Origin of the sequence: Parvimonas micra (genome assembly GCF_037482165.1) — a bacterium.
Lineage (GTDB): Bacteria > Bacillota > Clostridia > Tissierellales > Peptoniphilaceae > Parvimonas.
Genome location: NZ_CP148048.1, coordinates 1,211,101 through 1,326,443 on the forward strand (window position 1 = coordinate 1,211,101; position 115,343 = coordinate 1,326,443).

Annotated in this window: 101 protein-coding genes, 15 tRNA genes, 5 pseudogenes and 1 riboswitch (2 of these 122 only partly in view); of the genes and pseudogenes, 15 read left to right on the plus strand and 106 right to left on the minus strand. The window is 29.3% G+C overall.

Annotated elements, in window-relative coordinates; genetic code table 11:
- From WFJ11_RS05860 to WFJ11_RS05960, 21 genes and pseudogenes are all read right to left on the minus strand, one after another.
- Positions 1 to 208, minus strand: the 5' portion of a protein-coding gene (locus WFJ11_RS05860; protein WP_338817146.1) for a GNAT family N-acetyltransferase. 203 nt of this gene lie to the left of the window's left edge; only the first 208 of its 411 coding nucleotides appear in the window; the start codon lies at positions 206 to 208; the stop codon falls past the left edge of the window.
- A 148-nt stretch (positions 209 to 356) separates the two neighbouring features.
- Positions 357 to 791, minus strand: a complete 435-nt coding sequence (locus tag WFJ11_RS05865) for a GNAT family N-acetyltransferase (protein ID WP_338817147.1) — start codon at positions 789 to 791, stop codon at positions 357 to 359.
- 117 nt (positions 792 to 908) lie between these two features.
- The gene (locus WFJ11_RS05870; RefSeq protein ID WP_338817148.1) at positions 909 to 2,024 is read right to left on the minus strand and encodes a hypothetical protein; all 1,116 of its coding nucleotides are present in this window, start codon (positions 2,022 to 2,024) and stop codon (positions 909 to 911) included.
- Positions 2,025 to 2,472: 448 nt separating this feature from the next.
- Positions 2,473 to 3,114 carry a hypothetical protein gene (locus WFJ11_RS05875; protein WP_338817149.1) on the minus strand — a complete coding sequence of 214 codons (642 nt, stop codon included), beginning with the start codon at positions 3,112 to 3,114 and terminating at the stop codon, positions 2,473 to 2,475.
- 288 nt (positions 3,115 to 3,402) lie between these two features.
- Positions 3,403 to 4,056 carry an SIMPL domain-containing protein gene (locus WFJ11_RS05880; RefSeq protein WP_338817150.1) on the minus strand — a complete coding sequence of 218 codons (654 nt, stop codon included), beginning with the start codon at positions 4,054 to 4,056 and terminating at the stop codon, positions 3,403 to 3,405.
- Between the two features lie 87 nt (positions 4,057 to 4,143).
- Entirely contained in the window at positions 4,144 to 4,707 is a 564-nt protein-coding gene (locus tag WFJ11_RS05885) for a hypothetical protein (RefSeq protein ID WP_338817151.1), read from the minus strand.
- 81 nt (positions 4,708 to 4,788) lie between these two features.
- On the minus strand, positions 4,789 to 5,139 hold the full coding sequence (locus WFJ11_RS05890) for a thioredoxin family protein (protein ID WP_338817152.1): 351 nt from the start codon (positions 5,137 to 5,139) through the stop codon (positions 4,789 to 4,791).
- Between the two features lie 108 nt (positions 5,140 to 5,247).
- Positions 5,248 to 5,448: pseudogene (locus tag WFJ11_RS05895) on the minus strand (sigma-70 family RNA polymerase sigma factor); the annotation flags it as partial.
- A 260-nt stretch (positions 5,449 to 5,708) separates the two neighbouring features.
- A complete protein-coding gene (locus tag WFJ11_RS05900) occupies positions 5,709 to 6,290 on the minus strand; it encodes an MptD family putative ECF transporter S component (RefSeq protein WP_338817153.1) in 582 nt (193 codons plus the stop codon).
- A gap of 17 nt (positions 6,291 to 6,307) precedes the next feature.
- Entirely contained in the window at positions 6,308 to 7,009 is a 702-nt protein-coding gene (locus tag WFJ11_RS05905) for an energy-coupling factor transporter transmembrane component T (protein ID WP_338817154.1), read from the minus strand.
- Positions 7,006 to 8,514 carry an energy-coupling factor ABC transporter ATP-binding protein gene (locus WFJ11_RS05910; RefSeq protein ID WP_338817155.1) on the minus strand — a complete coding sequence of 503 codons (1,509 nt, stop codon included), beginning with the start codon at positions 8,512 to 8,514 and terminating at the stop codon, positions 7,006 to 7,008. Before WFJ11_RS05910 ends, WFJ11_RS05905 begins: the two co-directional genes overlap by 4 nt.
- Positions 8,515 to 8,522: 8 nt before the next feature.
- The gene (locus WFJ11_RS05915) at positions 8,523 to 10,247 is read right to left on the minus strand and encodes an ABC transporter ATP-binding protein (protein WP_338817156.1); all 1,725 of its coding nucleotides are present in this window, start codon (positions 10,245 to 10,247) and stop codon (positions 8,523 to 8,525) included.
- Positions 10,248 to 11,999, minus strand: coding sequence for an ABC transporter ATP-binding protein (locus WFJ11_RS05920; RefSeq protein ID WP_338817157.1), 1,752 nt, complete (start codon positions 11,997 to 11,999; stop codon positions 10,248 to 10,250).
- A gap of 58 nt (positions 12,000 to 12,057) precedes the next feature.
- Positions 12,058 to 12,699, minus strand: a complete 642-nt coding sequence (locus tag WFJ11_RS05925) for a TetR/AcrR family transcriptional regulator (RefSeq protein ID WP_338817158.1) — start codon at positions 12,697 to 12,699, stop codon at positions 12,058 to 12,060.
- A 96-nt stretch (positions 12,700 to 12,795) separates the two neighbouring features.
- Positions 12,796 to 12,993: pseudogene (locus WFJ11_RS05930) on the minus strand (hypothetical protein); the annotation flags it as partial.
- A 332-nt stretch (positions 12,994 to 13,325) separates the two neighbouring features.
- Positions 13,326 to 13,910, minus strand: coding sequence for an MptD family putative ECF transporter S component (locus WFJ11_RS05935; RefSeq protein WP_338817159.1), 585 nt, complete (start codon positions 13,908 to 13,910; stop codon positions 13,326 to 13,328).
- A 10-nt stretch (positions 13,911 to 13,920) separates the two neighbouring features.
- A complete protein-coding gene (locus WFJ11_RS05940; RefSeq protein ID WP_338817160.1) occupies positions 13,921 to 14,625 on the minus strand; it encodes an energy-coupling factor transporter transmembrane component T in 705 nt (234 codons plus the stop codon).
- Positions 14,615 to 16,132, minus strand: coding sequence for an ABC transporter ATP-binding protein (locus tag WFJ11_RS05945; RefSeq protein ID WP_338817161.1), 1,518 nt, complete (start codon positions 16,130 to 16,132; stop codon positions 14,615 to 14,617). The genes WFJ11_RS05940 and WFJ11_RS05945 overlap by 11 nt, the downstream gene beginning before the upstream one ends.
- Before the next feature lie 2 nt (positions 16,133 to 16,134).
- On the minus strand, positions 16,135 to 17,844 hold the full coding sequence (locus tag WFJ11_RS05950) for an ABC transporter ATP-binding protein (RefSeq protein WP_338817162.1): 1,710 nt from the start codon (positions 17,842 to 17,844) through the stop codon (positions 16,135 to 16,137).
- The gene (locus tag WFJ11_RS05955; RefSeq protein WP_338817163.1) at positions 17,837 to 19,624 is read right to left on the minus strand and encodes an ABC transporter ATP-binding protein; all 1,788 of its coding nucleotides are present in this window, start codon (positions 19,622 to 19,624) and stop codon (positions 17,837 to 17,839) included. The genes WFJ11_RS05950 and WFJ11_RS05955 overlap by 8 nt, the downstream gene beginning before the upstream one ends.
- 103 nt (positions 19,625 to 19,727) lie before the next feature.
- Positions 19,728 to 20,300 carry a TetR/AcrR family transcriptional regulator gene (locus WFJ11_RS05960; RefSeq protein WP_005367034.1) on the minus strand — a complete coding sequence of 191 codons (573 nt, stop codon included), beginning with the start codon at positions 20,298 to 20,300 and terminating at the stop codon, positions 19,728 to 19,730.
- Positions 20,301 to 20,597: 297 nt separating this feature from the next.
- On the opposite strand from WFJ11_RS05960, the gene WFJ11_RS05965 reads away from it, so the two are divergent.
- Positions 20,598 to 20,948: a plasmid mobilization protein gene (locus WFJ11_RS05965; RefSeq protein WP_338817164.1), complete on the plus strand. Its 351-nt coding sequence runs from the start codon at positions 20,598 to 20,600 to the stop codon at positions 20,946 to 20,948.
- A 5-nt stretch (positions 20,949 to 20,953) separates the two neighbouring features.
- Positions 20,954 to 22,156: pseudogene (locus WFJ11_RS05970) on the plus strand (relaxase/mobilization nuclease domain-containing protein).
- A gap of 17 nt (positions 22,157 to 22,173) precedes the next feature.
- Here the strand turns inward: WFJ11_RS05970 and WFJ11_RS05975 are convergent.
- The 6 genes and pseudogenes from WFJ11_RS05975 to secA form a co-directional block, all read right to left on the minus strand.
- Positions 22,174 to 23,070, minus strand: coding sequence for a DUF4435 domain-containing protein (locus WFJ11_RS05975; RefSeq protein WP_338817165.1), 897 nt, complete (start codon positions 23,068 to 23,070; stop codon positions 22,174 to 22,176).
- Positions 23,071 to 23,074: 4 nt separating this feature from the next.
- Positions 23,075 to 24,610 carry an AAA family ATPase gene (locus tag WFJ11_RS05980; RefSeq protein ID WP_338817166.1) on the minus strand — a complete coding sequence of 512 codons (1,536 nt, stop codon included), beginning with the start codon at positions 24,608 to 24,610 and terminating at the stop codon, positions 23,075 to 23,077.
- Entirely contained in the window at positions 24,611 to 24,829 is a 219-nt protein-coding gene (locus tag WFJ11_RS05985; RefSeq protein ID WP_338817167.1) for a helix-turn-helix transcriptional regulator, read from the minus strand.
- A gap of 200 nt (positions 24,830 to 25,029) precedes the next feature.
- Positions 25,030 to 25,479 (minus strand): annotated as a pseudogene (locus WFJ11_RS05990) (DNA-binding protein); the annotation flags it as partial.
- Positions 25,480 to 25,676: 197 nt separating this feature from the next.
- The gene (rlmD, locus tag WFJ11_RS05995; protein WP_338817168.1) at positions 25,677 to 27,032 is read right to left on the minus strand and encodes a 23S rRNA (uracil(1939)-C(5))-methyltransferase RlmD; all 1,356 of its coding nucleotides are present in this window, start codon (positions 27,030 to 27,032) and stop codon (positions 25,677 to 25,679) included.
- 59 nt (positions 27,033 to 27,091) lie between these two features.
- Positions 27,092 to 29,812: a preprotein translocase subunit SecA gene (secA, locus tag WFJ11_RS06000; RefSeq protein WP_269720607.1), complete on the minus strand. Its 2,721-nt coding sequence runs from the start codon at positions 29,810 to 29,812 to the stop codon at positions 27,092 to 27,094.
- A gap of 188 nt (positions 29,813 to 30,000) precedes the next feature.
- Positions 30,001 to 30,092, plus strand: a riboswitch (THF riboswitch).
- A gap of 25 nt (positions 30,093 to 30,117) precedes the next feature.
- Between secA and WFJ11_RS06005 the strand changes: the two genes are divergently transcribed.
- The gene (locus WFJ11_RS06005) at positions 30,118 to 30,648 is read left to right on the plus strand and encodes a folate family ECF transporter S component (protein WP_323988271.1); all 531 of its coding nucleotides are present in this window, start codon (positions 30,118 to 30,120) and stop codon (positions 30,646 to 30,648) included.
- A 642-nt stretch (positions 30,649 to 31,290) separates the two neighbouring features.
- Positions 31,291 to 32,502, plus strand: a complete 1,212-nt coding sequence (locus tag WFJ11_RS06010) for an arginine deiminase (protein WP_338817169.1) — start codon at positions 31,291 to 31,293, stop codon at positions 32,500 to 32,502.
- Between the two features lie 101 nt (positions 32,503 to 32,603).
- Here WFJ11_RS06010 and ileS read toward each other — a convergent pair whose 3' ends face one another.
- The gene (gene ileS / locus WFJ11_RS06015; protein ID WP_338817170.1) at positions 32,604 to 35,699 is read right to left on the minus strand and encodes an isoleucine--tRNA ligase; all 3,096 of its coding nucleotides are present in this window, start codon (positions 35,697 to 35,699) and stop codon (positions 32,604 to 32,606) included.
- A gap of 504 nt (positions 35,700 to 36,203) precedes the next feature.
- Here ileS and WFJ11_RS06020 point away from each other — a divergent pair.
- Positions 36,204 to 36,680: a glutathione peroxidase gene (locus WFJ11_RS06020; RefSeq protein WP_009354737.1), complete on the plus strand. Its 477-nt coding sequence runs from the start codon at positions 36,204 to 36,206 to the stop codon at positions 36,678 to 36,680.
- A 35-nt stretch (positions 36,681 to 36,715) separates the two neighbouring features.
- On the opposite strand, the gene WFJ11_RS06025 is transcribed toward WFJ11_RS06020, so the two are convergent.
- The 8 genes from WFJ11_RS06025 to WFJ11_RS06060 form a co-directional block, all read right to left on the minus strand.
- The gene (locus tag WFJ11_RS06025) at positions 36,716 to 37,483 is read right to left on the minus strand and encodes an ABC transporter permease subunit (RefSeq protein ID WP_338817172.1); all 768 of its coding nucleotides are present in this window, start codon (positions 37,481 to 37,483) and stop codon (positions 36,716 to 36,718) included.
- Entirely contained in the window at positions 37,480 to 38,394 is a 915-nt protein-coding gene (locus WFJ11_RS06030) for an ABC transporter ATP-binding protein (protein WP_338817173.1), read from the minus strand. Before WFJ11_RS06030 ends, WFJ11_RS06025 begins: the two co-directional genes overlap by 4 nt.
- Positions 38,394 to 38,591 carry a PLD nuclease N-terminal domain-containing protein gene (locus tag WFJ11_RS06035; protein ID WP_338817174.1) on the minus strand — a complete coding sequence of 66 codons (198 nt, stop codon included), beginning with the start codon at positions 38,589 to 38,591 and terminating at the stop codon, positions 38,394 to 38,396. Before WFJ11_RS06035 ends, WFJ11_RS06030 begins: the two co-directional genes overlap by 1 nt.
- Positions 38,592 to 38,600: 9 nt before the next feature.
- Positions 38,601 to 39,959, minus strand: coding sequence for a hypothetical protein (locus WFJ11_RS06040; RefSeq protein ID WP_338817175.1), 1,359 nt, complete (start codon positions 39,957 to 39,959; stop codon positions 38,601 to 38,603).
- 1 nt (position 39,960) lies between these two features.
- Positions 39,961 to 40,311 carry a GntR family transcriptional regulator gene (locus WFJ11_RS06045; protein WP_338817176.1) on the minus strand — a complete coding sequence of 117 codons (351 nt, stop codon included), beginning with the start codon at positions 40,309 to 40,311 and terminating at the stop codon, positions 39,961 to 39,963.
- A gap of 115 nt (positions 40,312 to 40,426) precedes the next feature.
- Entirely contained in the window at positions 40,427 to 41,317 is an 891-nt protein-coding gene (locus tag WFJ11_RS06050; protein WP_338817178.1) for a CPBP family intramembrane glutamic endopeptidase, read from the minus strand.
- Positions 41,318 to 41,349: 32 nt separating this feature from the next.
- Positions 41,350 to 41,958, minus strand: coding sequence for a CPBP family intramembrane glutamic endopeptidase (locus tag WFJ11_RS06055; protein WP_338817179.1), 609 nt, complete (start codon positions 41,956 to 41,958; stop codon positions 41,350 to 41,352).
- A 514-nt stretch (positions 41,959 to 42,472) separates the two neighbouring features.
- Positions 42,473 to 43,870 (minus strand): L,D-transpeptidase family protein, encoded by a 1,398-nt coding sequence (locus WFJ11_RS06060; RefSeq protein ID WP_009354489.1) that lies wholly within the window; start codon positions 43,868 to 43,870, stop codon positions 42,473 to 42,475.
- Positions 43,871 to 44,097: 227 nt separating this feature from the next.
- Here WFJ11_RS06060 and WFJ11_RS06065 point away from each other — a divergent pair, with 227 nt between their 5' ends.
- From WFJ11_RS06065 to WFJ11_RS06075, 3 genes and pseudogenes are all read left to right on the plus strand, one after another.
- On the plus strand, positions 44,098 to 44,904 hold the full coding sequence (locus tag WFJ11_RS06065) for a pyruvate, water dikinase regulatory protein (RefSeq protein ID WP_323999680.1): 807 nt from the start codon (positions 44,098 to 44,100) through the stop codon (positions 44,902 to 44,904).
- A gap of 12 nt (positions 44,905 to 44,916) precedes the next feature.
- Positions 44,917 to 47,541: a pyruvate, phosphate dikinase gene (gene ppdK / locus WFJ11_RS06070; protein WP_338817180.1), complete on the plus strand. Its 2,625-nt coding sequence runs from the start codon at positions 44,917 to 44,919 to the stop codon at positions 47,539 to 47,541.
- Between the two features lie 152 nt (positions 47,542 to 47,693).
- Positions 47,694 to 49,120: pseudogene (locus WFJ11_RS06075) on the plus strand (IS1182 family transposase).
- Positions 49,121 to 49,640: 520 nt separating this feature from the next.
- Here the strand turns inward: WFJ11_RS06075 and WFJ11_RS06080 are convergent.
- The 11 genes from WFJ11_RS06080 to thyA form a co-directional block, all read right to left on the minus strand.
- The gene (locus WFJ11_RS06080) at positions 49,641 to 49,961 is read right to left on the minus strand and encodes a TfoX/Sxy family protein (protein ID WP_314720399.1); all 321 of its coding nucleotides are present in this window, start codon (positions 49,959 to 49,961) and stop codon (positions 49,641 to 49,643) included.
- A gap of 108 nt (positions 49,962 to 50,069) precedes the next feature.
- A complete protein-coding gene (locus WFJ11_RS06085; protein ID WP_338817181.1) occupies positions 50,070 to 50,990 on the minus strand; it encodes a pseudouridine-5'-phosphate glycosidase in 921 nt (306 codons plus the stop codon).
- Positions 50,962 to 52,080, minus strand: a complete 1,119-nt coding sequence (locus WFJ11_RS06090) for a carbohydrate kinase (protein ID WP_338817183.1) — start codon at positions 52,078 to 52,080, stop codon at positions 50,962 to 50,964. Before WFJ11_RS06090 ends, WFJ11_RS06085 begins: the two co-directional genes overlap by 29 nt.
- 552 nt (positions 52,081 to 52,632) lie before the next feature.
- The gene (gene rpsU, locus WFJ11_RS06095) at positions 52,633 to 52,812 is read right to left on the minus strand and encodes a 30S ribosomal protein S21 (RefSeq protein WP_004832359.1); all 180 of its coding nucleotides are present in this window, start codon (positions 52,810 to 52,812) and stop codon (positions 52,633 to 52,635) included.
- A 146-nt stretch (positions 52,813 to 52,958) separates the two neighbouring features.
- Positions 52,959 to 53,300 carry a histidine triad nucleotide-binding protein gene (locus WFJ11_RS06100; RefSeq protein WP_338817184.1) on the minus strand — a complete coding sequence of 114 codons (342 nt, stop codon included), beginning with the start codon at positions 53,298 to 53,300 and terminating at the stop codon, positions 52,959 to 52,961.
- A gap of 172 nt (positions 53,301 to 53,472) precedes the next feature.
- Positions 53,473 to 53,985: a cysteine hydrolase family protein gene (locus WFJ11_RS06105; protein WP_269721058.1), complete on the minus strand. Its 513-nt coding sequence runs from the start codon at positions 53,983 to 53,985 to the stop codon at positions 53,473 to 53,475.
- Positions 53,986 to 54,052: 67 nt separating this feature from the next.
- Positions 54,053 to 55,384: an MATE family efflux transporter gene (locus tag WFJ11_RS06110; protein WP_338817186.1), complete on the minus strand. Its 1,332-nt coding sequence runs from the start codon at positions 55,382 to 55,384 to the stop codon at positions 54,053 to 54,055.
- Complete coding sequence (topA, locus tag WFJ11_RS06115) at positions 55,374 to 57,467, minus strand: type I DNA topoisomerase (protein WP_338817187.1); 2,094 nt, start codon at positions 57,465 to 57,467, stop codon at positions 55,374 to 55,376. Before topA ends, WFJ11_RS06110 begins: the two co-directional genes overlap by 11 nt.
- 10 nt (positions 57,468 to 57,477) lie before the next feature.
- Complete coding sequence (locus tag WFJ11_RS06120) at positions 57,478 to 57,921, minus strand: GNAT family N-acetyltransferase (protein ID WP_338817188.1); 444 nt, start codon at positions 57,919 to 57,921, stop codon at positions 57,478 to 57,480.
- A 128-nt stretch (positions 57,922 to 58,049) separates the two neighbouring features.
- On the minus strand, positions 58,050 to 58,586 hold the full coding sequence (locus WFJ11_RS06125) for a flavin reductase family protein (RefSeq protein WP_338817189.1): 537 nt from the start codon (positions 58,584 to 58,586) through the stop codon (positions 58,050 to 58,052).
- A 9-nt stretch (positions 58,587 to 58,595) separates the two neighbouring features.
- On the minus strand, positions 58,596 to 59,426 hold the full coding sequence (gene thyA, locus WFJ11_RS06130) for a thymidylate synthase (protein ID WP_338817190.1): 831 nt from the start codon (positions 59,424 to 59,426) through the stop codon (positions 58,596 to 58,598).
- Between the two features lie 211 nt (positions 59,427 to 59,637).
- Here thyA and WFJ11_RS06135 point away from each other — a divergent pair, with 211 nt between their 5' ends.
- On the plus strand, positions 59,638 to 59,883 hold the full coding sequence (locus WFJ11_RS06135) for a type B 50S ribosomal protein L31 (protein ID WP_004832367.1): 246 nt from the start codon (positions 59,638 to 59,640) through the stop codon (positions 59,881 to 59,883).
- Between the two features lie 339 nt (positions 59,884 to 60,222).
- Here WFJ11_RS06135 and WFJ11_RS06140 read toward each other — a convergent pair whose 3' ends face one another.
- From WFJ11_RS06140 to WFJ11_RS06215, 16 genes are all read right to left on the minus strand, one after another.
- On the minus strand, positions 60,223 to 60,453 hold the full coding sequence (locus tag WFJ11_RS06140) for a hypothetical protein (protein ID WP_004832369.1): 231 nt from the start codon (positions 60,451 to 60,453) through the stop codon (positions 60,223 to 60,225).
- Positions 60,434 to 62,188: an ABC transporter ATP-binding protein gene (locus WFJ11_RS06145; RefSeq protein WP_338817191.1), complete on the minus strand. Its 1,755-nt coding sequence runs from the start codon at positions 62,186 to 62,188 to the stop codon at positions 60,434 to 60,436. The genes WFJ11_RS06140 and WFJ11_RS06145 overlap by 20 nt, the downstream gene beginning before the upstream one ends.
- A complete protein-coding gene (locus WFJ11_RS06150) occupies positions 62,178 to 63,938 on the minus strand; it encodes an ABC transporter ATP-binding protein (RefSeq protein WP_338817193.1) in 1,761 nt (586 codons plus the stop codon). Before WFJ11_RS06150 ends, WFJ11_RS06145 begins: the two co-directional genes overlap by 11 nt.
- 44 nt (positions 63,939 to 63,982) lie before the next feature.
- A complete protein-coding gene (locus WFJ11_RS06155) occupies positions 63,983 to 65,002 on the minus strand; it encodes a LacI family DNA-binding transcriptional regulator (RefSeq protein ID WP_338817194.1) in 1,020 nt (339 codons plus the stop codon).
- A 228-nt stretch (positions 65,003 to 65,230) separates the two neighbouring features.
- Complete coding sequence (locus tag WFJ11_RS06160) at positions 65,231 to 66,106, minus strand: hypothetical protein (RefSeq protein WP_338817195.1); 876 nt, start codon at positions 66,104 to 66,106, stop codon at positions 65,231 to 65,233.
- Positions 66,107 to 66,115: 9 nt separating this feature from the next.
- Positions 66,116 to 66,991: an ABC transporter ATP-binding protein gene (locus WFJ11_RS06165; RefSeq protein ID WP_338817196.1), complete on the minus strand. Its 876-nt coding sequence runs from the start codon at positions 66,989 to 66,991 to the stop codon at positions 66,116 to 66,118.
- The gene (locus WFJ11_RS06170; protein WP_338817197.1) at positions 66,978 to 68,243 is read right to left on the minus strand and encodes a hypothetical protein; all 1,266 of its coding nucleotides are present in this window, start codon (positions 68,241 to 68,243) and stop codon (positions 66,978 to 66,980) included. The genes WFJ11_RS06165 and WFJ11_RS06170 overlap by 14 nt, the downstream gene beginning before the upstream one ends.
- 44 nt (positions 68,244 to 68,287) lie before the next feature.
- Positions 68,288 to 68,563, minus strand: coding sequence for a hypothetical protein (locus WFJ11_RS06175; RefSeq protein ID WP_338817198.1), 276 nt, complete (start codon positions 68,561 to 68,563; stop codon positions 68,288 to 68,290).
- Positions 68,564 to 68,691: 128 nt separating this feature from the next.
- A complete protein-coding gene (locus tag WFJ11_RS06180; protein ID WP_338817199.1) occupies positions 68,692 to 69,939 on the minus strand; it encodes an ABC transporter permease in 1,248 nt (415 codons plus the stop codon).
- A 436-nt stretch (positions 69,940 to 70,375) separates the two neighbouring features.
- Positions 70,376 to 71,551, minus strand: a complete 1,176-nt coding sequence (locus tag WFJ11_RS06185; RefSeq protein WP_338817201.1) for an iron-containing alcohol dehydrogenase — start codon at positions 71,549 to 71,551, stop codon at positions 70,376 to 70,378.
- Between the two features lie 166 nt (positions 71,552 to 71,717).
- A complete protein-coding gene (locus WFJ11_RS06190) occupies positions 71,718 to 72,098 on the minus strand; it encodes a hypothetical protein (protein ID WP_338817202.1) in 381 nt (126 codons plus the stop codon).
- Entirely contained in the window at positions 72,098 to 73,417 is a 1,320-nt protein-coding gene (locus tag WFJ11_RS06195) for a M18 family aminopeptidase (protein ID WP_338817203.1), read from the minus strand. Before WFJ11_RS06195 ends, WFJ11_RS06190 begins: the two co-directional genes overlap by 1 nt.
- Positions 73,418 to 73,531: 114 nt before the next feature.
- A complete protein-coding gene (locus WFJ11_RS06200; RefSeq protein ID WP_009354454.1) occupies positions 73,532 to 74,962 on the minus strand; it encodes an APC family permease in 1,431 nt (476 codons plus the stop codon).
- A gap of 213 nt (positions 74,963 to 75,175) precedes the next feature.
- Positions 75,176 to 76,264 carry a spermidine/putrescine ABC transporter substrate-binding protein gene (locus WFJ11_RS06205; RefSeq protein WP_338817204.1) on the minus strand — a complete coding sequence of 363 codons (1,089 nt, stop codon included), beginning with the start codon at positions 76,262 to 76,264 and terminating at the stop codon, positions 75,176 to 75,178.
- Entirely contained in the window at positions 76,251 to 77,039 is a 789-nt protein-coding gene (locus WFJ11_RS06210) for an ABC transporter permease (protein WP_338817205.1), read from the minus strand. Before WFJ11_RS06210 ends, WFJ11_RS06205 begins: the two co-directional genes overlap by 14 nt.
- Positions 77,033 to 77,890, minus strand: coding sequence for an ABC transporter permease (locus WFJ11_RS06215; protein WP_338817206.1), 858 nt, complete (start codon positions 77,888 to 77,890; stop codon positions 77,033 to 77,035). Before WFJ11_RS06215 ends, WFJ11_RS06210 begins: the two co-directional genes overlap by 7 nt.
- A 131-nt stretch (positions 77,891 to 78,021) precedes the next feature.
- Here WFJ11_RS06215 and gpmA point away from each other — a divergent pair, with 131 nt between their 5' ends.
- Positions 78,022 to 78,765 (plus strand): 2,3-diphosphoglycerate-dependent phosphoglycerate mutase, encoded by a 744-nt coding sequence (gpmA, locus tag WFJ11_RS06220; RefSeq protein ID WP_338817207.1) that lies wholly within the window; start codon positions 78,022 to 78,024, stop codon positions 78,763 to 78,765.
- A gap of 58 nt (positions 78,766 to 78,823) precedes the next feature.
- On the opposite strand, the gene brnQ is transcribed toward gpmA, so the two are convergent.
- The 9 genes from brnQ to argF form a co-directional block, all read right to left on the minus strand.
- On the minus strand, positions 78,824 to 80,242 hold the full coding sequence (brnQ, locus tag WFJ11_RS06225; RefSeq protein WP_009354802.1) for a branched-chain amino acid transport system II carrier protein: 1,419 nt from the start codon (positions 80,240 to 80,242) through the stop codon (positions 78,824 to 78,826).
- Positions 80,243 to 80,501: 259 nt separating this feature from the next.
- Complete coding sequence (tuf, locus tag WFJ11_RS06230) at positions 80,502 to 81,695, minus strand: elongation factor Tu (RefSeq protein ID WP_313961151.1); 1,194 nt, start codon at positions 81,693 to 81,695, stop codon at positions 80,502 to 80,504.
- A 20-nt stretch (positions 81,696 to 81,715) separates the two neighbouring features.
- Entirely contained in the window at positions 81,716 to 83,791 is a 2,076-nt protein-coding gene (fusA, locus tag WFJ11_RS06235) for an elongation factor G (RefSeq protein WP_009354890.1), read from the minus strand.
- A gap of 39 nt (positions 83,792 to 83,830) precedes the next feature.
- Positions 83,831 to 84,301, minus strand: a complete 471-nt coding sequence (gene rpsG / locus WFJ11_RS06240) for a 30S ribosomal protein S7 (RefSeq protein ID WP_004831806.1) — start codon at positions 84,299 to 84,301, stop codon at positions 83,831 to 83,833.
- A 129-nt stretch (positions 84,302 to 84,430) separates the two neighbouring features.
- Positions 84,431 to 84,841 (minus strand): 30S ribosomal protein S12, encoded by a 411-nt coding sequence (gene rpsL / locus WFJ11_RS06245; protein WP_009355082.1) that lies wholly within the window; start codon positions 84,839 to 84,841, stop codon positions 84,431 to 84,433.
- Positions 84,842 to 85,064: 223 nt separating this feature from the next.
- Positions 85,065 to 86,195, minus strand: coding sequence for an Mbeg1-like protein (locus tag WFJ11_RS06250; protein WP_338817209.1), 1,131 nt, complete (start codon positions 86,193 to 86,195; stop codon positions 85,065 to 85,067).
- 171 nt (positions 86,196 to 86,366) lie between these two features.
- Positions 86,367 to 87,302 (minus strand): DMT family transporter, encoded by a 936-nt coding sequence (locus WFJ11_RS06255; protein WP_009354601.1) that lies wholly within the window; start codon positions 87,300 to 87,302, stop codon positions 86,367 to 86,369.
- Positions 87,303 to 87,311: 9 nt separating this feature from the next.
- Positions 87,312 to 88,247, minus strand: coding sequence for a carbamate kinase (arcC, locus tag WFJ11_RS06260; RefSeq protein WP_338817210.1), 936 nt, complete (start codon positions 88,245 to 88,247; stop codon positions 87,312 to 87,314).
- A gap of 9 nt (positions 88,248 to 88,256) precedes the next feature.
- Positions 88,257 to 89,249, minus strand: coding sequence for an ornithine carbamoyltransferase (gene argF / locus WFJ11_RS06265; RefSeq protein ID WP_009354542.1), 993 nt, complete (start codon positions 89,247 to 89,249; stop codon positions 88,257 to 88,259).
- 468 nt (positions 89,250 to 89,717) lie between these two features.
- Between argF and WFJ11_RS06270 the strand changes: the two genes are divergently transcribed.
- The gene (locus WFJ11_RS06270) at positions 89,718 to 90,974 is read left to right on the plus strand and encodes an AraC family transcriptional regulator (RefSeq protein ID WP_338817211.1); all 1,257 of its coding nucleotides are present in this window, start codon (positions 89,718 to 89,720) and stop codon (positions 90,972 to 90,974) included.
- Positions 90,975 to 91,097: 123 nt separating this feature from the next.
- On the opposite strand, the gene WFJ11_RS06275 is transcribed toward WFJ11_RS06270, so the two are convergent.
- The 23 genes from WFJ11_RS06275 to WFJ11_RS06385 all read right to left on the minus strand — a co-directional run bounded on the left by WFJ11_RS06275 (position 91,098) and on the right by WFJ11_RS06385 (position 100,640).
- Positions 91,098 to 91,170, minus strand: a tRNA-Phe gene (locus WFJ11_RS06275).
- A 261-nt stretch (positions 91,171 to 91,431) separates the two neighbouring features.
- Positions 91,432 to 91,507: transfer RNA gene (locus tag WFJ11_RS06280), tRNA-Phe, on the minus strand.
- Positions 91,508 to 91,662: 155 nt separating this feature from the next.
- Positions 91,663 to 91,736: transfer RNA gene (locus WFJ11_RS06285), tRNA-Trp, on the minus strand.
- Between the two features lie 69 nt (positions 91,737 to 91,805).
- A tRNA-Ile gene (locus WFJ11_RS06290) sits at positions 91,806 to 91,882 on the minus strand.
- 7 nt (positions 91,883 to 91,889) lie between these two features.
- Positions 91,890 to 91,980 (minus strand) — tRNA-Ser (locus WFJ11_RS06295).
- Positions 91,981 to 91,984: 4 nt separating this feature from the next.
- Positions 91,985 to 92,073, minus strand: a tRNA-Ser gene (locus WFJ11_RS06300).
- Positions 92,074 to 92,078: 5 nt separating this feature from the next.
- Positions 92,079 to 92,154 (minus strand) — tRNA-Lys (locus WFJ11_RS06305).
- 7 nt (positions 92,155 to 92,161) lie between these two features.
- Positions 92,162 to 92,238: transfer RNA gene (locus WFJ11_RS06310), tRNA-Gln, on the minus strand.
- 5 nt (positions 92,239 to 92,243) lie between these two features.
- Positions 92,244 to 92,320 (minus strand) — tRNA-Arg (locus WFJ11_RS06315).
- 4 nt (positions 92,321 to 92,324) lie between these two features.
- Positions 92,325 to 92,398 (minus strand) — tRNA-Gly (locus WFJ11_RS06320).
- 39 nt (positions 92,399 to 92,437) lie between these two features.
- A tRNA-Tyr gene (locus WFJ11_RS06325) sits at positions 92,438 to 92,522 on the minus strand.
- 22 nt (positions 92,523 to 92,544) lie between these two features.
- Positions 92,545 to 92,620: transfer RNA gene (locus WFJ11_RS06330), tRNA-Thr, on the minus strand.
- A gap of 8 nt (positions 92,621 to 92,628) precedes the next feature.
- Positions 92,629 to 92,705, minus strand: a tRNA-Asp gene (locus WFJ11_RS06335).
- Between the two features lie 5 nt (positions 92,706 to 92,710).
- Positions 92,711 to 92,786, minus strand: a tRNA-Val gene (locus WFJ11_RS06340).
- A gap of 31 nt (positions 92,787 to 92,817) precedes the next feature.
- Positions 92,818 to 92,892 (minus strand) — tRNA-Glu (locus WFJ11_RS06345).
- Positions 92,893 to 93,085: 193 nt separating this feature from the next.
- Positions 93,086 to 94,096, minus strand: a complete 1,011-nt coding sequence (gene tsaD / locus WFJ11_RS06350; RefSeq protein ID WP_338817212.1) for a tRNA (adenosine(37)-N6)-threonylcarbamoyltransferase complex transferase subunit TsaD — start codon at positions 94,094 to 94,096, stop codon at positions 93,086 to 93,088.
- A complete protein-coding gene (gene rimI, locus WFJ11_RS06355) occupies positions 94,096 to 94,530 on the minus strand; it encodes a ribosomal protein S18-alanine N-acetyltransferase (protein ID WP_338817213.1) in 435 nt (144 codons plus the stop codon). Before rimI ends, tsaD begins: the two co-directional genes overlap by 1 nt.
- The gene (tsaB, locus tag WFJ11_RS06360; RefSeq protein ID WP_338817215.1) at positions 94,531 to 95,214 is read right to left on the minus strand and encodes a tRNA (adenosine(37)-N6)-threonylcarbamoyltransferase complex dimerization subunit type 1 TsaB; all 684 of its coding nucleotides are present in this window, start codon (positions 95,212 to 95,214) and stop codon (positions 94,531 to 94,533) included.
- Entirely contained in the window at positions 95,211 to 95,663 is a 453-nt protein-coding gene (tsaE, locus tag WFJ11_RS06365) for a tRNA (adenosine(37)-N6)-threonylcarbamoyltransferase complex ATPase subunit type 1 TsaE (protein ID WP_338817217.1), read from the minus strand. Before tsaE ends, tsaB begins: the two co-directional genes overlap by 4 nt.
- A gap of 290 nt (positions 95,664 to 95,953) precedes the next feature.
- Positions 95,954 to 96,799 carry a YjjW family glycine radical enzyme activase gene (locus WFJ11_RS06370; RefSeq protein WP_338817219.1) on the minus strand — a complete coding sequence of 282 codons (846 nt, stop codon included), beginning with the start codon at positions 96,797 to 96,799 and terminating at the stop codon, positions 95,954 to 95,956.
- A complete protein-coding gene (locus WFJ11_RS06375) occupies positions 96,789 to 98,324 on the minus strand; it encodes a YjjI family glycine radical enzyme (protein ID WP_338817220.1) in 1,536 nt (511 codons plus the stop codon). Before WFJ11_RS06375 ends, WFJ11_RS06370 begins: the two co-directional genes overlap by 11 nt.
- A gap of 237 nt (positions 98,325 to 98,561) precedes the next feature.
- Complete coding sequence (locus tag WFJ11_RS06380) at positions 98,562 to 99,215, minus strand: cupin domain-containing protein (protein WP_009355108.1); 654 nt, start codon at positions 99,213 to 99,215, stop codon at positions 98,562 to 98,564.
- Between the two features lie 150 nt (positions 99,216 to 99,365).
- Positions 99,366 to 100,640, minus strand: coding sequence for a dicarboxylate/amino acid:cation symporter (locus WFJ11_RS06385; protein ID WP_338817222.1), 1,275 nt, complete (start codon positions 100,638 to 100,640; stop codon positions 99,366 to 99,368).
- 310 nt (positions 100,641 to 100,950) lie between these two features.
- Here WFJ11_RS06385 and WFJ11_RS06390 point away from each other — a divergent pair, with 310 nt between their 5' ends.
- Together WFJ11_RS06390 and WFJ11_RS06395 are read left to right on the plus strand one after the other, a co-directional pair.
- On the plus strand, positions 100,951 to 101,646 hold the full coding sequence (locus WFJ11_RS06390; RefSeq protein ID WP_009354786.1) for a Crp/Fnr family transcriptional regulator: 696 nt from the start codon (positions 100,951 to 100,953) through the stop codon (positions 101,644 to 101,646).
- A 12-nt stretch (positions 101,647 to 101,658) separates the two neighbouring features.
- Positions 101,659 to 102,480 carry a CPBP family intramembrane glutamic endopeptidase gene (locus WFJ11_RS06395; protein ID WP_338817224.1) on the plus strand — a complete coding sequence of 274 codons (822 nt, stop codon included), beginning with the start codon at positions 101,659 to 101,661 and terminating at the stop codon, positions 102,478 to 102,480.
- Between the two features lie 139 nt (positions 102,481 to 102,619).
- On the opposite strand, the gene thrS is transcribed toward WFJ11_RS06395, so the two are convergent.
- The 3 genes from thrS to WFJ11_RS06410 all read right to left on the minus strand — a co-directional run bounded on the left by thrS (position 102,620) and on the right by WFJ11_RS06410 (position 106,756).
- Positions 102,620 to 104,566, minus strand: a complete 1,947-nt coding sequence (gene thrS / locus WFJ11_RS06400) for a threonine--tRNA ligase (protein ID WP_338817226.1) — start codon at positions 104,564 to 104,566, stop codon at positions 102,620 to 102,622.
- A 193-nt stretch (positions 104,567 to 104,759) separates the two neighbouring features.
- Positions 104,760 to 106,061 carry a histidine--tRNA ligase gene (gene hisS, locus WFJ11_RS06405; protein ID WP_338817228.1) on the minus strand — a complete coding sequence of 434 codons (1,302 nt, stop codon included), beginning with the start codon at positions 106,059 to 106,061 and terminating at the stop codon, positions 104,760 to 104,762.
- A gap of 2 nt (positions 106,062 to 106,063) precedes the next feature.
- Entirely contained in the window at positions 106,064 to 106,756 is a 693-nt protein-coding gene (locus WFJ11_RS06410; RefSeq protein WP_338817229.1) for a DUF6873 family GME fold protein, read from the minus strand.
- 125 nt (positions 106,757 to 106,881) lie between these two features.
- Here WFJ11_RS06410 and mscL point away from each other — a divergent pair, with 125 nt between their 5' ends.
- Entirely contained in the window at positions 106,882 to 107,292 is a 411-nt protein-coding gene (gene mscL, locus WFJ11_RS06415; RefSeq protein ID WP_338817230.1) for a large-conductance mechanosensitive channel protein MscL, read from the plus strand.
- A gap of 123 nt (positions 107,293 to 107,415) precedes the next feature.
- On the opposite strand, the gene WFJ11_RS06420 is transcribed toward mscL, so the two are convergent.
- The 8 genes from WFJ11_RS06420 to WFJ11_RS06455 form a co-directional block, all read right to left on the minus strand.
- The gene (locus tag WFJ11_RS06420) at positions 107,416 to 108,030 is read right to left on the minus strand and encodes a class I SAM-dependent methyltransferase (RefSeq protein WP_338817232.1); all 615 of its coding nucleotides are present in this window, start codon (positions 108,028 to 108,030) and stop codon (positions 107,416 to 107,418) included.
- Between the two features lie 30 nt (positions 108,031 to 108,060).
- Positions 108,061 to 108,549 carry an isoprenylcysteine carboxylmethyltransferase family protein gene (locus WFJ11_RS06425; protein ID WP_338817234.1) on the minus strand — a complete coding sequence of 163 codons (489 nt, stop codon included), beginning with the start codon at positions 108,547 to 108,549 and terminating at the stop codon, positions 108,061 to 108,063.
- 1,006 nt (positions 108,550 to 109,555) lie between these two features.
- Positions 109,556 to 111,091, minus strand: coding sequence for a ribonuclease Y (gene rny, locus WFJ11_RS06430; RefSeq protein WP_338817236.1), 1,536 nt, complete (start codon positions 111,089 to 111,091; stop codon positions 109,556 to 109,558).
- Between the two features lie 198 nt (positions 111,092 to 111,289).
- A complete protein-coding gene (locus WFJ11_RS06435; protein WP_009354860.1) occupies positions 111,290 to 111,889 on the minus strand; it encodes a molybdenum cofactor guanylyltransferase in 600 nt (199 codons plus the stop codon).
- Positions 111,889 to 112,350: an aminoacyl-tRNA deacylase gene (locus WFJ11_RS06440; RefSeq protein ID WP_338817238.1), complete on the minus strand. Its 462-nt coding sequence runs from the start codon at positions 112,348 to 112,350 to the stop codon at positions 111,889 to 111,891. The genes WFJ11_RS06435 and WFJ11_RS06440 overlap by 1 nt, the downstream gene beginning before the upstream one ends.
- Positions 112,337 to 112,972 carry a uridine kinase gene (gene udk, locus WFJ11_RS06445; protein WP_338817240.1) on the minus strand — a complete coding sequence of 212 codons (636 nt, stop codon included), beginning with the start codon at positions 112,970 to 112,972 and terminating at the stop codon, positions 112,337 to 112,339. The genes WFJ11_RS06440 and udk overlap by 14 nt, the downstream gene beginning before the upstream one ends.
- A 9-nt stretch (positions 112,973 to 112,981) precedes the next feature.
- Complete coding sequence (gene tyrS / locus WFJ11_RS06450) at positions 112,982 to 114,208, minus strand: tyrosine--tRNA ligase (RefSeq protein WP_313961169.1); 1,227 nt, start codon at positions 114,206 to 114,208, stop codon at positions 112,982 to 112,984.
- Between the two features lie 183 nt (positions 114,209 to 114,391).
- On the minus strand, positions 114,392 to 115,057 hold the full coding sequence (locus tag WFJ11_RS06455; protein WP_009354483.1) for an MgtC/SapB family protein: 666 nt from the start codon (positions 115,055 to 115,057) through the stop codon (positions 114,392 to 114,394).
- Between the two features lie 223 nt (positions 115,058 to 115,280).
- On the opposite strand from WFJ11_RS06455, the gene WFJ11_RS06460 reads away from it, so the two are divergent.
- A protein-coding gene (locus WFJ11_RS06460; RefSeq protein WP_338817241.1) for a hypothetical protein crosses the window boundary here: on the plus strand, positions 115,281 to 115,343 show its 5' end (the start). The gene runs 285 nt beyond the window's last position; the window shows 63 of its 348 coding nt (coding positions 1-63); it begins with the start codon at positions 115,281 to 115,283; its stop codon lies off the right edge, out of view.

The window sequence follows — 115,343 nt, forward strand, 5'->3', positions numbered from 1 at the left end:
TCTCACTTACATATAAGTACTCAATTTCAAGCCAATTTCCAAAAGTTTCTGCGACCATTCCAGCAATTAAATTACCTTGATAATCTTCCAAATAAATATTTAGTGGTTCACTTACTGACGGTTCTCTCTTTGATTTATTATATGATTTTATTAAGTTTGCCAGTTCTTTTGATTTTGTTGATTCTTTATTTTCAATCTTAAATTCCATATTCTCCTCTATATTTTATTAATTATTAACTATTTATCTTTTTAATTATTTTTATATTTTTTGTTTAGGAAAATTATATCTTCATTAATTCTACAAACTTGAATTTCTAAAATCAAAGTTTACAAACCATAATATAGTCTTCCTCATTTTAATGAACTATTTCAAATCCAACTTTCTTATACATACGAACTGCATTGTTTACTTTTTGCACCGATAAAGAAACTTGCTTATACCCTTTCTCTTTTAGAGCTAAAATAATTTGCTTCATTAATTTTGTTCCAATGCCTAACTTTCTATATTCTTTTAGAAGTGAAATTGAAAGTGATGGAGTTTCATCATCAATATGACCATAATCATTTATTATACGAGTCCAAACCACTCCTACTACCTTACCTTCAACCTCTGCGACATAACAAATATCATCTTTCTTTCCAAAATCTGAAATATATATTTGTAAATCAGGGTGATTTATAATATCTCTAGATGGTTCTGGAACTCCTTCAGGAATAAAAATAGTTTCATATAAAAATGTGTCCAACAGTTTTATCTCACATTTTTTTAATTCTCTTATTATAAAATTCATGCTTAACTCCGATTTATATAATATTTTTAGTTTTTATAAATCTACAGTAATTCCACACATACTATACCCCCATACATTTGTAAAATATCCCTACAATCTATATCTCGTTAACTTATTTTAAACAAATTTATGTCTAACACAATCCACCATAAAACACGAATACTCAGGATATAACTTCAATTTAATCTCAGGTCTTGAAGCTCCACTCTTTATACGAAATATCATTTCCTCAAAGTTTCTTTTATCCTCTTCCCAACTAGCAATAGTTTCTTGTTTCTCTTTTTCACTGTCATAATCTTCATCAGCAATAGCTTCATTTATAGCCTCTTCAAAATATTTTCGATTCTTTTCTTCAAGACTAAAAAATCTTTCCTTTTGATTTTTTAACCATAGAACATAAAAATATTCTTCCCATTCTGCGATATAATAGTATTCAACACAATCTCCACAAAGATTTAAAAACATGTCATACTCTTTAAGTGCATAATAGACATCAATAATTTGGTCTTCTGAAATATCATCTGTATTTAGATTATATTTTAAATCTTGTCCAGGTTTTACTTTCTCTACATAAGACATTGCTTCATCTTTGTTGCCAAGACACACTTCACAATAAGCCAAACACAATAACAGACGCATTCTATTAGGATAAACTTCTAGTAAGCTTAAAAATATTTCTTTTGCTTTTTCATATTCCTTAAGTTCAAAAAAAGATACTGCAAAGTTAAAAGAAGTAATATAATTTTCTTCCATTTCTCTTGCTGTATTGAAGTAATTATGACTTATTAATAAATCTCTTTCATCCTTAGAGTATTCATACTCACTAAAATAATAAAGACCAAGACCTGTATAAGTTTCTACAAATGGAGAATTCAAGTCTTTAGCTAAATTAAAATACTCCAAACTGTTTTTAGAAAAATCATCCCAAAAAGCTAGATTAGTATATATTCTTGCTTTATCAATATCACTTAAAGACTTTTTAAACTCATTTAAAAAGTCTTGTAGAAATTCAATATAATCAAATTCCTCATCTCTAAGTTCCAACTCAACAGAGGCAAGAGTACAAATAACATCAATATCAGATAGACATTCTTCTTGCTTTTCTAAAAGATATCTTTTCATTCTTTCAAGATATTCTTTTGAAGTTTCAAGATCACTTAAAAATGGTTTATTGTATCTATTTTCATATTCTGTTTTTAATTCATACCAATATGATTTTATTTTATTTAACATTTTAATTACCTTTTTGATTTATTATACTTGCAATATTTACTTCATGGCTTAATTTTTTTAATATTTTATTAAGATATTAATCTAATATGTATAATTCACCTCTTGAAAAAATTAGGTAACTTTCCACATTTTTACTTCAAGTTTATTCTACCGTTAATTTTTAATCCTGTCAACAAAACACGAAAAATTTAAGTGGATTTCTTAATAAATTTTTTATGTTTAAATTAATTTTTTATTATAAAAATCTGTAAATTTAAGTTGGTTAGAGTGAGTTTATTTTCAACAAGCAAAAAAGACTTATCCAAAACTAGCATTATATTCTAACGATAGCATTTGGAATAAGTCCTTTTTTTCACAATATTTACTATTTATCTTCAACCATATAAATGATAAATCTATCTTTAGTATTTATCCTTATAATCCCAAAAATACAATTACAAACAATATTTTATTTCTTATTACCTATTTTATCTTCTTGTGCTTTTTCTAACCAAGTCTTAAACTCCCAACGAAGTGGTGATATATTCTTTTTTCTAAGTTCTTCTCTAATCGCTTTTTGATACTTACAATAATCATCATAATCATTCCATTTACTCCAAGAAGTTGTTGGTTTGTCAATTCCAAGTTTTTTGTTAGCTGCCTCCAAAATATACTTATCAACTGGTATATGTATGTTCTCAAAAACTCTATCAAATGTATATCCACCAAATAAATATAAATACTTAATAGTCATATTAACCCATTTTTGAGCTTGTCCATAAGTAAACTTAATTCCTTTTTCGTTATATAACAATTTTATATTTTCACATACTTTACAATGCCATGAATCAAATTTTTCCGGACTTGTAATACTACCTTCATTAATTATCGGAATTTCTTCCTTAAAAATAACATTAACAGCTTCTTTTAAATCCGATATAATAGTAGTCTTAGTATCTTTTGGTAATACATCAAATTTTAATGTACGGCACATATCACGATAAGATCTATTACTTGCTACCTCTATTGAAATATTTAAATCTCCAAAATAGGAAAACTTTAAAAATTTTAAAATTTCTTCATCATTAATTTTATTTTTTTCATTACTCATACTAAAATCTCCTTTTTATATAAATATTTTTTTATAGTCAACTTGTACTAAGTAGTTTTGTACAGTCAACCTTATTCTTAAATACCTCATTTAACTCAAATATATATTATACCACCCACAATAAAACAACACTATCAAAAGAAACTGTTCTTGGGAATTGATTGAAGATTTTTAATATTTTTAGTTCATAGCCGTTTTGTAGTAGGATTTAAACGTCTCTTTTTTGTGTTCTTGAATTACAAGAGATATTTTTCTTATAACTAAGTATTTTATAATTTTTATATAGATTTACTTTATCTCCCAAACAATAGTAACAGTATCTTGTACATCTATATCATCAGCCTCAATATCAATATTGTATGGTTCATTTATTGTACTCTCAGAAAGATAATAGTTTTTAATAGGTTCCGAGTAAATTTCTATCTCACCCCAAGAATAATCTATATTTATTATATCTACAAGTGTTACTCCTGATGACTTAGCTAAAATTTCTGCCTTGATTTTAGAATCTTGAACCGCCTTTGCAAGTAATTCATTTTTAACCGCAGTAATATCTTTAACAGTGTGTTTTATAGAAAACTCAACATTAACATCACAATGTGAAAGTTCATATAAAATTTTACCTAGTTGTATGTTATCATTAGGAAACTGAATATAGAACTTTTGAGTATATTGAAATCCAACAAGTCTACTTTTATAGTTGCCATTTTTATCACGATAACTCTCATACTTTGAATCTACATCAAATTTTACTGTCTTTAGTTCTTTACCATTAAGACCAGCTCTTTCAACTGTTTCTTTGATTTTTTTAATACACAATGTAGACTTTTCAATTACTTCATCATATTCTTTACATACTTCATTAGCAGTAATATCAAGTCTAATCATATCTGGTTTAACAGATATTTTTCCTTTTCCCTTTACTCTTATCGTTCTTTGCATTTGAACTCAACTCCTTTAGTAATAAATATATCTTTTATAAATATATGCTAAAAATTAATATTTTCTCATATTATCTTAAATTTTTTACTAAAACTCATCTATTATTTCCTTAACATATTCTTCCAAATCTTCTATCTCTAAAAATGATGGGTCTAGGTGGCATAGAAAGTGCCAATCTTTGGTTTCTTTTTTTCTGTATAAGATCGCTTCTCCATCTTCACTTCCGAAAAAGCTTCTATCTACTTCATAACCATTTGTTTCTAAGAAATCTTTTATCATATTATACTTAGTTTCTCTTTCTTCAATATAAGCCTTTACTTCTTCGTTGTTAATTAAATAAGCATCTATTTTTGAATATCCATCTATAACTTTATCTTTTGCGACTGATAGATTAGAAATTTCTTTCCAAATAATTTCAACATTCTCTTCAGAGTCAAACATAAATCTGGTTAGTGGTACAATATTTTCATTATAGATAATTTCCATATAATCAGGTATATTTTTAGGATTAAAATATTCATATTCTATATTATCTTCTTTTTCTATAGTATATCCGGGTATTTTTGATACAAAGTCTTTTCCTTCTTCTAAAGAATCAAATGCTACTAAATCTTTTGAATAATTATTTTGATATAATTCCAATATATACATCTATTAACCTCCAAATATTAATAAATAACTAATTAAATATTAACTTTTTTCTTTGTTTATAAAATAAGTTTTCGTATAACTTTAATCACTGTATGATATATATCTATCCAACGCAGCAAATACTTCTTCAAGGCTAAAATATCCAATTTTTCGTATTGCTTCTTTCCCTTCAACAAAAGCTAGTACTGCAGGTGCTCCCAGAATGTTTTCTTGTGCTGCAAGTGAAATATTATTCTCTATTGATACATAGCCAGTGAACACTTGAGGATGTGTCCCACTCCAAATTGTAATTTTTTCCTTAAGTGCTTTGCACGGAGCACAAGCCTGTGAACCAAACAAAAATAAACTAAACTTCTCTTTCTCTTTAATCATTTGATACTCTGTCAATGTTTGAATAATTCTCATTTCTCGCATAATATCCTTCTTTCTCATTTTTAGCAATGATCTTCTTTAAATCCATACTATAATTACACATCTCATCCTCAAGATATAGAGGTGTAGTTTACTAATCTAATGTTTCCCTTAATTAAGCTTGGACAATAACGCAACTGTCTCATCTATGATATTGTCTACAAAGTATCCATCGTTATCCAGTGTTGAAAATGGCATCACGCCATACTTTCAATCCTTTCTCTGAAGATATTTTTCATGCTCGATTATCTTCCAATAAGCTTTATAGACTTCTTCACTGACCTTAACCGCTTTTCCTTTGACATAAAGGAAATATTCTTCCTTATCCATTGTGTGTTCCTCCCTTTTTATTTTTCTGTTTTTGTTTTCTGAGAATAATAAAGGAGGACTTCTACACCTTGGCGTAAAAAGCCCTCTCGGCTTAAAACCTAATGTTTTATTATTTTTTCTATTTAACTGTTTTTTATAACAAGATATTGCTACATAAAAGTATTTCTAAATGTGGAAAGGTGAAATAATTTGATTGATTGTAATATTGCATCTTATCATTTCCATTATTATTCCTCCTCCAATTTCATCTATAAAAAATTCTAAATAATCCCTGCTTTTTCAAAATGCTTCTTCAATAATTTCTTGGAAATCACTGCTCCAATCAATCCGCAAATGGCTATTAAAATAAGCATCATTACTGTAGTCATAGGAGAAACAATTTTAGTTAATGTACCTAAATATTCGCTCCCAAACATTTTTTCATAAGATTTAAGTGTTTGATCTGCATAAAAAAGAAATGGTACATACATTCCACCAAAGCCGGCAAGAACACAAAATATCATATATCCAATTGTTAATCCTTTATAATTGCCAACCCCTTTTGTTCTTGCAATCAACATAGCTATAATCCCGGCAAATATACAACTAATGATATATGGTGGATAAAAACCTATAATGCTTGTAAGTACACAAAATAATAAAATCATCCATGGATTTTTTGTTTTTACCGGTACTAAGAAATAGGCAATTGCTCCAATAATTGACCATATCGGAACTGCTAATAGCATTGTGTATGGCGATATGAACAGAAAAGATAACACTCTATATAAAACCTGTGAGCATAACACCATTAGTGCTGTAATAATTAAATCTTTAATTTGAAATTTCTTTTTTTCTTCCATAATTATTCTCCTTATTTTTAAATATTTTTTATTTTCATAATGATGATAGTTAGATAAAATACCATCATTATTACTAGCAATAACGTATCAAGCATACGAAATTTGACTTCTGTATAACTAGTTTTTTTACACGAAACTCCAAGTCCTCGTGTCTCAACAGATGCCGACAACTCAGTTGCAGTACATAACATTCGCATTAACATAGGAATCAACATCATTTCATAAACTTTAAAAGGATGTTTTAAAAATCCAAGGAAAGAAATATCAATCCCTCTAGTCTTAATTCCCTGCTTTATACAAGTAATATCCTGTTTTAGAGTAGGAAAAAATCTTAATATAACAGCTAGTGGAATGTTTATATAATATGGAATTTTCATATTTTGCAAGGAAGCTAATACTTCAGATATTTCACTTGTTCTAATCATATTTATAGCTGCAAGAGTCAATGTTATAAAACATAGGAAAAAATAGTGTATTGTAGTTGAAATAAATAATGGACTTATTTCCGCTACCATAAACAACACTATATATAAAGCTAAAAATTTAAAACAAGTTTTGTATATACCGCTTATCATTCCATATGCAAATACTGACAAAAAAAGTAGAACTTCATACTTTTTACCAGTCAAAGTAAATACTAAAACCCCTATAATTAAAACTTGTAACAACTTAATTCTTGGATCATATCTTATTCCATTTTGTTTACAAGATTTGCTCATTCTTCATATCCCTCACTCTGCAGTAAAAATCTTTTTATTGTTTCAAACTCATCACTTTTCTTTAAATTGATCCTTTTGCTAACAGTATTATTTTCTATAAAAACTGCTTTAGTTGCTACTCTACTTAAAAATTCTAAATCATGAGAAATAACAAAAATCAGTATTCTTTTTTTACGAAGAGTATTAATTGCTTCAGATACGACTTTCATATTTTCATAATCAAGTCCACTGGTTGGCTCATCAAAAATCAGAATTTTTTTGTTTGAAGCTATTGCAGCTGCAATAGTAACTCGCTGCTTTTGCCCTCCTGATAAGCTTTGCGGATGTCTATTTCTGAATGATGAAATATTCAATAAAGTTATCGCATTTTCTATTTTTTCATCATTTTTCTTAATACTATTCATAGAACTGAGCATTAACTCAGAAACAACAGAATCGGAGTACAATTGATAATCTGCATCTTGCATTACAAAATATACACTTTTATATAAGTTTTTTTGCTTTGTATATTTACCTTCAATAAAAAATTGTCCACTTCTTGCTTTTAGTAATCCTGACATTACTTTACCTAATGTCGTTTTGCCGTTTCCATTGTGTCCAACTATAGCTACTGTTTCACCAAAATTCCCTTCTAAATTACAATTACTCAAAACAGAATGATTGACATCATAGGAAAAAGATAAATTTTCCACTTTAAAATCTGCATTTTGCTTGTTAACAATAAGATTATCCTTTAGTTCATATTTAATATTACTTAACTTAAATGTTCGAAGTTTATACGCTCTAATATCTGAATCATTCAAGTTATCAATATCATTTTTCTTTAATTCTCTATCAATTTTTCCATCTTTCATTATTAAGCATTTATCTACTAAATTTTTTAAGTAGAACAATCTATGCTCTGAAACAATTACTGTATGTCCCTGTTTCTTTAACCACTCCATAATTTTTTTCAATTTAATAATTGAATGAATATCTAAATTTGCAGATGGCTCGTCAAAAACATAAATCTTGGGATTCAAAGTTTTTGCAGCTATAATCGCTATCTTCTGTTTTTCACCACTAGATAAAGAAAACATATCCCTATCCATAAGATTTTCAGCTTCTAAATCGTGAAATGCACAATTCACTCTATCTATCATTTCATCTCTATCTATTCCATAATTTTCAAGAGCAAATGCCACTTCCTTGGTACTATTCGTTGTAAAAAATTGACTTCGTGGATTTTGAAATATAGAAGCAATATTTTTCCCCATTTCTCCGGGAGTGATAGTTTTTATATCACTTCCTAACACTTTCACAGTTCCAGTTAAAACCCCTTCAAAGAAATGTGGAATTAAGCCGTTTATCAATCTTGTAACAGTTGTTTTCCCTGAACCAGACTGACCAGTAAGCAAAATAAATTCTCCTTCTTTAACTTTGAAATTTATATTTCTGAGACTCACTTCTGTTTGTGTTCCATAACTGAAACTTACATTATCAAAATCAATAACTACATCTCCCATTTCATCACCTATATTTTCCAACCAATAGATTGTTTTCTAATTTCGATGAAATGTTTATATACTCCATCTTGACTAATTAGTTCCTTATGATTCCCTTGTTGTACAATTTCCCCTTTATCAATAACAATAATTTGATCTGCTCCTCTTACCGTAGATAATCTATGTGCAATGCTAATGAGAGTTTTATTTTTTGTTAACTCATTAATTGCACTAATTAACATATGCTCGTTTTCAGGATCTACACTTGAAGTTGCTTCATCAAGAATAATGATTGGAGCATCTTTAAGGATTGCTCTTGCAATAGATATTCTTTGCTTTTCTCCTCCCGACAATGTTGAACCGCCCTCACCAACAACAGTGTCGTATCCATCACTAAGGCTTGTTATAAAATCGTGGCAACAAGCTTTCTTGCAAGCCTCCACCACCTCATCATGTGTAGCATTCGGATTTCCAAATTTTACATTATTCTCAATCGTGTCATTGAATAAATAAACCTTCTGAAATACCATACTGATATTTTGTAATAGGCTTTCAGAGGTAAAGTCCTTAACATTATGTCCTCCAATAAATACTTCACCTTTATTAACATCCCAAAATCTTGCTATAATATTACAAAGAGTTGTCTTTCCAGAACCTGAAGCACCGACAATAGCCAAACTGCTATTCGACTTTATCTGCAAATTTATATTCTTCAAAATCTCTCTTTCCCCATATCCAAAACAAACATCTTTCAATTCAATGTCATAGGAATTCAAGTCAATTTCTTTTCCGCCCTCATCAAGCGAAGGTATATCTGAAACATAGTCCAATCGATTAAGTTGTGTTGCGAGCATTCTGCTTAAAAATGCTCCATCATTAACCAACTCCAATTCCATAAAAATTAGAAAAGCAGATACTATAAACATAAGAGTATATGAAAGTGGAATCAGAGATTTCATATATAGAATTATTGCAACAAACACCAATACACAGCTCGCAACTTTAAAAATCATTTCATATAGTTTCATTAAATAAGCTGAACCCTCAGTAACCTCAATATCAACTTTACATTTACTCATAAACGCTTTTTCAACTTTATTTTTTCCATCAGTTCCTTTTTCAAAAGAACGAAGTACTGAAATTCCTCTAATATACTCAATTGCATCAGTAACAAGCATTTCTTGTGAGTCTTGCATGATAGGAGAATATTTTTCGGTTTTCTTTGCGATTAATTTAAGAACGCCCATACCAAAGATGATTGCAATTAAAGATACCATCCCTACCGGAAAACAAAAGATCAATAACATGGTAGTCATACTAAAGGCATGAAAAAAACCTCCTACAATAAAGTTCATCGCAAGCATCGCCATACCCTCTAAGTCGGAAATAGTTGTTGTTAGAACCGCTTGGATTGTTCCTAAGTTTTTTTCTGAAAAATACCCCATTGGAGCTTTTTTCAGTTTTTCCCCTATTTCAATCCTTTTATCCTTAAAAATTTCATAACCTGATGCACTTAATTTTCTATCACAAAGATATTGAAAAATGAATCTGCCGAATATACTCACAACTACAATTGCTGTTGCCTGCATAATAATAGTCATATTCAACTGTTCAAGATTAATCATAATCAGTAAAACCGCCAACAGCATCAAGGAAGCGAAGAATGATTTTAATCCACTAAATATAAGACCAAGAATTACATTTTTTTTATACTTCCCTGATATTTTTAATATACGTTTTACAATGCTAATCATTTACAACGCCTCCTTTTCGTTATCTAATCCGCCTACATAATTTTTCCACAAGGAAGCATATACTCCATCTTTTTTTACAAGGGCTTCATGAGTTTCGTTCTCTACAAATTCCCCATCTTTCATAACAAGGATTGTATCAGCATTTGTAATAGTAGAGAGCCTGTGAGCAACCACTATCAGAGTCTTTCCTTTAATGAGTTTGGTGATTGCACTTTGAATGAGATATTCATTTTCAGGATCTGCAAATGCAGTTGCTTCATCTAAAATTATTACCTTAGATTGTTTTAACATTGCTCTTGCAATCGTAATTCTTTGCCTTTCTCCACCAGACAAAGAACCTCCTGCATCACCGACTTTTGTGTTATATCCATTTTCAAGTTCCATAATAAAGTCATGGCAAGATGCTGCTTTAGCCGCCTCAATAACCTCATCATCACTTGCAGTTGGTTTTCCCATTTTTATATTTTCTTTTATACTTGTATTAAACAAGAAATTGTCTTGAGCAACATAGCTTATCTCATTTGTTAGCTGTTCAAATGGAATTTCGGGTATTTTCTTTCCACCATAATAGATACTTCCATTGGACGGATCCCAAAAACCAGCCATAAGTTTTGCTATTGTAGATTTTCCAGAACCTGAATTTCCTACCAATGCGGTTACTGTATTTGGTTTTAATTCAAAGTTGATATTTTTTAGCACAAGTTCCTTATCATATGCAAATGAAACATTTTCAAAACGATAGAGAGTGTCATCAAAGACTACCTTCTCTTTTGGTCTTTTAAGTTCCTCTTTCGATAGAAATTCCTCTATTGCATCTAAACTTGCCTTAACCATGTTGAATTGCTCAGAATATTTACCGATTTTCATTAAATGTGCAATAAAACCAATAGGCAGTATAATGCACACAATAAAGCTTGATAACGATATTTTTGAATTCATATACAGATATGCACCAATCGGCAAAGTTCCTAAAAGTGTGGATGGCATAACTGCTTGAACAAATGCTGACCATAACCAACTTTGCTTCCACCAAGCAAGTGTACTATCATGAAAGAAGTTAATTGCGTTCGTAAATTTTTCATAAGAAGAAGCACTGTGGTTAAAAGCTTTTATAACCTCAATCCCATTAATATATTCAACCAAAGTACTATTCATATTATTTTGAGCTGTAGTATATGTTTTGCTTCTAAACTCATAATCCTTCATCATACCTATATATCCAAGCATTCCTAAAGGAATTGTAAGTAACGAAGCCAACCCCATCCTATAGTCCAAAGCAAAAATCAAAACCAAAAATAAAACAGGAGATACTATACTTGATGTTATCTCCGGCATAAAATGAGCCATTGAATCTTCCAGCTTAGACACTGTATCTACAATTAAATTTTTAAATTTACCTATAGGAGTATCTATCATTACACCCATAGGTACTCTTAGCATTTTTTCAGCTACTAAACTTCGTATATTTTTTAAAATATGAAATGTTGCTTTGTGTGAGGTTATTGTTGAATATAAAGTAAAAATACCTTTTAAAACTTGTCCACACAAAGCTATAAGTGTTAAACACAATACAGTTCTAAATGACACTTCAGATTGATATATTTTTTCTATCAATTTTGCTATTGCTAAAAAAGGAATCATTCCAAACAGTTCCCCTATGGTCGCTAACAAAATTGATTTGTATAATTGTTTTTTCTCGCCATCGGCGTATTTAAGCAACTCTGAAATGGCATTTTTATTGTTACTTTTCAAGAAAATACCTCCTCCAAACAAAAAGTTAATTAGTTATCGCTAACTTTTTGACAAAAAATTATCTATTATTTTTCTTCATTAAGCCTTGCCAACCATAATATTGAAAAATAACAATGCTTCTAATATATTCGCCAACATTATCATGCGGTATATCATGAAGAACACACTCGCATAGAGATGTAATATAGCCTTTTGTAATGACATGAACTTCAAACTCTTTAATATCTGTGATAATTTGCTCTTGTTTAGCGTTGAAAAGAATAAGCTTCATATTTTTAGCTGTATATCTTTCAGTAATATCCTCAATAAAGTTTTCTACTTGTGACCCTTTGCTACACGCAAAAATCAGCTTAAAGTTATCAAAATGCGCATACATATAATCAACAAATAGCATTGTTTCCAAGAATAAATTTTCTATAATCGCTTCATCATCGACTAAATCAGAGTCTATCCTAATAGTTTTTTGTTCGCTCCTTTTTTCAACATCAGAAACAACATCTAATGTGTAATTATATTCCTCTTCAATTAGAGCAAAAAATAATGCTTCCTTATTTTTGAAATGACGATAAATAGCTCCTGTAGTTACTTTTGCTAATTTAGCAATTTCAGCTACCTGTGCATTTTCGAATCCTTTGCTTAAAAATTCCCCTTTAGCACATTCTAAAATTCTATTTTTTGTTATATCAGAGCAATAAGACATCTAACTTTCCCCTCTCATTTTTTATTTTTGATAATCTAATTATTTTTAATAATTATATTATCACTTTTTCAGTTTTTAGTCAATATATCACCACTCCTATAAATTATCGTCTGAACCCTTTACAAGTATCCCAACCCTTTTCAAAACCCTTAGCTTCTCCTGCTTCTTCTGTTCTCGCCTTGCTTTATACCTTTCCTCATATTCCTGTTGTTTGCCGTTTGCTTTACGCTTCAGATAATTTTGGTGAAGCCTATCTTTTCTTTCATTTATTTTTCGTTCTTCTTCCTCAAGCTTTTATTTTTCTTCTTCGCTTACAGGTACGGCTTTTCCTTTCACATAAAGGTAATATTCTTTAGCCACTTAGTTATCCTCCTTTTCCTGTTCTGTGGTTTGCTTTTTGAGAATAAAAAAGGAGGACTTCTACACTTTGGCATAAAAAGTCCTCTTAACTTGAAAACTACTGATTTGTTATATTGACTATTTGTATATTTGTAATGGCGATATATTGCTATACAAAAGTAAGTACAAGCATAAAAAAGGATAATTATATCGTTCTGTGAAAACTGAAACTATAAGTTTTGACATGATTATCCCTCCATTACTTTTCCTCCTAAGTAAATCTATTATTAAATCACTCCTGCTTTTTCAAAATGTTTTTTAAGTATCCTTGTTGCAACAAATGCTCCTATGCAAGCAAGAACAAAAGTTATCAAGCCAAATCCTACTGCCCACGAAACTTTGAAATAAGATAATGCTTCATTTATTTGTGCTTCGCTCATTTTCCATTTTGATGCTCTTTCCACAAAAGAAGCTGTTCCGAATAAAATTACAGGAATTACTGTTCCTAAAAAATCTGCTAATGCAAATATCCCATATCCAATAATCATTCGTCCCTTGCTCTCATAATTTCCTATAATCAAATCACATATAATTCCACCGATTACAGCAAAGACTGCATGAGGTAAATGTCCTCCTGACAATGCAATTAAAGCAAGAAGCGTTCCTGATATTGTAAATACGCCATTCTTTTTAACTTTCAAAGCCATAAGGATATAAACGGTAGCAGCTACCATAAAGCTAACTCCTGAAGCAATAAATCCTCCAATAACTGTTGTTGCCATAGCAAAGCTGGCCGCCATGTATATGACAATTCCAATTGCATTAAAGATTCCGATTGTAATAAAATCACGACCATTCAATTTGTTTTTCATAAAAGTCCTCCTAATAAATTTTCTGTATTACTATCACAAGAGCAATCATCAAAGCTCCTAATAGTCCAATCATTAAGTCTGTTTTTCTAAACCGCAATTCTGTTAATGTTACCCTCTTCTCATCACTATCAAGTCCTCTAATAAGTGCTGAAGCTGACAGTTCATCTGAAATCTTAATCATTCTCATTAAAAGCGGAACAAGCGTATATTCAATATATTTAATTGGATGTAGCAATGGGAAAAATCTGCTTGTTACAATTCCTCGAATCTTCATATTCTCTTTTAATGCCTTGAGTTCTATTTTTATAGTTGGTACAAACCTAAGCAAAACACTAAAAGGTATACCAATGCTTCTTGGTACTTTCATTCTATTTAACGCCTCCAGCATTTCACTTACACTTGTAGTCTTTGTTATATATCCACCAAACATAGCGATTAAGGTCATTCTTGATGCAAAGTAAATAAACATATATATTGCAAATACAATACTTGCTTCACAAAATTTTCCAAGCCCTAACTCTATGTAGTATAAAAGCACAAAAAACAAGATAAAGCGTAACGCTCTTTTCCACATCCCGCTATATAAATATAGAAAAAAGGCAAAAACAATTAATACAAAAAGTAGAATTGTATCGCTTATAAAAAAGCTCGTAAATCCAACAATTGGAAGTAGAGTAAGTTTTATTCTCGGATCTATAGTTTTTCTATCTGACAAGCTCTCTACCTCCTCTCATCTTGTCTAATATGAGAAATTTATTACTTTCACTCATATCTAAAACAGTTTCTATTTTTCCATCTCCCATTACCCACAGCTTGCTCACTGTATTTGCTAAAAACTCAAAATCATGACTTATTACCAAAACTGTTGTACCATTTTTCAATTGTTCTTCAATCAGTTTTGCGACGGAAAGCATTGAGTCTTTATCACAACCTGATGTTGGTTCATCATAGATAAAAACTTTTGCCCGTTTCATCATTCCACAAGCTATTGTCAGTCTTTGTTTTTCTCCTCTTGATAAAGCAAACGGATGCTTATCTATATGTTTATCTAAGCCAAGAACATTCAAAATAGACTTTGCCTTTTGAGTATTTTCTTTTTTATCTTTATTTGAAATACCAAGTAACATTTCATCAAGTACACTTTCCGAAAATAACTGATAGTCTGAATCTTGAAAGACAAAATATGACATATTCATTAAATCTTTACGATTCAACTCTTGATCTTTTTCCGCCCATATTGTTCCCTCTTTTATCTTCTCAAGTCCTGAAATCACTCTTGCAAAGGTAGTTTTTCCGGTACCATTTAAGCCGATAAGACCAATGGCTATTCCGCACTCCATATTGAAATCAAGATGATTTAAAATGTACTGTTTTTGCTTCTTTCCATCCTTAGCTACATTCGGATAGCAAAATTTCAAGCCTTTTCCGATGATACTTTCATCATTTAATTGATATGAATCTTTCTTCTCACTTATCCTGTATTCTTCTAATTCAAGGGTTCTTAGTCCATTCTCATCCCAAAACTCCCCTTCAAGATGGATAACTTCTTCCCGACTCAAGTCCTGTGCAATCTCTCCATCTTTCACCAAAAGAAAACGGTCAAATAAAGATTTTGCATAGTACAAACGATGCTCAATTAGAACAACTGTTGTACCTTTTTTCTTTAATTTCTCCAAAATTAAAAACAGATCAAATGTTGCTTTCATATCCAAATTTGCTGAAGGCTCATCTAAAATTAAAACTTTCGGATTCATCGCATAGATACTTGCAATAGCTATCTTTTGTTTCTGTCCGCTTGATAATTCAAAAACAGATTTTCCTTTAAGTTCCTCAATATCCAACTCTGCATATACTTCTTCTACTCTCTGTTTGATTTCATCTCTTGATTTGCAGATAGTTTGAAGCCCAAAAGCTATTTCTTCATCTGTCGTTGTCGTGAAAAACTGACTTCTTGGATCTTGAAATACAGTCCCTACAATATGCCCTACTTCATGAAGTAATAATTTGCTTATATCTTTTCCGGACACAAAGGCTTCTCCTTTCATTTTGCCTTTGTAATAATGTGGAATAAGACCATTTATTACACTTCCAAGAGTACTTTTACCACTTCCACTTTTCCCTGAAATTAAAACAAATTCACCTTTTTTAATTTCAAGATTGATATTTTTTAAAGCAGTTCGCCCATCTTCCCATTCATAAGAAACATCTTTTAACAAAATCATGGTTACACCTCATATTGAGCTTTCCATAATTTTGTGTAGTAACCATCTTTCTCAAGAAGTTCCCCATGCTTTCCTTTTTCAAGTAAATTGCCTTTTTGAAATACGAGAATTTGGTCAGCTTTTTGAATGGTTTTTAAATGATGAGCCACTACAAGTACAGTTCTATTCTTTGCAAGTTCTGTAATAGCATCTTGTATCAAAGATTCATTTACAGGATCAACATTACTTGTCATTTCATCAAGAATTAAAATAGGTGCATCCTTTAGAAAGGCTCTTGCAATAGATATTCTTTGTCTCTGTCCACCTGAAAGAATCCCACCATTTTCTCCAATATCAGTTTTATAACCTTTTGGTAAACTCATAATGAAATCATGTATCCTTGCCTTCTTTGAAGCTTTAATTATTTCCTCTTTTGTAGCTCCTTTTTTACCTACTCTGATATTTTCTTCAATCGTGTTATCAAACAGTTGAACATTCTGCATGACAATGCTGATACGATCTAAAAGCTCATCATAAGGAATATCCCTTATATCAGTTCCTCCAAGTGTAATTTTCCCTTTATGCACATCATAAAATCTTAGAAGCAAGTTGGTTATAGTAGTCTTTCCACTACCTGATTCTCCAACTAAGGCTGTCACCCGTTTTTCAGCAATAGAAAAGCTCAATTTTTCCATTTTAAATTCATCTTTTTCATAAGAAAAATCTATGTTTTCAAAAGCTATATCATTATCTTTCGGAACAATTCCATTCACTTTATCCGGGATTACATCTGCATATAAAATTCTTGAAAGTCTTTCGTAACTATCTATCGCCGAAACATAGTACATATAGTGTTGTTCCATAGAAGCGAACGGCTTATAAAACTCTTTTGAAATTACTGCAAAGATAATAAAATTAAGTACATCAAGACTTCTCTTTGTAACAAGTATTGCTCCTGCAATTAAAAGAACTAAATATCCAATATCCAGTAAAAACCCAAATATAGATAGCTGTTTTGCCTTGAATCTTGAAGCTACTTTGCTTGTTTCTCCAAACTTTTTTGTCTTATTCATAAGCTCATTATCCAAGCTCTTATTGTTTGAAAAACTCTTTAATACAGGTATTCCTCTAACATATTCAACAAATAAGCTAACCATATCAAGAAGTGCTGAGTTGTTCTGATTTTCTATTTTTTCAGATTGCTTAATTGTCAGATATAGAAAGATAAGTGCAATCGGAACAGATACAGCCATAATAATAGAAAGTTTGAAATCAATACTTGCAAGACCAACAAATACGACTGCACCTATCAAAAAATCACCAAACATTCTCGACCACATGTGTCCTACAACAAGGGACATATTATCAACATCTTTGTGTAAAATTGTATTGATCTCTCCCAGTCTTTCATTGGTATAAAATCCCAAACTGAATTTCTTTAATTTGATAATCATGCGTTCTCTTATTTGCTGAACAATATCAAAACCTGCACTATGCTTTTTCATATCTGCGACCATATTACAAATACCTTTGAAGACTACAAGTAATCCAATCGCAATAAAATATTTATAAAGCATATCTAAACTCGTCCCATCAAATATCTGAAACAGTATAGAAAATACGATAACAATCATGGCTATGGAGCTTAGTCCATAAAGGGCAAAGAAGACACTTGATATAATCAAATCTCTCTTGCCGGTTTTTGTAAGTAGTTTTAACATTTCTCTAAACATTTTCTGTTACCACCTCCGTACACTCGCAATCCACTCCGTTCCTTGCTCGTGAAAGACTATTATCTTTCAAATTCCATCTATCAACTTTGTTCTGTGCATCAACCATATCCTTATAAAAATCACATCTTTTCATCAACTCTTCATGGCTTCCTACATCAAGAACAACACCCTTATCCATAACTATAATTTGGTCTGAATCTCTAATCGTATTTAGATGATGAGCAATTGTAATGATAGTTTTATCCTTACTTAAATCATCAATCGCTTCACCGATTAGTCTTTCATTTTCACTATCAACAGCTGCCATTGCCTCATCTAATATTAAAATCGGTGCATTTTTCAGTATCATTCTTGCAATAGAGATTCTTTGTTTTTCTCCACCGGATAACTTAACTCCCATTTCACCTACTCGTGTTTCATATCCATTTGGCAATGCTGAAATAAAGTCATGACATCTCGCTTTTTTGGCAGCTTCTATGACTTCTTCTTTTGTCGCATTAAGTTTCCCGATTGCAATATTGTCAAAAATACTTAAATCGAAAAGGATGACCTCCTGTTGCACACTTCCAATAAGATTTGAAATATTTTCCTGACTGTAATCCTTTATATCTTTCCCATTTATTTCTATTCGTCCGCTGTCAGCATCCCAAAATCCCATAAGTAAATTAGATACAGTACTTTTCCCACAACCACTTGCTCCTACAAAGGCATTCAAACTATTTTTCTTAAAAGTTAAATTGATATTTTTTAGTTCAAAGCTATCTTTTCCGTATGCAAAATTCACATCTTTAAATTCTATATTTCCAAATTCTAAACCTTGTTCTGTCTTTTTCTTTGGAAGCGGAACTGTTAAAACTTTTCCAATCGCCTTTAGAGCTTCCTTAAACACAATAGAAAAATGTTGCAATGTAGCTGTCTTACTTATAGATGTAGTAAAGGCAGACGATAAAATAATGGCAAGTATAAAATTAGGTGTTGTAATATTTCCATAGTAAAGAAATATGCTTCCTAAAATCATGACAATAACTACTCCAATTTCCATAAATATGTCAATGAGTCCCATTGGAATTGTAATTGCTCCCATGCTCTTTTTAACCCAGTAAATATACTCTCTTGCTGTTTTTAATGTTCTTTCGCTAATCTCCTCTTCTTTAGCAAAAGCCTTAATAACAGAAATATTTTTTACATATTCCATTAGCTCTTCTCTCATCTTGTTTTCATGGTTAAAGTAAATAGCAAAGTTCTTATCCATTGTTTTCTGTGAAAGAACTTTTACCAAATACATGAGTGGAACTCCGACAATCATACCAAGTGCAAGACGCCAATCCACAAAAATCATAACTACAAAAATAATGGTAGGCAGAAGTGTAACTGACATTATTTCCGGAAGACCATGGGCAAGGTATACTTCCACTTGCTCTACATCATGTTGAACGATATTGGTAAGCTCTCCTGTATTATGTTCTTTGAAAAATCCTAAACTTAGTTTTTTAAAATGACCGATAATATCTAACCTAAGTTCTGTCAATTTTTCATAGGCTTTTTCATGGGCAACCTTTGTTGCAAAATAATAAAACACACCTTTTAATGCAAATGATATAAAGATTCCTAAGAAAATATATTTCAAATTATCTTCGCTAATATTGTTTGTAATTAAAGAACTAATCAAATATACAAGTAAGATTTGTGGTATCAAATCACATACTATTTTTAAAGCAAGAAGTAAATTGGATAAGCCATTTTTTCCAATCACTTTTTTTCTTAATTCTTTTTCTGGCATGAACAACGCTCCTTTCAAAATTGAATAATATTGAATTTTAATTCAGTATTAAGGTTTAAAGTAAGACTTTGCTGATTACGCAAAGTCTATTTTTTAGTGCTAATTATAGGGATTCCACTCCCTTGTAATAACACCTTGCAATAAGTTTTAGCATATCTTTTGCCCACTTTTCACTTTGATAGTGTCTTGCTATTTCAAGAAGCCCCTCTGTAAAGTTACTGGCTAAAATATGGGCAAGCATTGGATCATATTCCTGTTTAGATTGTCTTTTTAAACTTACTTCAATATGAACCTGCATTTGCGATATGAGTTTTTGTTTTGCTTCTGTATGCTTTGTACCTGAGCTTTTATCCATTAAAATAATTAACTTCTTACGCTCTTTTAAAAGTTCATGAATATAATTTTCTCCAACCTCATCAAATCTTTCAGAAGCAGAACCTTTTTCCAAAGATTCTTCCTCATTAAAGGCTGACTCGAAGTTTATATAAACAGAACTTACTACTGCATCAAACAAAACTTCTTTATTCTTGAAATAGGTATAAATTAGTGCCACAGGAATATCTGCTTCTTTTGCAATTTCTGTTAATTTGGCACCTCTATAATCCTTTTTATAAAACACTTTTTCTGCTGCTTCAAGTATTCTATTTCTAACTTCTTCTTTTAATACTTGTGCCATAGCACACCTCTTTCTATGTTAATACTAAATTTATATTTAATAATAAATCATAATTCAATATTTGTCAAGATGCCTATAGAAAACATATGTATTTTATGATATAATTTACTTAAAATTAAAAACTCGCTTAACGCTTGCTATCTTAATCATTCTTTTGTAGCAAGCACAGTAAGTGTACGGACACTTACGGAAAAATTGATGAAGCAGCCCTTTGGGATCTGCTTCTTTTTTTATCGATTTTTAGCTTGTTAGGGAGAACCCTAATACCCCGAAATACATCTAAAGGAGGAATTACCTATGGCAAATAGGATACGAAATGAACGACTTGAAATCAAATTAACTGTAGAAGAGAAGGCTATTTTTGAAGAGAAACGAAAACTTGCAAAGTGCAGAAATATGAGCCACTTTATTCGCAAGTGCGTTTTGGAAAAGGAAATTTATCAAGTGGATTTAGAGCCTTTTCGAGATTTACAAGGATTACTTTCCAACGCTACAAACAACATCAATCAGATTGCAAAGCGAGTAAATTCGGCAGGTGTAATCTACAAAGAGGACATCAGTGATATAAAAAAGGAGATTGAACATTTCTCAAAAGATCTATGGCAAATTCATTTCCTACTTCTAAATAGGACTTCAGGAGGTGATTAAAATTTATGGCGATTACAAAAATACACCCTATAAAATCAACCCTTAATCTTGCTATTTCATATATTGTTAATGGAGAAAAAACAGATGAGCAAATCTTAGTAAGCACTCATAAATGCCATCAAGAAACTGCTCATACCCAGTTTTTAAGAACACGAAATGATGCCGGCACAAACGGAACTGTTCTTGCAAGACATCTTATTCAATCCTTTTTACCGGGAGAAACTACGCCTGAAATAGCACACCAGATCGGTATGGAGCTGTGTAAAAAGATATTAAAAAATGAGCATGAATTTGTCTTATCTACTCACATAGACAAAGGACATATTCACAATCACATCATCTTCAATAATGTAAATATGGTAACGGGTAGATGCTACCAATCCAACAAAAAAAGCTATCATCAAATCAGGTATCAAAGCGATAAGCTATGCAAAGAAAACAACCTATCTGATAAAACAGTCTAAGGATTGGGACGATTTTCTAAAGAAAATAGCTGATCTTGGCTATGAAATTAAGTATGGCAAACACATTGCTTTTAAACCGAAAGATAAGCGAGATTTACAAGATCTAAAACAATCGGAGAAGATTATACTGAAGAAAGTTTAAAAGAACGCATTGCAGAAATATCGTCTATTAAAACCCCTGCTGTCAAAAAACGCATTGGCAATGTTATTGATATGAACACAAATGTTAAAGTAAAAGAAAGCAAAGGCTATGAATATTGGGCAACCAAACATAACCTTAATACAATGGCTGAGTCTGTTATCTTCCTCAGAGAACAAGGTATTAAATCCATTAAGCAACTTGATGAGTACATCCAAAAAGCAGCCGATGAAAGGCAAAATTTACAGGATAAAATCAAGGTTATTGATAAGGAAATGCAAGAAGCTTTCTGCAACTGTGGAGCAAGTTCATATAGTTAAAAAAACAGGGCGTGCTGCAAGGAATATAAGGCTAATCCATCTGACAAAGCATTTTTTGAAGAGTACAAAGCTCTAATTATCCTATATGAAAATTCCCTTTCAGATCTTAAAATATCATATTCCAGGCTCCCAAATTCAAAGGATATTTTAGATAAACTTGATAAACTGCAAGAAAAAAAGAATACCCTTACGAAAGAGTATTCTTCCTCAAAATCCACTATGGACGAACTTTATCAAAAACGAAAGAACCATGGAATTTATATGAGTATAGAGATGGAGAGATAAAAACATTTCCCTTCTCCTTACGCAGATAGTCTTTCTTTAATATAAGAAATCAATCCCGGTGGTGTATCTGCATACGCAGACAACTCACAAATTATGTCTGATAAATTCAAATGTATTTTCCTCTTTTTTGAAAATAATTTTCTATTATGCTTTTTACCTGCGTCTTGAAATATATTTCTAAATATAGGTGTTAGAGCTTGAGTGAAATATTTTCCTCTTATTTCATTTACTGGGTTTGTTTTTAATACTTCTATCGCATTGTTCATTTCCCATTCAGTAGTCTCAATTGAATCTTCGACCAATCTCTCAAAATCACATATTTGATTGAGGTTTTTAATCACATTATATTCTTTTAAAGGTGTCATTTGTGGAAACTTTCCACAATCTTTAGACTTTTTTATTTGCAAAGAGTACCATGCATTAGCATAAATAATTTCTTCAATAATTTCATTTCTTTTATTTACTATATGATCAAAAACAATTTTAAAATCTAAACTATCCTCTTCACTTTCTTCAGAAAATCCAACAACTCCTATCAACATCCTCTTTATAGCAGAATCTGTAAAATAGTAATTCTCTATTGAATATGAGGATGTAATGTATATACTATCAGAGATATCTTCATTATTATCATAATCACGATCTATAAAATATAAGTTCTTCTTATCATCTTGAATTGCAGCTTGGTTAACAATCATTTCTTGAATGGTTAACACATTCATTTTACAATTACAATGAAAAACTCCATATTCCTTATTCCCAATATGTGATGATACCCTGCTAACATAATACTTAAAATCATCCTTCCCTTCAAAAAATAAAAATATATCTTTTTTACTTTTTAAGGAAATATAACTTTGAAAAATAGACTCTATACAGTCAGATTCGTTCTCCATAACATCCAACAAACCCACAGAACTACACCTCCTTATATTTATCAAGTTCAATAACAAATTTTCTATATTCATTCTTGAATATAAATGGAGAATGTGTTGTCGCAATCATTAATCCGATTTTTTCAGAATTAAAAATATCTTTCAAAAATTCTTTTTGCCATTCTATGGATAAAGATATTTCAGGTTCATCAATTATAAATATGCACGGTGTTACTATATCCAAATAAACTTTTGAAAAAATAGAAATTACTTGTTTTTCGCCTGATGATAAATCTTCAAAATCAATTTTTTCATCATTACAATCATAAACATTCATAGTCAAAAGTGTTTCGTCATATATTATTTTTTTACCAGATAGATATTTTGTACACACATCTGAAAATTTTCTGAGCTTTGAGTCTAATGGCTTTTGTGCGTCATATATTTTAACTAATTTTTGTAAATAATATGATAAAAATTCTATATTAGGTATTGTTTTTCCTCTACTAGACTTATCTAAAAAGCTTTTTAGACTATCGATATTATCTATTCTTTCTTCACCAATTCTTTTTATTATTACATCTACTTTATGCAGGTCAATGGGATTGTATTCATCGATATAGTAACTTACATTTTTCTTCAGTAGCTCGCTAATTATATTTGCATTCATTTCTATATATGCTGTATTTGCATCTTTTCTCATTTTATTCAGCACATTGCTTATTCTATTTTTAACATCATTCATTCCAAATCCCATGTATTTTGGAGACAACTCATATCTATTGTACTCATCTCTACGATTTAGAAAAACTTTATCCAAACCAACTTCTACTCTTCTATATGTTGGATAAAAAAGTATATCTTCCTCTAATGCTTCTTTAATTTTATATAATGTCCTAGAAAGATCTTTATATTGCAGTTCTTTTAGTTCATGCAATATATACATAATTTTCTTATCTTTAATTAAGTCAATATCATTATTAAGAAACCTATAAGATAACTCTTCAATAAACTCTAAATTAATATATTTTTTATGTGCAAAATCATTTCGTAGTTTTATAGAATAACTTCTTGGCACATACATTGATAATTCTTCAAGCAATGCTTCTATTCTCTTAGAATATCTATTATTGTTACTATTAACTTGGAAATATTGTTCTCTATCTATTTGATATGACTCTCCAGAAATATTAACAATAACTTTTTTAAAATTAATATCCATTAGTGTGTTTTGGTCACCTGTCAAAATAGCAACAATTATATTCAATATAGTTGTTTTCCCAATACCATTTTCAGATACCCAAATAGAAATATCATCTCTAAAATTTATTAAGTAATTATATTTTCCAAACAATCCCTCTATTTCTATACTTTCAAAAGATGTTAAATTATTATGATTATTTAATTTTTTATTACGATTAATTCTATCTAAAATAGCCATGATATTTTTATTGTTTAGATCAATTTTATCCAAATCACTTATTGCATCAATATCATTTGATAACAAATAGTCCAGTAATTGCTCATTTGTAAGTGCATATTCTTTGGCTATTTCATCTATACTCCCATATCGTCTCACTTATTTTTCCTCCTTAATATCACTTATTTCTACAATTTCCTCAATATTGCAATTCAAAGCATTACAAATTCTAAGCAAAACATCCGTAGTTACATTCTGCCCATTCTTTATCTTATAGAATGTGCTTTTACTTACTTTTGATTTTTCCATTAATTCATTATTTGTCATATCTAAATCAATGAGTTTTTTGAACAATCTTTTATAACTAAAAACCCTCATTCTTATCCTTCGTTCAAGAAAACTATTTTATTACATTATACCATAAAATATTCTTTTTTCATAAATATATTCTCTTTATTCAAACTCTCATAAATAAAAAAAAGAGCCGGTGCAGTCCTAAGGCCATACCGACAATAAATTTATCTCTCAGCTTCTTTTGATGCTTCTTTCTTTTCTTTAGGCTTTTCCTTATCTTCAGCCTAATATTTTTTGATAGCTCCAAGTACAGATTCTTTCTTTTCCTCCTGCCCTTTCATTTGTTCCTTTGCCTTTAAGAACTTTGAAGAAAGTATCCTTACATTGCTATGCTCCTTGCTATTATCATCAATGGAAATTCTGATTTGACCAAAGAGCTTTACAAAATCTCCCTGCTTAAAGTCTTTGGGAATGTCTCCCTTATCTCCATAAGCAGAGCAATTGTGATACACCTTATTACCATCATCATCTTTGGATACCACAGAGAAATTTGTCATCTTAAAGATTTCTCCATTCCTATTTTCTCTTTCTACAACATCGACCTTTCCTACAATATTTCCGACTATATTTATAAGGTTATCTTTCTCTTCCTGAACATAAGGCAGGTCTTTTATCTGCTCCTATTCCCTTAAATCCTCAATCATATAGTAAAATACCTCATTCAGCAAATTGATTGGAAACAAGATTATTTTTATTATCCACCTCATCATTTCTTATTTCTCGGTTCCTAAATCATTCTTTGTATCTCAACACACCATATCAATGTAAACATTCACATCAATATAATTTTTCAGGACTTTTTTTCGTACTCCATCGCCATCTTCATTAAAGACATAATAATTGCAAAACTGCTTAAAACGCAGGATTTTCACTATTTCACGCTTTGCATCAACGCTATGCTCTCAACATGAACTGTTCTTGGGAATTGGTTAAAGATTTTTAATGTTTTCAGTTCGTATCCATTATCAAGTAGAATTTGAACATCTCTTTTTTGTGTTTTTGGATTGCAGGAAATGTAGACCATTGTTTTTGCTCCGCAGGAGATTATTTTTTCTAATGCTTTTTGGTTTATTCCATCTCTTGGTGGATCTACGATGATTACATCTACCATTTCTTTTCTGTTTTCAATTTCTTCCAGCACATCTCCGGCTATGAAAGTACAATTTGTTAGTCCATTTTCTTTTGCGGATTTATTCGCACTTTCGACTGCTTCGTCTACGATTTCAATTCCATAGACTGCTTTTGCTTTTCTAGCTACAATTTGCCCTATTGTTCCCGTTCCTGAGTATAGGTCAAAGACTACTTTGTTTTCTATGTCTCCACAGAGTTCAATTGCTTTTGAATAAAGATTTATTGCTCCAAATACATTTGGTTGGAAGAATGAAAATGGAGTTACTTTAAATTCCAAGTCGAATATTTTTTCTGTTATGTATTCTTTTCCAAAAATAATATTTATTTTTTCAGGAACAACTGCATCTGCAAGTGAGTCATTTTCAGTATGCACGATAGATTTTATATTTCCCTCTAGTTTTAAGTCCAAAAGCATATCTACAAAACATTTTCTATCAAATTCACTTTGGGTAGTTGTTACGATATTCACCATTATTTCGCCGGTTGTTAGTGCATAACGAATGATTAAATGTCTTAACAGCCCTTCGTGAGTTCTCTTTTTAACAAATGGAAGATTTTTTTCTCTTACGAAGTCGATAATTGCATTTCTTATTATTTCAAAATCTCTATGTACTAAATTACATTCTTTTGTATCTACAACTTCGTAAAATCTATTCTTCTTGTGCATTCCAAGCATTATTAGACTGTCTTTATACATATCTGCAAAAGTATATTCCATTTTGTTTCTGTATGCTGTTTTTAAAGGACTTTCAAATATTTCAGGTTGATCTGAATATACATCTTCAAAAAGTTCCTTTATCTGTCTTTGTTTTAGTTTAAGTTCGTATTCATAGGGAACACTTTGATAGCTACAACCTCCACATTCCAAATAGTTTGGACAAGTTGGATTTGTTTCAAGTTGACTTTTTTCTAAAATTTCCAAAAGTTTTGCTTCCATATGTTTTTCTCTTTTTCTTCCAACAACTACAGAAACTTTTTGTCCTTCAATACCACCTTTGAAATTTACTTTTTTATCTTCAAAAGTAAATTCAGACATATTTGGAAAATTAACTTTTTCAATTATTCCCTCTAAATATTTTTTCTTTCTTCTTGACATATATTTCCTTTCTATTAGCAGAAAAGAGCGAAATAACTTCACTCTTTCCTCTAACTTATCTATTTATTTCTTCCACAACATTTTTTATATTTTTTACCGCTTCCGCAAGGGCATGGATCATTTCTTCCAACTTGTTTTCCTTTAACAACTGTTGTTTGTTCGTCTTGAACATTTGTAGAAACTTCTTTTGCAGCTCTTTCTCTTTCGATTTCAGCTCCTGCAGGTTGGATATTGAATAACCCTTTTAGAACGTCTACTTTGATTGATTCGTTCATTTCGTTAAACATTTCAAAGCCTTCTGCTCCGTATGCTCTTACAGGGTCTTGTTGTCCATAAGATCTTATGCCGATACCTTGTCTTAATTGATCCATAGCATCTATATGATCCATCCATTTTCTATCGACAACCATAAGCATAATTACTCTTTCGATTTCTCTCATTTGTTCTTCACCGATTTGTTCTTCTTTTTCAGCATAGAATTTTTGAGAAACATCAGTAATGTAAGATTTTAATTCTTGTTTGTTTAGTCCTTTCATTTCTTCAAAATTCAAGATACCATGTGGTAAATATGCATTTTCAATTGCCATTTTCAAATCATTTAATTCAATATTTTTTCCGTTAGAATATTGTTCAACAGTTGCATCTATGAATTCAATTAACATTTCTTGAATAGTATCTTTCATATCTGCTCCGTCAAGAACTGCACGTCTTTCTTTGTAAATTACATTTCTTTGAACATTCATAACGTCATCATATTTTAATACATTCTTTCTGATACCAAAGTTATTTGCTTCAACTCTTTCTTGAGATCTTTCAATTCCTCTAGTAACAGATTTAAATTCTAACACTTCGTCTGGGTCATAATTTCTATTCATTGCAAATCTTTGAATAGCTTCTCCGCCGAATAGACGCATTAAGTTATCTGTAAGTGAAACGAAAAATCTTGATTCACCAGGGTCTCCTTGACGACCAGCACGTCCTCTTAACTGATTGTCGATACGTCTTGATTCATGTCTTTCAGTACCTACAATGAAAAGTCCACCAGCTTCAATTACTTTTTTAGCATTTTCATCGGTTTGAGCTTTATATTTTTCATACAATTTTTTAAATTCTTCTCTAGCTTTTAAGATTTCTTCATCATCAGTTTCCCAGAAAGCATCTAAATTATCTAAAACATATTGTGGTGTTCCATTTTTCTTCATTTCATGTTTAGCCATAAAGTCAGGATTACCACCTAAAAGAATATCGGTACCACGGCCTGCCATGTTTGTTGCAATTGTAACTTTACCATAAACCCCAGCTTGGGCAACTATTTCAGCTTCTCTTGCATGGAATTTAGCATTCAATACATCATGTTCTATTCTTTTTTTCTTAAGCATTGCGCTTAGTAATTCAGAAATTTCAATTGAAATTGTACCAACAAGCACAGGTTGTCCTGTTGAATGAATTCTTTCTATTTCTTCAACAATTGCTTTAAATTTAGCTTCTTCAGTTAAATAAACTCTATCATGATGATCTATTCTTATAACTGGTTTATTTGTTGGAATTTCAATAACGTCCATGTGATAAATTTCATTAAATTCATCTTCTTCAGTCTTTGCAGTTCCTGTCATACCAGCAAGTTTTTCATACATTCTGAAGTAATTTTGGTAAGTGATTGTTGCAAGAGTTCTAGATTCAGACTTGATTTCAACACCTTCTTTAGCTTCAATAGCTTGGTGAAGTCCTTCACTATATCTTCTACCTTCCATTATACGTCCAGTAAATTCATCTACGATTAGGATTTCTCCGTCTTCACTTACAACATAGTCAACATCTCTTTGCATTGTATTGTTAGCTTTTAATGCTTGGTTTATATGATGTGCTACTTCCATATTAACTGGATCTGAAAGATTTACAAGTCCAAAAAATTCTTCTGCTTTTTCAGTACCTATTTCAGTTAAGTTTGCCGTTTTATGTTTTTCATTAACTACAAAATCAACAGTTTCTTCTCTAAGTTCTCTGTTGTAAAAGTCTTCATTTTCTTCACTTGGATCTGCAATTCTTCCCTTTAAACTCTTTACAAATCTATCAGCAAGTGCATATAAATCAGTTGATTGATCTCCTTCACCTGAAATAATAAGTGGAGTTCTAGCTTCGTCGATTAAAATCGAGTCAACTTCGTCGACGATTGCATAATTAAGTCCTCTTTGAACAAGTTCTTCCTTGTAAACAACCATATTATCTCTAAGGTAGTCGAAACCAAATTCTGAGTTAGTTCCGTAAGTAATATCACAATTGTAGTTTTCACGTCTTTCATCATTTGTAAGACCATGTAAAATACAACCAACTTTTAACCCTAAAAATTCGTGAATTTTACCCATCCACTCTTTATCTCTCTTTGCAAGGTAATCATTTACTGTTACTATATGAACACCCTTACCTGTAAGAGCATTTAAATATGAAGGTAAAGTTGCAACTAAAGTTTTTCCTTCACCTGTTTTCATTTCGGCAATTCTTCCTTCGTGAAGAACAACCCCACCAATTAACTGTACTCTATAATGTTTCATACCTAAAACTCTATAAGCCGCTTCTCTAACTGTTGCAAAAGCTTCAGGTAAAATATCGTCTAAAGTTTCTCCATTTGCTAATCTAGTTTTAAATATTTCTGTATTATTTCTAAGTTCATCATCTGTTAATTTTGAATATTTTTCTTCGTAAGACATTATTTTGTCTACGATTGGATTTATCTTTTTAACTCTCTTTGAAGAAGAATTAAAAATATCACTAAAAAATCCCATAACTCACCTCTATCTAAAAAATATATTTTCTCACAAGTGATATTTTACCATAAATACTCAAAATTTACAAATTATAATAGAAAAACAACTTATAATTTTTTGTTTACTGTTTCAATCTTGACTTTATTTTAAAAATCTTATAAAATATTATAGTATTCGTGTGATACCAATAGTAGCCTATTTTTTTAGGCAGAGTAGGAAACTTGCATTAAGTGTTACAAGATGGGATGTTGCTTGTAAACGAAGAGATTTCTCGTGGTTAGTTTTCGCATCCACTGTTGGCATTGATTTTTGAAAGGAGAAAAATGAAAAAAAATAGGTTTACAACCACACAATTAGCTATCGCAGGACTTATGATAGCTTTAACAGTTATTTTGTCATATCAAAATATTTATTTATTCCCTCCTAGAAGTGGAAGAATAACACTTAGATTTATACCGATGCTATTTTCTGGTATATTATTAGGACCTACACTTGGAACTATAATCGGTGGTGCTTCTGATCCATTGATATATTTCATGACCTTAGGTTCTCCTGGAATGTATTTTCCGGGATATATGTTTACAAATATGATAATGGGATTTTTCCCAGGACTTATACTTGGAAAAAATATTGAAAAAGAAAGTAAACTTTCTATAACTTTAAAAGTTGCACTTATTTGTATTCTTTCTTTTGTTGTTACAATCTTTTTAGACAGCTTTTGGCTTTCTGTAACAAGAGGTAAAGGATTTTGGTACTATGTTGTTTCAAGAACATTGCCAAATTTAATCCAAATGGGAATTACATTTGTTGCACTTTTAGTTTTAACTACAAGAATAAAAAAAACATACAGATAAAAATAAATTAAGAAAAATCATAAACACGAATTATAAACTGACTGCAATGATAGTCAGTTTTTTTGTTCGTTATAATTTTTTTAATAAATCGTAAGCTCTTTTACAAGCAATGGTATTTCTGAAAGAAATCCTAGAAGATTTTTTATGTATCTTCGATACATTTACTTTTGCTAAAGCAAAAGTATGAGATCTCTCGACTTCGCTCGAGATGACGTTTTAGAGGCTTTACTTTGCTAATTGTTTTCACGTGAATTAGTTTATTCTCTTTATAGGTAAATAAAGTTAGGGCTAGATTGTCTACTCTCGAGATGACGTGTAAGGAGCTTTACTATGCTAAGTATTTTGACGTGAATTAGCTAATTCTCTTTACAAGTAAATAATCTAAGTTAGGGCTAGATTCGCTTCCCCTTCATTTCGGTCGAGATGACGTGTTAGTAGCATTTCTTTGCTAATTGTTTTCACGTAATAAATTTACTTTTTTTTTCAAATAAAATATATTTTATTTATTATTTAAACTTACCAAAAAATATAATACAGAAAATGTAAAACTTTGTTTCGTATTTGTCAATATATCTATAAAAATGTATTGTCTTTAAATATTTTATCTGTTATAATATATTTAATAAGTTTAAGGAGGGAGCTATGAAAATTAATGTAAATTCTGAAATTGGAAAATTAAAATCAGTTTTACTTCACAGACCTCATAAAGAACTTTTAAACTTGACACCTTATTTACTTGATGAGCTTCTTTTTGATGAAATTCCTTTTTTGGATAATGCACAAAAAGAACATGATATGTTTGCAAACATTTTTAGACAAAATGGATGTGAAGTGTTCTATCTTGAAGATTTGTGTGCTGAAAGTCTTTATGATGACGGTATAAGAACTGCTTTTATTGAAGAATTCTTTGATAATGCAGATGTGCATGTAGAAAACGAAAAAAGATTATTAAAAGAATATTTATTTTCTATCAAAGACAATAAGGAATTAGTTTTAAAAATGATGGAAGGTGTTAGAAAAAACGAAGTAGATTTGAAAGAACCTTCAACTTTAAGCGAACTTATTTCAAAGAATGATTTTTTCATTTCAAAACCACTTCCTAATTTGTATTTTACAAGAGATCCTTTTTCATTCATTAAAGACGGAGTAAGTCTTCATACAATGTGGTCCGTTACAAGAAGAAGAGAAACTCTTTTTGGAAAACAAATATTTGAACATCATAAAGAATTTAAAGGAATTAAAAAATGGTATGATAGAACAGATATTCCTTCAATTGAAGGCGGAGATATTTTAGTTTTATCTGAAGATGTTGTTGCTATCGGTGTTTCTCAACGTTCAACACCAATGGCTATTGAAACTATTGCGAAAAGACTCCTTGAAGATGAAAATGGAGTAAAAACCGTATTAGCTTTGGTAATTCCAAACAACAGAGCTTTTATGCATCTTGATACTGTTTTAACTTCAGTTGATAGAGATTTATTCACTCTACACCCTGAAATTGAAAAGACATTAGAGATTTATTCACTAAAATTAGTTGATGGAAAAATAAAAGTTGAAGTTGAATCAACTGATATAGAAGTTGTATTAAAAAAGTATCTACATGTTGATAAAATTGACTTTATCCGTGAAGGAAAAGGCGGACTTTTAGATACTCATAGAGAACAATGGTCTGACGGATATAACACTTTAGCTATAGCACCTAGAGAAGCTATCGTTTATGATAGAAATACTATAACAAATCAATTACTTGAAGAAAAAGGAGTAAAACTTCATAAGATTAATTCAGGTGAATTATCTAGAGGACGTGGAGGTCCAAGATGTATGAGTATGCCTCTATTTAGAGAAAACTTATAAAAAATTTAAATTAAAGCACAGAATTTCTGTGCTTTTTCTATTTCCTATTTTTGCACAAAAAAAACAACGGATTTTTACCCGTTGTTTTTCAATGTTTTTTATTATACTCTTTCTACAAATAATTTTCCAACTTCTCCATTAAAATCAACTTCCTCTGTATTCAAATTGTCAACAAAAGTCAATTCAACACCTAAAGTTTCTTTCATTATAAATTCTTTGTAGTTTTCAACTGCTTTTTTCAATCTTTCTGAACATGCACATTTTATTATAATTTCATCAAGAACATCAAAATCAGCAGATTTTCTCATTTGTTGTATTTTTGAAATTACTTCTCTTGCAAAGCCTTCGTCAAGCAATTCATCAGTTAAAGTTGTGTCTAAAATTACGAAAAGATTATTTTCCATAGTAACGTCAAAGCCTTCTTTTGCACTAACTTTTACATCAACATATTCTTTTAAGATTTCAGTTTCTTCTCCATTTAGATTTACAAAAACAGAACCTTTTTCAAGTTTTTCTAAAAATTCTTTTGGATTTGTTTCATTTAAGAATTTTCCAAATTCTTTAATTTTAGCTCCTAAAATTTTACCACAAACTTTGAAATCTGGTTTTAACATATAATTCATAAAGCCTGATAAATCTTTTTCGAATACAACTTTTTTAACATTAAGTTCTTCCTTAATCAATTCTTCTAAGTCGCCAATTTTTTCTTTTAAAGCAAAATCAACAACTATTTCAGAAAGTGGTTGTCTAACTTTAATCTTAACTTTTTCACGACTTGCACGACCAATTGTTACAAGATTTCTAACGATATCCATTTTTTCTTCCAATGCTTCATCAATTAAACTTTCATCACATTCAGGAATAAAATCTAAATGAACACTCTTCTTGTCAGTTAAATTACGATACATTTCTTCTGCAACAAAAGGAGTAATAGGTGCAATAATCTTTGAAACTCCAAGTAAAATTTCATAAGTTGTATTGTAAACAGCTTTTTTATCATCATCAACTTCTGTATTCCAAAATCTTCTTCTATTTCTTCTGATATACCAATTTGATAAATCTTCTATTACAAAATCAGAAATTGCACGAACAACCTTTGTAACTTCAAATTTATCCATATTTTCGTTATACATTTTCAAAAGATTATTATAACGAGACAATATCCATCTGTCTATTTCAGGTCTCTTATTGTATTCTACAAAGAACTCTCTTGGATCTATGTCATCTGTTCCTGAATAAAGTTGGAAGAAATTATAAGTATTTTTGAAAGATCTGAAGAATTTGCTTTCAATTTCTCTAAGTCCTTCAACGTCAAATCTAGTTGGAACCCAAGGTGGTGAAACATAAAGTGAATAAAATCTCACTGCATCTGCACCGTATTTATCAAACAATTCTATCGGATCAATTGTATTTCCACGAGATTTACTCATCTTCTTACCGTCTTTATCCAAAATCAAATCATTTACCAAAACATTTTTATATGGAGATTTTCCAGTTATTAATGTTGAAATTGCAAGTAATGAATAGAACCATCCACGAGTTTGGTCAATTCCTTCACTAATGAAATCTGCAGGGAATAATTCTCCAAAGTTTTCCTTGTTTTCAAAAGGATAATGATGTTGTGCAAAAGGCATCGCTCCGGAGTCAAACCAAACGTCAATAACGTCTTTTTCTCTTGTCATTGTGCCACCACATTTTTCACATTTTAAATGAACATTATCAACATAAGGTCTATGCAATTCAATATTTTCATCAATATCTTCTATACTTCTTTCAGCTAATTCTTTTCTTGAACCAACACTTGTACAATGTCCACAATCACATTTCCAAACATTAAAAGGAGTTCCCCAATATCTTGAACGGCTAATTGCCCAGTCATTTAAGTTTTCAAGCCAGTTTGCAAATCTCTTTTCTCCAACAAAGTCAGGATAGAAATTTACAGCCTTTGCATTTTCAATTAATTTATCTTTATATTTAGTAACTTCAATATACCAAGATGGTTTTGAATAATAAATTAAAGGTGTATGACATCTCCAACAATGTGGATAATTATGTTCAACCTTTTGTTTTTTCAATGCCTTATTATTTTCAAAAAGATATGTGATAATATCAGCGTCACATTCCATAACTGGTCTACCTTCATATCTTGTAGTGCTGAATTTTCCTTCTTCATTAACAGGATTAATCAAAGGAAGATTGTATCTTCTTCCTGTTTGATAATCATCTTCCCCGAAAGCTGGAGCACTATGAACGATACCTGTACCGTCTTCAACAGTTACATAGTCAGCAAGAGTTACAAAAAATGCTTTTTGTTTTACGTCAATTTCAGGAATAAGTTGTTCATATTCCCAATATTCCATATCTTTTCCTAAGAATTTTTCGACAACTTCATAATCTTCTCCTAAAACTTTAGTTGCTAAATTTTCCGCTAAATAATAATATTCATCTTTATATTTTACCTTTACATAGGTTACATTAGGATTAACAGTCAAAGCAACATTAGAAGGAAGAGTCCAAGGTGTTGTTGTCCAAGCAATAAAATAAGCATCTTCATCTTTCTTCTTAAATTTTGCATAAACTGTTGTAGTCTTAATCATTTCATAACCTTGAGCTACTTCGTGAGATGCAAGACCAGTTCCACAACGTGGACAATATGGTAGAATCTTTGCTCCCTCATACATTAAACCTTTTTTAAAAATCTCATTCAAAAGATTCCAAACAGATTCAATATAATTGTTGTCAAGAGTGATGTAAGGATTGTTCATATCAGCCAAGAAAGCCATTCTTTCAGACATTTCTCTCCATTTACTTTCATAAACGAAAACAGAATCTCTACATTCCTTACAGAATTTTTCTACTCCATAATTTTCAATATCTTTTTTGCTTGAAAGACCTAATTTCTTTTCAACTTCAATTTCAACAGGTAGTCCGTGAGTATCCCAACCTGCTTTTCTCTTTACCTTAAAACCTTTCATTGTTTTATATCTACAAGTCATATCCTTTAAAGTACGACTTATAACATGGTGAATACCGGGTTTACCATTTGCTGTAGGAGGACCATCATAAAAAATATAATTATCATGTCCCTCTCTTGAATTTACAGATTCATGCAACAAATCTATCTCATTCCAATATTCAGATATTTTCATTTCTCTATCCTTAACGGACTCTTTTGAAAGCTCTCTAAACTTTGCCATATATACCTCCATTTTTTCTATAAAAAAATCCCTAAGATAAGATCTTAGGGACGAAATTTTTCCGTGTTACCACCCAAATTATTTAAGATTATAATAATCTTAAATCACTCAAAAATCTTTAACGGGATTAACCAAAAAACTCCAAGTTGATACGAGTTTGCTTCATAAAATAGTTTGCACCTGACACTATCTCTCTGAGTTAATTCACAAGCTCCGTCCTCTTCATCGTTTATTATAAAATACGAGTATTATTGTACTATAAAAGCATAAAAAAGTCAAATATTTTATTCAATTAATTTAATAAACATTCAAATTAACTTTTTATTTTAAACAATTTATAAAAGTTGTTTATTTTTCGATATTTCTCTTTTAATAATTATAAAATTATTAAAAATATTTATTTATATTAAATTTTTCTTATTAAAACAAGTTAATTTATGTTTGTTATTCTAATTTTAAGGGTATTAAAATAAGTATATCTTATACATATTATCGGAGGTAGAAATGAATATTTATGATTTTAAAGTAAATGACATTGATGGAAATGAAGTTTCAATGGAACAATTTAAAAACAAAGTTTTACTTATAGTAAATACAGCTAGCAGTTGTGGTTTTACCCCTCAATTTGAGGGATTACAAAAATTATATGACGAATATAAGAATAAGGATTTTGTAGTTTTAGGATTCCCTTGTAATCAATTTAAAAATCAAGATTCTGGATCTAATCAAGAAATTAAAACATTTTGTAGTATGAACTACGGAGTAACTTTCCCTATGTTTGAAAAAATAGAAGTTAACGGAAAAGACACTCACCCATTATATAAGTTTTTAAAAGCAAAAAAATCTGGTCTTTTGGGAAATAAAATAAAATGGAATTTCACAAAATTTCTTATAGATAAAAATGGAAATGTCGTTTCAAGATTTGCTCCGCAAACTGAACCAAAAGATATTGAAAAACATATATTAGAACTGTTAAAATAATTTAAAAAATGCATTGTCAAATAGACAATGCATTTTTAAATTTCTTTTCTATTTAATACAAAAATAGATGTAAAAATCATCAAAATTGTAAGTAATATTGTAGTTAAAATCGAATATCTATAATCTGCAAATGATATACTTCCCTTAATTAAATTAATATTATCTGAAAATAGAAAAATTGGTAAAAACTTAGCTATTTTATCATACATTCCAATTAAAAATTGTAATGCAACTGTTATAACTAAAGTTGATAAAGCTCCAACAGTATTTCTAAAAACAAAGCTTGCAAAACATTCCAAGATTATTAAAAATATTCCAAATATCCAAATTGGGATTGAAGCCTTTATTGCAAGTAATATCTCAACATTTTCTTTAAATATATATGTTGTATATATGTTAAAGATTAAACAGTAAATAATCAAAGATACTGTCCATAGTAAAGAGGCAAAAACCATTTTAGAAATTACTATCTGAAATCTAGGCAATCCCTTTGCAACTAAATTTACTAATGTTTTTTTAGAAAACTCATTTACTATATAATTACTGAAAATTATAACTATAAATATAAAGCCCAGTTGAGTTACATTTTTAAAAAACTGTACCCATGAATCTATAAATGTAGGCTCTTGAAGTCCTTTAGCTAGCTCTTCTCCTAAAAATGATTTTAAAATTTCAGGAGAAATTTTTGCTGTAATAGGACCTAGAATACCAAGAAATAAAAATATAAAAGACATTATAAATAATTTTTTATTTCTAACACTTTCAAGATATTCTTTCTTTAACAATGCTATAAATATTTTCATTTTATCACCTCTATAAATAAATCTTCTAATGAAGGCTTAATTATATTGTAGCTACCAATAAGCAAATCATTATCTAAAACTGTTCTAAATATTCTATTTTCTATATATTTCAAATTTTCAAAAGAAGAAAATATCACAGAGCAATCATTTAATTCTACTTTAATATTATTAGTTTCAAATTTACTTAGAAACAAATCTCTATCTTCAATATTAAAGAATTCTATAGAAATTTTATCTTTAAATCCCATATTTTTAATATCAGATATATTTCCATTTAAACAATTAACACCTTCATTTAATATCAAAAACTCATCACAAACTCTTTCAACATCTTGTAGAATATGAGTTGAGAACAATACAGTCGTATGCTCCTTAATCTTTAATAGTATATCCAAAATTTCTTTTCTACCGATTGGATCTAAAGCAGAAGTTGGTTCATCGCAGATTAGTAATTTAGGCTTATTGAATAATGCTTGAGCAATTCCAAGACGTTGTTTCATGCCTCTTGAAAATTTTCCAATCCTTTTATTCTCGTCTTTTAAGCCAACTAAATTTAACATTTCTTCAGTTCTTTCTTTAATTTCTGATTTTGATAATCCCGTGATTTCTCCACATAAATTAAGGTATTCTTTTGAAGTCATATAATCATAGAATTCTGGAACATCAGGCAAATATCCAATAAATCTATTAGTTTTCGTATTTCCAAAATGGACTTTTTCATCAAAAACTAAAATCTCCCCACAATCAGCTTTTAAAAAACCTAAAATGATTTTCATAGTGGTTGTCTTTCCAGCACCATTTTTCCCTAGAAATCCAAAAATCTGCTTTTCTTTTATACTAAAAGATAAATCTTTGATTACGTCATTTCCATTAAAAGTTTTTCTTAGATTATTTACAGTTAAAATATTCATTATTCTTCACTTCCAAATACAAAATATGAAATAGGTCCAATAGTTTGAATAAGAACTATCACACAAATCCATATCAATCTATTTCCATATCTATAATTTTGATGTTTTAAGCAATGTCTTAATGCAACTACTAATAATGTTATATTTATAATAATAATTGGCAATAAAATTAAAAAATGTTCTCTTAAAAAGTCCATAATTCCCTCCTATTTATCCACAAAATTTTTCAATTTTTCATAAAGTTGTTCAGTTTCCTCATTAGTTCTCATATTAATATAAACTGGCTTTTCATTTTTTCTGCTTATCTTTATGACCTTATCTGTTTTGTTGAAAACATAAAGCCTAACATTTCCTTCTCCCTCTAAAGAGAAATTACCATATGCCTTTTCTTTAGTAGCTCCACCATTCATCCTAATAGCTCTTTTTTCAGGAAATTTATCAAGCAATTCTAAATTCTCAATATCACTTTGTTTTATATTATCTTTATAAAGTATTGTGGAAATTTTAACAGTATCTGAAATTTCAACTTTCCAATCTTTTTCAAAAGTTAGTGCTAGCGCTAATATAATTACAAATGCGATAAGCATATTAGTAAAAGCAAATAATATTTTCCCTTTTTTATTTCCTCGATTAATAACTGTACTACTACTACTATTCATCGGGTCAGATACTAAAAGTCTTGGATCATTAGGATTTTTATATCCAAAAATGTCATAGTACTCATCTTGATCTTCAATAAATTTATCATCTTCAATATTACTGCTTATTTCTCTGTCAATTTTATTAATGGTATATATAAGATAGAATACAAAAAATGTAATAGAAATGATATATCCCACAAAAGGAATAAAAGAGTATTTATCCATTTTTTGTAAATATATTAAAACTAAAAATAAAACAGAATATAAATTTACCAAAGTAAAAACTTTATTTTGAAATTTTATAATTTTCATTTTATTTATATTTAAGTTTTTCTCTCTATCATCACTTATAACTGTTATTCTAGTCTTTCTCCAAAAAAGTCCAATAAATATCATTGCTACTAATGTTGTCGATAAACTTATAAACAAAATTAACTCCATATCAGCAAAAGTTCCAAAAATAGAAAATCCTCCAATAAAAACCAACAAAGGAATTAACCATACTAAAATAGGAAGTTTTTGCTTATCTATTTCTCTATTAACTGTTATGTCAACATACTTTCTCGTAAAACTCGCAAAGTTCTTTTCCTTTTTTAATTTTCTCATTTGTTTTATATATTTATCTGATAACACCCCAATTGAAATTAAATAAGCAAATAATATTCCAAGAAGGAGTATAATTTCTATATCAGTATTAATAAATAATAGGGAAAATGAGAGTATAAAAAATACTAAATTAAGCAATTTAAAACTCTTTAACCCTTTTTTACTAATCTCTTGAACTTCCTCACTATCTACCTCATTTATGGGAATTGTAGTAAGCAAAATTTTTCCATTATTGTAAGAAAATCCTTTCTTTTGTGAAAAATAACTTATAGCAAAAACCATCCATAGACATCCAATTAAAATTAAATCATAAGCCATATTAAAAACTCCTTTCTATAAAATCTAGTAAGAACTCTTTTCCAAGATTTCTCATTTTAACTTCATTAATTAAATTTTGTAAATTCTCTTTTATGTTTTCAATATTTTTTTCCGTGCATCTAACATATACAATCGAGCCTACACGTCTGTCAATCTCTATTACATTTTCACTCTTTAAAATTCCATAAGCTTTATTTACAGTCATAGGATTTATTCCAAAATCTTTTGCAAGTTGTCTAACAGATGGTAATTCATCTCCATTTTTTAAATTTCCCTCTGCAATTTCTTTGATGATTCCATTGCAAATCTGAGTGTAAATAGGAACTTCCGACAAAGTATCAATAAAAAACATTTCTCTCATCTCCTTGTATTATATATTATAATACAGATAATACAAAAAATCAACAAAAAAAGTTTAGTATTTAAGAAAAAATTATTTTATCTTAAAAGCTAAACTTTATTAATTGTTAATTTAAAACTACTTCTTCTTTATTTTTCTTTGATTTCCAAAGATATAATGCCAAACAACAAACTGTCATCAAAACAGATGATAAGATTGTTCCCTCTAGTCCAAATGTTGGATTATAAGCAAAACTTCCTTTTACTGAACCTCCAATTTTAAAAATTGAATATGGAACATTATTTCCACTATTTGGCAATCCAAGTAATATGCTTTGAGTAAAATTCCACATTGTATGCAATCCCATTGCCATCCATAAACTGTCAAAATAATATATAATCATGGATGCGAAAACTCCAAAAATAAATATACAGTAAAATGGCAAAATAGACATTCCATTATTGAACAAATGTAATGCTGCAAAGAATAATGAATTGAATATGATAACAAAAGCAGGACTATTAGTAGATTTTAATAATCTTTGATACATAAAGCCTCTGCATAAAAGCTCTTCCGCCGAAGATTGAACAAAAACGGCAAATAGCAAGCCAATTGCAGGAAACATTTCAAACAGACTAAATCGTAAAGGAAAATCTCCATTTATCATAGCAATTAAAGCGCAAAATCCATTTAACACAAAGCCTAATAATAATCCTAAAAATAAATATGCTATAGTATTTCCTTTAGCCTTAGTTGTTATTTTATCGATTATATAATGATTATTTTTAAAAACTAATAGTACAAAAAGAACTCCAAACCATATATAAATGGATAGAATATACATAATAAATGTATAACTAAATTCATTAGCTTTGAACAATCCAGATGTAAATAATAGTCTAAGTAATCTAGGTGTAATCCATCCTCCAACAATTTGAGTAATATATATAATTGCATAACTTATTATACAAATCCATAAAACATTATCATACCACTTTTTTTCCTGTAAATTTTCCATTGCTTTTTTAACTCCTCCTATAAATTATACTATTATACTAAAAAAGTATAACAAATGCCTGAAACTGTATTGAAAAATGCATGCATTCCCCAACCTATTAATATTGAGCCTCCAGCTTTTTTTTCATTTATATAACCAATTATCCAACCAATCATTCCAGTAAATAAAGTTATTACAATACTTTTTAAAATTCCAACAGCAGAGAAAAACAAAATTCCATGAATACAACCAAATAATAGTGCTTGAATTAGATTCCCTACTGTAAATCCAAATTTATTTCCAATTCTTTTTAAAAGAAAACCTCTAAATAATATTTCTTCAGGAAAAGAAGTATTAAAAAATGCATAAACTAATATTGAAGGCAAAGCCTTAATTCCTAATCCTGTATACTCAGAATATGCAACATTCACATTTTTAAGTATATAGAAGATAAAAACTGAGAAAATTGAAACTAAAACTATTACCATAAGAATCCATGCAGAAAGTTTATTTTCTTTTAAATTTTTTACTTTTTTTAATCCAATCCATTCAAAAAAACTCATCTTTTTTCTTGAAGTAACTAACCACCATAAAAATGGTATTAATGAAAATACAATAATTTGAATAATACTGTTAGTCAATTTTTTTATTAGCAAATCCATAATTAAATCTCCCTTCTATTTATTCTTACACTATAATATATAATATAATTAAAGTAAAAAGTCAACAGTCAAATATTAGTAATTTTGATTATATAAAAAGAAAATGGCTCAATAGGACCTAAAAACATAATTCCTTAATAAAAAAGCTTTAGGAAATCTCATACTTTTGCTTTAGCAAAAGTAAATGTATCGAAAATACATCAAAAATTTTTTAGGATTTCTTTCAGAAATACTATTGCTTGTAAACAAGCAATAGTTGATATCTTCAGGATAATTGTATCTAAAGATGCAATTACTCCCGTCAGACCTACTGTTTGTTGTTTAAGAATAAACAACAAAAGTTAGGGCTAGATTGACTATGCTCAAGATGACGGATAAGGAAGTACCTTTGTTAAATAGCTTACCGTTACCAGTAAATCAGCTTGCGATTTGTTTTTAAAAATTATAATAAACAAAAAAAGTTTAGTAACTAAAACTGAAAAAATCAGCCTTAATCACTAAACTAAATTCATTTCTAATTACTCTTATAAATTATAACTGGAGTATTTATCTCAACATTATCGTAAATTTGTTTTACTTTTTCTAGCGGAGTATTTATACAACCATAACTTCCTGATGTCTTATATATTTCTCCTCCGAATTTTCCGTTTCTCCAAGTAGCATCGTGAATTCCTACACCTTTCCAGTTTATAGGCATCCAATAGTCAACATGTGCAACATAATCATATCCTTGTGGAGAAAGACCTTTAAGATTTCTGTCTTTTTCTCTACTCCAAACTTTCATTACACCTACAGGTGTTTCAACGTTTTTGCTTACATCCCCAGTAACTATATCAGTATCTAAAAGAAGTTTTCCTTCTTTGTAAAACCACATATGTTGTCTAGTAAGGTCAATTTCAATGTAAGTTTTACCTATATCATCCTCTTTATCATAATATAATCCTTGGTGCAAGAAAACTGGATCAATTGTATCAGATTCAAATTTTAATAGTTTTTCAACTAAAACATCTTTAGTCTTATTAACATCAATTTGCCAACCATATATTCCATCTTTTCCAGGAATCACAACTTCTCCCTTTCCAGTAGTTTGGAATTTTCTATCCATTCCAAAAGTATCATATTTAATTGCAAGTCTTCTTACATAATCTCTTGCCTTTTGTTCATCAGGTTTCAATTCTCCATCGACAAAAGTAAAAATATTTGCTAAAATTTCACCATCTAATACTTCTTTATTTGAACCGATATTTATTTCATATTTTAACTTTGAAATTTTTTCATATTTTGAAAGAGCATCTTGTAAAGATTTATCATCTTTTTTAAGTTTTGGTTGTTCAGAAATAGTATTCATATCAATACTTTCTTTTCTCTCAGAGAGAGCAAGTAAAATGGCTTCTTTCAATTTTTCTTTTGTTGTATAAGTTCCCATAACTTCATCTTGAATACTATACTTGCCATCTTTATATACTATCTTAGCATCTTCTGGATGTTTCATACCCTTTAAAATTAAAGTATTTTGTAAAAATTCTTCAAACTTATCATTATCATAACTAATATTTACTTCCAATTTGAAATCGCGACTTGTGAAAAATGCCATAGGCCAAGTGAATTGATTTTGTAAAATTTTCTTATCCGCTAAATATTCTTCCTTATAATTTATCTTTTCAGGTTTAAAAAAATCACTTTTTCCATCAGAACGATTTAACTTAATAGAAACATCTGTCCAGTCTTTATTAAAAACATCATCAATCATTACATAACTTACATCATTACCATTTATTTTAGTGTTAGGCAGAGCAATAAAAGAAAATATTATAACACCTAATAAATAAATTGATAAAATTAACGCTCCGACAAATATACATATCTTTTTAGCTAATTTTTTTCCTGAATTTACTTTTTTGGTATCTTCCATCAAAAAATACACCTCCATTTTTACGAAAATATCTAATTAATAATCTATTATATACCATAAAACTTGTTATTATAATCATTTCAAATAATTGGATTAATATATCAAAAGAATTATTAATCAATATTATCTTCTAATTTTATCATATTTAATTTTAAAAGTAAAATCATTAAAAAACTTGTATTTCCTTAGTTAAAAGTTTATAATATATTTAGTAAGGAGGAAGATAAATGCTTAACATTTTTTTAATTTCCGACTCTACGGGAGAAACAGCGGAGCAACTTGCACGTGCCGCTCTTGCTCAGTTTAATAACATTAAGTATGCTCTTAAAAGATTTTCTCATATAAGAGAGTTTTCAGATCTTTCTGAGATACTGAACAAATGTAAAGAAACTGAAAATTCTATTTTATTTTATTCTTTAGTTGATGCTCCACTTTTGGATTATGTTAAAAAGTTTTCAGAATTACATTCTATAACTAATGTAGATTTGCTTTCTGCGTCCATTTTAGCTATCCAAAGAGTGAGCAATATTACTCCTGGAAATACACCAGGGGCTCTTAGAAAGCTGAATGAAGAATATTTTAAAAGAATTGACTCTATCGAATTTGCAGTTCGTTACGATGATGGCAAAGATCCTAGAGGAGTTTTGATTGCAGACCTTGTAATAATTGGAATTTCTCGAACATCTAAGACTCCTTTGTCAATGTATCTTGCAAATAAAAATATTAGAGTTGCAAATATTCCTCTGGTACCAGAAACACCTGTACCTGAAGAATTATTCCAAGTTTCGCCCAAAAAAGTTATAGGCTTAACTAACACACCCGAAAAGTTGGAAAGTATAAGAAAGGAAAGACTGAAATCTTTAGGTCTTCCTGATAATAGTATTTATTCAAATTCAAATAGAATACTTGAAGAACTTGAATATTCTAGCCGAATAATGAAAAAAATAGGCTGTCCTGTAATAGATGTATCAGCAAAAGCTATAGAAGAAACAGCTGACATTATCTTGAAACATCTATTAAAAATTAATAAGTAATTGGAGGAAAAAATGAGCAAATTTGTTTACAATTTTGATGAAGGCAATAAAGACATGAGAGCTTTATTGGGAGGTAAAGGTGCCAACCTTGCCGAAATGACTAATATTGGACTAAATGTTCCTTTTGGTTTTACTATTACTACTGAGGCTTGTAATAATTTTTACAAAAATGACGAAAAAATTTCTGAAAGTCTAATTGAAGAAATTAAAACTCACATAAAAGACTGTGAAAACAAGCTACAAAAAAGTTTTTCAAGCACAGAAAATCCTCTATTATTTTCTGTAAGAAGTGGTGCCGTTATATCAATGCCTGGTATGATGGATACTATTCTTAACTTAGGTCTTAATGATAAATCAGTTATCGGTCTAGCAAACTCTACAAATAATGAAAGATTTGCATTTGATAGTTACAGAAGATTTATCCAAATGTTCAGCGATGTTGCTATGGAAATTCCAAAAATTTATTTTGAAAACGAACTTGATAAAATCAAGGAAGAAAAAAATGTAAAAATGGATACTGAATTAACTGCTGAAGATTTAAAAATTTTAGTTGAAAAATTTAAGAAAATTTTCAAACAAGAAACAGGCAAAGAATTCCCACAAGATCCAATTGAACAATTAATCATTGCTATTAAAGCAGTTTTCAAATCTTGGATGAATCCTAGAGCCATCGTTTATAGAAAATTAAATGGTATTGACGATTCGCTTGGAACTGCTGTAAATGTTCAAGCTATGGTTTTCGGTAATATGGGTAACACAAGTGGTACTGGTGTAGCTTTCTCTCGTAACCCAAGTACAGGAGAAAATAAATTATTCGGAGAATTTTTAATGAATGCACAAGGCGAAGATGTTGTTGCAGGTATTAGAACTCCAGAATCAATTGAAAAACTAAAAGAAATTATGCCTGAAGTTTATGATGAATTCTTAAGAATTGCAAAAACTTTGGAAAAACATTATAAAGATATGCAAGACTTGGAATTTACAATTGAAAAAGGTAAATTATACTTATTACAAACAAGAAACGGAAAAAGAACTACAGATGCTGCAATCAATGTAGCAGTAGATTTAGTTAATGAAGGATTAATTTCTAAAGAAGAAGCTATTTTAAGAGTTGAACCAAAGAGTTTATACCAACTTCTTCACCCTATCTTCAATGCTGAAATGATGAAAAATACTCCTATCTTGGCAAGAGGACTAGCTGCTTCTCCAGGAGCTGCAAGTGGTAAAGTTTATTTCCACTCAAAAGATATAGTTGATGCAGTTAAATCAGGAGAAAAAGTAATCTTAGTTCGTCAAGAAACTTCTCCTGAAGACATCGAAGGAATGGTTGAAGCTGAAGGCATCTTGACTGCAAGAGGTGGTATGACTTCTCATGCTGCCGTAGTTGCAAGAGGTATGGGTAAATGTTGTATCGCAGGAGCAAGTGAAATCAAAGTTGATGAAATTGAAAAAGTTATAAAAACTCAAAACGAGGTTATCAAAGAAGGTGATATAATTTCTCTTGACGGAACAACAGGAATTATTTACAAAGGTGAAATTGAAAAATTAAACCCAAAATTAACAGGAAACTTTAAAATATTCATGGATTGGGTAAATGAAATAAAAGTTTTAGGAGTTAGAGCTAATGCTGATAACCCTAGAGATGCAAAACAAGCTATTGAATTCGGAGCTGAAGGAATAGGACTTTGTAGAACTGAACATATGTTCTTTGACAAAGACAGAATACCTGTTGTAAGACAAATGATTCTTTCAGAAACTATTGAACAAAGAGTTGAAGCATTAGAAAAAATTAGACCAATGCAAGAAAAAGATTTCTATGATATCTACTGTGTATTAAAAGAAAAAACAGCAACAATCAGATTACTTGATCCACCTCTACATGAATTCTTACCTTATGAAGACGAAGATATTAAAAACTTAGCAAAAGAAATGAATATCGACGAAGGTCATCTAAGAGATGTAATCACAGATTTGGAAGAAGTAAACCCAATGCTTGGACATAGAGGTTGTCGTCTTGCAGTTACTTATCCTGAAATATATAGAATGCAAGCAAAAGCTATAATAAATGCTGCAATAAAAGCACAAAAAGATTTGAATATCTCAATTACTCCTGAAATAATGATTCCATTAGTTGGAGAAATTGAAGAATTAAAATATGTAAAAAGAGAAATCGTTGAAGAAATCGAAATGACTTTAAAAGAATTGAATGAAAACATTAAGTACAAAATTGGAACAATGATTGAAATTCCAAGAGCTGCCCTACTTGCTGATGAAATCGCAACAGAAGCTGAATTCTTTAGTTATGGTACAAATGACTTAACACAAATGACATTCGGTTTTTCAAGAGATGATGCCGGAAAATTCTTAAACGAATATGAAAATAAAAAAATATTCGACTTTAATCCATTTGCAAAATTGGATCAAAAAGGTGTTGGTAAATTAGTAAAAATGTCTTTCAAACTTGGAAGAGAAACTAACCCTCATCTTCATGTAGGAATTTGTGGTGAACATGGTGGCGATCCTGATACAATTGAATTCTTAAATTCTGTAGGAATTGACTATGTATCATGTTCTCCTTTCAGAGTGCCAATCGCAAGACTTGCAGCAGCACAAGCAAAAATTAAACAAAGTAAATAAACTTTAACTAAGAGAAATAAAAAACAAAATGGATAGCGAAATGCTATCCATTTCAGATTGATGACAAAGGTGTCAATGAGAAAACATTGGCACTTTTTTAGTGGAGAAAAGAGAGAAAAAGTAGTATAATAATATAAAAGGAGATGTTAAAAATGCTACATAAGAATGATGAAAATAGAGTAAATCAAGTACAAATGGTAAGTATAGATTCTTTAGTTCCAGAGAGTCATCTTTTAAGGAAAATAGATGAAACAATAGATTTTTCCTTTATTTATGATTTAATAGAATATAAATATTGTTTAGATAATGGTAGACCAAGTATAGATCCAATAGTACTTTTTAAAATAATATTTTTAAAATACATTTTTGGAATAAAAAGTATGAGACAAACAATAAGAGAAATAGAGGTAAATGTAGCATATAGATGGTTTTTAGGATATGATTTTTATGATAAGATACCACATTATACAACATATGGACAAAATTACAAGAGAAGGTTTAAAGATACAGATATATTTGAAAAGATATTTGTAAATATATTAAGGCAAGCAGAGAAGCAAGGCTTTGTAGATGAAAAGATACAATTTGTAGATTCAACCCATGTAAAAGCACATGCGAATAGACATAAGAATATAGAAGTAAAGATAGAAAAGAAAGCAAAGAAATATCATAGTCAATTAAATGAAGAGATAAAGAAAGATAGAGAATTAAAAGGGAAAAAGGAATTAAGTCCCACCAATGGAAAAGAAATAGTAAAAAAAGTAGAAAGTACAACAGATAAAGAAAGTGGATTATTCCATAAGGGAGAACATAAAGAGGTTTTTGCATATAGTGTACAAACAAGTTGTGATAAAAATGGCTGGGTGTTAGCTTGTAGAAGTTATGCAGGAAATTTACATGATAGTGAAACATTTATGGATTTTTACGAAAAGGACTTAAAGAAATTCGAGTTAAGAAAAATAGTAATGGATGCAGGATATAAAACACCGGCAATAGCAAAGATGTTGATAGATGATAAGATACAACCTGTATTACCATACACAAGGTCAAAAGGAAAGAGAAAAGAAGGATTTTATCCAAGAGATTATGTATATGATGAATATTATGATTGTTACATCTGCCCAGAAAATGAGATAATAAAATATAGTACGACGACAAGAGAGGGATATAGAGAATATAAAAGTGATAAAAATAAATGCAGTAAGTGTAAGAATTTAGATAAGTGTACAGAAAGAAAAACAAACAAAAAGTAATAACGAGACATATATGGAAGAATTACTTAGAAGAATGTGAAGAATACAGATATACAAAAAGAGGGAAAGAAGAATATAAGAGAAGAAAAGAGACAATAGAAAGAACATTCGGAACGGTAAAAGAATATCATGGATTTAGATATACAAATGAGAAATGGAAAGCAAAAATGCAAATAAAAGCTCTCCTAACTTTTGCGTGTCTAAATATGAAGAAATTAGCAAATATGATGAGCAGATTAGGTAGAAAGAGACCTAATTTTTTAATTTTTAAGGAAATTTATAGAAAATTTAAGATTTTAACAAAATTTCAGATGATTTTTAATTAAAAACAAAAATACATAAAAAAAGCACAGACAAAATTTATGCTTTGTCTGCGCTCTGAAATGGATAGCGAAATGCTATCCATTTTAATTTATATATACAGCAAATATGACCCCTAAAGTTTTCCGTCTTCAACATATTTCACATAAAGTGCTAAAATAGCACAAAAGAGAAATCCAAAAAAACTAAATATTTATTTTCATAAATTAAAGCTCTCTCTAAAAATTTAGAACTTAACATAATATCCCCAGCGAAAGAAATTACAATAAGTTTATTTTTAAAATTGAAAATATATAGAATAATTTTTAGTATAAAAACACTAATAAATACTAGGTAAAAATACATCAAACTTCTGCAATCAATATATTCAAATAAAAATAAATATAAAGGTATGTAAATAACAATAATTAATAATATCCCTATAAACTTTTTTATAATATTATTTTTACTTTTATCTAACTTCATTTTGTATTCCTCACTCTATCCAATTTGTAGTCTGCTCTAAATTTGTAAAAAATCTTCTTTTTATTTTTTCTTCTTAACTTTAGGGAAAGGTAATTCATCATACATTGTATCAAATAAGCCTTTTAGATACATTTTATCTTCAACGTCATCAACTAATAGCATTTCCTTTGCTCCTTCGTAAGGCAATTGAAATTGTACATCAGAAACATAGTCAATAGCTTTCTTTGTAGCTTTTACTAAAAATCTGTCATCATATATTCCGCCAATAACTTTCTCTTTATAATAGATAATATATTCTCCCATCATCGCCCTATATTTTATATCTTCAAGTTCAGATAACTGTTCCAAGATATATTCTAAATATTCTTTACTTGATGCCATAATAACCTCCTAAAAAATGCTTTTTACTACTTAAATACTAACATTATCTACCGAAAAAATCAAATCTTTTGTTTTGTAAATTCAAAAAAGTCGGGGTTTCCCGACTTTTTATGCTAATTTTGAATATTCTATCGCTATTTTACTTGCAAGTTTTGCGTTATTAAATACTAATCTGATGTTAGCTTCTAAGCTCTTTCCTTGTGTAAGTTTTTGAACTTTATCAAGTAGGAATGGTGTTGTGTCTTTTCCTTTTATTCCATTTTCATCTGCTTCTTTTAAAGCATCTAAAATTGTCTTGTCAATTAAATTTCTATCCATTGAAAATTCTTCCGGAATAGGATTAGCAATTACAACTCCACCATTAAGCTCTAAATCCCATTTAGCTTTTAAAACTCTTGCAATTTCTTCTTCTGAATTTATTTTACTAACTTTAAAATCACTTTCTCTTGTATAGAATGCAGGTAATATATTTGTTTGGTATCCATAAACAGGAACTCCCTTTGTTTCTAAGTATTCTAAAGTAAGTCCCATATCTAAAATTGATTTACAACCTGCACAAACAACTGCAACATTTGTATTTCCTAATTCTTCAAGATCTGCAGAAATATCCATAGTAGTTTCCGCTCCTCTATGAACTCCACCGATTCCACCTGTTGCGAAAACTTTAATTCCTGCCATTTCTGCACAAATCATTGTTGCGGCAACAGTTGTAGCTCCATTTAATTTATTAGCAACAACATAAGCTAAATCTCTTCTTGAAGTTTTTGTTACACTAAGTCCAGCTTTCCCGATTACTTCAATTTCTTCTTTTGTTAGCCCAACTTTAATTTCTCCATTTATAATAGCTATTGTAGCTGGAATTGCTCCGTTTTCTCTAACAACTTTTTCAACTTCAAGTGCTGTTTCAACATTTTTAGGATAAGGCATTCCATGTGATATTATTGTTGATTCTAAAGCTACAACCGGTTTATTTTCTTTAATTGCATTTTTTACTTCTTCACTAACTGTTAAATATTTTTCTAATTTCATAACTTCCTCCAAAATTTAATAGATTTTTTTCGCTTATATTTTCACTTACTGTATCCACAGACTGTGCAGTTATAAATCCTGCAACATTTCCAAGTTTTGCACATTCTAAAATATCTTTTTCATTAACAACTCCAAAGATTATTCCGCTCATAGCAGAATCACCACAACCAGAAGTATTTTCAATCTTTGGTTTTTCATTTATCCTTACTATTCCATTCTCATTTTTATCGGCATATAAAATTCCCTTTTCGCCCATCGAAATAAAAACTTTTTGAACACCTTTTTCTAAAAATACATTCACAATCTTTTCTAAATCACTTTCATTTTCATAAGTAATGTCAGTTAATTCTTCAGCTTCGTAAATATTTGGTTTTAAAAGATAGATATATTTCAATAATTTCTTAATTTTTAAAGCCTTTTTTCTAGAAACACAATCTACAATTATCTTTGAATTAGGGCAATTTTTACAGATGTATTCAAGAACATCTTCCCTTAAATTCGTATCCATAACTATATACTTATAACTCTTGATTAAATAAATAAGTTTAGAAATAAATTCAATATTGATTTCATCCAAAACTTCCATTGAAGAAATGGCAGTAAATAAATCATTGTTTTCATCCAAAATAGAAATATAATTTGACATACCTCTATTAGTTAAAAATTTACTGTTTGAAAAATCCAATCCGATTTTTTTCAAATAATCTTTGATTTCTCTTGAATAGACATCATCACCAAATACAGAAATAAATTTATTATCTATTCCCATTTTAAGTAAATTTTCAGCGATATTTTTTGCAACCCCTCCAAAAGAATATTCCAAAGTTCCTGGATTGGAATCTTTCATATTAATTTTTTCAAAACTTTTTGCAATAAAATCAATATTACATCCACCAATAACACAAACTTCTTTTGATAAATTCGAGTTAATCACATAAGCTCTTCCAACTAAATAACCTTTTTTAATCAAATTTGAAATATGAACTGCAACCGAGGATCTCTTTATATTAAGCAAATCAGCGAGTTCATTTTGAGAAATATAAGGATTTTCTTTTATTATATCTAAAAGTTCTTGTTCTCTTTTTGTCATAATACCTCCTTAAACAACAGTTTATAATATTATATCAAATGTTTATATAAAAATCAATATTTTAAATAAAAAAAATTCTATATGTATCTTCGATACATTTACTTTTGCTAAAGCAAAAGTATGAGATCTCTCCGCTCCGTTTCACTCCGGTCGAGATGACGTATAAGTAGGAATTCTTCGTTTAATAGATTTACGTTAAAGGTAAATAAACTTAAATAATAATTTTTAAATCTTATAGAAATTAAAAAACACTCACGTCACAATACTTTGCAAAGAGAATCTCCCAACACGTCATCTCGAGCGAAGTCGAGAGATCTCATAAAAATTTCTGAATTACAAATAAACTTTAACATTAAAATCAAATTATTGAAAAATTGTATTATAATACTGCTCATTTATTTACTTGTTAACTATTAAATCTAATAGTTAAGTCTTTTCTTTCATTAATTTTAATAAGAACCTCAGCACCACTGAGAACCTTGTTACTTCGTAATAAAAAAAGTCCTCAAATAAAGGACTTTAGTTAATTCAAAAAATTAAATTTTAAACAGCTTAGAATTTTTTCTTTTTTCTTCTTGCTGCCTCTGATTTTTTCTTTCTCTTTACACTTGGCTTTTCGTAATGTTCTCTTTTTCTATATTCTGAAAGCACTCCAGCACGTGCACATTGTCTTTTAAATCTTTTCAACGCATTATCCAAAGATTCGTTTTCGCCAACTCTGATCTCTGCCATGATATCCCCCCTCTCTTATATAGACAAAATCTGTCTTGAGAAATAACATAAATATTATACAACAAAAATGATATAAATTCAAGTAAATTCACTATATTTTTTAGTATAATTAATAAAATTTATAAATTTTTATAATATATTTAATTTTAACCTGGTGGCCAATTTAAACTACGTCCTGCAAGAACGTGAAAATGTAAGTGTTTAACGGTTTGTCCACCATCATCATTACAATTATTAACTATTCTATAACCTGATTTATCAAATCCCATTTCTTTAGCAAGTTCAGAAATTTTTAGAAATATTTTCCCAACTACTTCTGCATTTTCCTTATCTACAAAATTACAGGATTCAATATGTTTTTTAGGGATTACTAAAAAATGAATTGGAGATTGAGGTGATAAATCGTTAAATGCAACTATATTATCATCTTCATAAATTTTATTAGACGGAATTTCTCCATTAACAATTTTGCAAAATATACAGTCCATTATCTCACCTCCATATAATAAATATATCAAAATCAAAATAGATAAGCTCTATTTTAATTATTGTCTATTATACCATATACCAACTATCTTTACAAGAAAAAACACGATTGCAATGGTATATTATTGCATATCGTGTTTTTGCATTTTTTTGCTTAATTAAATAATTTATTTTTTACAAAATATCAACTTGACACATTTTCATAGCTTCTAATGCTGTGTTATGACTTTGTGGAGTAACTCCCGCACAACATTTACTATCTACAATTAATTCAACTTCAGGTAAAAATCCTTTAATCATTAAAGTATTTACAATCACACAAATATCTGTGCAAATTCCAACAAATTCAATACTTTCAATTTTCTCTTTTTCGTTTATGCTTTTTAAATACTCAACCAAGTCGCTGGAGCCAAAACCTGCTTTTTCAAAAATTTTACAATTTTCTTTATAGATACCTTCTCTGATTTTCCAAGCATCAGTTCCTTTAATACAATGTTTTATAGGAAGTTTTCTACCCTCTTGAGTATTTAAGTAATTATCATCATGAGTATCCATTGTATAAATAATTTCTCCGTCAAAGTTTTTAATTTTTTCCTTTAAATTAGGAATCATATTTATAGCTTCTTGAGTTCCCAACTTACCATCAACAAAATCATTTTGAACATCAATAACAACTAATATTTTCATAACCAGCCTCCAAAAGTTTTTTATAAAAAAATCTAAATATTTTAACCAAATAAATTATATACATTATTTAATCTTTTGTCAAATTATAAAATTCATCAGTTATAATATATCTATAATATTTCAAAAATATTATACTCAATATAAATTCATTCACAAATTGTGAAAATGCAACTCCAAATAGAGATAAATCAAAAATTTGTGTTAATATCAACATTAAAATAAGACTTAAGATATTTACTCCTGCAGTTGTTTTTAATAAAAACATATTTTTATTCAAACCTTGTAAAGCACATTTGTATATGTATGAATATGAACTACAAATATTTGCAACTAAGAAAAAAATCAAAAATTTTGTAGTAATATTTTGTACAGAAATGTCATCTGTAATAAGTTTAGGTAAATATTCTCTAAAAATAAAGAATAATGCACTTCCAAAGATAAATAATACAGTTGTAATCTTAACAGAAATTTTAGGATAATCTATCAAATTTCTAAAGTTTTTCTCGCCGGAACTTATGCTTATTAAACTCAAAGTCGCAGAACCATAGATATGTTTAAAAGTAAATAAAAACATAATCAAATTTGTAATTATTGAATATCCAGCAAATTCGTTATTTCCTATTCTAATAACAATCATATTGAAAATAATAACAAAAATAGTTCCGTCAAAAATTTCCTGTATCATAATAGGAAAAGCTAATTTAAAATGATTAATTCCATTTATAAAATAGCTTTTTATTAATTCAAATTTTAAATTTAATTTATTTTTCAATACAAAAATGTAAATAAGAAGATTTACAAACATTGAAAAAACTGTAGTAAATCCGACCATAGTAATTCCAAGTTTTGGAAAACCGAATTTTCCAAGAACAAACAAATAATCTAAACACAGATTTAAAACTGAAGAAATAGTAGAGCCTATTAAAATCCATTTTGTCATATTTGAAATTCTAAAATACGCCCCAAATGTAAATAAACATAGTTGTAACAAGACGCAAAAACTCATAGGATATGAAAACAAAATACCTTGTTTCAAAGTTTCTCCGGACAAATTATAGAATATTTTTAAAAAATATGTTTTTCCTATCAACATTAATAATAAGAATATAATTCCGATAAAAATATTTATAGCAAGAGACGAAAAAAATTCATAATTTAAACCTTTTTTATCTCCTTGTCCCAGTTTTTCTCCAAGTTTTGTATTTATAATTATTGCAGTCGCTCCTAAAACTCCACTTATAGTATATAATGTTGAAGAAATCAAATTTACCGCATTAAATGCGGGTGTTGAAACTCTTGCAACGATAGCAATATCGGATAACTCCAAAATATAACTTAGAATGAAGTTTACCATAAGTGGAAAAGCGAATTTGTTAAGTTCTAATCTTTTATTTTTCATTTTTCTTTTTCTTTAAATCAATCTCAAAATCACAATTTTCGTCGGAACATTTTAGTGCATGTTTAAATCTATTTTTAACTTCAACTAAGAATTTTCCACATTTTTCGCATTTTTTATCAGCTATAGGCTTGTCCCAAATTGCATAATCACATTCAGGATAATTTTCACAACCGTAAAAAACTTTTCTCTTTTTGGATATTTTTTCTATTATTCTTCCACCACATTTAGGACATTTTACCCCAGTATCTTTAACTTCCTTTTTTATATAATTACAATCAGGAAATCCGCTACAACCGATAAATCTACCGAATTTTGTCTTTTTGACAACCAAATTTTTACCACATTGTGGACATTTTTCATCAAGAACTTCATCTTTTATTTTATAATCCTCTGAATCTCCTTCAGACCTTTTCAAAAATGTTTCAAAAACAGCATAGAAGTCTGAAATAACTTTTTTCCAATCCTTTTTATTTTCAGCTATTTCATCAAGTTTTTCTTCCATTTCCATAGTGAATTTTTCATTTATAATTGTTTCAAAGTTGGAAACTAAAAACTTATTTACATTTTTTCCTAAATCCGTTGGAATGATTTTTTTATTCTCAATTAAAATATAAAATCTGCTTGTCAAACTGTTTATAATACTAGCATAGGTACTTGGTCTTCCAATCCCGTTTTCTTCAAGTTTTTTAACCAAAGTAGCCTCTGTAAAATTGGCAACCGGTTTTGTAAAATGTTGACTTTGTTCTATTTTTTCAGCTTTTATTACATCTTTAACTTCAAGTTTTGGCAATGGTTCATCTTTAATATCACTTGAAGTATATATTTTTGAAAATCCGTCAAATAAAGTATATCTTCCATTTAATTTATAGATACAATTATTAGAATTTAAAACTATTTGTGTACTTTCGTAACTTTCAGCTTTCATTTGAGAAGCGACTGTTCTTTCCCAAATTAATTTATAAAGTTTATATTGATTTGCAGTTAAATAGCTTTTTATTTTTTCAGGACTTCTAAAAATACTACTTGGTCTAACACCCTCATGAGCATCTTGTGAATTTTTTTTCTTTAAATTGTACTCATTACCTTTACTTGCATAATTTTTCCCATAATTTTCGGTAATATACTCAATTGCCTCTGCAACTATTTCTGATGAAATTCTAGTTGAGTCAGTTCTCATATATGAAATCAAACCGACTGATCCTTCTTTACCAACATTAATCCCTTCATAAAGTTGTTGAGCAATACTCATAGTCATTGAGCTTGAAAAACCTAATTTTCTTCCCGCTTCTTGTTGTAATGTACTTGTAGTAAAAGGTGGTTGTGGTTTTCTCTCTTTTTTTACCTTTTTTACATCTTCCACGATAAAATTATCTTTATCTGTTTTTTCTACAACTTTTAAAGCCTCTTTTTCATTTTTTATTTCTTTTTTTACTATTTTTTTATTTTCATATTCTCCATAATATAGTGATTTAAACTCTATGTTTTGGACATTATGTATCCCTTCGATCTTCCAAAATTCTTCCGGAACAAAATTATCTATCTCTTCTTGACGTTCACAGATAATTTTTAAAGTTGCAGATTGAACACGACCTGCAGAAAGTCCACTCTTTATTTTTTTCCAAAGAATCGGAGATAGTTTATATCCTACAAGTCTATCTAAAACTCTTCTAGCTTGTTGAGAATTTACTAAATTCATATCTATTTTTCTTGAATTTTTTATAGATTCTTTGATACTTTTTTTAGTAATTTCGTGAAATTCTATTCTGTTATTTGCATTAATATCAAGACCTAAAAGGTAGGCAATATGCCAAGAAATTGCTTCCCCTTCTCTGTCGGGGTCGGTCGCAAGATATATGTTTTCAGAATTTTTATAAAGCTCTTTTAATTCTTTAATCTTGGATGCCTTTCCTCTTACATTTATATATTCAGGTTCAAAATTATTTTCTATGTCTATCCCCATTTTGCTTTTAGGTAAATCTCTTATATGTCCAACACTTGCTACAACTTTGTAATTACTTCCAAGCATTTTGCTCACTGTTTTAGCCTTTGTTGGAGATTCTACTATAACTAAATTTTTATACAAAACTAACTCCTTACACAATCTTACTCATTGAAATATGTTCTATTCCAACTTCAACAAAAATATCATCATTATCTTTAGTATATCCTAACATTTCATAAAAGGTCATTGCATGATATTGTGCTGAAAATCTGATTGTCTTCTTTTCATTTTCTTTCTTAAATTTTTTTACAGTTTCTTCCATACTTATAAATAAAAACTTCCCTACTCCCTTTCCTCTGCAAGATTTCTTTACACAGGCTCTTCCAAAATAGACAATGTCTTTATTTATATTCATAATCCTTGCAGTTGCAAGAAGCTCATCTCCTTCAAAAACTCCAACATGAATTGTATCTTCTAAACTATCTCTGTCATCAACTTCATATTCAAGTGGGACTTTTTGTTCATCGACGAAAACTTCCTCTCGCAAAGCGAATGCCTTTTCAATTTCTTCGCTTTTTAAAATTCTATATTCCATAAAAACATCTCCGTATAATCTATAAACTCTCTATATGTTATATAATTTAATTAATTTTGTCAATATATTTTTATAATTTCACAATTAAAAAAGTGTCAATTTTATAAAATTGACACAAAAATTTAATTTTATTCTATTATATATGCACTTACAATTTCTCCATAATAAGCTGTATGATAATCCCTGTTTGCTCCATAAAATTCTCCTGACACATTTTCAGGATAATTTTTTTCCTTTATTTCCTTGGGAATTGCATTTTCATCTTGTTTTTGTTTATAAATAACCTTACATTCCAAAGTTAAAGACAATTCCTTTATCGCAGGAACATCGACAATTTCAGGTTCAATCAAAGTTAAATTCAAATCTTTAATTTTATCGGTATCTCTTCCTGATTTAGTTCCGCAAACTCCAATTATATTTTTATCAAAATTATTTAAAAAAATATTTACAGTAAATTCTCCACTTTCATCAAGTAATTTTTTTGTAAAACGACTTTCTCTAACAAATGCTGTAAAAATCGGTCTATTCCATTCTATTCCCAAAGTTCCCCAAGAAATTGACATTGTATTTACCTTTTCTTTTGACTTTGTTGTAAGCAAAACACCCTTTTCAACTGCTAACATTATTTCTTTTGCATAATCAAAAACATTAATTTTTCTTTTCATAATTTTCTCCTAAATTGCAATCGGAATATCTTTTATTTGTTCTCCACATTTATAATTTTCTATTATAACATCATCTGATGTAAAATCGTAAAAGTTTTTAACATCAGGATTTAAAGTAACCTTTGGAGCAGGAAATTTTTCTCTAGTAATAAGTTCTTTTATAATCGGAACATGTCTATCATAGATATGAGCATCAGCTATTACATGAACAAGCTCTCCAACTTCCAAATTACATTCTCTAGCAAGCATATGAATCAAAATTGCATATTGACAAACATTCCAATTATTTGCTGCCAAAATATCTTGACTCCTTTGATTTAAAATAGCATTCAGCTTGTTCCCTATAACATTAAAAGTCATACTATATGCACAAGGATATAAATTCATTTCAGATAAATCTTCATGAACGTAAATATTTGTAATTATTCTTCTACTATAAGGATTGTTTTTCAAATCGTAAATAACTCTATCAACCTGGTCAAACATCCCTTCCTTATATTTATGTTTAACTCCAAGCTGATAACCGTAAGCCTTTCCGATACTTCCGTTTTCATCAGCCCATTCATCCCAAACATGACTCTTTAAATCCTTAATATTATTGGACTTCTTTTGCCATATCCAAAGCATTTCGTCAGTACATAATTTTATAGCTGTTTTTCTAAGTGTAAGTGCAGGAAATTCTTCCGCCAAATTGTATCTATTTACAACTCCAAATTTTTTTATCGTATATGCCTTTGTTCCATCTTCCCAAACAGGACGAACTTTTTCTCCCTTTGTGTCTACTCCATTTTCAAGTATATCTTTACACATTGAAATAAATATATCATCTGCTCTACTCATAACTATCTCCTAAAATCATACTACAATAAGAATAACATTTTTAAAACAAAAACGCAAATTCATTAAAGTAGTTTTACAAAATATTTCTTGTATGATATTGTATATTTCAAAATATTTTTAATTTATATATTAAAAATACTTGATTTATATTTTACGATATGATATAATATGCGAAGTGATTAATTTATAATATTTAAGTGAGGTGAATACAATGAAAAAGGGAATACATCCAGAATATAATAAAGTAGTTTTTATGGATACAACAAGTGGATATAAATTCATCTGTGGGTCAACAAAAACTTCAAATGAAACAATAGAAATGGAAGATGGTAACACTTATCCATTAATTAAAATCGAAATCAGTTCTGACTCTCACCCATTCTACACAGGTCGTCAAAGATTTGTTGAAAAAGGTGGTAGAATTGAAAAATTCAAAAAAAGATACAATATGGACTAGTAAAAAGCAGAGCAATCTGCTTTTTTTGTTGCAAAAAATCATGGGCTTTAGGAGATTTCCACAGTCGATTGTACCCAAATCAAGATTTGGACAATCTTTGCGTCAGACCTACTATTGATTATTTAAAATTAAATAATCAATGTTAGGGCTAGATTCATTTTGCTAACGCTACAGTCGAAATGACGGATAAGGAAAAAAACTTTGTTTAATAGCTTACCGTTAAATATAAATCAGCTTACGAGTTATTTTAAAAAATTATAACAAATAAAATATTTAACATCATAATACTTAATAAAGCAAAAAACAACAAAAAAGAGCTGTTTTTACAGCCCTTTTGAATTAACAACCACCCTTTAATTTTTTACTCCTTATATAAATCTTCGGGAATTTATCGTGTTGATTAAAATAGCCCATAAGTTCAAAAAATTGAAATGCTCTTTTTTGTTGATCAACAGTCATATTTGTTTTTTCTCTTATGAATTTTTTTGCCTTATTGGAATAAACAAAATATCCGTCAGCATTTATATCCTTAATAACTATATCATATAAATCATAATACTCTTTCTTCATTATTGTCCCCTTTTGCAGATTGTATTTCATACCAAGTTTTATATTTTCCATTCAAAGCAATAAGCTCGTCATGTGTACCTGTTTCTAAAACTTTTCCATTTTCTATCATAACTATTGTATCACAATTTTTTACAGTGGACAATCTATGTGCAATAATCATCGTACTTCTACCCTGCTTCAAAACCTCAATTCCATAGTTGATTATTTTTTCCGTTTCAGTATCGATGTTTGCTGTTGCTTCATCTAAGATTAAAACTTTTGGATTTCTAACAATAGCTCTAGCAAAGCAAATGATTTGTTTTTCTCCAAGAGATAAGTCTGATCCGCTTATTGCCAGTTCATAATCTAAATTGTTATTTCTTTTTTGTAAAAGATTTTTACCACCAACTTTTACTATTGCATCTAAAACTTCACTTTCAGTTATATTTTCTTCTTTAAGAGTAATATTATCTCTTATACTTCCTGTGAAAATATATGGATCTTGAAGAACTACAGCCATTTGTTTTCTGTAAGAAGCTTTACTTAAATTTTTTATATTTTGTCCGTCAAATAAAATTTTCCCTCTTTGATTTTCATAAAATCCTAAAATCAAATTCATTATAGTTGACTTTCCGCTTCCGGTAGCACCAACAAAAGCAATTGACTTTCCTTTGTCAAGTTTAAAATTGACATCCTTTAAAACGGGAACATTTTCTTTGTACTCAAAGCCTACATTTTTAAATTCAATATTTCCTTCAAGGTCAATTTCTCTATCCGTAGTTTTTTCTTCTTCTATTTCAAAAATTTTGATTATTCTATCGCAAGAAACGAGTGCTGTCTTATATCTATTTATTTGTGATAAAAAGTTCATAAAAAGTCTTAAAATTCTTTTATTATACTCAATTAAAACATATAAGATACCAACACTTAATCCCAATCCATTAATTTTTAGAATTGTAAAGACTAAGATTATCATGGCATTTGTAAAAATCATAGTAAAATCAATTAAATTCCATGAGAATAAAGCATTTAAAATAGTCCTCTTAATATAATTCTTTTCAACTTCTTTATTTTCTCTTTCAAAAGACTCAATCATCAAATCTTCATTTCCATAGACTTGAATTACAGGTAATGATTTAATCGTTTCATTATAAATTGAGCTTGTAATTCCTTCATGTTTTCTTATTGTTTTAGTAACTGCTGTAAGTTTTTCTCCGTAATATTTAGTTACCATATACATAAGTGGTAAATAAATTAAAACAATTAATAGCAGATATGGACTGATATAAAACATAACAGTAAGCATCATTGCCAAATTCAACACAAAACCCAAAAGATCATTTAAAAGAGTTTGATATAACTCTTTAATTGTATTAGTATCTGTTGTAAATCTTGAAACCAAATCTCCGGCATAAGAACTGTCAAAATATTGCATTTTAAAGTTTTGCATATGTCTTATTAAACTGAATTGAATTTTATATGCAATATTACAAGATAGTTTATTAAAACAAATTCTTACAAAGAATAAAAATACTAAAAGCAATACATTAAGTCCCAGATATAATAGTGCTTTTTGAACAATAAAAGAATAAAAATTTTCCATATTGACTAAATCTGCATCTATAATTGAAGAAATTACAGTTGGTAAATATACATCAAGAAAAACTCTAAATACAGTACAGATTGAGCCTGTAAAAAACAGGAATTTTTCTTCTAAAAGGTAGGAAGTTAAAAATTTTAATTTACTATTTTTCATCTTCTTCCTCCTTATCCAAACTTTGATACTCAAATTGTTCCTTATACCAAGAATCTCTAGAAATAAGTTCTTCATGAGTACCTCTGTCGATTATTTCTCCATTGTCCATAACTAAAATCAAATCAGAATGTTCAACTGCAGAAATTCTATGAGAAATAATTATATTTGTCCTATTTTTTCTATTTTCCTTAAGAGAATTTACAATTTTACTTTCAGTATTCGCATCAATTGCAGAAAAAGAATCGTCTAAAATTAAAATTTCAGGATCCCGATATAAAGCTCTGGCAAGAGAAATTCTTTGCTTTTGTCCTCCTGAAAGTCCAAGACCACGTTCTCCGACAATAGTATCCAGTCCTTTTTCCAAATTTTGTATATCTTTGTAAAAATCTGCCTTTTTTAGAACATTTATAATTTTTTCATCACTTTCAGCAATACTTCCAAATAAAATATTTTCTCTGACAGTTTTAGAAAGCAAAATATTCTCTTGACTTACATATCCAAATTTATTCCTTACTGACGTAATATCATAGTCTTCATAAGGAATATCATTTATAAAAATCCTATTTTTATCAAAATTATAAAATCTTAAAATCTGTTTAACTAATGTACTCTTTCCACTTCCACTTTTTCCAACTATTCCTAAAGTTTCTCCTTTATTTAACTTAAAACTGATGTCTTTAAGTGAAACTTCTTTTTCTCCGGGATAACTAAAAGAAAAGTTTTTAAATTCCATAGTGGAAAAGTTCTCTAAAATTCTATCTCCGTTTTCTATTTCTGTCTTATCATCAAGTAAAAGATTTATTCTATTTATAGAAACTAAAGCTCTTTTATAAGTATTTATACAATCTCCAAGTCCCCAAAAAGACCAAGCCAACATCTCAGCTAATCCAAAGAATGTTACAAGTTTCCCAACTGTAATACTATCATTTCTTACTAAAAACGCTCCATAAAAAAGTCCAATAACCATGGAAATTGACCTTATAAAGGAGTTTGAAAGAAATGATAACATCCAAAGATTTACTTCTATAAAAGCTAAGTCAAAATAATATTTAATGATTTTAGAAATATTCTTTTGTCTTACTTCCTCATTTACATAACTTTTAATAAGTTTTATTCCTTCAATTATTTCCAAAATCTCTTGACTTGACTTTCCAAAAGTCAAATTCATTTCTTCATTAACTTTTCCTACTTTATTACTAATTTTATTTGTGATTACTGCAGTAAAAACAAATGGCAACATAACAGCAACTGTAAGCTCCCAAGAAATAAAAAACACCAAATAACTTGCACATATTAAAGGCATAACAATAGAATCACAAGCTAATAGAATTCCAAAAGTAAAATAGTCGTATATATACTTTGTTTCGTTATCTGCAAGTCCGATTACATCACCTGCAGTATTTTTTTGAAAAAAGTCAGGAGACTTTTTTAAGATTTTTCTAAAGATTATATCTTTGTAATACATTTTTAGCTTTGCACCTGATCCATAGGCTAAATATGAAAAAGTCATAAAGCCAAAGAAGTTTACTACTCCTAAAAAAACCATTAAACCCACATATTTATAAACTTTAACAGCTTCAAAATTTGGACTTTTAAACAAATCTACAATAGTTCCAGAAAGAGTAATTATATATATCAAAATGAAACTACTAAGAATATCAAAAATTAATCCAAATAAAAATCTAGTTTTTGCCTTTTTAAAGCCATCTCGAACAGCCCAATATATCCCCATTCTATCACCTTCTTTCATTTCAAAAAAAGCTCTTCAAAAAGAAGAGCATTTTTAAAATTTATTTACTTATCTTTCTTAGTGAATGTTGCAACCGAACCTCTTTCAATTATTCTTGAAGGCAAGATTGTAACATCTTTTAATTTTTCTTCGTTTCTAAGTTCCTTAATCAACTTTCTCATAGAGATTGCTCCCATATCATAATATGGTTCTTCTATCGTTGTAAGGGCAGGTCTATAAATTGATGCAATTATATCATCACCAAACCCTGCAACTGAAATGTCTTGTGGAACTTTAAGACCATTATCGTAACAATAACTAATAAAACCGATAGCTAAAGCATCTTCACTTGCAAAAACAACAGTTGAATTATTTTCTTTGATAAGTTTGAAAATTTCTTCTCCCATATCATATCCTGTTTGAACTGTTATATCTTTTGCATTTATAAGCGCTGATTTTACTTTTCTTTGTGCAACAGCTTCATTAAATCCTGCAAGTTTTTCTCTACCAATTCTACTTGTAACATCTTCACTTATAAAAACTATACTTTCATGACCTTCATCTATAAGATAATTAGTCATTTTATTACAAGTTGATTTATAGTCTATACTTACAGTATGTTCATCTGTATATTCGTAAAATTTATCAAGTCTTACAAAAGGAATTTTTTTACTTTTCAACTTAAACAGAATTTCAGGATTAATTTTTTCACTAATCATAATTATTCCTTCAACCTGTTTAGTGCACATAAATTCGATAATCTTATGCTCTACTTCAATATCTCCATATGTACTAGAAAGCAAAATATCATAATTGTACATTCTTCCAATTTCTTCAATTCCTCTAATAATTTGAGCCATATAAGAAATACCAATATCTTTAACAATTACCCCAATCATATTTGATTTTCTCATTACAAGACTTCTTGCCAATTCATTAGGCTTAAAATCCAATTTTTTTATTGCATCTAAAACTTTTCTTCTTGATTCTGGACTAACAGGTTTTGATTCATTCATAACTCTTGAAACAGTAGAAATTGAAACTCCTGCTAATTTAGCTACATCTTTTATAGTAGGTGCTGACATTTTATCACTCCTTTAAAAATAAATTTATAATTACAATTAAATCGTTTACAAACTCCAACATTATTATATCATAGATTTTAATAAAATAAAACACTTTAGAAAAATAAATTCACAAATTTTCCCTATAAAATACATAAAATTTATAAAACAATTTTATCAAAATCAAAAAATATTAAAGTAAAAAAATACTGTAAAATGATTTTCAAACTATTTCACAGTAAAAAAAATTTATTTTTTAATTTTAATATATAAACCGTACAAAACAGTAGAAATAAGCAATGCAATAAAACATACTGCAATTTCTATTTCAATATAATTAAGTAAAGCCTTTTTTACAGGTAAAAATCCACCAGCCAACTCGTGAAAAACAGGGTAATCAAAAGCAATTTTCCACTTCCAAAAGTATGAAAAAACTAAACTTAATCCAAATTGACTTATTATTAATACAATATTAATAATAAAAGAAATAATAGCCTTCGAAACTATAAAACTCGTCTTTTTTATAGGAAGTGTAAATAAAAATCCCTTATGATAGTAAAAGTCTAAATAAGTAGTTATAAAGAAATAAAATAGAGTTACCAAAAAAATTACAGCTAGAATATACTTTATATTATTGTATTCAACTAAAACTCCATCCAACGGAGCTTCTTCATATTGATAAGTTCCATTTACTTTAATTATTTCGGATAGCCTTTCTTTTTCATGTTGTGCATAACTTTTTGACATAGAAAAATCTATATCATTTTCCTTAATTTCAATGATTTTTTCATACATCAATATAGCGCTTTCCATAAAGCCTCTTTCATTTCCACTATATCTAAGTTTTACAGTATTTTCAGCTATATTAAGAGATTCTTTCAACAAAGCCATTTTATCTTTATCTCCAGAATATCTACAAGAAGCATTTTTACCTTTAGGATATAAAATTAATCCTATTTTTTCTTTAACCATAAGTAACTCATGTTTTTTATCTGCTTCAACTTGTTGAAAATTTAAATAATTTTTATAAAATAGAGAAGCTAACAACACAAAAACAACACCTAGAATTACTACAAATACTCTACTTCTTATAAATTTTTTACATTCTAATATAAATGTATTCATAACATTCACCTACTCAGCAAACAATCTTTGATACATCTGTTCAGACGCATTTATATGCTCTCTTATTTTAATTAATTTTATGCCTTTATCTTGTATTGCCTTAATTGCATCGTCAAAAGAATTCTTTTTAAACTGGCAAATTATCATATCTTTTTCAATTTCAGCACTTACTACAAATGGAGATAAAATTTCTAAAGATTGCTCATTGGAAGTAGTATCAATAGCATAGATTAAAAATTCATCTTCCACAATCTTTTTTACAATTTTTTTATTCTTTATGAATAGAAGATTATCAGTTAATTGGCTAATTTCTCCTAAAAAATGTGTTGATAAAATTACAAGAGTTCCCTTTTTCGAAATTTCCTTTAACATCACTCTAAGCTCAATTTGACTGCTCGGATCAAGTCCATTAAATGGTTCGTCAAGCAATAAAACTTCAGGATTATTTATAAGAGCAATAGCCAAAAGTAATCTCTGTTTCATTCCCAAAGAATATGTCTTAACTGGTCTTTTATAAAATTTTTCAATCTTAGTTAGACTTACAATTTCTTTTATTCTAGTCTTTGGTAATTTTTGTATATTTGCTACAAATTTCAAATGATCAAGTCCCGTTAAATTTGGAAATAAAATACTTGCATCTTGCAAATACGACAATTTTTTAAAAATAGCATTATCTCTATTGTCTATACCATTTACAGTAATCTGTCCTGATTGATAGCTAATCAAATTTGTAATACAATCTAAAAGAGTAGTTTTTCCCGTTCCGTTAGGTGCGACCAAAGCCCAAACCTCTGCATTGTCAAGCTCTAAAGATAAATCATTTAAAACTACATTCTCTCCATATCTTTTAGTAAGATTTTTTATACACAAACTAGGCATATCCATTCCTCCTTCTATCTTGAATAAAAGCTATACAAATTAATAAAATTGTTAAAATACAAATTACAATTATCAAAATTTTACAAGATTTATCAAAACTGTAAGTAATAGTTTTAAATAAAAAATTTATACTGCCATCTGCAATTTTTCCAACTCTCCAGTATGAAAACGGATTATACCATTTATTAAACATCTGTAATGTTGCTATAAGTCCAAAGGATAGAATAACAGATTTTACACTCGATTTTACAAAAGTTGAAATTGTACTTGTAATAAGGAAAACAAATATTCCATAGAGCAAGAACAAAATCAAACTTTTTATTAAAACATCAGATATTGGAACAATCTTATATCCAAAACTCATAAGTGAAAAATAATCACTTTTAACAATATAAGTTGTAATCGGATATTTAAAAGATGATGACCCGTTTATTAAAAATTCTATTCCAAAAAATATTGTAGGTATCAATAGTCCAAGTATAATCGTTAAAATTCCACCTGTGAAAAGTCCCGACGATACAACCCTAAATTTACTTGCCCCCGATATCCTTAAAAATCTAATTGTTTTATTTTGACTCTCCTCCAGTTTTGAAAATAAAATACCAAAAGTTACTACAATTATAAAAGTATATATTAACACTAAATTATTTGTAAAAAAGTCCCATAATCTGTGGGATGTTCCTATTAAAGTTTTTTTGCTATAATAGTCAAGAAGATTACTTTCTTCTGAAGTTCTAGGTTGTTCAAACTCTGTTTTTTCTAAAAATAATGGATGAGCTGAAGGAATATTATATTTTTTTAGATATGTTAAAGTTTCAAATGTGACTTCAACTGTCAATTTATTAATATGATAATCCTTAACTAAATCATTATTTAAGTCTATAATTGTAAAATTCCCATCAGAATCTTTAAGACTTTCTAACTCTTTAACATATAGAAATTCCCAATCTAAATTTTCTATTTTATCAATCATTTCACTTCTATTTTTAATAATTTTGATATAATCTTTTTGATATTCTTCGTTTAATTTTTTATCTTCTTCTGAAAGTTTTCCTTCTTTTAATTCTTGCTTGAAATATTCTAAAGATAATTTTACATCTTCAATTACACTCATATTAATTTCAATTTGTTTTTTTATATTTTTATAATTTTCAAACTTGGATATTGATGATGTTCCAAATCCAAGAATTAAAAGTATAATAAGAAATAAAATATTTTTCTTCTGTTTTATAAAATATTTAAAAAACAAATTACACATATATGCCTCCAAAAAATAGTGAGAGTTTATTGGGCAATATTATATTATCTTCTTTTAACGTATCCAGAATAATATGCTAAATATCCATCTCCAGTGGATTGATAACTTGTTAGATATAAAGTTCCCCTATAGTAAAATCTACCATGCTTTCTATTGTAAGGGTGAGTTCCTTTCAATGATCCTTTGGTAGCAACAAAATAATTACTAATATATATTGTACTTGGAGCCACTTCTCCTTTAACTTCATAATTTTTATATGATTTTTTCACAACTTCTTCTGCTGTAGTAGATACAGACATCACAGAAAAAATCGTCACCATTAAACATATAGTTAACAAAATCTTTTTGAATAATTTTTTCATAATATTATCTCCCTTTCAAATTCATCAATTCCATTTTATGCTCAATAAACTCTCTACCGTACTTATAACATATTTTAATTAGTATGTTAAATATTTTCCCTTTTATCCTGCATAAGAGCTATACAAATTAATAAAATTGTTAAAATACAAATTACAATTATCAAAATTTTACAAGATTTGTTAAAACTGTAAGTAATTGTTTTAGATAAAATATTTATACTTCCGTCAGCAATCTTTCCAACTCTCCAGTACGAAAACGGATTATACCATTTATTAAACATCTGTAAAGTTGCTATAAGTCCAAAGGATAAAATAACAGATTTTACACTTGATTTTACAAAAGTTGAAATTGTACTTGTAACAAGGAAAACAAATATTCCATAGAGCAAGAACAAAATCAAACTTTTTATTAAAACATTAGATATTGGAACAATCTTATATCCAAAACTCATAAGTGAAAAATAATCACTTTTTACAATATAAGTTGTAATCGGATATTTAAAAGATGATGAACCATTTATCATAAATTCTATTCCAAAAAACATTACAGGTATCAACAGTCCAAGCAAAATAGTTAAAATTCCACCTGTGAAAAGTCCCGACGATACAATCCTAAATTTACTTGCCCCCGATGTCCTTAAAAATCTAATAGTTTTATTTTGACTCTCCTCCAGTTTTGAAAATAAAATACCAAAAGTTACTACAATTATAAAAGTATAGATTAATACTAAATTATTTGTAAAAAAGTCCCATAATCTATGCGAAGTTCCTACTAGAGTTTTTTTACTATTTAGATTTAAAGTTTCCTCTTCTTCTGAAGTTCGAGGTTGGTCAAACTCTGTTCTCTGCAATTTTAAAGGATGAGCTGAAGGAATATTATTGTCTTTTAAATATTTTAAGGTTTCATACGTTATTTCAATAGTTAATGGATGAATATCAATTGTATTTAAACCCATAGCAATAAAACTATTAGTTTTTTCAGGTTTAAGAAATTTCATATATATTTCATATAAAGTTTTCCAATCATAATTTTTACTAGCTTCATATTTGACCTTGTCATCTTCTAATAACTTTGAAAAAGCTTCTCTATCTCTAGTTAAATCTTCTATTTCCTCTTTTGTAAGATTGTTTTGAGATAATTTTTCTTCGGCTTCTTTGACAATCGATTCATGATATTTTAATGACTCTTCCTTGGAAGAAATATATTCATCATTAGTCTTCTTGTTTTCAATTTTTGAAACGGAGGACATAATTAGACCAAAACTTATAATTATAATAAGAAATAATATATTCTTCTTCTGTTTTATAAAATATTTAAAAAACAAATTACACATAACTACCTCCCAAAACAAAAATCACTAAAAGCTTATATAAGATATATCTCGAAAAAATAATTTATCTATTTAATTTTATCTCTAGGTAAATCGTTATCACAAGAATATCATAATTATTATTATTTGTCAAATATAATAACTATTATTTTTCTCTTATATATTGACATAAAATAAAATTATAATATATGATAGGATAAATTGATATTGTAAACTTATAATGTTAATTTTAAAATATCGTATTTATTATTTAAGGAGCTTTTTATTATGAAAAAATTTTTATTAAATTATTTTCATATCGAATATTCTATATTGTATAAAAAAACTCATCTAAACATGTTAGACGAGTTTTTATTGTGAAACAACAAGGTTCCCGGGTACCCACCCGATGCGAAGCATCGAGGAAGGGTGGGGTTCTTATTTAATTATTTTTAAAATTTTACAAGCACATTCTATAAATATTTTCTATATCTTCAAGTGTTAATTCTCTAAAGCCTTTTATACTTTCTTTTCCCTTACAAGCCTTCTTAGCCATAATAGCAAAATTTTTATCATTAATATTTACATCTTTTAATGTACTTTGTAATTTTAAGTCATTAAATAAAAATTCTGAAAGTTTTTCAATGGCTTTTTCTGCAATTTCTCTATCAGAAAGATTTTTATCTATGCCAAAAACATTAACTCCAAATTGAACATATTTGTATATATTTTCATCATTTAAACAATATTGCATCCAACGTGGAGTTAATATTGCAAGTCCATGTCCATGAGTTATATCATAAAAAGCTGAAAGTTCATGTTCCATTGGGTGACAGCTCCAAGCAGTTGATTTACTTCCGTTTATAAAACCGTTTATTGCCCAGGAAGATGCCCACATTAAATTAGCACGAGCTTCATAGTTTGTAGGGTCTTTCATAGCTATCGGAGCATATTTTATAACTGTTTTCATAAGACCTTCCATAACACAATCAAGCATAAACAAATCATTTTCTGTTGTAAAATAAACTTCTAGGATATGACTCAAAATATCTGCTGAACCGCAAGCAGTTTGATACTCACTTACACTGTAGGTATTTTTAGGGTCAAGAAATGAAACTTTTGGTAACATACACATTGAACCATTGCTTAATTTTTCTTTTGTTTTAAGGTTTGAAATAACTCCATCATTATCCATTTCAGAACCGGTTGCTGAAAGTGTTAATATAGTTAAAAGAGGCAATGCATCTTCTATTTTTGCTCTTTTTTCTAAATCTAGAAAATTCCATGGGTCAAAATCAACTTTTGCTCCGGCACAAATAAATTTTGAGGCATCAATCGTTGAACCTCCACCAACTGCAAGAACCACATCAATATTTTCTTCCTTACATATTCTAGCACCCTCTCTAACAGATTCTATTCTAGGATTAGGTTCTATCCCTGAAAGTTCAAAAACTTCAAGTCCTGCTCCTTTTATTTCTTTTATAACCTCATCATAAAGTCCTATCTTTTTAATAGAACCTCCTCCGTAAGTTAATAAAACTTTTTTCCCATATTTTGACAATTCTCTTCCAAGATTAGAAAGTTGTCCTTCTCCAAAATATACCTTAACAGGAATATTGTAAATAAATGGTTTCATAAAAATCCTCCTTTAAATTTATTTTTTAATACTTCTAAATTGATTTTACCTCTCCTCTATATCTAGTTAAAGAATACCCTTATTTTAAAATAAGAAAACAAAAAGAGAGAATTATTTAAAACAACCCTCTCTAATTTTTTATTCTGTAAAAACAATATACCTTGCCTTATTTTACCATTTTATTAAATATTTGCTTTGTAGCATAATGTGAAATTAACAAAATGATTAAAGAAAAATCAAAAGGAATTTGCACTACAACTTTTATTAAAATGCATAGAGCAAAAGCGACTAAATCTAAAATCATAAATTGTTTTTCACTTGTATATTTTTTTATTATACTGTATTTTATTTTTAAATTTCTAATTAAAATAACAAGAGCAACTACTCCAACTAATGCATCTATACTAAAATTAACTAAAAATTTACTATTTATAACAGCCCATAAAAAATATATAAACAAAGTTCCCATCATAATAATGGTTAATCCTGTCAGTGATATTTTGGCTTTATCTTCTGACATTTCCTTCGGTGTAATTCTTCTTGCCATTATTCAAAAATCACTCCATCAGAACCATCAATTTTAATATTTGTTGAGAAGAATTCTTTTAATGCTGTAACCATATATCCTGTATCTTTAATTCCACAAGTTTCAAAACTTGAGTGCATTCCAAGTTGAGCAACCCCAATATCAAGAGCATGTAAGCTAACTTGAATATTTGATAAGTTTCCAAGAGTTGAACCACCAACTTTATCGGATCTATTTGCAAAGAATTGTGTAGGAACCTTTACTTTTTTACAAATTTCTAAAAATACCGCTCTACTGAAAGCGTCTGTTGTATATTTTTGATTTGCAGCTTCTTTTATAACGATACCTTTATTCATAAAAGTTCTATTTGTTGGATCATAAAGTTCAGGATGATTTGGATGAACAGCATGAGCATTATCACAACTTACTAAGAAAGATTTTGCCACTGCTTGATGATATTCATCAGTTCCAAATCCAAGAGAAGCATTAATTCTCTTTAGAGCATCTTTCATAAATGTTGACATTGCACCTTGTTTTGTATTTGAGCCAACTTCTTCATTATCAAAAACTGCACAAACATTTATTGCTTTTGGATTTTTTGCTTCTAAAAATGCTTTCATTGATGTAAATGCACATTGTAAGTCATCAAGTTTAGGTGTTGAAACAAATTCATCTTTATATCCCCAAATACATTGTCTTTGACGATTTACTAAGAATAAATCTTTTGCAACAACATCTTGAACTTTAACACCCAATTCATCCGCAACCATTTTGTCAAAATCACCTTTTTTCAATTCTCCAGCAGAAAATAAAGGTAATAAATCAATTTGCTTATTGTAAGCATATCCATTGTTTATTTCTCTGTTTAAATGGATTGCAACATTTGGTATCATTAAAATATCTTTATCAATATAGAATAATTTATTTACTATTTTTCCTTTTTCTCTAACCAAAACTCTACCAGCTAGACTTAAAGGTCTATCAAACCAAGTTGAGTCAATCATTCCACCATAACCTTCAACATTTAATTTTAAATGTTCTCCTGGTGCGTCCATTTCTGGAACTGCTTTTACTTTATATGTTGGAGAATCACTGTGAGCAGCAGTTATTTGGAAATGATAGTCACTAAGTTCTTTTCCTACTTGAAAAGCTAATATACTTGAATTATTTCTTGTAGTGTAATAATTTCCACCTTTTTTGATATTCCATTTTTCATTTTCTGGTAAAAATGTATATCCAGCTTTGTCAAAATATTTTTTCATTGTATCAACAGTATGAAACATACTTTTACTTGAATCAATAAAAGTTAATAATTCTTTTGAAATTTTAATATCATTCATATCAATACCTCCTATCAAAATTTAATTTACCCTATTTAAATGGTTTAAAATCAGTAAATATATTTTAAAGAAAATAAAGGAACCAAAGTTCCTTTATTCCTTTATTATCTAAATTTATTTATTGTCTTCTCTTTTTCTAAGAACTGGTAAGATTAAACCTAAAGCAACTAAAACTGCAGGAGTTATAATCTTTAAGACCATTTCAAAGCTGTCTTTTGAGTACATTCCAAGTAAACAACAAGCTAATGTTACTAAGAAACACCAAGCACCAAAGAATAATCCGACTCCTCTGTTTTTAACAAATCTATAATGTCTGTCAAGTTCTTCTTTACCATATCTAAGAGCAAAGTAAGCAACGAATACCCACATATATCTCATTGGCATTACTACACCGTTTAGACGAGTAAGTTGTCTAAGAACTGTAGTTGCTCCTGGAACAAATGATTGAGCTAATATAATTGCTCCACCAAGTATAGCAACTAATGCAATACCATTTACATAAGCACCTTTTTCGTTCTTCTTTAACAATCTTGTTGGGATGTATTGACTTGCATTAGGGTCTTCTAATAACATTCTTAAAGGAGCATCGATACTTATTAATAATGTTGAGAATTGTCCAACAGTATTAGCTGCTGAATAAATGATTAATAATAAATCACCAACACCATAGTATTGTCCTAATTTTTGGAATGCCCAATAAGCACCATTTGCTGCATAAGAGTCAAACGCTTCTTTACTTGCATTAATTTCGTTGATATCAAACATAAGTCCCATTGCAACAGTACCAAAGATAGCACTAATAACAACCATTAAAGTTGCAAACATCATTGCTTTAGGGAATTCTTTTGCAGAATCTCCTTCAATTTTGTTTACATATGGTGAAATCTTTTCAATACCACCAACAGCAAATACTAAAATTGATAAACTACTTAAATAGTTCAAGTCAATCTTAGGGAATAAGTTATTCCAAGCGAAATTCAATTTTAAATATCCACCATTTGGATTAATTACAGGTGCCGCATACATCATAAGAATAAATAAAATACCTAAAACAAACATACTTGAACCTGCAAGTGTTGCTAATCTCTTAATAGGACTTAAACCTCTTGTTGCTAAATAACAGAATAATAGCAATACACCAAATGTAGCTAATTGAACATAGATTGTAGGAATACTATCATATGCTTTAGCATCTCTAAAAATCATAAAACTTAAAGCTTTAAGACCACCTGAACCTTTACCAGCAATATAAGTAATATGTACTGCCCAGTAAGTCCAACCTGCATAGTAAGCCAATTTAGAGTTAGTAGTTTCTTGAATCCAAGAAGTTACTCCACCACCTAAATCTTTAAATGTAGAACCTAGTTCTCCAACCATAAGTGCATACGGAACAAAATACAATGCAAACATTAGTATCCAAGAAAATATAACTTGTGTACCATGAAAGTAGATATATCCGTTTAAAACATTTCCAAATCCCCAAAGTGTTGAGAAACACATAAATACAAGGGACTGCCAACTAATTTTCTTTTCGGAACCTTCCATCCTGTCCTCCTAAAATATAAATTCTAAGCTATTTTCAGCCACACACAGTATACCAAAAATATTACTTCTTGTCAAAGGTATTTGTAATAGGATAACGTTTTGTTTTTGTTATAAAAATATTATCACTTCACCCTATCGTTTCTGTAACTCACAATTTAGCAAAAGATAAAAGACACCAAATGGTGTCTTTTGATTTTAAATTTATTTATTTATTTATTTTGCTTTTATTTCTGTCCAAGCATCTTGTAATTTTTCGTTTGATTCTCCTAAGTCTTTTAGTACATAACCTTTTTCAAATACTTCTTTTTTAGGAAATACTATATCGCTATTTTTTAAGTTTTCATCCATAAGCTCTCTAGCTCCGTCAATTGGTGAGCCATATTTTACAAAGTTACAATTTCTTGCAGAAATTTCCGGTCTTGACATAAAATCAATAAACTTTGCTGCTAACTCTTTATTTTCTGAAACTTTAGGGATTACCCAGTTATCAAAGATAAAGATTGCCCCTTCTTTTGGAAAAACAAATTCTACATTTTTATTTTCATCTTTTGCAAGTAAGGCTTCTCCACCCCAAATACAAGTAAGTTTTGAATCTCCATTTATTAAGTTATCTTTTGCTTGATCATCACCAACATAATTTTTAACTATTTTCTTTTGAGCAATTAAAGAGTTTTTGGCTTTTTCAATATCTTCAACTTTTGTTGAGTTTGGATCTAATCCTTCTTTAATCATCGCTATTGCCATTGTAAATCTACTTCCGTCTAACATTACAACTTCACCTTTATTTTTTTCGCTCCAAAGGTCAGCCCAACTGTCAACTTTTTCTTGTTTTGACTTATCATAAGCAATTCCGATATTTCCTATTGTATATGGAACAGAATATTCACTCGTAGGGTCAAAAACTAAGTTTCTATATTCTTTTTTAACTTTATCCATATTTGGAATTTTACTTTTATCTAATTTTTCCAACATATTTTCTTTAATCATAGTATCTACCATATAGTCACTTGCTACGATTACATCATATTTTTCTGCACCACTTTTTAATTTAGTATAATATTCTTCATTTTCTTCAAAAAAAGTATAATTTACTTTACAATTATATTCTTTTTCAAATTCCTTGATTGTTTCAGGATCTATGAAAAGATCAGTATTAGTTACATTTAAAACTTTTTTCTCTGTACTTTCTTCTGTCTTTTCTTCCTTTTTATCTTCTTTCTTTTCGCTTTTTCCACAAGCTGTAAGTGATATAGCCGTAGCAAAAACTAATAATAATGCTAATAAGCTTTTAAATTTTTTCATTTTTTACTCCTCTATTTTTAAATACATAAGTTATTGTTGATATAATAATTATTATTGCAAAAAGCAATGTTGATAATGCATTTATTTTAGGACTAATTCCCCTCTTAGTCATCGAATAGATTTTAACCGAAAGTGTTGCAACTCCATTCCCTGAAGTAAAATAGCTAACAGTAAAATCATCTAAAGACATAGTTATACAAACTAATGCTCCAATGATTATATTAGGTATTAATTGTGGTAAAACAATTCTTTTAAACACTTGAAACTGTCTTGCTCCTAAATCCATTCCTGCATCATAAAGACTCTTATCAAAAGTCAGTAATTTTGGTAAAATCGCAAAGACTACAAATGGAACATTAAATATTATATGAGCTAAAATTATAGTAAAATATCCAAAATTAAGTTGGAAAAATACATATAAAATTATCATTCCAATTGCAATTACAATGTCAGGTAGAATAAGCGGAAGATATGTTACATTTGTAAAATAAGTTCTTAGCTTTGGATTAAAAGCTCTGTATATAGACCATGCTCCGATAGTTCCAATTATAAGTGCAAAAATAGTTGCAATTGCTGTTATTACAAGCGTTTGAAAAAAAACTCTTGTAACGGATTCATCCTTAAAAAGTTCTACATACCATTTCAAACTAAAACCTGTAAAATCCTTATTATATCTGGATTCATTAAACGAAAAAACCATCATAAATATAATTGGCATATATAAAAATATATAACATAAAGCAAGATATATTTTCCCAGTATATTTTTTTACCATATCTTCAATCCTTCTGCAAATTCATTATCTGATTTCTTTATAAATAACCTAAAAATCATAAGACTTACAAAAATTATAAGAATCATAATTAGAGAAATGCTTGAGCCTGTTTCCCAGTTTCTGGCCTGTAAGAACTCCCTTTGAATTAAATTTCCTACTAGCATATTTTGACTTCCACCAAGTAAGTCTGATATTATGAAAGTTGTTACAGAAGGCATAAAGACCATAATGCAACCAGAAATTACTCCCTTAAAACTTAGTGGAAAAATAACTCTCAAAAATAAATCTTTTCCCCTAGCTCCCAAATCTCTTGCACATTCTATATATTCTTTATCGATATTAATAAGTGCAGTATAAATTGGAAGTACCATAAAAGGTAAAAAATTATAAATCATTCCTATAATAATTGCAAAATTATTGTTTAAAAACTTTATAGGACTATCTATAATTCCGATATTTATAAGCATTTGATTTATAATTCCTTGTTCTCTAAAAATACTCATCCAAGAGTATGTTCTAAGCAAAAAGTTAGTCCATAAAGGCATAATAAATAGTAAAACTAAAATATTTCTCCTCTTTTGAGACTTAATCCTACTTAGAAGAAGTCCTGCAGGGTAGCCCAAAATTAGACATAAAAAAGTTGAAATCAAGGATAATTTTAAAGATACTAAAATTATTTTCACATAAGTTGGTGTGAAAAACTTTTTGTAATTATCCAAAGTGAAAACAAAACTTTCATCTTTTACTTTAAAAGAATAATAAATTATAAAAAACAAAAGCACTATCGTAAAAATAATCGTCCATAATAAGTATGGCATAGCCCTTATTCTATATAAATGTTTTCGTAACATAAATCCTCCATAAAACAAATAAATCCAACTATTATTTTATCATTAAAATTGATATTAGACAAGTTTTTTCTTGTAAAGTTTCGTTTTTTATAATATAATTAGTATAAGAAAAATTAAAGGAGTTTTTGAAAATGAAATTAGTTTTAATTAGACACGGAGAAAGTGAATGGAATAAGTTGAATTTATTTACTGGCTGGACGGATGTAGGTCTTTCAGAAAAAGGAATTATCGAAGCTAATGAAGCAGGTTTTTCTCTAAAAGAAAATGAATACGACTTTGATGTATGCTACTGCTCTTATCTAAAAAGAGCAATTAACACTTTAAATATTGTTTTAGAAAGAATGGACAGACAGTGGTTGCCTGTTATAAAAACTTGGAAATTAAATGAAAGACATTATGGAGCATTACAAGGTTTAAATAAGGCGGAAACTGCTGAAAAATATGGAGAAGAACAAGTAAAACTTTGGAGAAGATCTTTTGATGTTCCACCTCCTGCACTTGACAAAGATGACGAAAGATGTCCTCATAATCAAGAACCTTACAGAAATGTTAATAAAAGTGAATTGCCTTACAATGAAAGTTTAAAAAATACTATTGAGAGAGTTATTCCTTATTACGAAGAAGTTATAAAAAAGGATATGTTAGATGGTAAAAGAGTCTTAATAGCTGCCCATGGAAACTCATTAAGAGCATTGGTTAAATATTTAGATAATTTAACAGATGAAGAAATTATTTCTGTAAATATTCCTACAGGAATTCCTTTAGTTTACGAATTTGATGACAATTTTAAAGTTATAGATAAATATTACTTAGGAAATCAAGATGAAATAAATGCAAAAATAAATTCTGTTGCAAATCAAGCGAAGAAAAAGTAAACTTTTTTAAGAAAATAGGTTGAGGAGTAAAATCCTCAACCTTTTCTTTTTCTTATTCTTATTCTTTATCTTTTAATTCGTCATAATAGTTTTTGATTGCTTTTCTTATAACTTCTGACTTAGGTTCATCAATCTTTTCAGATATATAATAAAGCATTCCAACATCTTCATCATATAAAGTTATTCTAGCATTTAATACTTTAGGAACATCAATATGATCTCCTGTATTCTTTTCAAATAATGCAACAATAGCAAAAACTATTGCAGATGGAATCAAATAACCAAAACTTAAAGAACTAAGTGGTAATAATTTTATAAATTCTAAAATTCCATATGTGTCATTTAATACAGTCATAAATCCAATAATTATTGCAACTATAGCAGAATATTTTATAGCTCTATTACAAGAAATTTTATTTCTAATTACACTTGTCAAAATTAAAATTATTATTGGCGGATACAAAGTAAATAAAAGTGGAACTGCCAATTTTATTATTGCATCTACACCAAGGCAAGAGAAAACAAAACTTGCAAAACAAACAATTATAACCCAAATTTTATATGGAATCTTAGGAATTAACTCTGAAAAATACTCCGCAACTCCACCTGTAAGAGCAACTGAGGTTGTAAGGCAAGCCAAAATAACTATAACAGAAAGCATTAAAACTCCAGATCTACCGAATAATAAATTAGTAAAGTTTAGTAAAATAGCTGTTCCGTTCTTTGCTCCTTCTACATTAAGTTTTGAACTTGCACCTAAGAAACAAAGTCCTCCATAAACAATACTTAAACATATAAAAGCTATAATTGATGAAGATAGGATTACCTTTTTTTCTCTTTCCTTTTTAATCTTATAAAAAATCAAAGCATTTACTATAACAGCATTAAAAAGTCCAGCTCCAAGTCCATCTAAAGTTTGAAAACCATTTATAAAAGAGTCATACATCACTTGTTGTAAATTTTCACCTGGTAGAATTTCTCCAACTGGAGAAATAATTCCTGTTATAATCATAATAATTAAAAATACAAGTAACGTAGGAGTTAAGTATCTACCTATAAAATCAACTATTTTTTCAGATTTAATACAAATTAAATATGTAACAATAAAAAATACTGCAGTTGTTATAACTAAGTTTTTAAATCCAAAATTAGCAACTCCTAAATTATAAGTAATCGCACCAGTTCTTGGTATTGCAACTAAAGGTCCTATACACAAAGAGATACAAACTAAGATTATTGTCCCCAAATATTTTCCCAAAGGTTTTACAAATTCTGTTATACCTCCACAACAAAAAACAGTATATAGTGATATCATTGCCAAAAGCCCATCAGCCGCCATATATAGAATAAATGCTATAGGCCAATATGAACCTGAATTATAACCTAAAAATGTTGGAAATATCAGGTTTCCGGCACCGAAGAACATTGCAAATAAGCTAAAGCCTATTACAAATATTATTCTAATTTCTTTTTTCATAATCCCTCCTAAAATAAAAACGATTTCTTTAGATATATTAACACAAAAACTAAAAACTTGCAAGGCAAGGTAACTTAAAAAATCATCTTTATATTTTCTAATTTTTTTGATAATTTGAAGTATATAAAACTGAAAACAAATAAAGTTTATTGTGTAATTATTCTTTTTAAAAATAAATATCCACAATAATTTCATATTTCAAATTCTTTTGAACAACAAAAAAGGGAACCATACAGTTCCCCTTTAAATATTCAGATTATTATCCTAAAATCTTAGTAACAACTCCTGAACCTACTGTTCTTCCGCCTTCTCTGATGGCAAATCTTAAACCTTCATCAATAGCGATTGGAGTGATTAATTCGATTATGAATTTAGCGTTATCTCCAGGCATAACCATTTCAACGCCGTCTTCTAATTGGATATTACCAGTTACGTCAGTTGTTCTGAAGTAGAATTGTGGTCTATATCCTGAGAAGAATGGAGTATGTCTTCCACCTTCTTCTTTAGTTAATACGTAAACTTCTGATTCGAATTTAGTATGTGGATTAATTGTTCCTGGTTTTGCAAGAACTTGTCCTCTTTGGATTTCGTTTCTTTGAACACCTCTTAATAGAAGACCAATGTTATCTCCAGCAGCAGCTTCGTCTAACATCTTCTTGAACATTTCAACACCAGTTACAACAACTGTTCTTCTTTCAGTTGTTAAACCTACTAATTCAACGTTATCTTGAACTTTTACTTTACCTTTTTCTACTCTACCTGTAGCAACAGTACCTCTACCAGTGATTGAGAATACGTCTTCAACTGGCATTAAGAATGGGTTATCAACATCTCTAACTGGTTCTGGAATATAATCATCAACTGCTTCCATTAATTTAACAATTTTATCTCCCCATTCTCCATCTGGTTCTTCAAGTGCTTTTAATGCTGAACCAACTACGATTGGAGTGTTATCTCCATCATATTCGTATTCATTTAATAATTCTCTAACTTCCATTTCAACAAGTTCGATTAATTCTGGGTCATCAACTTGGTCTTCTTTGTTTAAGAATACAGCAATTTTAGGAACACCTACTTGTCTTGCAAGTAAGATATGTTCTCTTGTTTGTGGCATTGGACCATCAGCAGCACTTACTACTAAGATAGCACCGTCCATTTGTGCAGCACCTGTAATCATGTTCTTAACATAGTCGGCGTGTCCTGGGCAGTCAACGTGTGCATAGTGTCTTTTTGCAGTTTCGTATTCAACGTGAGAAGTTGAAATTGTGATTCCTCTTTCTCTTTCTTCTGGAGCCTTGTCGATATTTGCATAATCAACGAATTCACCAGTACCAAATCTTTTGTTTAATACTAAAGTGATAGCTGCAGTTAAAGTAGTTTTACCATGGTCAACGTGACCAATAGTTCCGATATTAACGTGTGGTTTAGTTCTTTCAAATTTTTGCTTAGCCATTTTACTAATGTCCTCCTAATCTATTTTTTTGCTCTCTCGCCAATTACTTTTTCAGCAATTGCTTGAGGCACTTTTTCATAATGATCGAATTGCATTGAATATGTTGCACGACCTTGAGTATTACTTCTTAAGTCTGTTGCATATCCAAACATTTCTGCTAAAGGTATATATGCATCAAGTACATGAACTCCATTTTTAGGATTCATTCCTTGAATTCTACCTCTTCTTGATGAAACGTCTCCCATAACATCTCCTAAATATTCATCTGGAGTTGTTATTTCAACTTTCATCATTGGTTCTAATAGAACTGGTGCAGCTTTTGCAACTGCTTGTCTAAATGCCATTGAACCTGCAATTTTGAATGCCATTTCAGATGAGTCAACTTCATGGTATGAACCATCATATAAAGTAACTTTAACATCTAAAACTGGATATCCTGCAAGTACACCTGCTTGAGTAGCTTCTTCAATACCTTTTTGAACAGGTCCGATATATTCTTTTGGAATAGCTCCCCCTACGATATTATTTACAAACTCAAAGCCCTTACCTGCTTCTTGAGGTTCAATTTTAATTTTACAGTGTCCGTATTGTCCACTACCACCAGATTGTCTGATGTATTTTCCTTCAGCTTCTGCACCTTGAGAAATTGACTCTCTGTAAGAAACTTGTGGATTACCTATATTAGCTTCTACTTTGAACTCTCTTAAAAGTCTGTCAACGATGATTTCTAAGTGTAATTCACCCATACCTGAAATGATTGTTTGTCCAGTTTCTTCGTCTGTATAAGTTCTAAAAGTAGGATCTTCTTCTGCTAATTTGTGTAAAGCTATACTCATTTTTTCTTGAGATGCCTTTGTTTTTGGTTCTATAGCAACAGAAATAACTGGTTCTGGGAATTCCATCTTTTCAAGGATAACATGACTATTCATATCACAAAGAGTATCTCCAGTTGTAGTATCTTTAAGACCTACTGCTGCAGCGATGTCTCCAGCTGAAACGCTATCAACTTCTTCTCTCTTGTTAGCATGCATCATAAGAATTCTACCAATTCTTTCTTTTTTGCCTTTTGTTGAGTTATATACATAAGAACCTGATTCTAAAGTTCCTGAATATACTCTGAAATATGCAAGCTTTCCAACAAATGGGTCAGCTACGATTTTAAATGCTAATGCTGAGAAAGGTTCTTCATCTGAAGCATGTCTTTGCACAGGTTCTTCATTATCATCCACACCTTCAATAGAAGGAATGTCTAATGGAGATGGCATATAAGCCACAATAGCATTTAATAGAGGTTGAACCCCTTTGTTCTTATAAGCTGAACCACAAAGTACTGGGTTTATTGATAGATTGATAGTAGCTCTTCTGATTGCTTCTCTTAATTCAGATGGTGAAATAGCTTCCCCTTCTAAATATTTTTCCATAATAAACTCATCTGTTTCAGCTAATGATTCCAATAAGTTTTGACGATATTCTTCTGCTTTGTCTTTATAAGCATCTGGAATATCAGTTTCGTCAATATCTGTACCTAAGTCGTTTTTATAAATAATGGCATGCATTGAAACTAGGTCAATTACTCCAACGAATTCTGATTCAGCTCCGATAGGAATTTGAACAGGAACTGGATTAGCTTTTAACTTATCCTTAATAGTTTCGATAGAGTCATAATAATTAGCTCCAGTAGCATCCATTTTATTTATAAAGCAAATACGTGGTACGCCATATTTATCTGCTTGTCTCCAAACAGTTTCTGATTGTGGTTCTACACCGCTCTTTGCATCAAAAAGTGCAACTGAGCCGTCAAGAACTCTTAAAGATCTTTCAACTTCTACAGTAAAGTCAACGTGTCCTGGAGTATCAATGATATTAATTCTTGTATCATTCCATACACATGTTGTAGCAGCTGAACAAATAGTGATACCTCTTTCTTTTTCTTGCTCCATCCAGTCCATTTGTGCAGCACCTTCATGAGTATCACCTATTTTGTGGATCTTTCCTGTATAATAAAGCATTCTTTCTGTTACTGTTGTTTTACCAGCATCGATATGCGCCATTATACCAATATTTCTTGTATTTTCAAGTGAATATTGTCTTGCCACAATAGCATTTCCCCTTTCCTTTTAAATAAAATTCCTATATTAGAATCCGTAATGTGCAAAAGCCTTGTTAGCTTCAGCCATCTTGTGAGTGTCTTCTCTCTTCTTAACACTTGCTCCAGTGTTGTTAACAGCATCTAAAATTTCTTTAGCAAGTCTTTCTTTCATAGTTTTTTCTCCTCTATTTCTAGAGTAAGTTACTAACCATCTCAAACCTAAAGTTTGTCTTCTTTCAGGTCTAACTTGAATAGGCACTTGGTATGTTGCCCCACCTATACGTCTTGCTTTAATTTCTAAAACAGGCATTATGTTTTCTAAAGCTTTTCTGAAAACTTCAGTTGGTTCTTCGCCAGTTTTTTCTTTTACGATTTCAAATGCACCGTAAACGATAGCTTGAGCAATTCCTTTTTTACCGTCAAGCATAATGTTGTTTATAAGTTTAGTAACAACCACATCACCATAAATCGGATCTGGCATTACCTCTCTCTTTGGAACATGTCCTTTTCTTGGCACCTTTCTTCCCTCCTTACTATATTAGTAGTATCACTGGTACTCAGCGATTTTCTTGCTGATAAGCACACAAATGTATGTATTATAAAGTTAAACTCTAATTAATAAAACATTTCTGCCACATCAGTTTAATTATTTAGGTCTTTTAGCTCCGTATTTAGATCTTCCTTGTTTTCTATTAGCTACCCCAGCAGTATCTAATGTACCTCTTATTATATGGTATCTAACCCCTGGAAGGTCCTTTACTCTTCCCCCTCTAATAAGCACAACGCTGTGTTCTTGAAGGTTATGACCTATACCTGGAATATAAGCTGCAACTTCCATTCCATTTGTTAATCTAACTCTGGCAACCTTACGTAACGCTGAGTTAGGTTTCTTAGGAGTTACAGTTCTTACAGCTGTACATACACCTCTTTTTTGTGGTGATTCACTAGCAGTACTTCTCTTTTTAAGAGTATTAAAATTAAAACTTAATGCTGGTGCTTTTGATTTAGTTACAGCTTTTTGTCTTCCTTGTTTAATTAACTGGTTAATAGTTGGCATTTCTTCACCTCCTTAAATATCTTTTTTTAAAAATGCACATAACTATACATTATTAAATGTACCTAAATATTTTAACATTTATATATATAAAAGTCAACATTTTTCTAATTTTTTTCACAAAAATAATTTATAATATACGACGAAAATAAAGCATAAGTAAAAAAATAAAAACCACCCTAAATGAGCAGTTTTTAAAAAACTAAAATAATATATTTTTAAATCCTTAGTTTGAAATTTTCCCTTTTATTATTATAGAACCTATATCTGAAAAAATAGGTTTAAAAAGTCTTATGATTTGAGAAGAATTTAGTTCACTTTCGTTTTTTGTAAACTCCCTAGTAAGCTTTGAAAATCTTTTAAAAAATCCCTTTGGAGGAGTAGGACATTCTGTCCCGAAAACTTCTTTACCAGAATCCATCATTAATAATGACATCCTATAATACATAAATTTATTATCTTCTTCCTCCATATTAGCATTATAGAATTCAAAAAGTTTTTCAAAATTTATCATAAGTTCACTTTGCTCAACAACATCATTTAAGGTTAAAATTCCATTTTCTTTTTTAAACATTGAGTATGGAGAATGAACCCCTCCCAATCTATGAACAATTTTAGAATATCTATTATCTTCATTTCCAACATTTGTAATAGATTTTATAAAAATCTTATTAGATACCGAATGCATTATGATATTTACATAATCATATTCATTACATATATTAAAAATTTTATATTTATTATTTTCAATTTCTTTACTATACTTGTTTATAAAATTTGTATTAAATCCTTGTCCATCAAAAGAATAAACATTTTTAAGTTTAGACATATCTCCTCTTAAAACTCCAATATATTGAGCTTTATTTCCGCCTTTTGAATGTCCCGAAACATATATATTTTTTATGTCTTTAAACTTTTTAACCATTTCATCAAAGTATCTTAATGCTCTTCTTTGTTGTTTTGTATCTGTTATATTATATGTTCCTTCTACATTATCCTTCCATTCGTAATCTCCAGCGGTTCCTTTATAAACTATAATCAAATTGTCTTCAAACTGAAAAGTTACATTTACTACCCTATCACTACCTGAAGCATTTCCATAAACTGAATTATCAACATCTACTATTTTTATTTTTTCATAAATCACTCTATTATGATCTACTGTATTTAAAATACTTAAAAACTCATTTTCATGTATTTCTCCAGGATAATTGCCTGATTCATCCTTTATATTTCTAATAAAATCAAATATTTCAAATATATTTTTTCCAACTAATTTTTCTTGTACATCGTCTTTTTCAAAATCATGGACATATACTATACAATTTAAAATCAATAAAACATCTATATTAATCATATTCCCTCCTATATGACAAAAGGACATACTCAATGCCCTAAAACTTGTTTTTATACTAGCATACAAAAGCATAAAAGTCAATATTTAGTATTTACCCTAGATTATATGTAACACTCTTATTTAATCAAGAATTTAAAATTTTTTTGCAACAAAAAAGAAGTCCTAAGACTTCTAAACTTTGTTTTCAATTTCTTTGTCTTTCTTTTTGAATATGAAAGATAATTTTGTTTCTGAAATTATTATAGCAATAAAAATCAAACAAAAACCAATAACTGATTTAACAGTTAAACTTTCAATTCCAAGCGCAACTGGAAAAGCGACACCAAAAATTGACTCACAGCCTAATATTATAGCTGCGCTACTTGGATCTGTATATTTTTGTCCTAAATTTTGTAATAATAATGCAACAGCAGTACACATTACTGAAAGATATAAAACCTCAAGCATTGGTCTTAATGTAAGTTGCATTCCAGCATTATTTTCAAAAACAAATGTAGTTATCCAAGATAGAACCCCCGCAACTAAAAATTGCATAATTGTAAGCACAAAAGGATCTTTCCCAACTCCTAATTTTGTAACCATAACGATATGGCCTGCAAACAAAAGTCCACTTAAAAGTGCAAGTGCATCTCCATAAATCGCTGTCCAACTTGAATTAAAAATAGATCCACTCTCTCCTGCCATAGCAATAAAAAATATTCCAACTATACAAAAAATTGCGGCAGATACATTAAATTTGTCAGGTCTAACTTTGTTAGTTATCCAATACAAGAAAGGTACAATTACGCAATATGACGCTGACAAAAATCCACTACGTCCTGGTGTTGTAAATGTAACTCCCAAAGTTTGACTGGAATAAGCCATAAATAAAAATATTCCAATAATAGCTCCTGAAACCAATTCATCTTTTCTAGCTTTAAATAGTTTTTTATGAAAAACAATTGCTAAAACAATTCCTGCTATGGTAAATCTAACACCTAAAAGAAAGTTCGGTTTAAGTACATCTGCTGCACTTTTAACTACAGTAAGCGAAGTCCCCCATAAAATCGCTACAATAAAAAGTGCAACTTTTGCTAAAAAACTTGTTCTATGTGATATATTGTTCAAAATGTCCTCCTACTTAACTATTTTAGTTCCTGTAAGACCTTTTACAGCATCTGATGCTTTTTCAAGTAAAGTAATAATGGCACATCTATTTTCTAATCCATTTACAAATTCCAAACAAGCTTCAACTTTTGGAAGCATACTTCCCTTGCCAAATTGTCCTTCTGCGATATATTTTTTAGCTTGTTCAACATTTATTTCATCCAATTCTTTTTGATCAGGTTTATTGAAATTAATACAAACTTTATCAACAGCAGTTAAAATTAAAAGAAAATCAGCATCTAAATCTGCTGCAAGTTTCGCACTTGATTTATCCTTATCAATTACAGCATCAATTCCTACTAATTTGCCATTTTTCTTAACAACTGGTATTCCGCCACCACCTACAGTTATAACTACAAGTCCAGCATCAACCATTTTCTTAACAGCATCAATTTCAACAATATTTAATGGCTTTGGTGAAGGAACAACTTTTCTGTATCCTCTTCCTGAGTCTTCAACAAAAGTGAATCCTTTTTCTTTTGCAAGTTCATCTGCCTTTTCTTTTGTATAGAACATTCCAACTGGTTTAGTTGGGTGTTCAAAAGCCTTATCATCTTCTGCAACTTCAACTTGAGTTACAACAGAAACAGCAGTTTTATTAATTCCTTTTTCTTTAAAAGCTTGACCTAAAGCCTGTTGTAAATGATAACCTATATATCCTTGACTCATAGCTCCACATTCAACAAGTGGCATTAAAGGAGTTTTTTCTTTTCCGTTTGCTGAATAATCCATTGCCAAATTAATCATTCCAACTTGAGGTCCGTTTCCATGTCCGATTATAACATCATTTCCATCTTTAACTAAATCAGAAATTATATCGGCAGCTATTTTTACTTTCTCTAATTGCTCTAAAGGGGTATTGCCTAAAGCATTACCCCCCAAAGCTACAACTATTCTCTTTCCCATTTGTACCTCTTACCATAAAGTAGAATACATAACTGCTTTTATAGTATGCATTCTATTTTCAGCTTCATCAAATACAACTGATTGTGGTCCTTCAATAACTTCATCAGTAACTTCCATTTCAGGAATGCCAAATTTTTCAAAAATTTGTCTTCCAATAACAGTTTTTTGATCGTGGAATGAAGGTAAGCAGTGCATAAAGATAGCAGTTTCTTTAGCGTTTGCCATAACTTCTTTGTTTACTTGGTATGGTTTTAATAATTTAATTCTTTCAGCCCAAACTTCGTCTGGTTCACCCATTGATACCCAAATGTCTGTGTAGATTATATCAGCATTTGTAGTTCCTTTTTTAACATCTTCTTCGAATCTTACTGTACAATGAGTAGCCTTAGCGATTTCTAAAGCTTTTTCTCTTAATTCTTCTTCAGGCCATAATTCTTTTGGAGCACAAGCTGTAAAGTTTACACCCATCTTAGCACAAGCTATCATAAGTGAATTACCCATATTGTTTCTTGCATCTCCCATATATACAAAGTTTAATCCTTTTAAATATCCAAATTTTTCTTCAATAGTTAAAAGGTCAGCTAACATTTGAGTTGGATGGAATTTATCAGTTAAACCATTCCATACTGGAACACCAGCATATTCTCCTAAAGTTTCAACTAATTCTTGGCTGAATCCTCTGTATTCAATACCATCATACATTCTTCCTAAAACTCTTGCAGTATCTTCAATAGATTCTTTTTTACCCATTTGTGAAGAACCTGGATCTAAGTAAGTAACTCCCATACCTAAGTCCATTCCTGCAACTTCGAAAGAACAACGAGTTCTTGTTGAAGTTTTTTCAAATAATAATACTATATTTTTTCCTTCTAAATAACGGTGAGGAGTTCCACTTCTCTTTAAATCTTTAAAATTTCTTGAAAGATCTAAAAGGTAACGAATTTCATCACTTGTAAAGTCTAATAATGTTAAGAAATTTCTTCCTCTTAAGTTTTTGCTCATAACATTTCTCCTTTAAAAAAATTTTTTGATACGACAAACGTATTCAATACATATTTATTATACTATATCTTACAAAAAATTCAGGACATTTTATTTAATAAAATTTGTATTACTTTCTATTTATTTTATCATCATAAATTTAGCTAGATTTAAGGATTGTGATAGCTCTGTATATGTCAACATAATTTTTTTATAAATTTATTTTTTACAAATTGAAATTTAAAAATTTTTATACAACAAAAAACGACTTATTTTTTCTCTAATTTATAAATAAATAGTCTTTTAATGTTTAATCTATCTTGATATTATCTAATTATTATTTTATAATAATTTTAAAATGCTTGTATTAAATACAATATTTTGCAAAAAGACATTTTTTATATTTTTATCTTTACATAAATTTGATTATGATTTATACTTATAGTGTACATAGAAAAACAACTTATCATATTTGTAATAGGAGTATTTATGAGTAAACAAAAAGGAATTGAAATACAAAACAAAGCTAATTCATATATAAATGAAGAAAGTATGTATAGTATAGACAGAGAAATAATAACATCTCCAACAAAAGGTCTTTTTCATCAATCTGCTAGATTTTTACTGATAAAAAAAGGCACTGCAAAGATGAGAATTCAAAATAATATATATGAAATAAAAGACAGAACTTTAGTATGTATTCTGCCTTGGGAATATACTGAAGTTATTGAAGTTTCAAAAACTATACAATATTTTATTCTAAAATACAATTTTGATAGTGCAAATAAAATAATAAAATCATTTTACAATGTAGATGCTGAAAACCTAAGTTTAATTAATTCGTTCTACGATAAGCCTGTAATCCAATGTACAAATGAACAATTTAAATATTTTTCTAATGTTTTTGACTTACTAAGAGCTGAATTAGGAGAAGATTCTACATTATATAATAAGAACGAAAATCCTATTTCTTCAGCTTATGTTTTAAATAAAATAATAGACTTGATTATTACATATAGAAGAATGCAAAATGAGGATACACAAAAAACAAAAAGGATTGATGAAAACTTTGATAAAATCAATATTTTTAGATATATACATGCTCACCTAAGCGAAAAACTAACCATTTCTTCTATCTCAAAATTATTCTTCTTAAGTGAATCGACAATAAATAGATATGTAAAAGAAACAACTGGTCTTTCTTTTAATACTTTAATAAATGAGATGAGAGTTGGAAAGACAATGGATATGCTCTTATATACGGATTTGGACATAGAAGAAATCGCAGAAATAACGGGATTTTCAGACCGTTCTCATCTTTCAAAAGTATTTACAGCAAGAACGGGACAAAATCCTAATAAATACAGGCAAACTTTTCAAAAAGTTTCACAAATTTGCCAAATAGAAAATATAAGAAAATTTTACAGAATATTAAACTATGTAGTAAAAAATTCAAGTGATGATATTAACTTAGAAAGAATTTGTAAAGATTTTTCAATATCTTTAATAGAACTTAATAAACTATTTATATACTATGTAGAGAAAAATTTTAAGAATTTCTTAAATTTTGTAAGAATTAACAAATCTACAAAATTATTGTTAAAAACAGATATGCAAATAACCGATATTGCATTTGAAGTTGGATATAACACAGTCAAAACATTTAATCGTAATTTCTTAAAATACCAAAAAATGTTACCTACAGAATTTAGAAAAAATCTAAAACTACAAGATAGAGAAATATAAAAGCTGTTGAATAAATCAACAGCTTTTATATTTGTTTTAAAAAAATCTAAAAATGAGCAAAAAAAATCCTGCATCAGCAGGAAAATAATAGCAATCCGTAACAGATTTCTCGAATCACAGATCTGGTGCACAGAGGCGGAATCGAACCACCGACACGAGGATTTTCAGTCCTCTGACTCTTCCAGCTGATAACTATTTATTAACACTTTTATTTTATTTACTTTTTAAGATTTTCACTATTTTAACTTTTCAAAACTCATCTTCTCGTGCTTTGCACTAGACTAAGATATTAACTCAAAATATCTTCGATTTCATCTCGATATTTTGGTTACTCTCTTATACCGACTTTTCGCTATCCGGGCTTGAAAATAATAAATCATCTAAAAATGAGTTAAAAAAATCCTGCTTAAGCAGGAAAATAATAGCAATCCGTAACAGATTTCTCGAATTACAGATCTGGTGCACAGAGGCGGAATCGAACCACCGACACGAGGATTTTCAGTCCTCTGCTCTACCGACTGAGCTATCTGGGCATATTAATTTTTTGCTTTATGATAGCTCATTCTCTCGTGCTTCGCACTAGACTAAGGCATTGCCTAAAAACAACTTCGTTGTTTTTGCCACTTCCTTATACCGACTATCGCTATCTGGGCATATTTAATATTATGATTTCTTTATATTATGTAAATGGCAGGGGTAGAAGGAATCGAACCCTCATCAGCGGTTTTGGAGACCGACATTCTACCGTTGAACTATACCCCTACAATACCAATCCTTTTTAGCTCTATAAAATAAGAGATATTTCTAAAATAGAAATATCTTCAGATAATTTGGTGGGCCTTCAGGGACTTGAACCCGGGACCTACCGGTTATGAGCCGGGCGCTCTAACCAACTGAGCTAAAGGCCCAAATTATTGGCGGAGAAAGAGGGATTTGAACCCTCGCATCCCGTAAAGGATCTACTCCCTTAGCAGGGGAGCCTCTTCAGCCACTTGAGTATTTCTCCATTGTGGCGGAGAGGGTGGGATTCGAACCCACGTGGGCGTGAACCCAAACGGTTTTCAAGACCGCCTCGTTATGACCACTTCGATACCTCTCCATGAATGGTGATCCATCGGGGATTCGAACCCCGGACACCCTGATTAAAAGTCAGGTGCTCTACCGACTGAGCTAATGAATCATAAAATTGGCTGGGGTAGCAGGACTCGAACCTGCGGAATGCTAGAGTCAAAGTCTAGTGCCTTACCGACTTGGCTATACCCCAAAGGTTGGCGCACCTAAGAGGATTCGAACCTCTGGCACACGGATTAGAAGTCCGTTGCTCTATCCAGCTGAGCTATAGGTGCAAAATGGAGCGGGTGAAGGGAATCGAACCCTCGCAACCAGCTTGGAAGGCTGGGGCTCTACCACTGAGCTACACCCGCATATAAACTCAAACTTTATGGTCTTAACAAAAATTCAATTGGTGGAGGAGAGTGGATTCGAACCACTGAAAGCGCAGCTAACGGATTTACAGTCCGTCCCCTTTGGCCACTCGGGAACTCCTCCATATAATCTACTAAAAGTAGATTGGAGCTGGTGGGAGGACTTGAACCCCTAACCTACTGATTACAAGTCAGTTGCTCTACCAATTGAGCTACACCAGCATATTTATTGGCGACCTGGATGGGACTCGAACCCACGACCTCTAGCGTGACAGGCTAGCATTCTAACCAACTGAACTACCAGGCCATATTTGGTGGGCACAATAGGGCTCGAACCTATGACCCCCTGCTTGTAAGGCAGATGCTCTCCCAACTGAGCTATGCGCCCAAATATTACCAATAAACCTACTAAAATAAAATGGTGACCCCACCGGGATTCGAACCCGGGTTACCGCCGTGAAAGGGCGATGTCTTAACCGCTTGACCATGGGGCCTCATCAATCAATCTTACTCTAAAATTGACTGCCTAATAATTATATATCATAACTTGTGATTTGTCAATACCTTTTTGAAATTTTTAATGTGATTAAATCATTCTTTGAACGGTATCTCTCAAACAGTTACTCGAATATTATACACTTTATTTTTTTCATTGTCAACACTTTTTTAAAAAATTTTTTTATAATTTTACAATTCTAAATTCGGCTCAACATTTAATGTTAAATCACTTCTTACACCTGATATATACTCATAATAACCTGATGATGCAATCATAGCCGCATTATCTGTACAGAGTATTTTATCAGGAAAATATGATTTAAAACCATTGTTTTCGCACATTTTATTTATTTCTTCCCTTAGAGTATTATTTGCAGATACACCCCCTGATACGACAAGGGTATCTAAGTTTTTCTCTTTCATTAGTTTTTCAGTCTTATAAATCAACACATCAAAAACTGCTCTTTGAAAACTTGCACATACATCTTCTTTAGATATTTCTTCATTCTTTTGTTTTTTATTGTTTAAATAATTGAGTACAGCTGTTTTAAGTCCACTAAAACTAAAGTTATAGCTGTTTTTATCAAGCATTACTCTTGGAAAATCTATCGCTTCATCATTTCCAAGTTTTGCTAGTCTTTCGACTTCAGGTCCACCTGGATAATTCATTCCTAAACATCTAGCAACCTTATCATAAGCTTCTCCACAGGCATCATCAATTGTCTTTCCAATTACTTCCATATTATTATAGTCTTTTACATGCACTAGATAAGTATGTCCTCCAGAAACTAAAAGACAAATAAATGGAGGCTCTAGCTCTTTATGAGTTATTAAAGCCGCACAGATATGTCCTTTCATATGGTTTACTCCAACCAATGGTTTTTTACAAGCATAAGATAGTGCCTTTGCTTCTGATATTCCAACAAGCAAAGCTCCAACAAGACCCGGCCCTTTAGTTACAGCTATTGCATCTATATCATCTAAAGTAATTTTCGCTTCTTCCAAAGCCTCTCTTACTATATTATTGATTACTTCTAAATGCATTCTACTTGCAACCTCAGGTACTACTCCCCCAAACTTTTTATGCATATCTATTTGAGATGAAATTACATTAGAAATAACTTCTCTTCCATTTTTGACGACAGCAACACTTGTTTCATCACAACTGCTTTCTATCGCCATAATTTTTATATCATCCATCAAACTACCTCTTTTAACATCATTATTCCATTTTCTTTCGGATTGCTATAGTAGTCAACAATCTCCCTAATCTCTATAAATCCACATTTTTTATATAAATTAATAGCCAGAATATTATTTTTTCTAACTTCTAAAAATATCTTTTTAACATCATTTTTCTTTAATTCATCTTGAAAAAATTCCATAATTTTAAAAGCTATCTGTTTTTTTCTAAAATCTTTAGAAACAACTATTTTATATATTTCAGCTTCATCTAAAATTTGATTAAATAGAATATATCCAATTACATTTTTTTCTTTTTCTGCTACAATGACTCTTTGATTTTGTATATATTCTAAATAAAATGCTTCTTCAAAATTGTTGGAAAAATTTTCATTATCTAAAGATAGAATATCAAACACATCTTTATTTTCAGCATATCTATATAAAATCATCTACTTACCTTTGTTTTCCATATCTCTTTGAGCTTGTGAAAGTCTTACATATTCAGGACTTAAATTAAAACAATCTGAAATATCTCCACTTTCAAATTTATGTTTACCAATAACACAGGCATTTCTTGAAATACAACTGTTTAAGCAAGCAGGAGTAATTTCAAAATTCTTATTTTTTAAAATTCGATCTTTATATAAATTAACGAAATCTCCTACAAAAACAAATTCTCCTTTATCTGAAATCTCTTCCAAAAGCTCATCAATAGTTAAAAGTGCAGGAGCAACTATATTTGTATTATTTATCCCTTCATAAACTCCGTAATAAACTCTTTCTCCTCTAGCATCAATTAAAGGAATTTTCTTTTTATCTGAATACACTCCAAAAGAAAGAGCTTCTAATGTATTTACAGCAACTATCGGCTTATTTAAAGCCATTGCTAAAGCCTTTACTACCGTAACCCCTATTCTTATTCCTGTAAAAGACCCCGGACCAGTAACTGCAACAAACAAATCTATCTCTTCTATATCAATATTTAATTTTTTAAGCATTTCATCAACCATAACAAGCAAAATCTCATTATGGCTCATACTTTGATTAATACTATAATCTCCAACAATATTATTATCCTCCATAACAGCACAAGAACTATGAGTTGTTGAAGTATCTATCGCTAAAATTTTCATTCTAATTCCTCTATAATTTCTATTTCTCTTTTATTATTTCCATTAATTACAATCTTTCTTGAATTTTCGGAAATTTTTAAAATCTCAAGTTCAATTAAATTTTTAGGTAATAAATAATCGGCGTTTTCAGCCCATTCTATTATTGTTATACCATCAGGATAAAAGTAGTTTTCATAATCTATTTGATAAAGTTCTTCCGGAGAGTCGATTCTATATAAGTCCATATGATTAAACTCAAACTTCCCAGAATATAAATTAACTAAATTAAAAGTTGGAGAGGTAATATCTTCATCAATTCCCAAATTTTTCCCTAAAAATTTAGTAAAAGTTGTTTTCCCAGCTCCAAGATCTCCAATTAAAGAAATCACGTCGCCATTTTTTAAAGTTTTCGAAAATCTTTTAGAAAAGTTATCACATTCTTCTAAAGAATTTAAAATAATCTCTAACAAATTTTCCCTCCTAATTTCAAATTATAAATTATATTTAATTAAATCATAATCTCTTTTTGATAATTAAATTTTGTTATTATGATGAAATAATTATGGCTTTATCATAAGGCATAAAGCTATAATTATTATATCATAAAAAGTATTTTTATAACAGTAAAAAACAGAAAAAGGAGACTTACAAGTCTGTTAGGATACAATTTATCTTATTCAAAATTACCTATGCATTAATATTTTCTATACAAAAAGAACTATGCTTAAACACATAGTTCTAAAATATTTTATATTATTGACTAAACGATAATAACATCTTCAAATCCATTTTGAAGAGCTATTTCTTTTAATTCTTCCATTTCATCATCTGTTGGAGCAGAAAACATACTGTATTCTTCTCTAACCCCATATTTTCTGTATTTTATAATTTTATATCTAATTTTATGTCCCATTTTTATGTATTTGGAAAGCATCTTTGTAATTTTATCAACTGTAGTTCTATTGTCCATTCCGGCAATTGTTACAGTCCTTATCTCAAAAAGTTTATTTATACTTGCAAGATAATCAGCATTTTCTAAAACTACATCAACCTTACTTTTAGTTATAAAAAGATGTTCTTCACTGTCAAAAGCCTTTATATCAAGCATAAAAGCATCAGAAGCTTCTACAAAATCAGGAAGTTTTTTTAAAGGAATACCGCCATTTGTATCGACAAAGCAAGTAAGTCCAAGTTTTCTAACCTCTTTAAAAAGAGAAGTTAAAAAAGTATGTTGCAGAGTACATTCTCCTCCACTGACTGTAATTCCTCTAATAAAAGGCATATTCTTTTTTATTCTTTCGACTGTTTCTTCAACTGTCCAATTGTATATCTTCGGACTTGAAAGATGCTTACAGACCCTTATACATTCATCACAATTTATACAGGTCTTATCATTCCAAACTATTTTTCCATTTACATTCGTCAAACTCTTTGTTGGACAAGAAGGAATACATTCCATACAATTTATACAATGTTTAATAGTTTCAGGATTATGACAATAAAAGCAGTTGAAATTACAACCTTGTAGGAAAATAGACGTCCTGTTTCCAGGTCCGTCTACTACCGACATATCTATTATTTTATTTATAATTCCTTTATTTGACATCTCTAACCTTACGTTCTAATAAATGATATTTTTCAAAAGCCTCTCTTGCATATTGAACAGTATCATAACTAACTGTTTCGCCGTCAATAAACTTTTGCATATCAGATTTCTTTACTAAATATCCTGTTACACGAATCAAATCTCCACTATCTCCATAACAAGAAATATATCTCATATTTAGTTTAAATGCTGCCTTGAAAATATCTAAAACAGCTGATGGATTTCTTTCTGCAGTTTCATCAAATGGAAAGTGATCGCCAATTCCTGAAGGAAAATACTTATGGAATAAAGCTGAATGTTTAATATGGTCATACATAGGAATTTCCTTACCTATTCTAATTCTAACACCTGCACTATCTTCCATATCATCTTGTGCCCCAACTTGTGAATGAAGCATAAATCTATGATTCCAGAAAGTTGAATACTTACTTTCAAATGAATTTACTCTATTTTCTACAAAATCCATTACTTCTATTCCTAAATCGTTGGCATAATCATCTTTTCCATAAACTAAATCTTTACTTTCAAACTCTAAAAGTTTTTGAACACATTCATGAAGTCCTACAACTCCAAAAAGTCCTACAAATCTATCTAATTCTATAAATCCTTCTTTAACTAAAAAATTTTCTTCAAAGAAAGGAGTTTCTTCAACTAAAAATCTGATTTTCCCTTCCATGAAATTACACATTAAATCTATCGCTTCAGGTAAAACTCTATCAAAGAAATCTTGTTTTGAACTTGAACTTCTAGCAAGAGATCCAAGTCTTAATCTACTTAAAGTAAATGCCCCACCTGAAATAGGAAGTCCATTATAGCAACTTGCTATTGCATAATCTCCTTTAAAATCTTTTCTATAGTATTTATCATTTGCAAAAGCAGGATTTGCAGTTAAAAGAGATGCATAAACTGCCTTTTCTCCAAAATCGTCAGGTGTAATGTCTTCATCATAAAGAATTGTCATATTTGGAGTAACATTATTTAAAGTTGGAAGTAATTCTAAAATAATTTCACCTGCAACAGTCTTTTCAGGACCGATATTTGCATGGCAAAAACTGTCATTAATTGTTCTATCTAAAGAAACTAAGAACCATTTAATTAATTTTTTAGCCTCTTCTCTATCTGTAATAAATGGATCTAAAAGCTTATCAATTTTCCCAATATAAACTGGATATCTAGTTATAGAAGGAACATGATGATAAAAAATCAATAAACTGTTAATAGCATCAAGCAAAGTTTCAGCCTTCTCAAGACGTAAAAACTTACAGCCCTCATCCAAAAGTTTTTGGTAATTAGGGCAAATGTATCTTGGTGCATAAGGTGCATGACCTTCCCACAAATCGCAGAAACCTCCATTTTCAGAAATTTCAAAAATTCTATCATTTACAGAACTTTCTGGAAAATCATTCAAATTTTCTGCAAGCTTTGCAAGTTGTGAAGTCTTTTGCTCATAAGTTAAATCCTTAGCCTTAATAATATTCATTGATAATTCTCTAGCTTCTTCTAATGTTTTTATTTTAGAAATCATAAATACCTCCAATTTTATGTCAAAAAGTCATTTACTATTTACCCATATTATATATGAATAATCCTCAAAATGATACTGTAAATTGTCTTTTTTAAGAAAATATTTGAAGATTTTTTGAAAAAAACAAAAAACTTTTATCGGCTCTAGATTACGACTTTTTTAAATATAAAAAACCACTGTATTTTAAACAAAAAACGACCATAAGGTCGTTTTAATTTATTTTAACATTTTCTCTTTTTATTCTAATGTTAAAAGTAATGCCATTTTAAAATTCTTTTCGGCTTTTACATAATGTCTGCCAGCTTTTGCAAAATGGAAGCATTCACCTGCTTTTATTACATGGTCTGTTCCTTCGTATCCGATTATTCCTTCTCCGTCTAATGCAAATACTATTGCTTCTCCCGGTGCTGAATGTTCTGAAAGACCTGTTCCTGCATCAAATGCCATTAATACAAATTTCATCTTATCATTGTGGACTACGTCCATATTTACAATTTTCCCTTCTTGATATTGTAGTAATTCTCCTAATTTAAAAACTTCTCCAGCTTTTACTAACTTATTCATAAAGTCCTCCTTTTGTATTGCAATTTCAGTGAATATTGCTCCTGATTTAGTTCTCATACCAACTGGAACCTCAATTGGTGTTACAATACATTCACCTACTTTTACTTTTTTAATATTTTCAGAAAATCCATATACTTCAAGCTCTCCCTCTGCTACAATCAACAGCTTATAATAAGGGAATAATTCTGCACTTATATCTGTATCTTCTGCCATAGAAAAATATGCTATGTAATTTTCTCCTCCATGTACTTCTTTTGATATTGTACATCCTTCTAGTGCTTTATTATCTTTAGCTATGGAGAACACTTTTCCAACTTGTTCTTTCAAAACGCACCTCCTACTATATGTACATAAATATTATTCCAATAAAATATACCCTAATTCAAATTTCACTAACAAATCTATTCATAGTTTTTCATAAAAAAAGGTCAATGAGAATTCATTGACCCTTTGATTAATTATAAAATATTATATTTTTTATTCTTCTTCATCAACCAAACCTGAAAGTTTTGCAACACTGTAAGTACAAACTATATCACCTGTTACATTGTTCATAGTTTCAAACATATCAAGTATTGGGTTAATTCCTAATGCAAGACCAACTATGATAGCAATTTGATCTGGAGAAAGTTTCATATTTTGTAAGATTATAAATAATAACATCAAACTTCCACCAGGAACTCCACCCGCACCAACTGATGCAAGTACAGTTGTTAATACTAAAACTGATAGTGAAACAAATGTAACTTCAACACCAAACATATTAGCTGCTAAGATTGCGAACATTGGTAAATGGATACAAACTCCGTCCATATTTATTGTAGAGCCTAAAGGTAACGCGAATGAAGAAATATTTTCGTTTATTTTTAAATCTTCTTTTGCAACTCTAAGAGATACAGGAAGAGCTGCTGCAGAACTTCTTGTTACAAATGCAGTAAGCATAGGTTCTTTTATCTTCATCAAAACTTTGAAAGGATTTACTTTTAATGTTATTGCCATCATTAAAGGATAAACTATTAATACCATAGCAACAATTCCAAGTACAACACCAATTGTAAGTTTGATGTAAGGTCCAAATAGTGATGAACCATAACTTGCAAAGTTTACTGAAGTAAGAGCGAATACCCCAATTGGAGAATATGCTAAAATCCAATCTACAATTTTAAATATAGCTTCTTTTGCAACATCAATTATCTCAAGTAAAGTCTTAACTTTTGTTGAATATTCTGCTCTTTCAGAAATCATCTTAAGTGCAAGCCCAAAAGCTATAGAAAATACTATAATAGCTAGAAAATTACCGTCTGCCAGCGCTTTGAATGGATTTTGGAACATACTAATAAATACATCTGTTAATGAATTGTTAGCTTTACTTGCAATTTCAGAAGTATTTTGTGTATTTATAAGAGTTTTCCATGCCGCTTTTTGTGCTTCTCCTGATCCAGGATTAAATCCCATCGCAAGTACTGAGCCTAAAACTGCTGCAAAAAGTGAAGTTAAAAAGTACCAAACTATTACTTTTATTCCAATTTTTCCAAACTCCTTAGTTGGAACTGAAGCCGCCCCGTCAATTAAGGACAAGAATATTACAGGTATTACAATCATTTTTAACATTGCAACTAAAACTTGGCCAAACGGGGAAACGATTTTAACATAAGTAGTAATATCAACTTTCGTTAACCACAATACAACTCCAAGTATCAATCCTGCAATAAAAGCTATAAATACTTGAAGTACCAGATTTTTTTTACTCATAATAGCCTCCTTCTAAAAATTTTCAACATTATCAGTCCAAATACATAAAATAATAGTGTTGATTTTTAATTATATTTCGAGGGTGTTTTTATCAAAAAAAGCTTAAGTAAAAATCATCCCTCTTAACTATTATATTATCATATATGCCATTCGATTGTCAATCGTTTTTATTGATATTATTACACTGAAAACATTCAAAATATAACATTTTTTGCTAAAATTTTTTTCACAATCTTTGCATTTTTCTATTTATTTTTTGTCATTTTTATATTATAATATTATTGTACAATAATATTAAGGAGGGACATTAATGGAGAGTAAATTGGTTACATTGTTAAGAAAAGTTTTGATAGATAAGACTTTTGATTTAAAAACTGACAGAAGATTATATTCAGAATTTACTGTTCTTAAAGTTAAGAAAAAGACTGTAATAATAAAAGAAAACGACAAATTGGATTATTTATATTTGTTAGTTAGAGGAAGTGCGAATGTTGTTCATTTCACTCCAGTTGGTGAATTAATTGTTTTTAATCATATAACAAATACTTCTATATTTGGTTTACTTGAATTTATGGATAATAAACACGATTTCTACAAGAGTGTTGCATTTTTTAAAGATACAAGACTTATCAGAATTCCTGTTGAAAGATTTGAACAAGAAGCTGAGAGTATTGAACTTCTAAAAATTTACAACCATTTCTTATTAGATTTTGCAAAACATTCCATTGCTACATTCGATTTAACTAAGAATTATGGAAGAAAGAAAAACCTAATTGAATTTTTCTTATCAAAATGTGTAGATGTAGAATTCCCTGTTAGAATTACTCTAACTAAAAAAGTAATTTCGGACTATTTGAGAATTAATGAAAGAACAATGTATAGATATTTGAATGAATTAATAGATAGAAATTGTATTTCAAGAAAAACTGGTAAGATTATAATTTCAAAGGAAAATTATGATAATCTAGTTGAATACTCAAAAGAAAAAGGTGTGGATAACGAATAATAGGTGGAAGTGATGGATAATTCTATAGAAAATGTAAATTTATCAAGTTCGGATAGCACAACAAAAAGATTTAATTTAAAATCTTTAATTTTAGTTATAAACTATTTTATAACTCCATTTATTATTGCTGCGATAATTTGTTTCTTTTTAGTAGATGGAGATTATCCTAGAAGTACAATGAATTCACCCATCGTAACAAAATTCTTTCAAAACAATAAATTTATATTGGAAGATGAAGAAATATTTAAGGATGTCTTTATAAGTGTAGTAACTTCTATTACAACACTTATAACATTTATAATAGGCGTTTTATTAAGTAGAAAAAGAACTGATAGTATTTCAACAAAAAAATCTGAAGCTACTTTAGTAAAATTACTGCTACTCGGAGTTGGACTAGGAATATTTATGATTTTGTGGAATATTATCATCTCACAAGCCTATAGACTATTTGGACTAAGTTTTAAAAGTGAAAATAGCCAAGGCATTTTCAGAGATTTACAATATAATAAGATATTATTAATAATAAATCTATTATTTTCAGCTCCAATTGGAGAAGAAATTGTATTTAAATATGGTATATTTACATTTTTTCACGAAATTTTTCATGATCAAGGAAAAATTTTAAGAATATTTATACCGGCATTAATCTCCGCTTTTATATTTGCGATGATTCATGACGGATTGTATTTAGTTCCATTGTATATAGTTCCAAGTTTTATAGGATGTTTAATATACGAAAAGACAAAATCTTTGTTACCTTGTATATTTGGTCATTTTATAAATAATTTCATAGCATTAATAATGATGTTAACACAGTTAACCCACTTGTTCTAATTGTTTACATAGGGTTATCTCAATAAGAATAAGACCTACCAAGATGTATCTTATTGGATGGGTTAGTAAAAATCTTGTTGTTTCACAAAAAAAGCTATTGAAGTTTTACTTCAATAGCTTTTTTGTTTACAATTTTTTACTATTTTACAACTTTAGAATTTACTTCTTCCAAAATTTTATCAAGGAATGCTTCGAATTTCATTGATCCCTTATCCCCTTCTCCACGTTTTCTAACGGAAACTGTTCTTTCGTTTACTTCATTTTCTCCAACGATTAAACTATATGGGATTTTAGCAAGTTGTGCTTCTCTGATTTTTAATCCGATTTTTTCTGCTCTGTCATCTACGACTGCTCTTATATCTTTTTTAGCAAATTCTTTTTGTAATTCATTTGCATAGTCATTAAATTTATCAGAAATAGGTAAAATCTTAACTTGTTCAGGGGCTAACCAAGTTGGAAACGCTCCTTTATATTCTTCAATCAAGTAAGCTACGAATCTTTCCATTGTAGAAACAATTCCTCTGTGAATTACAACAGGTCTATGAGTATTCTTTCCGTCTTCTCCAACATAAGTTAAGTCAAATCTTTCCGGCAATAAGAAGTCAAGTTGAATTGTAGAAAGAGTTTCTTCCAAACCAATTGCAGTCTTAACTTGAACATCAAGTTTAGGACCGTAAAAAGCAGCTTCTCCTTTTGCTTCAAAGTATTCATATCCTAAGTCATCCATTGCACTCTTAAGCATTGCTTCAGCATTATTCCACATTTCATCATCATCAAAGTATTTTTCTTTATTTTCAGGATCCCTATAACTCAATCTGAATCTGAAATTCTTTATATCGAAATCTTCATAAACTGATTTCATTAAATTTACAACTCTTGTAAATTCTTCCTTAATTTGATCAGGACGAACAAAGATATGGGCATCATTTAAAGTCATTTCTCTAACTCTTTGTAATCCTGAAAGTGTTCCACTCATTTCATAACGATGCATCATTCCAAGTTCAGCAATTCTTATAGGGAATTCCTTGTAACTATGAACATCATTATTGTAAATTTCCATATGATGTGGACAGTTCATAGGTCTTAAAACTAATAATTCTCCATTTCCTAAGTCCATTGGTGGGAACATACTGTCTTGATAGTGATCCCAATGACCTGAAGTTTTATACAAGTCAACATTAGCAAGAATTGGAGTATAAACATGTTCATATCCACATTCAATTTCTTTATCAACTATATATCTTTCAACTACACGTCTAATTGTAGCTCCTTTCGGTAGCCAGAAAGGAAGTCCTGCCCCAACATTTTGGCTAATCATAAAGATTCCCAATTCTTTGCCGATTTTTCTATGGTCTCTTTGTTTTGCATCTTCTAAAAATTCAAGATATTCATCCAAATCTTTTTTCTTTTCAAAAGTTATACCGTAAATTCTTTGTAGCATTTTATTTTTTTCGCTACCTCTCCAGTATGCACCAGCTATACTTAAAAGTTTAACTGCTTTTATCTTTTTAACATCAACAAGATGTGGTCCTCTACAAAGGTCAGTAAATTCTCCTAATTCATAGAAAGAAAGTTCAGCATCTTTGTCAAAGCCTTCAATTAAATCAATTTTATAATCTTGTCCTTTTTCAGCAAAATATTTTAAGGCAAAGTCTCTATCAACTTCTTTTCTATCAACAGAATATCCTTCCTTAACAATTTTCTTCATTTCTGCTTCGATTTTTTCTAAATCTTCCGGTGTGAATTTATGTTCAGAATCCAAGTCATAATAAAATCCGTTGTCTATTGCAGGACCTATTCCAAATTTTGTATCAGGAAATAGTCTTTGAATAGCAAGAGCCATAACGTGACTTGATGTATGCCAAAAAATTTCTTTTCCCTCTTTGTCTTCAAACTTTACAAATTTAACTGTACAATCTTCTTTTAAAGTTTCACTTAAACCTTTTATAATATCATCATTAACAACAGCACCGATAACATTTCTTGCAAAACCTTCAGAAATGCTAATTGCAACATCTAAAATCTTTACACCTTTTTCAAATTCATGAACAGACCCGTCAGGGAATGTAACTTTAATCATTTCCATATTATCCTCCTATAAAAAAAGAGCCTCATCCCTACAAAACTGTAGGGACGATGACTCGTGGTTCCACCCTAATTACTTCTTAATTAAATAAAAGACTCAGTAATAGTTTTCGGTAAATAGCATTCTTAAATGAAATTCCAGCCACGTTTCATTCTCTCTTAAAGCGCTTAAGTCCTACTCGTTACTTCAACATCTATATTAAATTCAATAATCCTTCGAAATCAACAGTCGATTGTTCTCCTGTCTTTAAATCTTTAACAGTATAATTATTATTTGCCTTTTCGTCCTCACCGACTATGATTATATAAGGAATATTTAATTTGTCCGCATAAGATATTTTTTTCTTCATCTTTGCGTCCTCAAAATATATTTGTATTATTTTACCACTATTTTCAAATTTATTCAATAGTTTTATAGCATAATCATAACAATTTTCCATTGGAATAATCAAAGCATCTATACTATTAGTTTTAATTTCTTTAAATAAGTTTTTATCAAGTAGTTGATAGAACAATCTTGTAAGTCCGATAGAAATACCAACTCCCGGTAAAATCAGACTTGTATAATTGCTTGCCAAGTCGTCATATCTTCCACCAGAACAAACACTTCCAAGTTGTCTATAATTTTCTAAAAAAGTTTCATAAACTGTTCCAGTATAGTAATCAAGCCCTCTTGTAATTGTAAGATTAATCCTTATAAAATCCTCAGGAATTCCAAAAAGTTTCATACATTCATAAACTTCTTTAAGTTCTTCAACTCCTTTTTCAAAAAGTTCGTTCTCGATTCTTAAAGTATTTAGTTTTTCAATAATTTCTTCATTACTTCCCGAAATTTTTATAAATTCTGTAATTTTTTCTAAACTATTATCATCAAGTCCTGTATTTTTAAGTTCTTCTACAACTTTATCAAAACCAATTTTTTCAATCTTGTCGATAATTCGAAGCATATCAGTTTTATTATCTATACCCAGATTTTCAAAAAGTCCATTAATAATTTTTAAATTACTAAAATTTATTGCAAATTTTTCATTAATAATTTTTGAAAAAATTTCATAGATTATAAAAGGAAGTTCTGCATCATTTTTGATATCTAATTTTCCGTTTCCAATAACGTCAATATCACATTGATAAAATTCCTTATATCTTCCCTTTTGATTTCTCTCTCCACGATAAACTTTACCTATATGATATCTTCTAAAAGGAAAATTCAAGTCGCTAAAATATTGAGCAACATATCTTGCTAAAGGCACAGTAAGATCAAATCTTAAAGAAATGTCCTTGCTTTCAGAATCAATTTTAAAAATTTGTTTTGTAGTTTCTCCGCCGCCTTTAGCCAAAAGAATTTCATTCTTTTCAAAAACTGGTGTATCTATTGGTAAAAATCCACGTTTTTTAAAAGTATCTTCAATTATATTCTTAACATTGTCGAACAAAATTTGCTCATTTGGTAAAAGTTCCATAGTACCAACAACATTGCTCGGTTTAATAAATCCCATAATTACCTCCAGAGTGAAATAATTCCACCTAAATCGACAAAAGTTTCATCTTTAGGATAGAGTATTTTCACATTTTCTTCATCAGTTACGCGTTTAATTATATCATAATCTGGATATTTTGTCACATCACCATAAAATAATAAAATATCATCGGAAACAAAACCACAAGTCCCTCCAATAAATCCGTTTTTATATCCTTTTAAAATAATTCCTTCATTTGTAACAAGTTCCACATCGATATTCTCAGCTTTTAATGTTTTATATACTCCCTCATCACTTGTTATTATATGATTTTCAAAACAAATCATACTACAATTTGCATAACCTTGATTTATCTTTACATATTCTCTATTTAATCTTAGTTTTTCAAAAATTTCTTTTGTGGTAAATTTTTCATTATGAAAAAAATATTTCTTATTTTTTGCAATACTTAAAACCCTCTCTCCATTTTTAAAATTAGAAACGTCCACTTTTTTAAAATTAAATCCACTCAAATACTCACTATAATAATCATAAACAGAATTTTCTATATAAATATCTTCATCAATCTTTACAATACTAAGGTCTGGATGGTCATTATAATTTTTATTAAATTTTTCATTATTCAAACTTTTTATATACTTCATATTTTCTTTTTCTAAAAGTTCAAAAAATTTTGCACTAGCGCGGTTACTAACTATAATTTTTTGTAACATATTTATCTCCTAAATGATTAAGTTTTATATAATTGGGTAATACTAGATTTGATAATTATAATAATAATGTATTTATATTTTATTATAACACATTTTATCATATTTTATTTATTAGGAGGATGTTTATGTTAAAAGAATTTAAAGAGTTTGCCTTAAAAGGTAATGTAATGGACTTAGCAGTCGGTGTAATTATTGGTGGAGCTTTCGGAAAAATCGTTACATCATTAGTTAATGATGTTCTAATGCCTTTAATTTCAATGTTAACAGGTGGAATTAATTTTTCAGACCTAAAAATTGTATTAAAAGCAGCAGATCCATCAAAAGAAATTGCTGAAGTTGCTTTTAAATATGGTGCATTTATTCAAAATGTTATTGATTTTCTAATTATTGCTTTCTGTATATTTATGATGGTAAAAGCTATGAATAAATTAAGCAGAAAGAAAGAAGAAGTTGAAGAAGCACCAGCTGCTCCGACTCAAGAAGAAATCTTAACAGATATTAAGAATATCTTAAATGATATTAAAGAAAAAAACTAATATAGAAAATTTTCTTAAACATAGAAGCCGAGTTGTAATTTCAACTCGGCTTTTTTATTGTGAAACAACAAGGTTCCCAGAAACTCACCTGATGCGAAGCATCATGAAATCGTGGGGTTCTTATTAATTTTGTTTTTCACAAATCCCTTCCATTAAGAAAATTCTAAAATCAATCTCCTTACTTCTTCCATTCCATAAAATCTCATAGTTTTTCGGAATAAATGAGGCTCTTTTAAAATAATTTTCCATTTCTTTTCTTGAAAATCCATCATGTCCATCAAAGTTTGGAAAATCCTTATGAAAGTCAGGAGAAACTGTATCTAAATCCATTATAATTATTTTTCCATTTTCTTTCAAATGTTTTCTTAACAACTTAAGCTCTGCATCTACATCTACAATATGATGAAAAGCAGTTAAACTGTAAATTATATCATATTTTTCATTCGAATTATCCAAAAAATTTTCATCATTTATACTGATATTTTCTATTTCCATTTCATTTATTCTCTTTAAAGACTCATCTCTCATCTTTAAAGAAGTATCAATACAATCAATATGTTTTAAATCTTTAGATAATAAAGTTGCAAGAAGTCCATCTCCCGATCCGATTTCAAGAGCCTTTTTCTCTTTCAGATTTTTTCCTAAATACTTGAACATTTTTTCGTATATGGTAAAAGTTCTATTTTTTCTCTCTTCAGTATTCCAAACTTTAGCAACTTCATCAAAATAATTACTCATACTACCCCCTAAATTTAAATAATAAGTTAATCAAGATTTTCTAGAAAACCAAGGGATACATCTATTTGTCCTCTTACAATATTCAAGATATTCCTCTCCAAAAATATCTTTAAGCCATATTTCTTCAGTTCTTTTCACTAAAATTGTTAAAAGAATCCAATATATTGGAATTGTAACTAAAAAATATAAATTATTGAAAACAAAACAAATTCCCCAACAAAGAAACATAAAAGCTGAATAAATTGGATTTCTTACAACCGAAAAAACTCCCGTAGTTACCAATTTTTGTTCCTTTATATTCTTAGAAATTCTTGAATTAACAACTGCAGAAATCCACAGTCCAATACCTATAACCATACATAAAATACCTATAATTATAAAAGGTATTTTTAAAAATGGTATTTCCCCATTTTTAAAATAACCCTTATTTTGTAAAAATACCAATATCGCTGTTACGACTAATATAATACCCACATATAACGGACCAATCCCTAAAACTGATAACTTTTCTCTTTTCATAATTTACTCCTATTATTTGTAAACAAAATGATTGATTAATATAAATATATCATAATTGCAAAACAATATCAACTTAAAAACCTTATCAGGAAATACCATTAAGAACAGGAGCTTTAGGAGATCTCCAGGACAACTGTATCAGAAAATACAATTGTTCCCGTCAGACCTACTTTTGTTTACAAGTAAACAAAGTTATGAGATTTCTCCACTTCACTCAGCTTTGCTTCGTTTCGGTCGAAATGACGTGTCGAGATATTTTCTTTGCAAAGTACTATGACGATAAATTTTTTATTTTAAATAATTTTTTATTATCTTTTGAAGTTTATTTAACATTCACGTCTAGCCCTAGAACAAAGAACTCCCCTTTTTACGTCATCTTGAGCGAAGTGTAACGTAGTCGAAAGATCTCACATTTTTGTTGAAAACAAAAGTGAATGTATCGTAGATACATTCAATATAGAAAGTATTTATAAATTATAAGTTATATCTATTTTTGAGATATAAACTAATATAGTATATCATAGTTAATAGGGCTTTATGAGATCTCTCGACTACGCTCGAGATGACGTGTTAGGAGACTTTCTTTGCATAGAAAATGACGTAAATTATTTTACTATATATACAATTGACTCCCGCCAGACCTACTTTTGTTTACAAGTAAACAAAGTTATGAGATTTCTCCACTTCACTCAGCTTTGCTTCGTTTCGGTCGAAATGACGTGTCGAGATATTTTCTTTGCAAAGTACTATGACGATAAATTTTTTATTTTAAATAATTTTTTATTATCTTTTGAAGTTTATTTACTATTCACGTCTAGCTCTAAAATGAGTGCTCTCCCTTATACGTCATCTTGAGCGAAGTGAAACGTAGTCGAAAGATCTCACACTTTTGTTGAAAACAAAAGTGAATGTGTCGTAGATACATAAATAAATCTAACAACTTTCAATTTGCATAAAAAAAGAATGTTCATATTTCTATAAACATTCTTGTTTTCAAATTTAAAAACTATTTAGCGTAGTCAACAACTCTTGTTTCCCTAATTAAATTTACTTTAATTGTTCCAGGATACTCAAGTTCTTCTTGTATTTTCTTAACTATTGCCTTTGAAGTTAACAACATCTTGTCTTCGTCAATAACTTCCGGTTTAACCAATACTCTTATTTCACGTCCTGCTTGAATTGCAAAAGATTTTTCAATTCCGTCAAATGAATTTGCAATTTCTTCAAGATTTTCCAAACGCTTAATATAATTTTCAACAGACTCACGTCTTGCACCCGGTTTTGCAGCTGAAATAGCATCTCCCGCTTGTACCAAAAGTGCCTCAACAGTTGAAGGTTCTACATCATTATGATGTGCTTCAATACAATGGATAACTTCACGTTTTTCTTTATATCTTTTAGCCATCTGAACGCCTAATTCTACGTGATTTCCTTCCATTTCGTGATCTATAGCCTTACCTATATCATGTAATAGACCACCTCTTTTTGCAATCTTAACATCAGCTCCGATATCAGCAGCCAACATTCCTGCCATATGTGCAACTTCTATTGAATGTTTCAAAACATTTTGTCCATAAGAAGTTCTGTACTTTAATCTTCCTAATAGTTTCACAAGTTCAGGATGTAATCCATGAATATTAGTTTGATCACAAGCATCTTCTCCCGCAATTCTGATGCTGTTTTCAACTTCTTGTCTTGCTTTTTCAATCATTTCCTCAATTCTTGTTGGGTGAATTCTTCCGTCATTAATCAATTTTTCAAGAGCAAGTCTTGCAATTTCTCTTCTAACTGGGTCGAATGAAGATAAAACAACCGCTTCAGGTGTATCGTCAATAATCAAATCTACTCCTGTCAAGCTTTCAAATGTTCTAATATTTCTACCTTCTCTACCTATAATTCTACCCTTCATTTCGTCATTAGGTAAAGTTACAACGCTAACTGTAGATTCTGCAACTTGATCAGCTGCATATCTTTGAATAGCTGTTCCAATAATATATCTTGCATTTTTTTCTGCATTATCCCTAGCATTTTGTTCAATTTCTCTAATGATATTTGCAGCATCTTTTATACTTTCTTGTCTAACTTCTTCAAGTATAATTTCTTTAGCTTCTTCAGATGATATATTGGCAACTCTTTCAAGTTCTTCTTTTTGCTTTTCAACTAATTTTTCAATTTCAGTTTCTTTAACTTCTAAAGCCTTTAATTCTTTATTTAAACGTTCATTTTTCTTATCTAAATTTTCGTTTTTCTTGTCTAAATTTTCTTCTTTAGTAATCAAACGACGTTCCAATTTTTGAATTTCGTTTCTTCTCTCTCTGTTTTCCTTATCGCTTTCTTGTCTTATTCTATGAGCTTCTTCTTTTGCTTCAACTAATTTTTCTTTTTTCTTAGTTTCAGCTTCTTTTATAGCATCTTCAACAATTTTTTTTGCGTGATTTTCGGCACCGTTTATAAGTTTTTCTGAAGTAAACCTTCTAAAAACATAGCCAATAATAGTACCAACAATCAAAAAAACAGGAAGTAATATAAATTCCTTTGGCATTAGTCTTACACACCTCCTCATATTAAATTTTCAAGTTACAATTATCAAATTATTATTCCTTAAAAGTAAATGTGATTACTCACAATTACTATTTTACAACTTTTTCAGTATTTTGTCAATTTAAAAAAACGTATAAAAATGTATTAATTTTGATAATGTATTTTAATTAAATTCAAAAAAAGACGGTATAAACCGTCATTAATCTTTATTTATTGTCAATAATTTCTTTTTAAATTCTTCCAATTCTTTTATAGTATTTAAGTTTTCAAATATATTTTTATCATCAAAATTTTTCCATTCTTCATATTCTAAAAATTTAAAATTACTATCTTCAATAAATTTTACAAATTTTAGATTATCTTTAATTAATTCTTCTCTTAAATTTTCTTTTAAAGAATTTTTATAGATTCCATTCATAGGTAATATTTTTCCACCTTTTGAAAGACAAACTAAGCCATCAAAATCTTTATCTAATTTTGAAATCAAAAATCTAATAAACTTTTCATCCATATTTGGCATATCACATGCAGTCAAAAATGAAAATTCATTATTTGAATAACAAAGCCCACTATGAAGTCCAGCCATTGGACCTTTTTTGTAAAAGATGTCCCTCACAACTCTTACTTTTACATCTTTATAATGATCTTTATTATTAGAAACGACAACTATATCGTCAAAAAGATTTTTTAACGCTTCTATTGAATTGTGTATCAGATACTTTTCTTCAATTTCAATATACTCTTTAGGAAAAGTCATTCTTATAGAATTACCCCCTGCAAGTATTATACAATTTATCATTACTCTACCACCAAATCAGCAAAATCTGCATCACAAAAGTCTGCAAATTCAATAGGATTTACTATAATTGAATTTCTAACTTTTCCAGCACTTACAAGAAATTTCTCCATATTTTTTGCAGTTTCATCAAAAACAGTTTTAAATTTAGTCTTCATTCCAACAGGACTACATCCGCCATGAACATAACCTGTTAAAGGTTCTAAATCTTTTTGTAAAATCATTCTAATACTCTTTAGTTTTAAAAATTTACTTGCTTTTTTCAAATCCAAATGTGCGTCAATAGGAATAACACAGACATAATGATTTTTATCACTTCCTTCTAGAACAAGTGTCTTAAAGCATATATTTCTATCTATTCCAATTTCTTCAAATTCTTTGTCTTCATCTCTAACTACAAATTCATATTTTATTTTTTTACTATCTAAAATTCTACATACATTTGTCTTACTATTTTTTTTCATTTTTATCCAAAAAAGTCTTTAAATGTTGAACCAACATCTTAATGGCAGGAGTGTTTTCTCCACCACGAGGAATGATTATATCTGCATGCTTTTTACTCGGCTCAACAAATTCCTCATGCATTGGTTTAACAGTATTTTGATATTGACTTAAAATACTTTCAAGACTTCTTCCTCTCTTTTTAGTATCTCTTAAAATTCTTCTTATAAGTCTTTCATCTGCATCTGCATCTACATAAACCTTTAAGTCCATAAGCTCTCTAAGTTTTGGATCTTCCAAAATTAAAATCCCTTCAATTATTATTACAGGCTTTGGATATACTCTCAAAGTTTCTTTGCTTCTAGTATGAATTGTATAATCATAAATCGGTAAATCTACAGCTTTACCAGATTTTAAAATCTTTATATCTTCAATAAGTTTAGAAGTTTCAAAAGACTTTGGATGGTCATAGTTTAACTTTGCTCTTTCTTCTAAAGTCTTATCATCATTTGCCCAATAATAAAAATCATGGCTAATCATAACAATTTCGTCTTTAAATTGTTCTTTCAACTTTTCAACAATAGTAGTCTTGCCAGAGGCAGAACCTCCGGCAATACCTACCACATAAATATCTTCTTTTTTCATCAAAATCCCCTATAAAGCAATTACTCTGTGATATACTTTTTTACCTTTTTTAATAACAATTTCTTCTAAATTTAAAGAAACTTTTGTGTTTGTATCTGTTATTTTTTCTCCATTTAAAGAAATTCCACCTTGTTCTATAAGTCTTCTAGCTTCTCCATTAGACTTTGAAAGTCCACAAGTTCTAATCAAGTCTAAAATTCCTATTTCTTCATTTTCAAAATCCGATTTTTTAATTTCTGTTGAAGGCATATTTTCATCTAAAAGTTCTCCACTGAATAATGCTCTTGAAGTTTCCAATGCTTTTTTAGCCTTTTCTTCACCATGAATAATCTTAGTTACTTCAAAAGCTAAAATTTCTTTTGCTTCATTTATTCTTTCATCTTTGTATTTTCCTAATTCTCTACATTTTTCAGTTGGTAGGAAAGTTAGCATAAGTAAAAACTTTTCAACATCTCTATCATCAACATTTCTCATATATTGGAAAAGCTCATAAGGAGAAGTTTTTTCTTCATCCAACCAAACAGCACCTTTTTGAGATTTACCCATTTTAACACCGTCAGCAGTTGTTAAAAGTTTAAAAGTCATAGCATAAACCTTATCTTGTTCAAGTTTTCTAACAAGGTCATATCCACCAAGTATATTACTCCATTGGTCACTACCACCTAATTGCAATTTACAACCATGTTTTCTGTATAGGTATAAGAAATCATAACTTTGCATTAACATATATGAAAATTCAAAGAATGTAAGACCTTTTTCCATTCTGTTTTTATAAGCATCACAAGTTAGCATTTTATTTACACTAAAATGAACTCCTACTTCTTTCATAAATTTTATAAAATTCAAATCCAAAAGCCAATCTTTATTATTTTCTATAATAGCATTTCCATCTGAAAAATCAATAAATCTTGAAAGTTGTTCAAAAAATCTTTTTGCATTATGATTAATTTGTTCTTCAGTCATTACCATTCTCATATCGCTTCTGCCAGAAGGGTCGCCTATCATTGTAGTCCCACCACCTAAAAGCGCAATTGGAATATGACCATAGTTTTGCATTCTCTTCATAACCATAATTTGAATAAAATGACCAATTGTCAAACTATCCGCCGTTGCATCAAAACCTATATAAAACTTTACTCTTTCTTTAGACAATAACTCCTTTAATTCATCTTCATAAGTAGCTTGTTCAAAATATCCTCTATCTACAAGCTCTTCAAAAATATTCTTGTATTCCATAAAATCCTCCTATAAAAAAAGACCTAAAACTGTGAAAGGACGACTTATCGTGGTACCACCTTTCTTCGCATAGGCCTCATATTGTTTAAGCACAATTACTTTTGAGCTCCTGTGTTGTAAGCACAATCAATGCTCAGTATTAAATATCGAAATAATTATATAAAAAATAGCCGAAAAAGTCAACTACATTTCTATCTTTTTAACTCTATCGTCATCAAAAATTAAATCTTCCAAATGTTCTCTTTCAAAATCAAGAGGAACTACAGTATAAAATCTAACTATTACAGATCTACTCTTCTTAACAACTTCTACATTTTGAATTTCAAGTCTAAATCTTTCTAAACAACTACGAATTTCTCTGATTGTATTAAAACTGTCTTCCAAACTTATTTCAAAAGTAATAGTCAAATGATCTTTATTCAAAAAAGTATCCTTATGCATCAAAGTTTGAATAATCACAATTAAAAATGTTCCACCAATTGCTACACCATAAAGTCCTGCTCCCATGGCTAAACCAATTCCAGCAGTCGCCCAGATTCCCGCAGCAGTAGTAAGTCCATTTACGGCATTGTTTTTTATAAAAATAAGTCCTGCTCCCAAAAAACCAATTCCAGAAACAACTTGTGCAGCAACACGGGCTGCATCGTATTCATCTACATCAAAAAAACCATATTTAGAAACTATTATCATAAGTGCAGATGCCAAACAAACTATTGCATGAGTTCTAATACCTGCTTCTTTATTTCTACTCTTTCTTTCAAAACCAATTATTGCTCCCATTGAGGTTGCAAGAATCATTTTTACCAGAAACTCAATATTTTGATAAATAATATCTATATTAATATTCATATAGTGCTCCTAACTTAATTTTAAAATCAAATTTTACTAATTTAATTATGTGTACTACTAAAAAAAGCTTAATAATTCTTTTTTCATTATTAAACTAATACTATTATCATATAATTATATCATATTTTCACAAAAATTATTAGTCTTTTATTTATTATTTTTTATGATATAATTAGTTTATAGTACAAAAGTGCTAAATATAATATTGGAGGTATTCAATAATATGATAAAATTTTTTAAAAAATGTTTTATCTTTACTTTAGTTACTTTAATTTTTTGCTCTTGT

Bases quoted from the DNA above. Each gene is read 5' to 3' on its own strand.
- WFJ11_RS05890 (WP_338817152.1), bottom strand. From the start codon at position 5,139: ATGAGAAAGAAGGATATTATGCGAGAAATGAGAATTATTCAAACATTG.
- WFJ11_RS06035 (WP_338817174.1), bottom strand. From the start codon at position 38,591: ATGGACTTTTTAAGAGAACATTTTTTAATTTTATTGCCAATTATTATT.
- WFJ11_RS06440 (WP_338817238.1), bottom strand. From the start codon at position 112,350: ATGAAAAAAAATAGTAAGACAAATGTATGTAGAATTTTAGATAGTAAA.
- WFJ11_RS05925 (WP_338817158.1), bottom strand. From the start codon at position 12,699: ATGTCTTATTGCTCTGATATAACAAAAAATAGAATTTTAGAATGTGCT.
- WFJ11_RS06385 (WP_338817222.1), bottom strand. From the start codon at position 100,640: ATGAGTAAAAAAAATCTGGTACTTCAAGTATTTATAGCTTTTATTGCA.
- WFJ11_RS06370 (WP_338817219.1), bottom strand. From the start codon at position 96,799: ATGTCAAATAAAGGAATTATAAATAAAATAATAGATATGTCGGTAGTA.
- tsaB (WP_338817215.1), bottom strand. From the start codon at position 95,214: ATGAAAATTTTAGCGATAGATACTTCAACAACTCATAGTTCTTGTGCT.
- WFJ11_RS06100 (WP_338817184.1), bottom strand. From the start codon at position 53,300: ATGGACTGTATATTTTGCAAAATTGTTAATGGAGAAATTCCGTCTAAT.
- WFJ11_RS06200 (WP_009354454.1), bottom strand. From the start codon at position 74,962: ATGGAAGGTTCCGAAAAGAAAATTAGTTGGCAGTCCCTTGTATTTATG.
- WFJ11_RS06420 (WP_338817232.1), bottom strand. From the start codon at position 108,030: ATGAGTAATTATTTTGATGAAGTTGCTAAAGTTTGGAATACTGAAGAG.
- WFJ11_RS06105 (WP_269721058.1), bottom strand. From the start codon at position 53,985: ATGAAAATATTAGTTGTTATTGATGTTCAAAATGATTTTGTTGATGGT.
- WFJ11_RS05865 (WP_338817147.1), bottom strand. From the start codon at position 791: ATGAATTTTATAATAAGAGAATTAAAAAAATGTGAGATAAAACTGTTG.
- secA (WP_269720607.1), bottom strand. From the start codon at position 29,812: ATGGGATTTTTTAGTGATATTTTTAATTCTTCTTCAAAGAGAGTTAAA.
- WFJ11_RS06085 (WP_338817181.1), bottom strand. From the start codon at position 50,990: ATGAAATTAGAAAAATATTTAACAGTTAGTGAAGAAGTAAAAAATGCA.
- WFJ11_RS06060 (WP_009354489.1), bottom strand. From the start codon at position 43,870: ATGGAAGATACCAAAAAAGTAAATTCAGGAAAAAAATTAGCTAAAAAG.
- tsaD (WP_338817212.1), bottom strand. From the start codon at position 94,096: ATGGATGATATAAAAATTATGGCGATAGAAAGCAGTTGTGATGAAACA.
- WFJ11_RS06045 (WP_338817176.1), bottom strand. From the start codon at position 40,311: ATGTTTTTTATTGATACTTTGTCGGAAGTTCCTATTTACACTCAGATT.
- udk (WP_338817240.1), bottom strand. From the start codon at position 112,972: ATGAAAAAAGAAGATATTTATGTGGTAGGTATTGCCGGAGGTTCTGCC.
- gpmA (WP_338817207.1), top strand. From the start codon at position 78,022: ATGAAATTAGTTTTAATTAGACACGGAGAAAGTGAATGGAATAAGTTG.
- WFJ11_RS05985 (WP_338817167.1), bottom strand. From the start codon at position 24,829: ATGAGGGTTTTTAGTTATAAAAGATTGTTCAAAAAACTCATTGATTTA.
- rlmD (WP_338817168.1), bottom strand. From the start codon at position 27,032: ATGTCAAGAAGAAAGAAAAAATATTTAGAGGGAATAATTGAAAAAGTT.
- WFJ11_RS06030 (WP_338817173.1), bottom strand. From the start codon at position 38,394: ATGAATATTTTAACTGTAAATAATCTAAGAAAAACTTTTAATGGAAAT.
- WFJ11_RS06110 (WP_338817186.1), bottom strand. From the start codon at position 55,384: ATGAAAAATAAAAGATTAGAACTTAACAAATTCGCTTTTCCACTTATG.
- WFJ11_RS05955 (WP_338817163.1), bottom strand. From the start codon at position 19,624: ATGCCAGAAAAAGAATTAAGAAAAAAAGTGATTGGAAAAAATGGCTTA.
- WFJ11_RS06050 (WP_338817178.1), bottom strand. From the start codon at position 41,317: ATGGAAAATTTACAGGAAAAAAAGTGGTATGATAATGTTTTATGGATT.
- WFJ11_RS06135 (WP_004832367.1), top strand. From the start codon at position 59,638: ATGAAAAAGGGAATACATCCAGAATATAATAAAGTAGTTTTTATGGAT.
- WFJ11_RS06195 (WP_338817203.1), bottom strand. From the start codon at position 73,417: ATGAATGATATTAAAATTTCAAAAGAATTATTAACTTTTATTGATTCA.
- WFJ11_RS06140 (WP_004832369.1), bottom strand. From the start codon at position 60,453: ATGAAGAAAGAGTATTATGATTTATATGATATAGTTATTAAGGATATA.
- WFJ11_RS06175 (WP_338817198.1), bottom strand. From the start codon at position 68,563: ATGGTGACGATTTTTTCTGTGATGTCTGTATCTACTACAGCAGAAGAA.
- WFJ11_RS06080 (WP_314720399.1), bottom strand. From the start codon at position 49,961: ATGGCATCAAGTAAAGAATATTTAGAATATATCTTGGAACAGTTATCT.
- WFJ11_RS06170 (WP_338817197.1), bottom strand. From the start codon at position 68,243: ATGTGTAATTTGTTTTTTAAATATTTTATAAAACAGAAGAAAAATATT.
- WFJ11_RS06390 (WP_009354786.1), top strand. From the start codon at position 100,951: ATGGAGAGTAAATTGGTTACATTGTTAAGAAAAGTTTTGATAGATAAG.
- WFJ11_RS05960 (WP_005367034.1), bottom strand. From the start codon at position 20,300: ATGGCACAAGTATTAAAAGAAGAAGTTAGAAATAGAATACTTGAAGCA.
- ppdK (WP_338817180.1), top strand. From the start codon at position 44,917: ATGAGCAAATTTGTTTACAATTTTGATGAAGGCAATAAAGACATGAGA.
- WFJ11_RS06145 (WP_338817191.1), bottom strand. From the start codon at position 62,188: ATGAAAAATAGTAAATTAAAATTTTTAACTTCCTACCTTTTAGAAGAA.
- WFJ11_RS06375 (WP_338817220.1), bottom strand. From the start codon at position 98,324: ATGATTTCTAAAATAAAAACATTAGAAGAAGCTAGAGAATTATCAATG.
- WFJ11_RS06040 (WP_338817175.1), bottom strand. From the start codon at position 39,959: ATGGCTTATGATTTAATTTTAATTGGATGTCTATGGATGGTTTTTGCT.
- WFJ11_RS06025 (WP_338817172.1), bottom strand. From the start codon at position 37,483: ATGAAAATATTTATAGCATTGTTAAAGAAAGAATATCTTGAAAGTGTT.
- mscL (WP_338817230.1), top strand. From the start codon at position 106,882: ATGTTAAAAGAATTTAAAGAGTTTGCCTTAAAAGGTAATGTAATGGAC.
- WFJ11_RS06395 (WP_338817224.1), top strand. From the start codon at position 101,659: ATGGATAATTCTATAGAAAATGTAAATTTATCAAGTTCGGATAGCACA.
- WFJ11_RS06155 (WP_338817194.1), bottom strand. From the start codon at position 65,002: ATGTCAGCACCTACTATAAAAGATGTAGCTAAATTAGCAGGAGTTTCA.
- WFJ11_RS06005 (WP_323988271.1), top strand. From the start codon at position 30,118: ATGAAAAAAAATAGGTTTACAACCACACAATTAGCTATCGCAGGACTT.
- WFJ11_RS06165 (WP_338817196.1), bottom strand. From the start codon at position 66,991: ATGGATATGCCTAGTTTGTGTATAAAAAATCTTACTAAAAGATATGGA.
- WFJ11_RS06435 (WP_009354860.1), bottom strand. From the start codon at position 111,889: ATGATAAATTGTATAATACTTGCAGGGGGTAATTCTATAAGAATGACT.
- WFJ11_RS06425 (WP_338817234.1), bottom strand. From the start codon at position 108,549: ATGAAAAGAGAAAAGTTATCAGTTTTAGGGATTGGTCCGTTATATGTG.
- WFJ11_RS05900 (WP_338817153.1), bottom strand. From the start codon at position 6,290: ATGGAAGAAAAAAAGAAATTTCAAATTAAAGATTTAATTATTACAGCA.
- arcC (WP_338817210.1), bottom strand. From the start codon at position 88,247: ATGGGAAAGAGAATAGTTGTAGCTTTGGGGGGTAATGCTTTAGGCAAT.
- WFJ11_RS06455 (WP_009354483.1), bottom strand. From the start codon at position 115,057: ATGAATATTAATATAGATATTATTTATCAAAATATTGAGTTTCTGGTA.
- rny (WP_338817236.1), bottom strand. From the start codon at position 111,091: ATGCCAAAGGAATTTATATTACTTCCTGTTTTTTTGATTGTTGGTACT.
- WFJ11_RS05885 (WP_338817151.1), bottom strand. From the start codon at position 4,707: ATGTATATATTGGAATTATATCAAAATAATTATTCAAAAGATTTAGTA.
- WFJ11_RS06205 (WP_338817204.1), bottom strand. From the start codon at position 76,264: ATGAAAAAATTTAAAAGCTTATTAGCATTATTATTAGTTTTTGCTACG.
- WFJ11_RS06215 (WP_338817206.1), bottom strand. From the start codon at position 77,890: ATGTTACGAAAACATTTATATAGAATAAGGGCTATGCCATACTTATTA.
- WFJ11_RS05875 (WP_338817149.1), bottom strand. From the start codon at position 3,114: ATGAGTAATGAAAAAAATAAAATTAATGATGAAGAAATTTTAAAATTT.
- tuf (WP_313961151.1), bottom strand. From the start codon at position 81,695: ATGGCTAAGCAAAAATTTGAAAGAACTAAACCACACGTTAATATCGGA.
- rpsU (WP_004832359.1), bottom strand. From the start codon at position 52,812: ATGGCAGAGATCAGAGTTGGCGAAAACGAATCTTTGGATAATGCGTTG.
- WFJ11_RS06270 (WP_338817211.1), top strand. From the start codon at position 89,718: ATGAGTAAACAAAAAGGAATTGAAATACAAAACAAAGCTAATTCATAT.
- WFJ11_RS06090 (WP_338817183.1), bottom strand. From the start codon at position 52,080: ATGACAAAAAGAGAACAAGAACTTTTAGATATAATAAAAGAAAATCCT.
- rpsL (WP_009355082.1), bottom strand. From the start codon at position 84,841: ATGCCAACTATTAACCAGTTAATTAAACAAGGAAGACAAAAAGCTGTA.
- WFJ11_RS06010 (WP_338817169.1), top strand. From the start codon at position 31,291: ATGAAAATTAATGTAAATTCTGAAATTGGAAAATTAAAATCAGTTTTA.
- WFJ11_RS05945 (WP_338817161.1), bottom strand. From the start codon at position 16,132: ATGATTTTGTTAAAAGATGTTTCTTATGAATGGGAAGATGGGCGAACT.
- WFJ11_RS05870 (WP_338817148.1), bottom strand. From the start codon at position 2,024: ATGTTAAATAAAATAAAATCATATTGGTATGAATTAAAAACAGAATAT.
- thyA (WP_338817190.1), bottom strand. From the start codon at position 59,426: ATGAGTAGAGCAGATGATATATTTATTTCAATGTGTAAAGATATACTT.
- WFJ11_RS05950 (WP_338817162.1), bottom strand. From the start codon at position 17,844: ATGTTTAGAGAAATGTTAAAACTACTTACAAAAACCGGCAAGAGAGAT.
- ileS (WP_338817170.1), bottom strand. From the start codon at position 35,699: ATGGCAAAGTTTAGAGAGCTTTCAAAAGAGTCCGTTAAGGATAGAGAA.
- thrS (WP_338817226.1), bottom strand. From the start codon at position 104,566: ATGGAAATGATTAAAGTTACATTCCCTGACGGGTCTGTTCATGAATTT.
- argF (WP_009354542.1), bottom strand. From the start codon at position 89,249: ATGAGCAAAAACTTAAGAGGAAGAAATTTCTTAACATTATTAGACTTT.
- WFJ11_RS06410 (WP_338817229.1), bottom strand. From the start codon at position 106,756: ATGTTACAAAAAATTATAGTTAGTAACCGCGCTAGTGCAAAATTTTTT.
- WFJ11_RS05935 (WP_338817159.1), bottom strand. From the start codon at position 13,910: ATGAAAAACAAATTGAATGGTCGTGATTTTATTACAATCGGAATCTTT.
- WFJ11_RS06120 (WP_338817188.1), bottom strand. From the start codon at position 57,921: ATGGAATATAGAATTTTAAAAAGCGAAGAAATTGAAAAGGCATTCGCT.
- WFJ11_RS05915 (WP_338817156.1), bottom strand. From the start codon at position 10,247: ATGATTAGCATTGTAAAACGTATATTAAAAATATCAGGGAAGTATAAA.
- WFJ11_RS06055 (WP_338817179.1), bottom strand. From the start codon at position 41,958: ATGGATTTGCTAATAAAAAAATTGACTAACAGTATTATTCAAATTATT.
- WFJ11_RS06150 (WP_338817193.1), bottom strand. From the start codon at position 63,938: ATGAAAGAAGGTGATAGAATGGGGATATATTGGGCTGTTCGAGATGGC.
- hisS (WP_338817228.1), bottom strand. From the start codon at position 106,061: ATGGGATTTATTAAACCGAGCAATGTTGTTGGTACTATGGAACTTTTA.
- rimI (WP_338817213.1), bottom strand. From the start codon at position 94,530: ATGATTTTATATAGATATGCTGAAAATAAAGATGTGTTTGATATTCTA.
- WFJ11_RS06065 (WP_323999680.1), top strand. From the start codon at position 44,098: ATGCTTAACATTTTTTTAATTTCCGACTCTACGGGAGAAACAGCGGAG.
- WFJ11_RS06020 (WP_009354737.1), top strand. From the start codon at position 36,204: ATGAATATTTATGATTTTAAAGTAAATGACATTGATGGAAATGAAGTT.
- brnQ (WP_009354802.1), bottom strand. From the start codon at position 80,242: ATGAAAAAAGAAATTAGAATAATATTTGTAATAGGCTTTAGCTTATTT.
- WFJ11_RS06210 (WP_338817205.1), bottom strand. From the start codon at position 77,039: ATGGTAAAAAAATATACTGGGAAAATATATCTTGCTTTATGTTATATA.
- WFJ11_RS05910 (WP_338817155.1), bottom strand. From the start codon at position 8,514: ATGGGAGATGTAGTTATTGATTTTGATAATGTAAGTTTCAGTTATGGA.
- WFJ11_RS06180 (WP_338817199.1), bottom strand. From the start codon at position 69,939: ATGTGTAATTTGTTTTTTAAATATTTTATAAAACAGAAGAAGAATATA.
- WFJ11_RS05880 (WP_338817150.1), bottom strand. From the start codon at position 4,056: ATGCAAAGAACGATAAGAGTAAAGGGAAAAGGAAAAATATCTGTTAAA.
- WFJ11_RS06125 (WP_338817189.1), bottom strand. From the start codon at position 58,586: ATGAAAAGAAAAATTAATGTTTTTGATTATGCAAAAGAAATAATGTTA.
- WFJ11_RS06185 (WP_338817201.1), bottom strand. From the start codon at position 71,551: ATGAAACCATTTATTTACAATATTCCTGTTAAGGTATATTTTGGAGAA.
- WFJ11_RS06160 (WP_338817195.1), bottom strand. From the start codon at position 66,106: ATGAATACATTTATATTAGAATGTAAAAAATTTATAAGAAGTAGAGTA.
- WFJ11_RS06190 (WP_338817202.1), bottom strand. From the start codon at position 72,098: ATGGCAAGAAGAATTACACCGAAGGAAATGTCAGAAGATAAAGCCAAA.
- WFJ11_RS05905 (WP_338817154.1), bottom strand. From the start codon at position 7,009: ATGAGCAAATCTTGTAAACAAAATGGAATAAGATATGATCCAAGAATT.
- WFJ11_RS05965 (WP_338817164.1), top strand. From the start codon at position 20,598: ATGGCAAATAGGATACGAAATGAACGACTTGAAATCAAATTAACTGTA.
- WFJ11_RS06250 (WP_338817209.1), bottom strand. From the start codon at position 86,195: ATGATTAATATAGATGTTTTATTGATTTTAAATTGTATAGTATATGTC.
- tyrS (WP_313961169.1), bottom strand. From the start codon at position 114,208: ATGGAATACAAGAATATTTTTGAAGAGCTTGTAGATAGAGGATATTTT.